This window comes from Enterobacter cloacae complex sp. P1B (assembly GCF_014982345.1).
GTDB classification, from domain to species: domain Bacteria; phylum Pseudomonadota; class Gammaproteobacteria; order Enterobacterales; family Enterobacteriaceae; genus Enterobacter; species Enterobacter bugandensis.
This window is the reverse complement of sequence record NZ_JADCLF010000013.1, coordinates 289,364-404,222: the sequence shown is the minus strand read 5'-3', so window position 1 is coordinate 404,222 and position 114,859 is coordinate 289,364. Positions and strand designations below refer to the sequence as shown.

The window sequence follows — 114,859 nt, the reverse complement described above, 5'->3', positions numbered from 1 at the left end:
CGAACTGGTGCACGCCGTGCTGAGCGTAGAAGCGCACTGGGAGCAGGACCTGACGAAGGTGGACGGTCTGGTTGATCAGGTGACGCGGGATCTTGATGCCATTCTGCTGAAGGGCATGCGCGCAGCGGTGAAGCCGCTTTGCTAATTACGTGACCCGGCTTCGGCCGGGTTTAAACAGGCATTATTTTAGTTACAACATACTATTTACCCTGTTTTTAAAATCAAATGCAGCACCGTGCGGTTTTCATTCTTCAGGTGAGAGAATGCAATGTTCCGTTAACATGCTTGCAACCGTGATGGGGATCACGTTTAATAGCCACGCTCTTTTCTTGCCTGAAACTCACTATGATTGTTCGTCCTAAACAGCACTGGCTACAACTGATTTTTGTCTGGCACGGTTCGGTACTTCCCAAAATCTATACCCGACTGCTGCTCAACTTCCTGCTTTCTATCGCCGTTATCCTGATGCTGCCGTGGTATACCTCGCTGGGCATCAAATTTACCGTGGCGCCATTTAGCATTCTCGGCGTGGCGATCGCAATCTTTCTTGGTTTCAGAAACAACGCCTGCTATTCACGCTACGTTGAAGCTCGCCAGCTGTGGGGGCAACTGATGATAGCGGCACGCTCGCTGTTTCGCGAGGTAAAAAACACCTTGCCGGACGATAAGCACCTGGGGGAATTTGTCCGCCTGCAGATCGCCTTTGCCAACTGTCTGCGCATGACCCTGCGCCGGGAAATGAACGCTGACCAACTCTCTCGCTATCTTGCCCCGGACGTTTTAGCTCAGGTAATGGGCGCCAACTCGCCGGCGAACCGTATTTTGCTGGTCATGGGGGAGTGGCTGGCCGTGCGGCGGCGTAACGGGGAGCTTTCGGACATCCTGTTCCACAGTCTGAACAACCGCCTGAACGATATGTCCATCGTCCTTTCCGGCTGTGAACGGATTGCGACAACGCCAGTGCCGTTTGCCTATACGCTGATTTTGCACCGCACGGTGTATCTGTTCTGCATCATGCTGCCGTTCGCGCTGGTTGTGGATCTGCACTACATGACGCCGTTTGTCTCGGCGCTGATCTCATACACCTTTATCTCGCTGGACACCCTGGCGGAAGAGCTGGAAGACCCGTTTGGCACAGAAGATAACGACCTTCCGCTGGACGCCATCTGCAACATGATGGAACGCGATCTGCTGCAGATGAACGATGAAGAGAACATTCCGGAAAGGCTGATGCCGGATAAGCACTATCAGCTGACCTGATGGGCGTTCCACTCGTCGCGGGTGATCTCCCACAGTTCGGAGTCCAATATCCCGCTGACGTAGGCTTTCTTTTCCGTTCTGATGAGCCGCATGCCGCTGCTGTCTGAAATACGACGGGAGCGGCTGTTCGCGGCGGCCTTCGGTGCCCGCAAAACGGGTTTGTTGAGCGTATTAAACCAGTAATCCGTCGCGGCAATGCTGGCCTCACGCATATATCCCTGTCCCTGAAACTCCGGCGCCAGCCAGAATCCGCGGTTATTATCGTCAACATCGTACAGACAGATAATCCCCATCAACGCATCCGGCACCTCACGACGGCGGATGCTCCAGATCCAGGCTATCCCTTTTGCCATATCCGGCAGCGCGACGTTATTCACATAGTTTTCCGCGCCATTATCCGGGTAGGGCCAGGGCACGGAAGAGACCAAATAGCGAACGATCTCCCAGCGCGGATACAGCTTTTGAATCTGAACCGCATCTTCGGCGACCAGCGGTTTCAGCAGGAGACGTTCTGTCGTGAGGGTCGGTATTGTCATCTGCGGATCTCCTTATTTAAGCGTTATGTTTTTGTTTGCGTTCTGGTATTTTCATCTCTATCACATTCTGGTGAGGCGTGCTGTGGTTATTCACTACCAAAAATGGGCAACGTCTCTTTAATGGCCAAATATTGAAGAGGTGATATGACGTTACGATCTGCTCATCCACAGGAAGCCGAAATACTCTGGAATATACGCAATCAGGCGATTCGTCACGGCTGCAAAACCAGCTACGACGCTGACGTGATTGCACGCTGGACGCCGGATCTTATGCCCGAGCATTACCGTCAAATGGTCATTGATTACCCTTTTTACGTGGTGGAAGACGAGAAGGGCGTCATTGCGGCTACCGGCTATCTGGATCTCGATACCCATTGTCTGGAGGCCATATTCACCTTGCCTTCAGCCACCGGAAAAGGCATGGCGACCAGAATTATCGAGGCGCTTACACACGAGGCGCGCAGCCGGGGGATAACCCGCCTGAGGCTGGATGCAACGCCTAACGCCCACTCCTTTTATCAGAAGCTGGGGTTTGTGACGTTGCGCGAAAACTATCATCACTCGCGTATGGCGGGGGCTGATTTACGCTGTTTTGAAATGGCAATCGACTTGTAATGTGAGGAACGCATGGCTGTCACGGTAAGACCTCTACGCGAAGACGACTATCCCCAGTGGCGACCGCTGTGGGATGGCTATACCCATTTTTATGATTGCTACCTCGAGGAGTCCGTTACCGCATCGACATGGGAAAGGGCGCTCTCAACGCATTCACCGATGTTCTGCCGCGTGGTAGAGAAAGACGCAAAGGTCATCGGTTTCGCAATGTGTGTTCTGCACGAAGGAACCTGGTCAACCGCGCCCATCTGCTACCTGGAAGATCTGTTTGTTGATGCAGCCGAGCGCGGCGCGGGAGCGGGTAAGGCGCTTATTGATGCCTTGATAGCGGAAGGCAAGCGCGAAGAGTGGTCAAAGCTCTACTGGGTTACCCGGGAGAACAATCCGGCACGTAAACTCTACGATCGATACGGTGACGCTGACGATTACGTCCGCTATCGTCTCTCCCTTTAAGGCAACAGCGCCTGTGTTTGTATCACACTGTATCCGTGTTCCAGATACATACACAGGCTTGCAATAAACGCGTTTCCGCACATATCCGCTATACATTGAACTGTTGTTATATCCCCGTGAATTGTACTCAACCGGAGATACCAACATGTTCAGCAAACTCGCTTATTCAACGCTTGCTCTCACCGTTTCCCTTGGCACCGTCATGTCATGTCAGGCCGAAGTCACCGGCACTAACTTAGCGGCGGCTTTCGATCGTCCACAGCAAATTAACGCCGGCGATCTTAACGTCGGGTATGTCGACATTGGTCCTAAAGACGGCCAACCGGTCATTCTGTTACACGGCTGGCCCTACGATATTCACAGCTACGCTGAAGTCGCGCCTGCGCTGGCGGCAAAAGGCTATCGCGTGATTGTGCCTTCTCTGCGCGGCTACGGTACTACGCGCTTCCTGTCGGCAAAAACGCCGCGCAACGGCCAGCCTTCCGCGATGGCGAAAGATATCGTGAACCTGATGGACGCCCTGAATATCAAGCAGGCGGTGTTTGCAGGCTATGACTGGGGTGCCCGTACGGCCGATATCGTTGCGGCGCTGTGGCCAGAGCGCGTTAAGTCGCTCGTTTCGGTAAGCGGTTATCTCATCAGCAGCCAGCAGATTGGTAAACAGCCGTTGCCGCCAAAAGCGGAGCAGCAGTGGTGGTATCAGTTCTATTTCGCCACCGAGCGCGGCGCTGAAGGCTATGCCAAAAACACGCATGACTTCGCTCGTTTGATCTGGTCTCAGGCCTCACCTGACTGGAAATTTAGCGACGCTGTCTTTAACGCCAGCGCCAAATCCCTTGATAACCCGGATCACGTTGCGATAACGCTCAGCAACTATCGCTGGCGCTTAGGGCTGGAAAAAGGCGAGCGCAAATACGACGCCTACGAGCAAAAACTGGCCACGCTGCCGAATATCACCGTTCCGACGATCACCATCGAAGGCGGAAACAACGGGGCGCCGCATCCGGCACCGCAGGCCTACGCGGGTAAATTCACCGGTAAGTATGAACACCGTACCTTCGGCGCAACCGTGGGGCACAATCCGCCTCAGGAAGATCCGCAGGATTTCGTCAAGGCAGTTGTTGACGCTGACAAACTCTGAAATGTGCTATTTTCAGTACGTTACCCTTCGGTCTGGAGATTTCGGTGGAGCATATTGATCATATCCTTGTCGTCGATGACGACAGGGATATTCGTGAACTGATTATCGACTATCTCGTTAAGTCCGGTTATCGCGCCTCCGGCGCGGCAAACGGCAAAGAGATGCGCGTCGTGCTGGACAAGCAGCATATCGACCTGGTGGTGCTGGACGTTATGATGCCCGGCGACGACGGGCTTACGCTGTGTCGGCAATTACGCGTCGGGAAATATAAAGATCTGCCCATCCTGATGCTGACGGCGCGCAACGAGGAGACGGACAGGATCCTGGGTCTGGAAATGGGAGCCGACGATTACGTCGTAAAGCCTTTCGTCGCGCGAGAATTACTGGCGCGTATCAAAGCGATTTTACGCCGTTTTCGCACGATGCCGCCCAATTTACAGGTGACGGAAGCAGGGCGGCTGGTGATGTTCGGTGAATGGCAGCTCGATACCGTTGCCCGCCACCTGATCGACCCGGAAGGGGTGATTGTGGCGCTCAGCGGGGCGGAGTATCGCCTGCTGCGCGTTTTCCTTGACCACCCGCAGCGGGTGCTGACCCGCGATCAGCTGCTCAACCTGACGCAGGGGCGTGACGCCGAGCTGTTTGAACGCTCAATCGACCTGCTGGTTAGCCGGGTTCGCCAGCGTCTGAATGAAGATGCCCGTACGCCCGCGTATATTAAAACCGTGCGCAGCGAGGGCTATGTGTTTACCATGCCGGTCACCATCAAAGAGGCTAACGAATGACGCTCTGGCCTCGCTCGCTGCTGGCCCGCTTGCTGATCGTCGTGCTGCCCGGCCTGTTGCTCGCCAATGCCCTGAGCCTGACGCTGGTCATGATAGAGCGAATGCACAGCGCCCGAACGGTGATGCTCGGTAATCTGGAATACGATGTCGCGACCAGCGTGGCTATTTTAGACCGCTTACCCGCCAGCGAGCGCGCGGCCTGGTTGCCGCGCCTTGAACGGGGTAACTATCGCTATATTCTGGGGCCGGGAGATCCTGGCAACGCGCCGACGGACAAGCGTTCCCGGGACGCCATCCGAACCTTAAAAGCGACGCTTGCGGCACAGTACCCGCTCAGCTTCACCGCCGTTCCCGGCGCCATTTCACATATCCAGGCGCATCTCACGTTACATGATGGCGCGCCGCTGACCATTGACCTGATCCCACGGATGCCGCCGGTCGCCAGCTGGCTGCCCGTTGTTCTTATTCTGCAGCTGCTCGTGCTGGCTGCCTGCTCCTGGATCGCCGTACGCCAGGTGATACGGCCTTTTTCACAGTTTACCCGCGCGGTAGACTCCCTGGACCCGGCTGCCAATTCGCCAATGACGGAAAAGGGGCCAGTCGAGGTGCAGCGGGCAGCACATGCCTTCAACGCGATGCAGGCGCGCATTCAGTCCTATCTCAGGGAGCGGGCGCAGATCCTGGCATCCATATCGCACGATCTCCAGACGCCCATTACCCGCATGAAGCTTCGTGTTGAAATGGCGAATCAGCCTGACCTGCGCGACAAGCTCTTAAACGACCTTGATAACATGTCGCGTCTGGTGCGGGAGGGTATTGCATATGCCCGGTCATCAGAATCACTGGAAGAGACCTCGCTGAAGCTGGAGCTGAACGCCTGGATAAACAGCATCGCCTGCGATTATCAGGACATCGGTAAAAACGTGCAGTTTCAGGCAGGCGAAAACCGTTTGCCCATCGTCACGCGTCCACAGGCGCTGCGCCGGGTGTTGACCAACCTGCTGGATAACGCCCTGAAATTTGGCGACTACGCCACCATTAGCATTGATGACTCGGCTGCCGGAGAGGTGGTGATTCACATCATGGACGGCGGGCCTGGGATACCGGATGCCGAGCTGGAGGCGGTATTACAGCCGTTTTATCGGGTAGAAACATCACGCAACCGCGACACCGGCGGGACAGGACTCGGCCTGGCGATCGCAGCGCAGCTTACCGCTCAGCTGGACGGAAAGCTAAAGCTGGAGAACCGCGCAGAGGGCGGGCTGGACGTTTCGATTACTCTCCCGCGCCTTTAATTGTACGGTTCTGTATCTCCCCGCGTGGCCGATACAGAGCCAGACAAAAACCCACGCTTTTACACATATCCTGAACACATCCGCACGATGAAATAGCCTCACTGCAGCATCGCAGGACTTGTATTGTGAGGTGTCTATGTTTCTGATAATTGCTTTCCTGGGCGGGATGATAAGCCTGCTCAGTCCATGTACGCTCCCGGTAATTCCTCTCCTGTTCGCCGGTTTTCAGGGGCAGCGGCGACATAGTCTGGCGCTGCTCGCGGGGATGATCGTCATGTTCACCCTGGTGGCGATGGTCGTCACCGTCGCCAGCGAGTGGATAGCAGAGGCAACTATCGTCGGGCGCTGGATCGCGCTTATCGTCCTGGCCACGGCCGCGCTGGCCTTAATTTTTCCGGCCTTTGCCCAGCGTATCGCCGGGCCGGCAGTCAGCGCGGGAAATGTCCTCAACACCCGAAGCGGGCAAACGCGTGGTATGGCATCGGCTTTTCTGGCCGGTCTTGCCGTCGGGCTGCTCTGGTCTCCCTGCGCGGGACCGATTCTGGGCGCCATTTTCAGCATCAATATTGCCGGACACTCGGCCATTGCCACAGGAGCCTTGCTGGCCGCCTATGGTAGCGGCTGCGCGCTGATGCTGGGCCTGCTCGTTTTCGGAGGCCGCACGCTGATGGCGCCGCTGAGAGCAAGATCGGCGCTGATGGAAAAATTACGTCAGGCGGCAGGCGTGGTGATGTTAGCGGCCGTCGTCTTTAACGCAACGGGGATGACGTCTGCTCTGCAAGGCGCAAACGGCGTCGCGAATCGTCTTGAAACCGCGCTGCTGAATCTGGCAAAGCCCGCCGCGCAACCAGCGAAGCTTCAACCGGTCGTCATGACCGAGCCCAGCAGCCAGCTGCCTTCATTAAGCGGTGGAACAGGGTGGGTAAATGGTGACCCTGTCACGTCTGAATCGTTGCGCGGGAAGGTGGTTCTGATCGATTTCTGGACCTGGGACTGCATTAACTGCCAGCATACGCTTCCGCACGTGCGCGACTGGGCAACAAAATACCAGTCTCAGGGCCTGGTCGTCATAGGGGTACACACGCCTGAATACCCCTGGGAGAAACCGATCGCCTCGGTGAAAAACGCGGTAAATAAATGGCAGCTGCCGTACCGGGTTGTGACGGACAACAACTATCAGATCTGGAACGCTTTCGGCAACCAGTACTGGCCCGCGCATTACTATTTCGATGCTAAAGGTCAGCTACGCTATACCTCGTTTGGCGAAGGGAATTATGAGCAGCAGGAAAAGGTTATCCAGCAGCTGCTCAAAGAGGCCCGTTCATAGCGCCATTCAGGGCTGACGCTGGGCAACCATAAACAGTCGAGGAAAAGCCAGCAGTATCTGCCCGTTTTCCTGGAGCGGATACTGCTCTTCCAGCAGTTCATGGTAGCGTTTCAGGAAGCGTTGCTGCTCGCTCTCGCTCAGTTCCTGGAGCCACGGGCGTAAACCGGTCGCGCTGACCCAGTCAATAATGGCCTGGTGCGAACTCATTTTATGGAAATAGGTTGTCCGCCAGATATCCACATCGCAGCCGGCCTCCGACAGGATATCGTAATAGGCATGCACGCCAGGCAGCGGCTCGCGGCCACGGTCCGGGTAGCCTTGCTCCAGCGCCACTTCACGCATCGCCACATGCGTGGGCTCAAGCCAGTTGTCCGGCATCTGGATCGCCAGCACGCCATTGAGCGCGAGCAGTGACGCCAGATGCGGCAGGAGATCGTAATGGTCAGGTATCCACTGTAGGGATGCGTTCGCATAGATGAGGTTCAACGGCTGGCCTGGCCTGAACTGGCGGATATCGGCCTCAACGAACTGACAGTCGGGCAGTGCGCTGCGCGCCTCTTCCAGCATAGCCGGTGAGTTATCGACGCCGACAATCTGCGCTTTAGGCCAGCGATGCTGCAACAGCGCGGTGCTGTTTCCCGGCCCGCAGCCCAAATCGGCAATGGTGGCAACGTCACTCAGGGGAATTCTGGCAAGCAGCTCGGCGGCAGGGCGCGTTCGTTCAGCGCCGTATTGCAGATAAAGCGAAGGGTTCCAGTCGGCCATCTTCAGATCTCCGTTTTGCGTGTTTCAGCAAGGATAGCACAGGCCGACACCTGCACCTGCACCGGGACAGGCGTCAGGCGAGCGGCAGGTTACAGAAGGCCTTTCAGTGCAATATGGTAGAGCAGCATGATGGTTTTTCCGTCGACGATTTTGCCCGTATCAATTCCCCGCAAGGCCTCTTCAAAGGGCATTTCCAGCACGTCGATATCTTCTCCCTCCGCTTTGATACCGCCGCCTGCGCTGGTTTTGTCCTTCGGCTGATACTCGGCAATATAGAAATAGAGTTTCTCCGTGACGGAGCCTGGGCTCATGTAGGCTTCAAAGATTTTCTGCACGCTCGACACGTTAAACCCGGTCTCTTCTTCCGCCTCTGCTCTAATGCGGCTTTCCGGATCCATGTTATCAAGCAGGCCGGCCGCCGCCTCAATCAGATTGTCCTCATGGCCATTAATAAAGACCGGGAAGCGGAACTGGCGGGTCAGAATCACCGTTTTTTGGTCACGGTTGTAGAGCAGGATCGTAGCGCCGTTCCCCCGGTCATAAACTTCACGCGTTTGCCGCTGCCATTCGCCATCGCGTCTTTGTAGGTCAAAGGTATATTTTTTAAGTAAGTACCAGTTATCGGACAGGGTTTCACTGTCAATGATGCGCACATCTGCACGTTTTGATTGCACGTTTCGTCCTCCTTACGTAGAGTAACTATCAATACCAGCACTATCGTGCATTATCAAGATTAAACATGCAACGTCAGGAATACATCATGCTCACCAGTCAGCGAAAACAGTTGATCCTTGAAAAGCTCGGTGCCGAAGGTCAAGTCCAGTCAAAAGCGCTTAGCATTCTCTTCGACGTCTCTGAAGACACCATCCGACGCGATTTGCGCGAGCTGGCGGCAGAAGGGCGTTTACAGCGGGTTCACGGCGGCGCGCTGCCGTCGTCTTCCGCCACTGTGCCTTTCGCGGAACGACAGTTCGTTAAAATGGATGCCAAAAGAAAGGTGGCGCAGAAGGGGGCACAGCTGATTTCTTCGGGCCAGGTGGTGATCGTTGACGGTGGAACGACCACTTCAGAATTGCTCGCTTTTTTACCGCAAGACCTGCGTATTACCGTGGTGACGCACAGTCCGAGCATTGCCCTGGGGCTTGTTAATCATCCTTTTATTGAGGTGATTCTGATCGGCGGCCGTTTATATAAACACTCGATTGTAGCCGTCGGCGCGGCGGCCATCGAAGGTATCGAAAACATTCATGCGGATCTGTTCTTTATGGGCGTGACCGGTATCCATCCGGAAGCAGGGCTGACGACCGGAGATTTCGAAGAGGCGTGCATCAAACGTGCATTTTCCGGCAGAGCCGCCGAGACGGTTGTCCTGGCGTCGCCGGAAAAAATAAATACGGCGTCATCATTTGTTATTGGCGATGTGGCGCTGGCGAATACGATTGTCGTCGAAGGCGATACCGACCGCGGCTGGGTCAATGCGGTATCGGAAAAAGGGGTATCGGTCGTATTGGCCTGAGCGTGAGCCAGCCAGAAAACTGGCTGGCGCGGGTACTCGCAAGCGGGTGAAATTAAGTTATCTTTCTTCGGGGGCATGGCATACCGCTTCGATATTATGACCATCAGGGGCAATGACAAATGCGGCATAGTAATTTTTACCGTAGGAGCGCAATCCCGGTGCGCCATTGTCGCGTCCGCCTGCGCGCAGCGCGGCATGGTAAAAGTCATCAACCTGCTGGCGTGTCGTGGCCACAAAGGCCAGATGAAGCGGAGCGGGTTTATCATTCGACTGAAAAAGGCAAAGAGAAACATCGCCGGAACTCATTTCGACGCCATAGTCAGGAGAGCCTTCATCGACGAGTTCGACACCGAGCGGTTGAAGCGACATGAGGAAGAAGGTTTTACTTTTCTCATAATCGCTGACGCCGAATTTTACATGATCAAACATAATGGACTCCTCAAAAGTGATGGTGAAATGAGAAGTATAGAAAGAGAGTGGAGTCCAACACGATCAAGGGGTTGCGAATGTGACCGATATCAATACTCGCTACACAGCAGACCGTTTACTCCCTACGAATGTCCAACGCAGATAATCATAGAGCCAGTTAAAAAGCATCGTGTATGGCAGGAAAAACAGTACAAGGCCAATCTCAACAAAAAATGCCTCCGCGATCGTTAAATTCAGCATGAACATGGCCACAGGGATTAAGGAGATGATAAGGCCCGTTTCAAACCCAACTGCATGGATGGCGCGAACGAGAAACGTTCGTTGGAACTGATGTTTTTTCTGCAGGGCGTCAAAGAACTTATTGAAGACAAAATTCCAGACCGTTGCGGTAAGCGCAGATATCACCGACAACGAACCCGACTGGAGTACCGAAACGTTCATCAGCCACGCAAGAGACAGAGCGATGATAACGTTGGCCGTCACTTCAAAAATGACAGCGTGGAAAATCCTTTCTTTAAAGCTTTTATTGAGTTCGATTTCCATAAGTCTACAGCAGCGGTGGTCAAAGCCAGGAGTATATCAAACGTCTTTTAACATTGGATAAACGTAGAAGTTGGGATTTCACAAGCTATCAATGAACCGGGGCCAATCACGACCGTAGAAAGGCAGATTTTGACTGGCATTACGTTGGTGCGCATAATGTATATTATGTTAAATAAGAATATTGCCGTGCCTCAGGAGGTATCCCTCCTCAGTCTTGAGGATTCACCATTGGCCACGCAGTTTGTATGTAAAACCCACTGACGATTACGCCCATCTGTGAAAAAAACTCACAACACCATTCGATGGCGCATGCTGGTTCCCTTCATGTCAGTGCAATACCCTTTCACATACAGAATTGCTGGCAATAAAAGAAGGAAAACAGAATGAAGTATGTGAATCTGGGTCGTAGCGGTTTGCAAGTCTCCCGTCTTTGTCTCGGTTGTATGAGCTATGGTGAACCTGAACGTCTGCCTCAACCCTGGTCCCTGGATGAAAAGGCGTCACGTCCGCTCATTCGTCAGGCGCTTGAAGCGGGCATTAATTTTTTTGATACCGCGAATATCTACTCGGGCGGAAGTTCTGAAGAGATCACTGGAAAAGCGCTGAGAGAAATGGCCAGACGCGATGAGATCGTTGTGGCAACAAAGACCTTCTTTCCGTGGCGCAACTCACCCAATACCGGGTTTCTTTCCCGCAAGGCCATTTTTCAGTCTATTGACGATAGCCTGATGCGCTTAGGCATGGATTACGTGGATCTCTTTCAGATTCACCGCTTTGACCACTCCACGCCTGTTGAAGAGACCATGGAGGCTCTGCATGACCTCGTTAAATCAGGAAAAGTACGTTACATCGGCGCATCATCTATGGAAGCCTGGCGCTTTGCAAAAATGCAGCATACGGCAGAGCGTAACGGCTGGACCCGATTTATTACAATGCAACCGCAATACAACCTGCTTTACCGGGAAGAAGAGCGCGAGATGCTGCCCCTGTGTGAAGACCAGGGCGTTGGTGTGATCCCCTGGAGTCCGATGGCACGCGGCAGGCTCACGCGCGACTGGAGTGTCACGTCCCGACGAACGCAAAACGATGCCTTTGCGTTAAAAATGTATGAGAACGCAGCCCTTCTGGATAAGCCCGTTATTGATGTTGTTGCCAGCATTGCTGAAAAGCACCATGTGCCAAGAGCCCATGTTGCAATTGCCTGGTTGCTATCAAAAACGGTCATCACAGCACCGATCATCGGCGCGACGAAACCAGAACATCTTTCCACGGCTATCAGCGCGCTGGACTTTTCACTTAGCGATGCCGAAATCATGGAACTCGAGGCACGCTATCTGCCGCACCCCGTCGACGGGATCATTCCCCCGCTTCCGGATACGCCACCTTCACTCACACCGCCTTCAGCAATACAGGACTGTTAATGCCCTACCCTGGCCCGGCGTTGGTTCGGGCCCGCTGTTGGTGACAATGAACAACTCGTGATGTCAGGGTCGGATCGCCGACCGGGAGACTTTACCTACAGTCTCCCTGTGACAGTAAGTATAAAGGTGGCCATCACCGTTTAACTTTTATCAAACTGACTTTCGGTAAACGGATCTGCGCGACCGCCCTGCAATGGGATCCTGGCAAGCGCTGCATCGATTTCGCGTAACTCGCTGTCCGTCAACCGGACTTGCGGTGCACCGCTATTTTCTATCAGGTGCGGATATTGCGTCGTACCCGGGATGGGGACTATCCATGGCCGCTGAGCCATCACCCAGGCCAGCGCGAACTGAACCGGAGTGGTGTTTTTGCGGCGGGCCCACGACTGCGCGAATTCAAGCAGTACCATGTTTTTGGCCAGGGCATCGGGCTGGAAGCGTGGCAGGTTATGCCGCCGATCTGTGCTGTCGAACCGCTGGCTTGGATTGACTGCCCCGGCAAGGAAACTCCGGGCGGTCGGGCAGTAAGGTACAAAGCCGATACCCAGCTCTTCGAGCGTTGGAAATATCCGCGTCTCCGGTTCACGCCACCACATGGCATACTCACTCTGTACTGCAGTCACAGGGAGTACCGCATGTGCGCGGCGGATTGTCCTGGCACTCGCTTCCGACAATCCCCAGTGTTTCACTTTACCCTCCTGGATCAACGCCTTCACGGTTTCCGCCACATCCTCAATCGGCACATTCGGATCGGGGCGATGCTGATAAAGAAGATCGATGTGGTCCGTTTTCAGACGCTTCAGCGAGCCCTCTACGGCACGGCGAATATGGTCAGGATGGCTGTTAAGGGAGGTTGGCTTCCCCTCCTCCACGCCGAAACCGAACTTAGTGGCAATCACCACACGATCGCGAACGGGGGCCAGTGCTTCCCCGACAAATTCTTCACTGAGATGGGGGCCATACACCTCGGCAGTATCAAAGAACGTAATGCCTTGTTCGAAGGCGGCCCGGATGAGCGACACCATGGCTTTGCGATCGCGCGGACCACCGCCGTAATACCCCACCATGGGCAGACACCCTAGTCCCATGCTGGAAACCTCCAGCGAGCCGAGTTTACGCGTGGTTAAGGTCTCCTTCTGGACGGGAACAGCATCCGAAGGGGCGTTCGACGAGTCCTGACCAGCCGGGTTCGCCATCACTGCACCGCTCCTGCCAAGGGTGGTAGCGGCCAACGCCAGACCGGCGCCGGCGATCAGAAAATTGCGACGATCCCGGGAAGCGGGTACGGAAGCAGAATGCTGGTCATGCATCATCTTGCTCATAAACTGGAACTCCCTATAGCGAAGAAAGGATTCATTAATGTGGTCATTACCAGGCATAAGCCTGGGGCGCTTCTCCCCCGGGTCCGGGCCAGATTTCGTCGAGACAGCTCATGGTGTCGTCTGATAGCGTGATTGTCGTTGCGTGAAGCGCCTGCAGGAGTTGATCGACCGTACGAGGCCCGATAAGTGGAGCAGTAACCACAGGATTCTGCAGGAGCCAGGCAAGCGCCACATCGGAAGGGGTTTCGCCGAGGTCCTCACATAATCCTTCGTAGGCTTCCAGCTGCGGACGATACTGTTCGATTAGACGGGAAAACGCGGGCCTTGCACGGCGCCCGCTTGCCATCTTTTTCAGTACGCCGCCAAGCAACCCTCCGGCAAGTGGGCTCCAGGGAATCAGTCCCAGGCCAAAATGACGGCATGCGGGAATGACCTCCAGCTCAACGGTTCGGGCAGTCAGATTGTAGAGACTTTGCTCAGCAACCAGGCCCAGGGAATGACGGGCCGTGGCAACTGACTGCGCAGTCGCAATGTCCCAGCCTGCGAAATTGCTGCTACCGATATAAAGCACTTTTCCCTGCTGAACAAGGAGTTCCATGGCCTGCCAGACCTCTTCCCATGGTGTATAACGATCGATGTGATGCATCTGATAGACGTCAATATGGTCGGTCTTAAGCCGTCGCAAACTGTCCTCGCAGGCCTTGCGAATATGGTAAGCAGAAAGACGGCGATCGTTCGGACCCGGTCCCATAGGCTGATAGGCTTTCGTCGCCAGAACGATACGGTCACGGCGGCCACCCTGCTGGAGCCAGCGACCAATAATCTCTTCAGACAGCCCCGAACCTTGCTGGATATCGGGTGATTGCTCGGTGCCATACACGTCTGCTGTATCAATGAAATTGATACCCGCCTCAAGCGCTTCATCCAGAATGCGGGCGCTGGTTTTCTCGTCGGTGACATCACCAAAATTCATGGTTCCGAGACAAAGGCGGCTGACTTTCAGGCCGGTGCGGCCAAGATGCGTATAGTTCATACACGGCTCCGTTAGGTGAATGTTCCGCCCTGACCGACGGCCAGAGCGCATAATTTTCAAGAATAACGAAGCACAATGTGTTCAGTGAGAGGCGATGAGTGGATGGACTTGTGAAAAAAATTCAGCAACGGATTAGCCCTGGTCGGTCTATGGTGTATATCATTTCCGTATCAACGCATTCGGGCCTTAACGCACAAGGAAAACGATTCTGTATGCAAATAAGCAGAGCTGATGTCGCCGATCTCATTTATTTCATGGCTATTGCACGTCATCGCAGTTTCAGCCGTGCGGCGATTGAATTAGGTGTCAGTGCATCAGCGCTTAGTCATGCCCTGAAGGGACTGGAAACCCGGCTCGGGGTTCGCCTCCTTAATCGCACGACCAAGAGCGTTACACCTACGGCTGCAGGTGAAGAACTGGTTCAGTCTGTCCTTCAGCCTTTCGACAAGATAGAAGGCGCGCTTGAATCGCTTAACCGGTATCGTAATACGCCTACCGGGCGTATCCGCATCAATGCAGCCGTTGAAGCGGCCAATCTTTTGCTTGCGCCGGTTATGCCCGCGTTTATGGATCGCTATCCCGATATTGAAATCGATATTGTGGCCAGCAACCGTATGGTTGACGTCACTGATGCGGGCTTCGATGCCGGTATCCGCTATGGTGGCACCGTCCCGGAAGACATGGTTGCCCGGCGTTTATCTGCCGATATTCGCTGGGTTATCGCCGCATCCCCCGACTACCTTGAACGCTACGGAACGCCTGAACATCCTGATGATTTATTACACCATCGCTGTATAAGCAATCGTCTCGGCGACGATCGGATTTATCGCTGGGAACTTGAGCGAGACGGCGAAACGTACCAAATCACTGTGCCTGGCTCAGTGACGGTCAACCAGGCTGAAACGGGTCTTGTGGCCGTATTAGGCGGGGCCGGCCTGATGTATTTTCCGGAGCCTCTTGTTGCACCCTATGTGAAGGATGGACGGCTCCGCCTGGTGCTTACGGAATGGTCCCCGCTGGAGGAAGGTTTTTATATCTATTATTCAAGCCGCCGGCAACTGCCGACCGGGCTTCGCCTTCTGATTGAGTTCATACAGGAGGCCAGGCCGCTGGGGTTGTGAAATAGCGCTTCCATACGGGACGATGCGTTATCGCCTTTATCGCCCCGTAGCGGATATCAGAAAATCAATCAGGGCCTTCACTCTTTTCGTTTTGCCCGCGTTTTTGGGGTAATAGAGATACACTGGCGGGTAGGTTTTCCAGTAGCTCTCCATCACGGGTATAAAGCGCTCCCTGTCCGGCTGTAACTGCCAGATGGGTTCAAACAAACGTCCAATTCCCAGGCCGTTACGGATCCCGTCTGCCATAACGTCAATATCGTTGCTGATTAACTGTCCGGGCATCTCAACCGTCAACTGCTCTCCGCGATCGTTCAGAATCAACGGAAGGATGCGGTTGTTAGTAATAAAACGGTAGCCAATCAGCTTGTGTTGACTGAGATCTGACGGCACCTCAGGCGTTCCATGCTCGCGGAGATAGGCTGAGGATGCATATAACCCTTCACGAAAGGGTTTCATTAACGGCCGCGCTACCACCCCACCCTCGAGGATATCGCCAAAACGGATCCCAAGATCAAAACGCTCTTCGATAACATTCACAGTACCGTCGTAAACCGAAATTTCCAGCTGTATACCCGGATATTGCTGACAGAATTTCGCCATTGCAGGCTTAAGAATTAACAGATAGGCAAAACGCGAGAGCGTGATTCGCACGATACCAGAGGGCTCCTGATTCTGGTCGCGAATGCTTTCAAGCGAATTTTCCAGCGACTCCACCGCCGCAGCGGTCTGTTCCAGCAACAGTTGCCCGGTTTCCGTCAGCTCAATACGGCGGGTCGTACGCACAAAAAGCGGATGGCCAATATGATCTTCCAGCAGCTTAAGCGCATTGCTGACGGAGGGAGGCGTAATTTCCAGTTTTCTTGCGGCTGCCGAAATATTGCCCTCACGTGCAATGCTCTGAAAGATCCGTATCTGGTTATACAGGGCGTTATTCATAATGTGTTCCTTAAGCAATTACTGCTTAATTATTAACTACAGCCTAAAGATGCTTAAGTCAATAATATCCCTTTAGTTCGTTTTTACTGATGCTGCGATCCACTGTTAACCACGTATTTTGAAATACACCTGTACTCATTCAGATGACATTCACGGCACAGAATGGATTAAGGTATTTATGTTTTTTTACTTTTGTTTAGTGCGGGATAGTCAGTGTAGCCCACCGCATCGTTCTGTCCCGGCGCATAGAAGGTTGCAGGGTCCGGAACGTTGAGATCGCTGCCGCACGCAAATCTTGCGGGTAAATCGGGATTGGCAATAAATGGAACATCGGTCAGGTTTCTCAGAGAATGCTGACGTTAACACTGAGAAGTCTTAAACGAGACGGGTTAGTATCGCGGACGGTATTCCCTTCGATCCCGCCACGTGTTGAATATGAGCTAACTCCACTTGGACGGACATTAATGGGGCCAGTTATGACACTTATAGACTGGTCCTTGATTCATCAGGGCGAGGTTGAAAAGGCACGTTCTGAATATGAAAGCCAGCCCGAGTTTTCGACTGATTAAGCCAGACTATTCATATACAGATGCAGGAACAGACATGTCTGGCATAGATTTACCCTGTCGCACTCCTCACCTGATTATTAAGTACAGACTAAATATGCTTAAGCCAATGGCCACCTAATCTTCTCAAAATGGCGCTCATATACTCTTCTTTCTTTCCCTTTAAACCTGAGAACAAGAGATACTTATGCGAATTTTATGTCTGGATATCCCCGCACCTGGAGCATCGCTGGAAAAATATGCTCCACACCTTAACGCTGAAGCGCTGCACGCCTGGGGATTGTATAAATCCGGCTTCATCCGCGACATCTACTTCCGTCAGGACAGACCTGGCGTCGCTATTTTTCTTGAGTGTGACTCTGTCGATGAAGCGATGAACGTAATGGCCGAATTTCCGCTGGCAAAAGCAGGCTTATTAAGCTTTGAGTGCATTCCGCTTGGCTCCTTTATTAACTGGGAAAATCTCTTTGCCGCTGAATTTAAAAATAAAGAGTGAGGCCCGATATGAAACCTGCAGATAAACCCGTGCTGTGTGTCGTTTCCAGCCATCCGATTAAAGGCGCATCCGGTGTACCAACAGGTTTTTTCCTGGCTGAGCTGACGCATCCGCTGAAAGTACTGGAAGATGCCGGACTAAAAACGATGATAGCCAGCATTCGCGGGGGACAGCCGCCGGTGGATGGATTTGACCTCAGTGACTCTGTCAACGCCTGGTTCTGGAACGAAACCGATTTTCAGCAGCGTCTGGCCACAACGCCTGCGTTATCTGAGCTGAACGGTTCCGATTACAGCGCCGTTTTCTTTGCGGGCGGGCATGGAACCATGTGGGATTTCCGCGACAGCCAGGATGCCCAGCGTATTATCCGCGAAGTGTATGAAAGTGATGGGATTGTCTCAGCCGTCTGCCACGGGCCTGCGGCACTGGTTGACGCAAAGCTCAGCAGCGGAGAATACCTGGTGAAAGGCAAAAACGTGGCGGCCTTTACCAACAAGGAAGAGGAAGAAGTTCACACCACAGATGTGGTTCCCTACCTGCTTGAGACTGCACTCCGCGAGCATGGCGCGCTTCATCATGAAGCCCCGAACTGGTCTGAAAATGTGGTTACTGACGGTCGCCTTATCACGGGGCAGAATCCCGCTTCAGCGCACGGTGTCGGTGTGGCGCTGTTAAATGCCCTCCGCCAGCCAACTTAATTCATTCATCTGTCTTTCATCTTTACTCACCCTCTTTGGCCGATTTACGTCAGCAACGTTCCGGCTTTTTTCAGGAGCTGAATATGAAAACTCTTCCTCCAGTCGCGCTCGGCACATGGTCCTGGGGCACAGGCTTCGCCGGTGGCGACACCGTCTTCGGCAATCATCTTTCTGATACTCAGATGGCAGACGTGTTCACCACGGCCATGAGTAAGGGTCTGAATCTCTGGGATACCGCAGCAGTATATGGCATGGGGAGTTCCGAGGCAGCGCTGGGAACATTAGTCCGTCAGTTCCCCCGCGAGGATATGATTTTATCCACCAAATTCACGCCGCAGATTGCGAACGAACAGTCAGCGCAGCCTGTTAGCGATATGCTTGAGGCCAGCCTTGGACGTCTGGGTGTGGACGCGATTGATATCTACTGGATCCATAATCCCCTCGACGTTGAGAAATGGACGCCTGGACTGATCCCACTTTTACAAAGCGGTAAGGTCAAACGCGTCGGGGTTTCCAACCACAATCTGGCACAAATCAGACGCGCCAACGAAATCCTTAACGCTTCCGGTTATTCCCTCAGTGCAGTACAGAATCACTACAGCCTGCTTTATCGCGCCTCTGAAGAGGCCGGGATCCTTGATTATTGCCGACAAAATAACATCACGTTCTTTGCTTACATGGTCCTGGAGCAAGGCGCGCTCAGTGGTCGTTATGATTCAAATCATCCCATGCCTGCCGGGAGTGGCCGGGCCGAAAGTTATAACGCAGTACTGCCGCAGATAGAAAGATTAACCGCCGCCATGAAAAAAATGGGAGCCGAAAGGAATGCCAGCGTTGCACAGATAGCCATCGCATGGGCTATTGCAAAAGGTACCCTTCCCCTCGTTGGTGCGACTAAAGTCCATCACGTTCTGGACGCCGCCTGCGCTTCAGACATCCAGTTACGCGATGAGGAAATCATCCTGCTGGAACAACTCGCCACAGAGACCAGAGTGGATACACGAGGCGCCTGGGAAAAACCGATGGTGTAAACCCTGTCCGGGACAGACTGTCATGAATGACACTCACGAACGGGCTGTTCCGGGCGATCCTAATCTGCATCACTTTTACTGCTTTGTATGAAGGGTGAGAATATGAAAATCATTTGCCTCGAAGAACATTATCTCGACAGCGAGTTAGGGCGAGCGTGTATGCCTGTTGCGCTTGAGCAGGCACCTTTCCTTGGCGACTGGGGGAAAACCGTCGCTGATGGTCATAATCCTGACCGAAGCCGGCCGCAGATAGAAAAGAATGCGCTGATAAACGCGAAAGGCGCTGATTTGGGAAGCCGCCGCCTCAGGGATATGGATGAAGCTGGAATTACCCTGCAGATCCTCTCTGTGGGCGGATTTCCCCAGCTGGCACCCGGGGATGAAGCGGTAACATTAAATACGGCGGCAAACGACCGCCTTGCCGGGGCGGTAAGAAATCACCCGGATCGCTTCGCGGCATTTGCCACACTTCCCTGGGCACAGCCGGAAGAGGCTGAAAAAGAGCTTGCCCGCGCAGTTGAAAAACTGGGGTTTAAGGGGGCACTTCTGAATGGCCGACCCTCTTCATGCTTTCTCGATCATCCTGACTATGACTCCCTGCTTTCCCGCTTTAATAAACTGAATGTGCCACTCTATCTTCATCCCGGATTACCGGTTAAAAGCGTGCAACAGGCCTACTTCACGGGCTTCAGCGCAGAGGTCAACGCCCGGCTCTCTATGTTTGGCTGGGGCTGGCATCACGAAGCCGGGATCCATTTGTTACGGCTGATGTTATCGGGCGCATTTGATAAATATCCCCACCTGCAGGTAATCAGTGGCCACTGGGGGGAGATGCTACCCTTCTGGCTGCAGCGTCTTGATGACAGCCTTCCGCTGGCTGCAACGGGTCTGTCACGCACGCTAACGAGAACCTTCCAGGAACACGTTTACGTTACCCCGTCAGGTATGCTGACACTGCCGCACTTCCAGTTTATCTACGCGTTAATGGGGGCAGACAGGATCCTGTTCTCCGTTGATTACCCCTATCAGACCCTCGACGGTGTAAAAACATTTATCGACAGTCTGCCCGTCAACAAGGCTGAAAAAGAGGCCATCGCGTTTCGCAATGCGGAACGTTTACTGGGCATCATGGCGTAGTCCACGGGTTCATGATGACCGGGCACAATGAGAACAGTCGACCATTATTAGTTTTTGTCTAAAAGTGAATGAGCCTTTACTGCTCTAAAAAAAATAATGGTGTCACTCTATACTGGACTAAAAATTCACCAGCCTCTTTAACGTATTGAAATGAAAAATATCCTTGTTATTTCAGGTCATCCTGAGCTGAACCATTCCGTCGCTAACGCCACTATCCTTGATGAAGTGGCGACCGCCCTTCCCGATGCTGAAATTCGTCGTCTGGACTGGCTCTATCCGGACGGCAAATTCAATATCGCGGCGGAGCAGGAAAGTCTGCTCAGGGCCGATGTGATTGTCTGGCAGTTTCCTTTTTCCTGGTATGGGCTGCCCGGGTTAATGAAACAATGGCTGGACGAGGTCTTTGTCCACGGCTTCGCGCATGGCTCAACGGCGAAACTGGGCGGTAAAAAGCTGATCCTCTCCTTCACTACAGGGGCGCCACAGGCGCTCTATACCGCTGACGGTTTCTTTGGCCATGCCATTGAAGAGTATCTTATTCCGTTCGAGACCACGGCAAAACTGTGCAATCTTGAGCTGCTGGCGCCGGTTTATACCTGCGGTATCAGCTATGCCGACCGGGATGCCGACAAAATCGCGCAGCATAAAACGCTTGCCCGGGAACATGCTTCAAGGCTTGTCGATCTGCTTAATTCCGTCGTGAATAATCCAGAGGGAGAATAACGATGCAGTATACCCGGCTCGGTAAAAGTGACTTACTGGTCTCCCGCATCTGTATGGGATGTATGGGGTTTGGCGACCCGTTAACGGGCCAGCATCGCTGGACGCTGGACGAAACAGCAAGCCGGGACATCATCCGCTACGGTCTCGAAAAGGGTATCAATTTTTACGATACCGCCATCGCCTATCAGAACGGCTCCAGCGAGCGATACGTTGGCCGGGCGCTGCGGGAGATGGCAAAACGCGAGGATGTGGTGCTGGCCACCAAGTTTCTGCCGCGAACCGCCGCGCAAATTGCCGCGGGGATCGGCGGAAAAGAGGCAATAGCCCGATCGCTCGACCAGAGTCTGCAGAATCTGGGGATGGACTACATCGACCTCTACATCTACCACATCTGGGATTACAACACGCCCGTTATTGAGGTGCTTGAAGCGCTTCATGCCGCCGTTACTGCGGGCAAAGTGCGCGCTATTGGTATTTCCAATTGCTATGCCTGGCAGCTTGCGAAAGCGAACGCCCTTGCCGAACGCGAAGGGCTGACGCCCTTTGTTTCCGTGCAAAGCCACTACAACCTGATTATGCGTGAAGATGAACGAGAGCTCTTCGGTCTGTGCGCTGAAGATGATATCGCCATGACCCCCTATAGCGCGCTGGCCAGCGGTCGTCTCTCCCGGAAAGAAGGCCACACGCGGCGAGCCACGGAGGATGATTATGCGCGCGGGAAATATGACAGCACGGCTGAACAGGATCGGCTCATTATTGAGCGTGTCGCCGAACTTGCCGAACGGCATCAGGTGTCCATGACGGAAATCTCACTCGCCTGGCTGCTGACAAAAGTCACGTCACCTGTCGTAGGGGCCACAAAAAAAGATCACGTTGATGGCGCGGTAAACGCCGTAAATCTTCAACTGAGCCTTGAGGAAATCCGGTTTCTGGAAGCAACCTACCAGCCGCACGTTCTGACGGGGATTATGGCGCAAAACACGCCGCAAACGAAAGACGTTAAGCAGGTCTGGACGCGGTAGCAAACAGTCATTTCAGTAAAAGGATCAACGTGAAAAAGCCCCTTATGCTTTTAATTTGCATGCTAATAAGCACCTCTGTCTTTGCAACAAAACCGGACGCACCGGATAAGGTAGTGATGAATATCTTTGAGCTCGGCGTCAGACCCGATCGGGACAAAGAGTTTGCAGACGTAGCCAGACAGACGATTTCCGCTTCGGTTGATCATGAAGCAGGTACGCTGGCGATGTACGCCCTGCAACGAAGCGACAATCCACGTAAGGCATTCATGGTCGAACTCTATGAAAACGAGAGTGCTTACCGCAAACATCTGAATGCCGAACCATACAAGGCATTCGCTGCCCGGGCACCTGACATTATCGATCGGAAAAATAAAATCACTCTGAAGCCACAGTTTCTGGGCGACAAACACATCATACCGAATGAGCGAACCATTAATAATCTGGTGATCGTCGAGGTAAAGCCTGAATTTCAGACCGAATTTAAAAACATCGTCCTTCCTGAAATGGCCGAGTCGCTCAAAGTAGAGAAAGGCGTGTTAGCCATGTATGCCGCTACAGACTCACAGAGTCCGAACCGCTGGTATTTCTATGAGATTTACGCCAGTGAGGAGGATTATCAACTGCACCGACAAACGCCGCACTTCCTGGACTATCTCAGGCAAACGGCGCATATGAGCGCCAGGAAGGACGCTATCCCGGTAAAACCGGTATTTCTTCGTAACAAAGGCGGAATCAAACAGGATCCGCACCGTTGACCAGTGAGGATTAACATGAAAAGCGTAATTGCAGCGGCGGCCATGTCGCTTGTTATTTCTGATTTTGCTAATGCTGAGGAAACAAGAGGTAAAGCTATGATGAAAATTGAACCTTCAGCGATTCCTGAAGCTGATATTCGTTCTGTCTCACCGGCTCTTGCGCGCTTTGGTCGAGAAGCGATTACTGAAGATCTGTGGACTCGCGATGCCCTCTCTCCCAGGGATCGTAGTATGGTGACCGTCGCCATGCTGATTGCCCGTAACCAGCCTGCCGAGCTTAAGCACTATATTGACGTCGCTCTCGATAGCGGCGTTACGCCAGCAGAATTGTCAGAAATCATTACCCATCTGGCGTTCTACTCAGGTTGGCCAAATGCAATGTCAGCCGTCAGCGTGACCAAAGCAGTATTTGAAACTCGTGGCGTCACGGCAGATGCACTTCCTGAAGCTTCTCCGGACCTGCTTCCTCTCAATCAGGAAGCAGAAAAGCAGCGTTCAGAGACAGTGGAAAAAAATGTAGGCCCAATATCTCCAGGCCTGGTTAAATTTACTGCTGACCCCCTGTTCCTGGATCTCTGGCAAAGACCCGCGCTGAAACCCCGCGACAGAAGCCTGATTACGGTCAGCGCGTTAATCGCATCTGGACAGAGCGCGCAGATTGGCTATCACCTCAACAGAGCGATGGATAATGGACTTTCTGCTGAGGAAGCTGGGGAGATCGTTACCCAAGCCGCGTTTTACGCTGGCTGGCCAAACGCATTTACCGCTGCTCCTGTTGTCGGAGAGGTATTAAGCAATCGCTCATCGAGTAAAAGGTAATATTACTGAACACTAAAACCTGACGCACATCACAAAATTAGAACGAACGTTCGCGTTGAATCGGATGCGGTATCGACGCGCTTCATTCTCTCCGTGCCGAAAAAAAGTGGCCTGAGCCGTCAGCGTACAGCGCGGCACACCTCCAGCACCTTTTCTCTGAGCCAGCGATGCGCCGGGTCCTTTTCCATGCGCGGATGCCACATCTGTGACACCGTAATGCTCCGGGTTTTAAACGGCAGTTCAAAGACGTGCACGCGCTCGGTCATCGGCTGATTGAGCAGATAGAGCGCCGGCACCATGGCAACGAGATCGGAGACCATCGCCACCGATAACGCCGTCGGGAACCCTGGCACCACGCTGGCAATTTTGCGCTTCATCCCGCGTTCCGCCAGCGCCTCATCGACAAATCCGTGTAACGAGCCGTCGGGCGAGGCCACCACGTGCCCCCAGGCGACATAATCCTCAAGGCTGACTGACGACAGCGAGGCCAGCGGATGCCCCTGGCGTACCGCGCCCACAAACCGGTCCTGAAAGAGCCGTTGCAGACGAATTTCAGGCCCCATATTGCTCTGCACGCCGATCTCGAGGTCAACCAGCCCCTCACGCAGATAGCGCGACGTTTTCTCAGGTTTCGGCGAAAAGCGAATGCAGACGTCGGGCGCCACCGCCGCCACTGCGGCAATGAGCAGTGGCCCAAACGCCACCACAAAGCCGTCGTTGGCTCGGATGGTGAACAGGCGCTCCATACGCTCAACATTCAGCGTTTCCGTGGAGGGTTGCAGTACCGCCCTTGCCTCATGCACAGCGCTTCTGGCCCGGTCCCGGGTGGCTTCGGCCCAGGGCGTCAGCACCATCTGCCGACCGGCCCGCACCAGGATAGGATCGCCTGTCACCTCCCGCAGCCTGCTCAGGGTGCGGCTCATGGCGGAGGTGCTCAGGTTTAAGCGCCGCGCCGCGCCAGCCACGCTGGCTTCGGCCAGCAGAACGTCGAGCGCAACCAGAAGGTTAAAGTCAGGATCGGACACGATAGCTCCTCAGATAAGGCGTTATATGCAACGATTAAGTGCAAGCGCTGCGTCTTCCGCCCTGTATACCCCATGATTATAGTTTCGTCATCACTATTCTTATGCGGAGTAACGACGATGACGCTCTTTTCAAACCAGCCCGGCGATGAAGGCTTACCCGGTCATGAACGCGCCCGGGTGATGGCCGCCGTCATGACCACCACGCTGATGGGCGTCTTTGACGGCACCATGATCAACATCGCGCTGCCCTCCATGGCAAGGGCGATGCAGGTCCCCGCGAACGTTGCGGTGTGGTTTGCCAACGGTTATCTACTATCGGCGGCAATGACGCTGGCCATCTTCGCGGCGCTGGCGGCGCGCGTGGGCTTTCGACCGGTTTTTCTTGCCGGGCTTGCCACCTTTACGCTCACCTCGCTCGGCTGCGCGCTGGCGAAAACGCCCGACATGCTGATCGGGATGCGTATTCTGCAGGGCATCGGCGGCGCGGCTACCCTGAGTATCGCCCCGGCGATCCTGCGTTCCGTTTTTCCGGGGCGACTGCTTGGGCGCATTCTGGGGCTGCACGCCCTGCTTATCGCCGCCAGCACGGCAATTGCCCCCGTGCTGGGCGGGACGATACTGGACGCGCTGAGCTGGCAGTGGCTGTTCGCCATTAACCTTGTTCCGGGCAGTATTGCCCTGTTGCTGGCATGGCAGGCGTTGCCGCGCCAGTCGGACGTTGACCGCTCCCCCTTTGATGCGCCGGGCGCCGCGCTCTCCGCCGTGCTGTTAGGTTCTGCAATCATGCTGGCCGACAGCCTTCAGCACATAACGCAAGGCATTAACCCGGCAGCCGCAGGCTGGGGGCTTCTCACGCTGGTCAGCGCTATCGCCTTCGTCTGGCGTATTCGGCGCGTGCGCAGTCCCATACTGCCGCCAGTTATGTTCAGAAACGGACGCTTCACCCTCGCCGCCCTGACCTCGCTGGCCTCGTTTGTCAGCCAGGGCATCACCTTTGTCGCGCTGCCGTTCCTGTTTCAGAGCGTGTATGGCTTCAGCCCGGTGGTTTCGGCGCTGCTGTTCACCCCGTGGCCAATTGGCATTGTGCTGATCGCACCGCACGCGGGGCGCTGGGCAGATACCCTTTCCGCGCCGCTGATCTCGACTATCGGCCTGATGATTTTTGTCGGTGGGCTGGTCCTGCTGGCGACGTTGCCGGAAAACCCGTCCGCATGGAATATCTGCCTGCGCAGTCTGGTTTGCGGGATTGGGTTTGGCTGCTTCCAGAGCCCCAATAACCGGGAGATGCTCGCTAACGTGGCGCGGGAATATGCCAGCTATGCCTCAGGGGTGTTGTCTATCGTCAGGACGTTCGGGCAATGTCTGGGGGCCGCCGCGGTGGGGGTGCTGCTTGCGACGACCGGATCAGACCACGATCGGGCCGTGCATCTGGCACTGTGGATCGCCGTCATCGCCTCAACAGGATCGGTTTTGTTTAGCCTGAGCAGGCTGCGCCCTGGGGTTCGGGCGTCAGCCTGAATCGCCCAGCGGCGCTACGTTTGTACGGGACAACGGCCGGGTAAGGCATAGCCGCCACCCGGCAAAAAAGACGACTCGTTCGTTTATTCCAGCGCCAGTAGCGCAAAGCTCGCCAGCCAGTGCCCGCCGCTGTAGTGGCTGCCCACCACGTGCCCGACGCTTGCCGCCAGGTGTTTCGCCACGGCATCACGCAAGGCCTGCTGGGCCGGGTGGTTTACCGGAAGCGCCCTGGCGATATGCTTCATACACCAGGCGCGGCTGAGGTTTAACCCATCCAGATGGGCAATTTTCGGGTCGGTACGGTCGCTCACTTCCGCCGGGTTCATCAGCGCCGCAATGGAGCCGATATCCGGCAGAAACGCGTCAAACCAGGCCGGGAAATTCTCTGCGACCTTGCTCATCAGCAGCGCTTCCGTCAGCGCACCAGAGATGTACTCATCGCCACCCGGCTCGTAATGGGCCGGGTAGTGCGTGTCGGCGAGATAAAACCGCTCCGCCGCCGTCACAATCGCCTGCTCAAGCGCGCTATCTTCCACGGCTCGGGCGTAGTCCAGCCCCAGCGCGAGGGCAAACGCCGTGTTGTAGTGCGTTCCGACGCGGATCGGATAGGTGAGCTTGCTGAGGTAATCCACCAGCCGGTTGCGAATATCCTGGGTTAGCGGCTCCAGCGTCTGGTACCAGCCCGTGGCCTGCGGCAGCGACGATTGTTTCATCTCCTGGGCCAGCGCCAGCAGCCATCCGTAGCCATACGGCCGCTCAAACGAGGCGCGGAACGGCGCGGTGAAATAGGCCAGCTCCTTCGCCACGTTCTCGTCGGTCAGGTGCTCGTCGAAAAGCGCGACGATGTCATTCCGACACGGTAGATCAGGATAGAGGCGCACGCAGCGCAGCAGCAGCCAGTAGCCGTGCACCGCCGAGTGCCAGTCGAAACAGCCGTAGAAAATCGGGTGTAGCTCGCGAGGCGGCAGAACGTCACCGTCATCATTCAGCAGATGCATGATGTGGTTCGGGTATTCCTGGCGCAAATAGGTTAAAGGCATGCGGGCAAACGCGTCAGCCTGATGTTGCGTCAATTCCATAACAGCTCCTTAGCGAAACACGAGGAAATACATGAGGAACACGTTCACCACCAGCAGGGTTAACGCGGTCGGGATCTGGATCTTGATCACCTGATATTTGTCTTTCAGCTCCAGCAGCGCGGCGGGAACGATATTGAAGTTCGCGGCCATTGGCGTCATCAGCGTGCCGCAGTAGCCCGCGTACATGCCGATCGCCAGCAGCGGCGCCGGGTTGCCGTGATGCACGTTGATCAGGAACGGTAAGGCGATCCCCGCGCTCAGCACCGGGAAGGCCGCAAAGGCGTTACCCATGATCATGGTAAACAGCGCCATCCCCACGCAGTAAATGACCACCAGCATGAAGCGGCTGTCCGGGTTCACGAACAGGCTCACCACCTTCTGCACCGAATCACCGGTATTGGCCGCCACGAACACGCCGCCGAGCATGGCCAGCATCTGCGGCAGGATCACCGCCCAGCCGATGGTATCGACAAGACGACGTGACTGGCGAATGGCGTGCAGCGGCGTGCCTTTGGTCAGCCACCAGCCGGTGAGGATCGCCGCGACGCAGGCCACGCACAGCGCCGCCAGAGTGAGCTGTTTCTGGTCGAGAAGGTAAACGCCGCCAATTGACACCCCCTTCAGGAACAGCGTCCCGATTACCGTCACCACCGGGATCATCAGCGCGGGCAGGAACAGCCAGTTTTTAAGGCGGTTTGACGAGGCAATGCGCTCCTCGTCGGAGGCCATTTTATAGTGGCCTTTCCCGACCAGGCCAAAACCCGCCAGCAGCGCGATAGCGATAACGCAGCCGCCAACGATCCGGTATGCCAGCGATTTGCCCAGCTCCTGAACCATCAGGTCACCGAACAGGAAGATACCGCCGAATAAAAACCAGAACAGCGCGGTGGTAAAACGCTTCGGATTAGCGCGGTCGCGCAGGGTCATGACAACCAGCAGCATCACAACAAAGCCGATCAGGTAATACACGCGGTTAATGGTGATAAGCGTCATCATTGCGCGGCCCCCTGCGTACCCTGCTCTGCACGCCAGGCCATGACGTCGCGGCGGATGCTGGCATCCAGGCGCAGCAGGCGCGTCATATGAATAATCAATGCCGCAATGGCGGTGGGAATGGCCCACAGGCCGATGTGCAGCGGCTCGATCCCTTCGATCCCGTTTTCCTTAAGAAACGCGTCAATCAGCAGCACCGCACCGAAGGCGATAAAGATATCTTCCCCAAAGAAGACCGCGATGTTGTCACACGCCGCGGCATGGGCCTTGATTTTGTCGCGAATGTGCTGCGGCAGTTCGCCGTATTCGTTCAGCGCTGCCCCTTCGGCCATCGGGGCCAGCAGCGGGCGTACCGTCTGGGCATGGCCGCCCAGCGACATCAGCCCCAGCGCGGCGGTGCCTTCACGCGCCACGAAGTAGAGCATCAGAATACGCGCCGAGGTGGCGCTGGCGATCTTCGCCACCCAGGCCTGGGCGCGCTCTTTAAGCCCGTAATATTCCAGCAGACCAATTACCGGCAGGATCAGGATGAAGGTCGCCAGCGATCGGCTATTGACGAACTTCTCGCCAAAGGTCTCCAGCAGCATCCCGAAATCCATCCCGACCAGCAGGCCCGTCGCCAGACCCGCCACCACGACGACCAGCAGCGGGTTGAAGCGCAGTGCAAAACCAATGACCGCGATCGGTATCCCGATCAGCGGCAACAGCGTAGTACCGTCCATAACGTTTACCCTATCGAAAGTGAGCGTTGCGCGCCGACGGCTATTTTTTTAATTTGCGGCGAGCGATGTTGTGTTTTTCGTCAGGCTTCACAAAACCTGCGCTAAAAAGCTATATCTGAACCTCAAAAACATGTAAACAAATTATCAATAAAATGTTCTTATTTTATCGACGAGTTTACATTTCTGGCTAAGGAACGTTATGACCTCGAAAAAGAGTGCTTCACCCGATTGCAACGATATCAACGATGGCCGGATCGTCTCCTCCCGCCATCTGGTGTCGGAGCGCTGCGCGGAACTGTCAGAGCTGGAGTACGCGCTGATCATGACCGGCAACGCGTTTAACAAGTGGATGGTGCGCTGCATGGCCGCAGCCGGAGAGCCGGATATGGGCGCTTTTGACGTCTCGCTGCTGCATCACGTGAACCACCGCGACCGCAAGAAAAAGCTGGCCGATATCTGCTTTGTTCTCAACGTGGAAGATACGCATGTAGTGACCTATGCCCTGAAAAAGCTGGTCAAAGCGGGCTACGTGACGAGCGAAAAAGCGGGTAAAGAGCTCTTTTTCTCCACCACGGAGGAAGGGAAAGCGTTGTGCATGAAGTACCGGGACGTGCGCGAAGCGTGTCTGATCGCCATTCATGCGGAGAGCGGCATTTCCGGGAAATCCATCGGCGAAACCGCGCAGCTGCTACGCGCGATCTCCTCCCTGTATGACACCGCCGCCCGCGCGGCGGCATCACTCTGAATTACGGACGTCTGAACAGGGTAATGCTGCGTCCGGCCAGTTCGTACTCTACGGTTTCGGTGAACGCTGTCCCGGCGGCAGCGTCATCCGCCGTAGAAAGCTCCAGCACCCATCCCCCTTCGCCAAACTGCGGGATCTGGAACGGCACGGTGCCTTCAAACGGATTGAACAGCATCAGCACGTCGTGCCAGATGCCGTCCTCCTGCTGAAGATCCGGCCTGCTGATGGAGACCCCGAGCGTTGAGCCTTCATCCCACTGCTCGGCCTGCTGCGGACCGCCTCCGGCATTGAACCAGCGGATCTCGAGCCCGTCGCGCCAGCTCTCACGACGCAGCAGCGGCTGCTGCGCGCGCAGGGCAATGAGCCGGCGGGTGAACTCGCGCAGCGCCGCGTCATTTTCGGACAGCCCCTTCCAGTCGATCCATGAGATCTCGCTGTCCTGGCAGTAGCCGTTGTTGTTGCCCTTCTGCGTACGGCCAAACTCGTCCCCCGCCAGCAGCATCGGCGTACCGTGGGAGAAAAGCAGCGTGGTCAGGAAATTACGCTTCTGCCGTTCGCGGGTGGCGATAATGTCCGGGTTCTCCGTCGGCCCTTCTTCGCCATAGTTGTACGACCGGTTATCGTTATGCCCGTCGTTATTGTCCTCGCCGTTGTCGGCGTTGTGCTTCTCGTTGTACGACACCAGGTCATTCAGCGTAAAGCCGTCATGGGCGGTGATAAAGTTGACGCTGGCCCACGGGCGACGCCCGCGCAGGTCGTACAGATCCCCGGAGCCCAGCAAACGCGCGGCAAAGTCCGTCGAGACGTTGTCCCCCTTCCAGTACTCGCGCACGGTATCGCGGTATTTGTCGTTCCACTCTCCCCAGCCTGGCGGGAAGCCACCGACCTGATAGCCGCCGGGGCCAATATCCCAGGGCTCGCCAATCAGCTTGAGCTTAGAGAGCACCGGATCCTGGGTAACGGCGTCGAAAAAGCCCCCGCGCGGGTCGAACCCCTCAGGCTCGCGGCCCAGAATCGTCCCCAGGTCGAAACGAAAACCGTCAATGTGCATAGATTCGGCCCAGTAGCGCAAGGAATCCATCACCATCTGCAGCACGCGCGGGTGCGAGGTATTCACCGTGTTCCCCGTCCCGGTGTCGTTAATGTAATACCGGTGCTGGTCCGGCAGCGTGCGGTAGTAGCTGTAGTTATCAATGCCCTTGAATGAAAGCGTTGGCCCCAGCTCGTTACCTTCCGCCGTGTGGTTGTAGACCACGTCCAGAATCACCTCGATGCCCGCGTCATGATAGGCGCGCACCATGTCGCGAAATCCCTGGATCCCCGCCGGGCCATAGTAGCGCGACGCCGGAGCAAAAAAGCCGAGCGTGTTATAGCCCCAGAAGTTCTTCAGGCCACGGTCGAGCAGATGCTGGTCGTCCGGGAACCAGTGAACGGGTAGCAGCTCCACCGAGGTAATGCCGAGGCTTTTGATGTAGTCGACCGAGGCTTTGTGTCCCATCCCCTCGAACGTCCCGCGCAGCTCGGGCGGAATGGCCGGGTTCATCTGGGTGAAACCCTTCACGTGGCTCTCATAGACGACGGTATGCGGCCAGGGCACGTTTGGCCGGTTGTTGTCCTGCCAGTCGAAAGCGTTCGGGTCGATAACCTTGCATTTCGGCGTGAACGGCGCGCTGTCTCGCGTATCGAAGCTAAGATCCAGTTCGTCATGCCCCAGCTCATAGCCGAAATGGGCGTCGTTCCAGTCGATATCGCCCACCAGTTCACGGGCATACGGGTCAATAAGCAGCTTATGCGGGTTAAAGCGGTGACCGTTTTCCGGATCGTAGGGGCCGTAGACGCGATAGCCGTACAGCGCACCGGGTTTCAGGTCAGGCACATAGCCGTGCCAGACCTCATGGGTATACTCCGGCAGCTCCAGCCGGGCGATTTCTGTTTTCCCGGACGGGTCAAACAGACAGAGCTCCACCCGCTCCGCGTGCGCGGAGAACAGCGCGAAGTTAACGCCCTTCCCGTCATAATTCGCCCCCAACTGCTGGCCATGACCGGCCCGAATTTCAAACGTAGTTTCCTTTGCCATTTTCGTTCTCCACGATTATTCGCAGGTAAGCAGAACCAGTACACATCCCTTTTCTGACGTTAAATCCAGCGTCTCTTGCAGAATGCGGCTTTCACCGCTGAACAGATCCCGATAGCGCTTCCCGGCCAGTTCGTCGGGTATCGCTACCGTGGTATTGCCCCACAGCTGATGATTATCGGTGATGCCAAAAACCAGACGCGGCACGGCAACGATCAGCGCCTCCTCGTCTTTAACGCGCGCATAGACAATCAGGTTCTCCTCGCGCTCACCGGAAACCTTGAGCGGCAGCCAGTCGCCGTAGCGGAAAAGCGCGTCGTAATGCGGTCGAAGCCGCAGCAGCGTGGCGGTGACAAACTGCTTTACCCTGCCGTCCCGCCAGCACGCCGGGTGTTCAAACACTGAAGCATCCGCCGCGCTGAGGTTTTGCACCAGCGCGTTGAAGTCCGGCTCCCGCCGGTTATCCGGGTCGACGAGGCTAAAGTTGAGCGCCTCGCTGCCCTGATAGATATCCGGCACGCCGGGCGCCGTCAGCTTGATGACCGTCTGGCTGAGGCTGTTCATCAGCCCGGCGCGGATAAAGGGCTGCATCGCCTCGCTGAAATCGTGCAGGAACGGGGCGTTATCCGGGGAAAGCAGATGCCGCGCATAGCTCAGCACCACGCTCTCATAGCTCTCGTTGCTGTCGATCCAGTCGGTGCGCTGCTTCGCCTCGCGAAGCGCTTTCTCAAGGAAGCCGAGGAAACGCGTCTCCAGCGATGCAAGCCCTTCGGCATCGTCAGGCGACAGCGTGGCGGGCCAGACGCCCGCCAGCGCCTGATAGATCATCCAGGTATCGGCGGCGTTCGGCGCGGTGCCGTCGTTGAGAAAACGCACCTGGGTCTGGTTCATCTGCCGCCAGCGGGCGAGATTTTCTCCCCAGCGTTCCGGCGCCTCCGTCAGGGTGTAGAGCCGCGCCCGGGCGTCTTCTCCGCGCTTGGTATCGTGCGTGGAGGTGCCCAGCAGCGCGTCGGGCTGACGGGCGAGACGAATGCGCATCTCCTGGTGAAAGCGGGATAACGAGAACGCGCGCGGCGTCGGGTCAGCGCCCACTTCATTGAGCGCAAGCTCAAGGTTAAGACGGAAAAACAGCGTATCTTCCACCGACTTCGCCATCAGCGGCCCGGTCAGCTGCTGGAAGCGGGTTCTGAAAAGCGCGGCGCAGTCGCGGCAATCTTCCGGCAGATCGCCGGTAAGAATGCGCACAATCAGGCTGAGCGCCGCTTCCGACGTCTCCACGCTGGCGACTACGCGGTTAAGCAGCGCCACGTCAGGCGGGGTTAGTCCCTCGCGAGTGCCGTAGGTGCGGTACACCGGAAAAGCGATAAGCAACTCGCGCAGCGCGTGGCGGATCTCCTCGCGCGGCAGCGCAACGTCATTGCGGCGGGCCAGATCGTCCGCAAGGTTTAGCAGCGTGGTGAACTCGCCCTCAAAATTACGATCGGTCATCAGACCCTTGGCATCGCGCAGTTCGGCGTGGCGATCGACCGTGATGCCCAGCGTCTCGTCGTGGATTGTCTCCAGGCGCGAGAGGTTATCGTCGTCGACCAGCACCTCCGCCAGCGAGGCGATAAACTCGTAGCCGGTGGTGCCGGAAACCGGCCAGTCGGTGGGGAGCTGCTCTCCCTTCGCGAGAATTTTTTCGACCGTGATGTAACAGTCAGGTCCGGCTGCCTGCCGCAGCTTCTGCAAATAACCCAGCGGATCGGCCAGGCCGTCAATATGGTCAATGCGCAGGCCGTCAACCACGCCCGCGTGAACCAGCTCAAGAATGAGACGGTGCGTATCGTAGAAGACCGCCTCGTCTTCAACCCGTACGCCTACAAGACCGGTGATCTCGAAGAAGCGCCGCCACGAGAGCTGCTTCGGCGCTTCCCGCCAGGACATCAGCCGCCAGCTCTGCGCCTCATGAAGTTCGGTGATGCTTTTATCCTCGCTGTACGTGCCCGGATTAAGCGGGTACGCCGTGTCGTAATAGACCAGAGAGGCTTTATTCGTGACAGGGTCACGTTTTAACGTAATGGCACCCTTCTCCAGCTCCGCCTCAAAGGTGTCTCCGAGAAACGGCAGCGTAAGCGGGCGCGACGCGTCGATATCGAAATAGCGGAAATAGCGGCTCTGCTGGCCATATTCAATCACGTCCCGCCACCAGGCGTTTTCCAGCGAGGTGGACATATGGTTCGGGACAATATCCAGAATCAGCCCCATGCCAGCCTGCCTGAGCGCCGCGGCCATGCGGTCAAACCCTGCCCGACCGCCAATCGCGGGGTCAATTTCATTCGGGTTGGTCACGTCATAGCCGTGGGTGGAACCCGTTGTGGCGGTAAACACGGGCGAGGCGTAGAGGTGGCTGATGCCGAGGTCTTTCAGATACGGCACCAGCTCGACAGCGCGGTCAAACGTCATGCCGTTGCGGAACTGAATACGGTACGTGGCGGAAGGGATCATAACGATGCGTCTCCATCAGCAAAGCGAACGACAATACTGTTCGGCGGCAAAACGTCGTTTACCTCCGGCCAGGCGAAGCGCGTCTCCCCTGCGAGCGCGGGCACGTCGACAGGCTTAGGGCCAATATTGAGCGCCAGAGAGAGCGTCCCGGACGGGAAGCGCCAGCTCACCGCCACCATGCCGGGCGCGGTCTCGATCGCCTTGCCCTCAACGATGCCGCCCTGATGCAGAAGCGGAACGATATAGCGATGGCGCAACGTCAGCAGGTGGCGGGTGAAGCGCAGCCACGTTTTCCCTTCGTCGGTAGCAATCTTATGCCAGTCGAGCTTTGAGCGAACGAAGGTGTTAACGTCGTTCGGATCCGGGACGGCTTCATCGTGCCCGGCGTGGCCGGTAAACTCTTTCGCGCGCCCTTCCCGCACCGCTTTTGCCAGGTCGCCGTGAAAATCGGTGAAGAACAGGAACGGGTGAGTTTCACCATACTCCTCGCCCATAAACAGCAGCGGGATATGGGGAGAAAGCAGCAGCGCGGCAAGCAGCACCCGCGTCCTGTCGGCCCCCGCGAGGGTGATGAGCCGCTCCCCCTGGGCCCGATTCCCGGTCTGATCGTGGTTTTGAATGAAATCGACGAAGAACTGCGGCGGCTGGGTACGGCACTCCACCCCGCGAGATTCCCCGGTTTGCAGCGAAATCTCGCCCTGGTAGACAAACCCTTCCGCCAGCGCACGGGCGAACTTTTTCTCCGGCTCACACGCAAAATCCTGGTAGTAGGCGTGCGTTTCGCCGGTGGCAAACACGTGGGCAGCATTGTGGAAGTCATCATTCCACTCGGCGGTGAACAGCGGCGTGTTGCCCTGTTCATCGCGCGGATGCAGGAAAATCACGTTGCGGCTGTCTTCCGTGGTCAGGTGAACGTGACGGTGCGGGATCGCCTCGCGGATCTTCGCGGCAATCTCTTCCAGAATGTGCGTCCCGGAGCTGTCTTTAATCTGGTCGATGGCATCAAAGCGCAGGCCGTCCAGACGGTACTCCGTCAGCCAGTAGAGCGGTGCGTCGGTGATGTACTGCCTCACCGGCTCGCGCTCGTAAGCGATGCCGTTGCCCCACGGCGTCATTCGATCCGCATCAAAAAACGCGGGCGACAGCAGAGGGAGATAATTCCCCTCCGGGCCGAAGTGGTTGAGCACGATATCCAGCACCACGGAAAGCCCGAGCCCGTGCGCGGCGTCGATAAACGCGTGAAACTCCTCCGGCGTGCCGTAGGCCACGTGCGGGGCATACAGCAGCACGCCGTCGTAGCCCCAGCCGCGGGTTCCTCCAAACTGGGAAACGGGCATCACTTCAAGCTGGGTGATACCGAGCTCCGCCAGATAGGGCAGCTTGTCGATGGCCGCCCGGAAGGTGCCCTCCGGGGTAAAGGTGCCGACGTGCAGCTCGTAAATGACCGTCTCTTCCCACGGCCGCCCTGCCCAGTCCCGGTTAACCGGCTGATAGCGTCGGGGATTGATAACAACCGATGGCCCGTTAACGTCGCCCTTTTGCGCGCGCGATGCCGGGTCGGGTACCGTCATGCCGTCCTGCAGGACAAACTGATACTCTGCACCGTGCGTGACGCCAGAAACGTCTGCCTGGAACCAGCCGTGCCCCACCGCCGTCATCGGCACGTCGGTGGCGGCCAGACGTAGCGTAAGTTCTTTCTGTCCTTCTGCCCAGACGCGAAAACGTACCACGTCATCGGAAATAAACTCAGCACCCCACTGCTTTTGAAATGTCCTGAATTCCATTCATTGTCCTCGAATGACCCACATTTTACGCGGAACGAAGTACAAGCTTAGTTCAGGATCTCAAGTGCGTGAGCTCAGCGGATTTAACCGCGTCGTCTATTCTTTATGAAATAACTCACTATCGGGAATACTATGCAGATTCGAAAAGGATTAAATACGGACCTCGTCCGTCTTGAATGTTGTGACTTTTCTTTCACCATTAGCCACATTGCGCGAGAGCCCTTTATCCATTGTGATTTGCATATCGAAGCCGTCGCCGAGCCCTGGATAAAAACCTACGAACTCGACATCCAAACCCTTGAAAACCATTGCGTTAATCCGGACGCCATATTTCTTGTTGCGGAAACCGATGACGGTGAATTAGCCGGATTTATTACCGCGTCAATCGGCTGGAATAAATTTATTTCAGTGGATTATATTGCCGTTGATCGCACCAGACGCAGAACCGGCGCCGCGCAAAAATTAATGGCTGCCGCGCACGTGTGGGCCCGCAGCGTAAACGCGCCGGGATTACGGCTTGAAACACAAAATGTGAACGTCTCTGCCTGTCTGTTTTACCGTAACTACGGGTTCACCCTGGGCGGGTACGATCGGTATCTCTACAACGCCTTACCGGAAAAAGACGAGGTCGCCCTGTTCTGGTATTACATGCTGGTGTAGCGCCGCTGCCTTCATATTTCTGTCATTGAACTTCATTACGCTTTCGGGATTTTAACCACGGTGTTGAGGAAAGAAGTGTGAATTCAATGGCTAAGGCATTACTGCTGGCCTTACCCGTTTTGAGTGCAGCGGCGACGGCCGCTGAGCGCGAGCTGTGTGAACCCAAAGCGTACGAAATGGCGCTGCGCTATCAGCAGAAATCGGCAGAGATTCTGGCCCTTCAGCTGCAGACGTATCGGTTTGCCACCGAGCGTTTCAACGAAAAATTAAAAGATCTGAAAACACCTGAAAATTACGCCGTGGTGATGGACCTGGATGAAACGGTGCTGGATAACACCCCTCTGCTGGTGCGCGACATGGCGCAGTGTCACGACTATACGAAATGGGATACCTGGAGCGACTGGGAAAAACAGGGAAAACCCGGCTTAATTCCGGGAGCGAAGGCGTTTCTTGACCATGTGAATCAAAGCAAGGTCCGCATCTATTATGTTTCGGACCGTATGCAGGAAAACAAAGCCGACACGCTGAAGACGTTAAACGCTCTCGGCCTGCCGCAGGTATCTGACGAAAGCGTGCTGCTGGATACGGTCAGCAAGGAAGAGCGCCGTCAGAGCATCCTCAAAAAGCAGCAGATCGTGATGCTGTTCGGCGACAGCCTGCCGGACTTCGCCGTACAGTTCAAAAACAAAAAACCGAGCGAGCAGCAGCGTGAGCTGGTTGATGCCAGCGGCGAACACTTCGGCAACGACTGGATTGTGCTCCCAAATGCCGCTTATGGTGCCTGGTCCAGGGCCACACTGGATAGCTGGAACGCACCGCTGAAAAAATAACGCTTTACGGGCCGGGAAAGGCTTCACCACCACCCGGCTGTTGCGCTGTGGTATTTATCTCGTTTATAGGTCCTATCATTTCTGAGCAGGTTCTTATAATTTTACGGAGCAGTAAGATGAGCACTTTCAAAGGAGACTCGTATGCTTACCGTGAAAAAACTTGCTATTTCCACGCTGATTTCCAGTTCATTGCTGTTCTACCCTGCGCTGCAGGCCTCGGCAGAAACGCCGCAGCACGTCGTTAAACAACCGGCGGGCGGTTACAGCGTGCAGGTCGGTGACGTTCTGGTAACGTCGTTTACGGACGGGACCGTTGCGCAGGATCTGCATAAGCTACTGCGCCGGACAACGCCGCAAAACATTGATGCACTGCTCGCGAAAAAGTTTCAGACCAACCCGGCGGAAGTGTCCATCAACGCCTTCCTGATTGCGATGCCCGGACACAAAATCCTGGTGGATACCGGTTCCGGCCAGCTCTTTGGCCCCGGCAACGGCGGACGTCTGATTGAGAGCCTCGCCACCCAGGGAATCAAACCCGAGGACATTACTGAAGTCTTGCTGACCCACGCCCATTCCGACCACGCGGGCGGACTGGTGAAAGACGGCAAGGTGGTGTTCAGCAACGCGCGCGTTTTCGTTGGCAAACCGGACGTCGACTTTTTCTTTAACGACGACAATCAGAAGAAAACCGGCTACGGCAAGAACTATTTCGATGTCGCACAGAAGACCTTAAAACCCTATCTTGACGCGGGTAAAGTGGTGCCGTTTAGCGGCACATCGGAGATTCTTCCGGGGCTGACCGGCAAGGTTCATCCCGGACACACGCCGGGTTCAGCCTTCTACACGCTGACAAGTAAAGGCGAGAAGATCACCTTTGTCGGCGACATCATTCACGCAGCGGCGGTCCAGTTCCCGCAGCCTGCGGTGACCATCACCTACGATGAAGATGAGAACAAAGCGGCAAGCGTACGCGAGCATGCGTTCGCTGACTTTGTGAAAAATAAAGACCTTATTGCCGCGCCCCATCTGCCTTTCCCGGGCATCGGCTATGTGACGAAAGGTGAGAAAGGCGGCTATGCCTGGGTCCCTGTCACCTATACCAACCGGGACGCCAGCGGCGTGAAGTAGAGTGATGTCGCGTATATCTGACATGGACATAGACCTGCTCCTGGCGCTGGACGCCCTGCTTCAGGACAGGAACATTACTCATGCGGCCACGCGGCTGGGCATCAGCCAGCCCGCGCTCTCTGCCCGACTGGCGCGTCTGCGCACGCTGTTTGGCGAACCGCTGTTTATTCCCTCCCCACATGGACGTGGGGTATTACCCACACCGAGAGCGGAGGCGTTGAGGCCACAGGTTGAAAGCGTGCTACGCGGCATCCGCGCGATGTTCGCCCCCACCGCGTTTGAGGCGCAAACCAGCAGCCGGACATTTGTTATCGCGCTGCATGAAAACCCGGCGCTGATGCTCGGCACCGCGCTGCTTAACCAGGTGAGTACCGATGCCCCCGGCATCCGCCTTCGCTTCGCCCTGCCGGAGATGGTAGACCTGCCGCAGCAGCTGGAAAACGGTGATGTGGATATCTACATCGGCGTGAGCGCGGGCGCCCATGACGGATGGGTGAGGCGCAAACTTCTCGACGACGCGTTTGCCACCGCCCAGCGCAAAGCTCATCCGCGTGGAACAGGTCCGTTAGATTTGGAAAGCTACTGCGCGCTTTCCCATCTGGTGGTGTCGTCGGCGGGAGATCCCTTTACCGGATTTGTCGACCAAACCCTCGCCGGGCTGGGCTATCAGCGACACGTTGCCATGTCCACCCAGAGCTACGCTATGGCGCCTGCGCTGGTTGCCGGTACCGACCTGGTATGTACCCTGCCGGAACGGATGCTGAAGCAGTTTGCCAGCATACTGGATATTTTCCCACCGCCGCTGCCGCTCCAGCCGATTACCATCAACATGTACTGGCACCCGAAAAACAGCCAGGATCCGGCGAACGCCTGGCTGCGCGGGCAGCTGCTGCGGGCTGCCGGACGTCAGGTGTGATCGAGCGTGACCAGAAACTTTTTAAGCACTTCTGAACGAATAATCCGGTGGCAAACCAGGGTGAGTTCGCTCTCCCGCAGCCGGTCGAGGATGTCCACGTAGACGACATTCTCAACGCTCACTGCCTTTGCCGACGCGGGCAGCAGCGCCAGGCCAAATCCGGCCGAGACAAGGCTTATCACCGTGGGCACGTCGGTCGCATTTTGCACCACGTCCGGCTGAAAGCCCGCCCCGCTGCAGGTGTCATAGAAGTACTGCTCCAGCCCCATTCCCTCCGGATCGCGCAGCGAGATCCATTTTTCGTCTTTCACCGACGAAAGCGTCAGCGCGGACGATCCGGCGAGCGGATGCTGACGAGAGAGCGCCAGCACCGTTTTCTCCGAGGTGAACGGCCGGCTTTGCAGATCGTCAGGCAGAGACGGCAGCGGCGCGCGGATGATGGCCACGTCCAGCTGGTTGCTCTGCACGGCGGCGTAGAGCGTCTGCACATTTCCCGTCATCAGGGACATGGTAATGGCCGGCCAGCGGCTGTGCATCTGGCGCAGCGCGGCGGGCAGCCTGCCGTCAAACATCGCACTCGACACGCACCCCAGGTTTAACGCCCCCTGCTCGCCCCGTGCCGTTTGTCTGGCATCCAGCACCGCCTGCTCGGTCAACGAGATGGCAAGCCGGGCTTTGACCAGAAACGCTTCGCCCGCGGGCGTCAGGGTTAAGCGGCGGTTCGCCCGGCTGAAAAGCGTGACGCCTAAACGTTCTTCCAGCGCCTTTATCTGCTGGCTCAGCGCCGGTTGGGCGATGTTCAGACGCTCGGCGGCCCGGTGCATGTGGAGCTCTTCGGCCACGACAATGAAGTGGCGCATCTGACGAAACTGCACGAGACGTCTCCCTGTATTGATATATATTTACTTATCAATTTAACAGAAATGATGAAATTGATGCTATTGGTCTTTGCCATAAAAATGGAGGTATTCAACCGAGGGAGGAAAATATGGAAAACCAAGTCAACGATCTCCGCAGCGCCATCGCCTTACTGCAGCGCCACGAAGGACAGTATATTGAAACCGATCATCCGGTCGATCCCAACGCGGAACTTGCGGGTGTCTATCGCCATATCGGCGCAGGCGGCACGGTCAAACGTCCGACCCGCACGGGTCCGGCCATGATGTTCAACAGCGTTAAGGGCTATCCGGGCTCCCGCATTCTGGTGGGCATGCACGCCAGCCGCGAGCGCGCGGCGCTGCTGTTAGGTTGCGAACCGTCTGAACTGGCAAAACACGTTGGCCATGCGGTGAAAAAGCCGATAGCCCCCGTCGTCGTCCCGGCCTCGCAGGCGCCGTGTCAGGAGCAGGTTTTCTACGCTGACGATCCTGACTTCGATCTTCGCAAATTGCTTCCGGCACCGACCAATACGCCAATTGATGCCGGTCCGTTTTTCTGCCTGGGGCTGGTGCTGGCAAGCGATCCGGAAGACAGCTCGCTGACGGATGTCACCATTCACCGCCTCTGCGTGCAGGAGCGCGACGAGCTTTCCATGTTCCTTGCCGCCGGGCGACATATCGAAGTCTTCCGTAAAAAAGCGGAGGATGCCGGAAAACCGCTGCCGGTGACGATCAACATGGGTCTCGACCCCGCCATCTATATCGGCGCATGCTTTGAGGCCCCTACCACGCCGTTTGGCTACAACGAGCTGGGCGTCTCCGGGGCGCTGCGCCAGCAGCCGGTCGAGCTGGTGCAGGGCGTGGCGGTCAAAGAGAAAGCCATCGCACGGGCGGAAATCATCATTGAAGGCGAACTGCTTCCGGGCGTGCGCGTAAGAGAGGATCAGCATACCAACACTGGCCACGCGATGCCGGAGTTCCCGGGCTACTGCGGTGAGGCGAATCCCTCCCTGCCGGTGATCAAAGTGAAAGCCGTGACCATGCGCAACCACGCGATCCTGCAGACGCTGGTGGGACCGGGGGAAGAACATACCACGCTGGCCGGACTGCCGACCGAGGCCAGCATCCGTAATGCCGTTGAAGAGGCAATTCCGGGCTTCCTACAAAACGTCTATGCCCATACCGCGGGCGGCGGTAAGTTCCTCGGCATATTGCAGGTGAAAAAACGCCAGCCGTCAGACGAAGGACGCCAGGGCCAGGCGGCGCTCATCGCCTTAGCCACCTATTCGGAGCTGAAAAACATTATTCTTGTCGACGAAGATGTGGATATTTTCGACAGCGACGACATCCTGTGGGCGATGACGACGCGCATGCAGGGCGATGTGAGCATCACCAATATTCCGGGGATCCGCGGCCACCAGCTGGATCCGTCCCAGTCGCCGGATTACAGCACCTCGATTCGCGGCAACGGCATTTCCTGCAAGACGATTTTCGACTGCACGGTGCCGTGGGCGCTGAAGGACCGCTTCGAGCGCGCGCCGTTTATGGAAGTGGATCCACGTCCGTGGGCGCCGGAGCTGTTTGCCGATAAGAAATAAAATCACGTGCGTATGGCCCGCAGGTCATACGCGTATTTTCTTTTCAAGCGTGGCGATATTTTCACCCGCCACGCGTTCTACAGTGAAACGATCGACGCTCAGCAATATGAGCATCAGCCCCCTGCCGCTCTCCAGCAGCGGCGACATTTCGCAGAAACGGTCTCGCCGGGCGATCTCAAGACGCTCCTGCGGGAACGCGTCACCCGCGTCGGTAAAAACAAGGCAGACGTCATTGCCGCGGATGGCGAACTGTACGCTAAAGACGCTCGAATTATCCTCATGAAGCGCGTAGCGGATGATATTCGTTGCCACTTCACAAACGGCGAGATCGAAGGCGAAACGCCACTCGTCATCGACGGGAAGCGCGCTCAGCCTGTCTCTCAGCCAGTCGGACAGCGGCGTCAGGGACGCGATCGCCGCCGGAAATTCAGCATGCTCTGGCCTCTGCATCTACTGCCCCAGCTGTGCAAGCGCGCTATGTTTATCCGGATAGATACGGAAGATACGATCCATTCGGGTCAGGGTGAACATGTTCATGATCCCGGGGTTCAGAGAGCACAGCGCCATGTCGCCTTTTCCGTTCATCAGCTTAAACAACGACACCAGCATCCCCAGCCCGCTGCTGTCGATGAAATCCACTTTGCTAAAGTCGACGATTAAGGCTTTACGATCGCTGCCGATTTCCTCCGTCACGGACGCTTTAAACGTCGCAGCAACGGAGGCGTCCAGCCGTCGGACCGCGGGCGTGAGAATGTTGGCATGCGGTAATCGTTCGGTGTTAATTATCATTCTGTTCTCCCTGACGCTCAATCACGAGCAGTGACACGTCATCAGTTAAGGCGATCGGTTCATCACGGTTTGCATTGCGCCAGCCGGTCAGGTGGTCACCGAACCGCGGCAGGAGCTGGTCAACGGGGAGCCGGGCATGCTCATGAAGCCAGCGTTCGAGACGTTGCGGGCCAAACTGCTCGCCGCTGACGTTCTCACACTCGGTAATACCGTCACTGAATAAGCATAAGCGATCCCCTGGATGGAGGGTAAACGCGACGTCTTCCCAGCTCAGATCCGGGATTAGCCCGACCGGCGGTCCGCCATCGCCCACGGACGTGACGGCGCTGTCCGCATTCACAATGAAGGGAGTAGGATGCCCGGCCTGGCACAGCCACCCTTCGCCAGTCTCTGGATCGATCACGCCGTAAATGAGCGTGAAAAAACTGGTGATGTCGCTCTCTTCACTGCAAAAGCGGCTGTTCAACATCCTGACAACCTCCGCAGGTGACTGAATCCCCCCCTCTTCGGTAAACAGAAAGCGATCCACCACCCGGCCATGTAAAAACTGGCGAGCCACCGCGAGGGACATCATCGCGGCCCCCACGCCGTGACCCGAGACATCAACGCAATAGAATCCCAGATGTGAATCCAGAGGGAAAATATTGAACACATCGCCCGAAACCCAGGCTGACGGCAGGAAAAGCCAGTCGGAGAAGTAGTCGCCATAGCGTAAGCGGCGTGAAGGCAGCACCGAGTGCTGAACGCGCGCAGCCAGTTCCAGATCTTTTTCAATCTGATGCAACGCTTCACTCAGGCGCTTGTTGTGCGCCGCGAGGGTCGCCTCCAGCGTCAAAATACGGACCCCGGCATGGAGCCGCGCCCGCAGTTCAGCCTGCTCAACGGGCTTACTCAAAAAATCATCCGCTCCGGCATCAAACCCCTGCGTCACGTCCCCGGCATTCTCGCGGGCCGTCAACAGGATGATATACACGTAGCGGCCAAACTGACGGTTGCGGATGGTCTGACACAGCGTCAGTCCGTCCATTTCCGGCATTTCCCAGTCGCTTATCACCATGCTGACCGGCTGGCTGGACAAGATTTCCAGCGCGTCGACACCGTTTTCCGCCTCGCTCACGATATATCCCCACTGGGTGAGCATTCGGGAGAGTAACCGACGATAAATCAGCGAATCTTCAACGATTAACACGTGCAGCGCCGACATACATCCCTCCTAAAGCGGTAAGAACCAGATGAGGCTCACGGTCCCTTCCCTGAATTTTGCATTCCCGTTGCCGTGCCCCGGATAGCGCGTTCCCGCATAGTTCGCGTACTGGATGGAGAACGAACCCGGCGTATAGCCGGCATAACCGAAGCTGTAGCTATAATCGCCATTCCAGGGCTGCTGCTGGCTGCTGTCCGGGAACCAGAATGCCGTCGCGCGAACGAAGAAATGTTGTTTGAAGGTGTAGCCGCAGCCGCCGAGCATGACGTTTTTATTTTTGCGGATGTCATCGCTGCTGAGGTCGTAGTAGCGCGGTACCCAGCTGTACCCTACCTGGCAAATGATGGAATCCCCTTTATTAATCAGGAGCGTGTTTTCAACCGGTTTCGGTAGCGAAAACTTATAGGCCAGCGTGAAGGCGCCCTGTTCGAAATAGGTGTGTCGTCGGCTGCCCGATGTCCAGAAATGGTTATCGCCGTAGTTGCTGTAAACCAGACTCACGGTGTTGGCGTGCCAGTCATCGTAACCGAAGCTGTAGCGAAAATCGGCGGTGTAGCGGCTGGTGTCTCTGACCGGCAGTCGGGACGTAATGTTGGCAAACCAGAAGCTGTAGGGGGAATACTGTAGGCTGAGATTCAGCGTCTGGTTAATCTTTTTCTTTTCCGTGGCGGTGTCTGAACTGTTAGGAATGCTCATCCACTGCTCTTTCAGTCCCGAGCTAAAGCTAAGCGCACCTGAGAATTTCTTGTCGTTACCCGAGAACAGGCGCCCCCAACGGCTGGTAAAAACGCCTGCCTGAACGGGTTCACCGTTCTTATCGCGCAGGGTTTCTTTATCACTGCTTTGCGCCGCCTCCGCGGCGGGTATCGCGGCGAGCAGCACGCCCGCCAGAAGCCATTTTTCGCGCATAACCGCCATCCTTAGTTAGGTATCCAGCGTGCGCCGACGTCGTATTTTGCCATCAGCCACAAAATACCCAGTGCCGCCGCATGCACTAACGTGTTCTCTATCCAGGCGTGACGCCATAAATCGAAGGTAATGAACTGACTCACCAGCAGCACCACGTAAACATGCAAAATAAAGGTATAGAGCGAGTGCTGCCCTAGCGGGATGAGGAACCATCCCAGCAGGCGGTTGAGCGGCGTCCAGCAATACGTCAGCACCAGGTAGACGGTGACCATCAGGGCGATATCGTTCAATACCCGCACCGGGCCCAGCCCATTCTTCGCCGCCCAGGTGTGATAAAACGAATTGAAGCTGTCAGGCGGGATGACGTGCATCAGCAGCGCGGGCGGCATAAACGGGTTGGTATGGTTCTGGGCAACAAATCCCAGCACCAGTGACACCATGACCAGCGCCACCACCACCCCTTTGCCCGGGGGCGTCCGGGCGAACGAGAGCAGTTCGGCTTTATACCAGCCGCTGGCCATGCCCAGCACAAAGATGAACTGCCAGGCGAGCAGCGGGAAGGCAAATTCGAATTCCGACGGCGTCAGCCGAAGCGGCCACCGCTGCCACAGGCTGTACACCAGCAGCGACAGCCCTAACAGCCACCAGACTTTTCCTTTCTGCAGCATCCCTAAAAATAGCGGGCTGAGTAGCAGCAAAAAGATATACAGTCCGAGAATTTGCGTCTGGTGGGGGCCGATCTGCAAATAGAGAATAATGTTGAACCAGGTCTCTTTAATTTGCGGCGTCACAGGATAAAGCGACCAGCTTTGACCTGAAAATCGGTCGGTAAAATGGGTGACCTCGAAAACGTTAATATGTGGGATATAGGCCAGCAGAATAAACGACACTATGATAATGATATTTACGCGATATATTTTCCATGCCCTGAGATAAAGCCCCCAGGAAACCGTAAGCAAAACCACTTTTTGCAGACGCGCGCGATTCAGCATTCCCAGCATAAACCCGGAGAGAATGACAAAGCCTTCTGCACCTGTTGTTAACCCAAAACGCTCCCAGGAGAATATATTAAATATCGACATCACCTCCGTATGCGCCACGACCATCATGACGAGGGCAATGCCGCGCATAAAGTCAATTCTCAGGTCACGGGCACCTGCAACGGAATACCTCCATGTTATTGATTTAGCATCATCTTCTTGCGCAATTGACGGCGCAACATGGCTCATAGGGTGTCCTTTGCCTGAAAACGAAAATTAAGGTCTAAATAAAGTAGATAGTCTAAAGGAATAGTAACTGCAATTTATCACCGGCAGATGAAACATATTAAGCAGAATTAAATCCAAATTAATCACCACTTCATATTAATAAAAACGACGCTGGACACTTTTATTCGGCGTTCTACACTTATCTTAAATCTTGTTTACTCGCTATTTTCTTTCGCTTTTGGGCAACTGTCTGCGCAGCAGAATGGGTCTGCATTTTCACGGAATCAGGAACGCCGGAACTATGGATTTTTATTTTTCCCGTTTTGAACATCGTCGTCCTCCGGAACCGTTAACAACACCGCGTTGGGTCATGATGACCTGGCAGGTATTAGCGGTCGCGGCACTTATTCTGGGTGCAAATTATATTTACTGGCGCTGGACCGCCTCCCTGAATACTGACGCACTATGGTATGCCATACCGCTGGTCCTCGCCGAAACGCTGGCGTGGATAGGGACCGTGCTGTTTACCATCAACTTATGGAAAGAACAGGATCCCCCCCAGTGTCCGCCCCCCGGCGAAATTAACGAATGCCTGTTTCCGGAAGAGGCCGTAGAACCTCGTCCTGTTAAAGTGGATTTGTTCATTGCCACCTACTCGGAAGACACCGAGCTGGTCAGGCTGTCCATTCGCGACGCCCTGAAGATGGCCTACCCGTACCCGATTGACTACCGGATCCACGTGCTTGATGACGGCCGCCGCCCGGAGATGAAAGCCGTCTGCGACGAGGAAGGCGTTAACTATATCAGCCGCCAGACCAACATCGGCTTTAAGGCCGGCAACCTGCGCAACGGTCTTGAGCAAACCGACGGTGATTTTATTGTTATCTGCGACGCCGATACCCGCGTATTTCCCACCCTGCTCAGCCATACGCTGGGCTATTTTCGCGATCCGGACGTGGCCTGGGTGCAGACGCCGCAGTGGTTCTTCGACCTTCCGGAAGGAGAAAATCTTTCACGCTGGGGCCAGCGAAAAGCCGGAAAAGTGGGCTACGGTCTGGGCTGGCTGATTCAAAAGTGTGTTGGCCCGGTGACCGTAGGCCGCGACCCGTTTTTTAACGATCCGCGCATGTTCTATGACGTGATCCTGCGGCGGCGCAACTGGGCGAACGCGGCTTTCTGCTGCGGCGCGGCCTCCATCCACCGGCGCGAGGCGGTCATGCAGGCCGCGCTGAGAAGCTACGTCTGGTCCGTCGAAGAGGAGATCCATCGCCACACCCGCGACATCCGCGATGAAGAAACCCGCGAAGCGCTGCAGGAGGCGATGCGCCCGCACGTGGCGTTTGACACCGAGCTCACCCCCTACAAATTTCACGTCTCCGAAGATATTTACACCTCGGTGCTGCTGCACGGTGACGCCGCGCGACGCTGGCGATCGGTCATGCATCCGCGGGTGGAGTCGAAGATGCTCTCTCCGCAGGATATGCTGACCTGGATGATCCAGCGCTTTAAATACGCCGCCGGCTCGCTGGATATTTTGTTCCATGACAACATCTTCAGCCGTCGCCGCTTCCGGCTTTCCCTCCCCCAGACGCTGATGTATGCCACCACCTTCTGGTCTTACATGGCCTGCGTGTGGAACACGGTATTTTTGATTTCGCCCATTATCTATCTGTTCACCGGCATTCCGCCGGTATCCGCCTGGTCGACGCCGTTCTATCTCCACTTTCTTCCCTTTTTTATCTTCTCTGAACTGGCGTTTATGTTCGGGACATGGGGGATCTCGGCCTGGGACGGCAGGGCCTCTTACCTTTCCTTCTTTTCCATGAACCTGCGCGCGCTCAATACGGTGCTGCGGGGCGAGCAGATCAAATTTCACGTCACGCCAAAAGAGCGCCAGAGGGGCCGTTTTCTCTACCTGGTGAAGCCGCAGATTGCCATTGTGGTGCTGACCCTCGCAGGGCTTATCTGGGGCGGTATTCAGGTGGCGCGTGGACAGGTGGACGACCCCTCCGGCTACGTCATCAATATTTTCTGGGGAGGGGTGAATATCGCCGCCATGCTGCCGCTGATTTTCGCGGCCATGTGGACGCCCGCTGAAGAGGATGAGGTCACCCAATGAGGATACGTGATGCCCTGCTGCCCGCGCGCAGCTACCTCACCATTTTGCTCGGGTTCCTGCTCGGCTTTGCCATTGTGGCCTGGGTGGAGAAACAGATGCCCACGCGCGTGGAAAGCAGCGGCGGCATCGCGCTCAGCAAAGACTTCCCGCCGCTGCCTGCGAAACGCGCCCTGACCTATGACGAAGCCATCTGGGCGCGGGTCGCCTGGCAATACTACGTGAATAATACCCAGCCAAACGGCCTGCCGAATGCCAGCGACGGTGAACCCTGGCTGAGCCTCTGGAGCGTGGGAAGCTACCTGTTTGCGACCGCTGCCGCAGAGCAGCTCAACATTATTTCCGCCGATGAGTTCGACGAGAGGATCGGTACGGCCCTGTTCGCGCTGGGGCAGCTGCCGCTCAACGAGCGAGGCCTCCCAGCTGCGTATTACCATGCCGACACCCTGAAAATCCTCGGCAAACCCGACGCCTCGGCAATTGGGCTGAGCCGCCTGCTGACGGCGCTTCAGACCCTCCTGTGGCGCTATCCTCAGCACGCGGCGGCTATCCATGATCTCTTCAGCCTCTGGAACACCGGCGCTCTGATTGAACATAACGTCCAAAGCCAGGCGGCCGTGCCGCTCCATCACTGGACGCTGACCGATGACGAACAGCGGGACAGTTTTGGCTACCGTCTCTATGCCAGCCATACGCTGCGCCTGATTGACAGCGCGGCAGGCCTCGCGGTAACCAACCCGCCTGAAGGGCAAAAGATGATCGATCTGGACGGCGTGATGGTGCCGGATGAAGGGCTACGCACGCCCTGGGGCAAGCAAACCTCCCTGATCAGTCTCCCCTACCTGTTAACCGGCCTTGAACTGGGCTTTGACGCGCAGAGCGCTGAGATTGCGTGGCGGATTATGCAGATCCAGCAGCGGCGTCATAGCCTGCGCAGCCCAAAATCCCCTGTCAGCACGGATTACGCCGAACCGGCGCCGGATTACGTCAACGATCTGCCGAACCGGCAGCCGGTACAGGCGCGCAACCTGCGCGACGAGGTGCCGGAGAAAGTGGCAATTACCTCCACCCGCACCGCGTTTGCCTGGTATGCTCTGTTCCGCAACAGCTGGAGCGAAGCGCTGCGCCAGCAGGTTCTGCCGCTTCAGGTACCGGGTAAAGGCTGGCAGCGCGGATTAAATCTTAACAACAGCGTCAATGCCGTCGTGGACGCCGATACCAATGCCATTGTGCTGGAAAGTCTGTCTTACATCGCGCATGGTCAGATGCTCTGTCTGGCCTGCCTCTACACTTCCCCCTCAGCAGGAGCAACGCCATGAAGCCACGATCCCCGATCCTTTTCCACCTGCTCACGGGAATAACGATCTGCTGGCTGGCGTTATCGACCGTGCGTGCGGACACCGAGCTTCCTGCATCAGGTTACTCCCCGCGCAGCGGCGAGCTGACGGTCCGAGAGATGACCATCGCGAAAAACGCCTGGCAGTATTTCGTCACCAACTATCAGCCCACGACGGGCCTGGTGAATGCGGTCAACAAATTTCCCTCCACCACCATGTGGGACAGCGCCTCCTATCTGGCCGCCCTGACGGCGGCGCGCGAGCTCGGGATCATTGATAAAGCGGAATTTGACCGCCGGATGCTGAAATTTCTCGCCACGTTAAACACCCTGGTACTGTTCCGCAACGAGCTGCCCAACAAGGCCTATAACACCATCAGCGCCCAGAAGGTAGACTACACCAACAAGCCCGGCGAAATTGGCTTCTCGGCGCTGGATATCGGGCGAATGCTGGTCTGGCTGAAAATTGTCAAAGAGCGCTATCCGGAATACGGCAACAGCATTGATAACGTGGTGCTCGGCTGGGATTTCAGCCACGCGATCGACCCCTGCGGCACGCTGTACGGGGCCTATCTCGAGAACGGCCAGCCGAAGTACGTTCAGGAAGGTCGGCTGGGCTATGAAGAGTACGGCGCGGCCGGGTTCCAGCTTTGGGGGTTTAATACCTGTAAAGCCAGCCGTCCGCAGCCTTATGAGCTGGCCGAAATCTACTGCGTGCTGGTCCCGTACGATACGCGCGACCCGCGCAACACGTCGCAGCATAACTACGTGGTGACGGAATCCTACCTGCTCTACGGGCTGGAGTTCGGCTTTGATAAACCGACCGACCGGGATAACGCCCCGCGCGACTACTCCCTGACGTGGATGAAAAACTTTGCTGACCGTGTTTATCAGGCTCAGGAGAACCGCTATACCATTACCGGCGTCCTCACCGCGCGCTCCGAGCACCAGCTCGATAAGGCCCCTTACTTCGTCTATGACACCGTCTTCAGCGACGGATACAACTGGAACACCATTACCGATAAAGGCCAGTTCGTCCCCAACGCTGCCGCGATATCGCTGAAGGCGGCGCTGGGCATGTGGGTGTTGTGGAACTCCCCCTATACCGACCGCCTGCTGAATACGATTGAGAATGCCAACGAAGAGGGAAAAGGCTACTACGAAGGGCTGTATGAAAACGGTGACGGCCCGATCAAAGAGTTCACCGCGAACAATAACGGCATCATGCTGGAAGCCCTGCTGTTCAAGAAAGAGGGAAAACTGCTGGCCTTCAACACCGACAACCCAAAGAGCAAGGATTTTGCCCCCTCGCTGTGGGATCGCAAGCTGCTCGATCAGTTTGAAGAGAACAACGCGCTGCGCAGCCGTCCGTTCCTTAGCAGCACACCGGCCATAAAAAGCTGGTGCGACCGGACCGGCGTCACGCAGCGTACCAAACCCGCCTGTCAGGCCTGTCAGTGCGCGTCATGCAGCGTGGACGAGCCCGTTAAACTGCCTCCGGTGACTGCGCAATGCTTAAAACCTTAGCCAGAGGGCTCGCGGGATTACTCCTTGCAGGCGGGGTCATCTTTGCCCTGTTTGGCCATCAGGGAGCAGGCTGGCGCTGGCTAATCCACGGCGGCTGGCACTCCAGCGCGCGTATCGCCGCCCTGACGCCGGAAGAGCAGACGTGGGCGACGATCGCCTGGCGCTATTTCGTCAATAATACCCAGCCGCAAACGGGCCTGGTCAACGGGAGCGACAAACAGCCCCGCGTCACGCTCTGGCAAATGGGCGATACACTTATTGCCCTGCTGGCGGCAAAAGAGCTGGGGCTGATTGAGGACGCCGAGTATGACGCTCGCTTAACCCGTCTCATGGGCACTCTAAACCGCCTGATGCTGACCGATGCCCGAACGCCGGGTCGACTCTATTCCAGCCAGACGGCGACGCCAGTCGACTTTAGCGGCAAGCCCAGCAAAAACGGCTGGTCCGCGCGCGACATGGCGCGTCTGATGCTCGCCCTGCGCCTTACCGCACAGCGGGAGCCGCAGTACAGCGAATACCTGGATAAAATTATCCTGCGCTGGAATTTCTGCCCGGTCATCGATAGCGAAGGCGAACTGTGGTCCTCTTCCCTGCAAAACGGTCAGCCGGTCGTGCGGGAGGAACTGCGGCTGGGCGAAAGTGAATATGCCGCGACGGCGTTTCAGCTGTGGGGATTTTCCCCGGATAAAGCATTTACGCCCCCGGCGCACCACGTCATCATCGCCCAGCGGCGTCTGGCCGTCGATGCCCGCGATCCGCGCACCACGTGGCAGCCCTCTCTGATTACCACCCTTCCCTATATGCTGCCGGGCCTGGAGTTTGGCTGGGAGCCAGAAGGCGTTGCGGCCGATCTGCAACAGCGTCTGCGCAAGCAGGCCGAAAACGTCTGGCTGAGCCAGAAGACCCGCTGGGAGACCGATAAAATCCTGACGGCCAGGGCAGATTTCACGCTCTCTCAGGCGCCCTGGCATATCCAGGATACCGTCTGGGGAAATGGCTATGCCTGGAACTCTGTCGGAGACGATGGCCGGGACTACACCCGTTTCGCACAGGTATCGACTAAAGCGGTTTTTGCCCTGTGGGCCCTGTGGGACACCCCGTACACCGACGTGCTGATGACGGTCACCCAACACCTTAACGATCCGCAGAAAGGCTGGTATGAAGGCCGTCAGGAAGCCACGGGCGATACCAACGCTGCCTTAACCCTCTCGACCAACGCCACGGTGCTGGAAGCCCTCTTCTTTAAACACAACGCCGGGCCTCTGTTTGACGTGCGTCGGTCGAAGAAAGAGAGCTACTTCTCACGCCGTCTGGCGGAGCAATACACGCCCATCGGGCACTGTCTGCCGGGCGAAAGCACCATAAGGAGGACGCCGTGAAGTTCTATCGCGATCTGTTTGAATCAAGCCTGAACCGCGTCTTTCCGAATAATGAAAAAACCGCGTTTTTTCAGACGTTCTATGACGCCTTCGTCCATATGTCACCCGAAACCGAGGCGCATTTTTCTCGTCTGCCGGATCGGGAGGGTCAGCAGACCCTGTTTAAAAGCTTCTTCGCCATGCTTGCGGTCGACGGCGCCCTGATCGTCCCTGATTTTCTCGAGCGCCTGGCGCGGGAGCAAAGCGACGACGGCCTCCACCTTCCCCCGCGGTTTTTTGCCCTTTGGCGCGAAGCGATGTTGAACGCGGTGAGCCTGCGCGATCCGCAGTGCGACGATGAGATCCTCACCGCCTGGGCCATGGCGATCGCGCCCGGGCTGGAATACCTTCGCCGACAGGCAGAACTGCACTACCGCGCGTAGGGGGAATCACGATGAGTTCATTCACGTACGATCTTAACGCGCTGCCGGCCGCCGTCATGATTTATGACCGCGAGGAACGCCTTCAGGCCTGGAATCACAACGTGGCCCTGTTTTATCCGGTCATAACCCCGTGGCTGACGGTGGGAACGACACTTGAGGCGCTGGCGGAACGCTTTATCGATGCCGTTTACAACGTCGACCCCGGCCTGCGGCAGACGCTGCGCGAGTCGATCGTGCGCAACTGTCGGCAGGATAAACACTGCGAGGTGCGCCAGGCGGGCCAGCGGCGGATCTTCGTCCAGCATCAGCGGCTTGCGGACGGTGGTATTGTCAGCCTGCACAGCGATGTTACGGAGCTGGATGAAGCGCAGCGCGCGCGCCACCAGCTGCATGACGACTTTCTGCTGACGGCGGAATCCATTCATATCGGGATCTGGGACTGGCAGGTTTCCGGCGACACGCTCCAGGTCAACGATACCCTGCTTGCCATGCTGGGCCAGTCGCGCACACAGTGGCGATATCCGGTGCGTTTTCTCCTCAATCAGGTCCACGAGGACGATCGCGCAGCGCTACGCAAGGCGCTGCACGCTTCGAAGCAGGATCATCGTCCGGTCTTTGAATGTGAAATTCGCGTGCATCACCCTACCGAAGGGCTGCGCTGGATGCTACTGTCCGGCCAGGTGGTTACGCTCTCCATTGAGGGAAACGCAGAGCGCGTTATTGGCACGCTGCAGGATATTACGCGGCGCAAAGAGGCTGAAATTCAGGCGTTCGCCTCGGCCATTGAGGCACAAAAAGCCAATGAGGCAAAAAGCGCGTTTCTGGCGAATATGAGCCATGAAATTCGTACCCCGATGAACGGCATTATCGGCATGACCCAGCTGTGCCTGGATACGTCTCTGAGTGCCGATCAGCGTGACTATCTGACCCTGGTGATGAGCTCTGCCCAGTCGCTTCTGCATATCATCAACGATATTCTCGACTTTTCCCGAATTGAAGCCGGCAAAGTGGAGCTGGAGACGGAACCCGTACCTGTCCGCCCCTTTATTCAGTCGCTCATTCGCCCGCACATGCCGGGGGCGAGCGAAAAAGGCATCGAGCTGCTGGTTGATATTGCGCCCGACGTTCCCGACGTGCTGCTGGTTGACGGCGCGCGGCTGCGCCAAATCCTGACCAATCTGCTGGGCAACGCGCTGAAATTTACCCATCAGGGAGAAGTGATCCTGGTTGTTGAGCCCGGCGATAGCGCGAATCGATGGCGTTTTCGCGTGCGCGACAGCGGCATTGGCATACCGGCAGATAAGCAGAAGGCCATTTTTGAAGCCTTCAGCCAGGCGGACAACTCAACCACCCGCCGCTACGGCGGTACGGGGCTCGGGCTAACCATCTCGGCAAGACTGGTTGCGGCCATGGGGGGCGAATTAACGGTCTCCAGCGAGCCGGGAAAAGGAAGCGAATTTTCGTTCTCGCTGCCCCTGGCGGCGCAGATCCTTGCGCCCGGAGAGCGCCCACATAGCCAGCGCTTTAACGGTGAACCCGTACTGGTGGTTGATGATAACGCGACCAACCTGCGGCTGCTGGCCGCGATGCTCAGCCAGATGGGACTGAAACCCACCTGCGTTAACAACGCCAGCGAGGCCATTGACCGGGTTAGAACGGGAACGGCGTGGCCCCTGATCCTGCTGGACGCGCAGATGCCGGATATGGACGGCGTGTCTCTGGCCCTTGAGCTTTCGGTTCTGCCGCAGGTTGCTGAAAGCCATATCATCATGCTGAGCTCCATGAGCCGACATTTTGATATCAATATGCTGAAGCGGATCGGAATCAAGAACTATCTGCATAAGCCTATCGCCCAGGATGAATTACATCAGGCGATTGCCGCCGCGTTTGAACGTTCGCCAGCACCCGTGGGTGAAAGCACGCCCGCGCCTGTCGCCTCGCCTGCAGCCACGGGACTGCGGATCCTGCTGGCTGAAGATAATCTGGTCAACCAGAAGGTCGCCGCGCGCCTGCTCGAGCGGCTCGGCCATAGCTGTCAGATCGTCGACAATGGCGTCGCGCTGCTGGAACGCTGGCGCGCGGATGCGTGGGACGTTTTACTGATCGACCTTCAGATGCCAGAGATGGACGGTGAGACCGCCATTCGCCTGCTTCGTGAAGAAGAGCAGTCCCGGCCCGGACCGCCTCAACCCACCGTCGCCATGACCGCACACGCCATGCAGGGGGATAAAGAGCGCTGCCTGAACATGGGGTTCGACGGCTATATTGCCAAACCCATCAGCCAGGAGCGTCTCGCTGAAGAGATTGCCCGCGTGCTCCAGCACCACGAAGACGCCTCCGGTTTTCCGGATGAAGCACGCCTGCTGAAGCAGTGCGCTGACGATCCCACCCTGGTACAGGAGCTGCTGGCCCTGTTTGGCGAAGGGCTAAATGAAGCAATCAAAACCATTACCCAGGCGATCGACAGCAACGACCGCGAGGCGCTGCGACGAGCGGCCCACAAGCTGCGCGGAGAAGCCGTCACCCTGGACTTCAGCACGCTCGCACAGCAGTTGCAGGTGCTGGAAAGCGACGCGCATACGCTGGATGGGCGCCAGCTTGCGGCCCTGAAAGAAAATCTTCGCCAGGAATCGCTGCGCCTGATGGCGTGGCTCAACGCGCGCGGGGTAAACAAATGAACGCTCGCAACTGCACGCTGCTCGTTGCCCTGTTGACCACCCACGCGGTGGCGAACTCTGCGCCGGTCAGTTGGTCTCTGACCGGAGAATGGCAGGTTCAGGATGCCAATGACAGCGCACGTCCTGCCGCATCAGGCTGGCACCCGCTTCAGGTTCCTGCCAACTGGTACAGTGCCGGGTACGATCATCAGGGCGCGCTGTGGTACAAGCACGCGTTTTCCCTGCCCGTGCAGCCCCCTGACGTGATGAGTACCCTGGTGTTTGACGGCGTCGATTACCTGGCCGAGGTGACCCTGAACGGCCAGCCGCTGGGCAAGCATGAGGGCTACTTTCAGCGTTTTTCGCTGGACGCCAGCCCGGCGTTACAACGTCACAATCGGCTCATCGTCAGGGTAGACAGCCCCTACGAAGATCCGCACAAGATCTGGCCTTTGCATAAAACGGCCATGAAGGGGGTTCTGAATCAGCATGACACGCGTCCCGGTGGCGCCTGGTCGCCGGAAGGACAGGACGCTAACTCGGGCGGCATTTGGGCACCGGTCCGGCTGCACCTTAGCCGGGGAGCTACCCTTGATGAGACCATCCTGCGGCCCGACTGGTCGCAGGGGCTGACTCGCCCGACGCTAAAAGCGGATATTCGCTATCGCGCGCTCGATCAGGGCCTGGCGACCGTGCGGCTCACCGCCACGCCCGCCAACTTCAGCGGCAGGCCCTATCAGGCTGACTTTCCGGTTACTCTCGAAAGCGGTGCCCATTCCGTGCAGGTGACGCTGCCCATGCCGAAGGCAAAGCTGTGGTGGCCGATCGGCACGGGGAAACCCCACCTGTATACCGTTCGCGTGGCGTTGCGAGATGCAAACGGCTTAATGGACACGGCGGTAACCCGCACCGGGCTGCGCAAAATCGTCGAGCAGCCCGACAATAAGGGCTGGCTCATAAACGACAGGCGCCTTTTTATTAAGGGCAGCAATTACATCGGTTCCCCCTGGCTCGGCACCATGACGCGGAAAAAATACCGACGCGACCTTCGTCTGGTGGAAGCCATGAACGCCAACGCCATACGCGTGCACGGACACGTTGCCGGACGTGCGTTGTATGACGTGGCCGATGAGATGGGCATGATGATCTGGCAGGATGTTCCGCTGCAGTGGGGCTACAACAACAGTGCGGCTTTCACGGAAAATGCGGTTCGACAGACGCGGGAGATGATCGAACAGTTTGGCAATTCGCCCGCCATCATCGTCTGGGGCGGGCATAACGAACCGCCGTGGAATTCGCCGTGGATGGAAAAACGCTTCCCGGACTGGAATAAAGATCTGAATCGCGAGCTCACGCAAAAGGTGGCGGATACGCTTGCCGAAGATACCTCCCGCATCGTGCACCGCTTCTCCGCCGTTGAGGAGCATTACTGGGCGGGCTGGTACTTCGGCACCGTGCGCGACCTGCTTGCCCCAGCCAAAACGGGGATCATTACCGAGTTCGGCGCGCAGGCGCTTCCCCGCCTGTCAACGCTAAAAACCATCATCCCGGCGGCGTCGCTCTGGCCAAAAACGACTGCCGCCGACGATCCCGGCTGGACCGTCTGGAAATACCATAATTTTCAGCCCTTCCAGACCTTTAAGTTCGCCGGTATTTCACGCGGGAAGAATATTCAGGCGATGATACGCAATACCCAGGCGTACCAGTCTCAGCTGGTGGCCACGGCGGCCGAAAGCTATCGCCGACAGCGATACCAGCCGGTGACGGCCCTGTTCCACTTTATGTTTGTGGAAACCTGGCCCTCCATCAACTGGGGCGTAGTGGACTACCTTCGTAAACCTAAAGCCGGGTTTTACGCCTTAAAACGCGCCTACCAGCCTGTTTTGCCGTCCATTGAACCCGTCACCGCGCAGTGGCAATCCGGCGCGGCGGCGACCGTGCGCCTCTGGGCCATCAACGACACCTGGAAACCGTGCAGCGAATGCCGCCTGACCTGGCGTATCACGCAGCGCGACAAGGTGCTGGCTAAAGGCACGACGACGATGACGATCGCAGCAGACTCGGGAACGATGGTCAAAACGCTGACGGCTACGCCCGTGGGCCAGGACGACGTGTCGATTCGGTTTACGATTGAAAACAGCGCGGGAAAAATTGTCGGTGAAAATCAGCGCACGGAGTCCGTCATAAAGTGAGCGAGGGGAAAAGGAAAATTGCCGCTTCCCCTGCTTTCTTGTACCCTTTCAGCGTTTAACCCAATCCCCAAAAAATCGAGACATCCGGACGCCTATGACTGCACACATTTCCAAAGATCCTTTACATGGCGTAACGCTGGAGATGATGGTCAACGCCCTGGTGGCGAAGTATGGCTGGAGCGAATTGGGCGACCGCATCAAAATTAACTGTTTCAGAAAAGATCCCAGCGTTAAATCGAGCCTGAAATTCCTGCGCCGCACCCCGTGGGCGCGCGCGGAAGTTGAAGCCCTGTATCTGGATTCCCTCAACGATGAGGAAAGCGCAGAACAGGCGGCGCCCGCCTTTAATCCCTGGGCTAACAGTCGGATTATCAAGAGCTAATACGCAAATGACGCGACACGTAAAACGGATCGGTGCGCTGGCTGCCTGCGCGCTTTTACTTGTAAGCTGCTCCTCAAAACCACCTAAATCACTGGTTACCCCTCTTCCCACCGCCAGCAAACCAACACAGCAGGCAAACGAGCCGATGCGCGGGGTCTGGCTGGCGACCGTCTCTCGTCTCGACTGGCCGCCGGTGGCCTCGGTGAATGGCCGCAGCGCCGACCAGCGCATCACCATGCAAAAGCAGGCGCTGATCGGCAAGCTCGACAACCTTAAGCGCCTCGGGATTAACACCGTATTTTTCCAGGTGAAGCCGGACAGCACCGCGCTCTGGTCATCAAAAATTCTACCGTGGTCAGATATGCTGACGGGCAACATCGGCGAATATCCGGGTTACGACCCGCTGCAATTTATGCTGGATGAAGCGCACAAGCGCGGCATGAAGGTCCATGCCTGGTTTAACCCATACCGCGTGTCGACCAACACGAAGCCATCAACCATCGCCGCCCTGAACCGGACTTCATATCTGACCCCGTCCAGCGTCTATGTTCAGCACCCGGAATGGGTACGCGTCTCCGGCGATCGTTTTGTTCTCGACCCGGGCATTCCCGAAGTGCGTGACTGGATAACCAAAGTGGTGACCGAAGTGGTGGCGAACTACCCGGTAGACGGCGTGCAGTTTGATGATTACTTTTACGCTGAATCGCCGGGATCCGCGCTCAACGACGCGCAAACCTGGCGGCAGTACGGCCAGGGATTTGCCTCAAAAGCCGACTGGCGCAGACACAATACGCAGCAGCTGATCGTGCAGGTCTCCCGCGCGATAAAGCAGACCAGGCCCAACGTGGAGTTTGGCGTCAGCCCGGCGGGCGTGTGGCGAAACCGCTCCTTTGACCCGGCGGGTTCGGACACGCGCGGCGCCGCAGCCTACGATGAATCCTACGCCGATACGCGTCAGTGGGTGCAGCAGGGCCTGCTGGACTACATCGCCCCGCAGATATACTGGCCCTTCGCCCGTGATGCGGCGCGCTATGACGTGCTGACCAAATGGTGGGCCGACGTCGTCAAGCCGACCCATACCCGCCTGTATATCGGCATTGCGTTCTACAAGGTGGGCGAACCGTCGAAGAATGAGCCGGACTGGACGGTTCAGGGCGGCGTGCCGGAGCTAAAAAAACAGCTCGACCTTAACGATTCGCTGCCCAACGTGAACGGCACCATCCTGTTCCGGGAAGATTACCTGAACCAGCCGCAGACCCAGCAGGCGGTGAACTACCTCAAAGGACGCTGGGGTAGCTAAGTGACTATCAGGCAGAAACGCCCCGTTTCTGCCTGATTTCTTACGGCTTCGGCCCGAACATTGCCTCAAGCTGCTGCGCGTCCGGCATACCGACCACCTGCTGCAACTCGTTTTCCGCATTCAGATAGTAAATGGCCGGCGTGGCGTTTGCGCCCAGGCTGTCCATCAGCGCCTGATGTTTTTGCAGGATCGCTACCGTTTCGCGGGAAGCCTCCCCTTCAGGTTTTGGCAATTTTTTCCCACCAGAGAGCTCGTATTCGCGCCAGGCCGAAACCGGATCTTTCGCATTCAGGATCGCAGAGGCGTTACGCCCGCTGTTGGGGTTAAGAAACGCCACCAGCAGCGTGTTGAGCTGAACCTTGCCCGCCTTCACCCACGGCTGCGCTTCGGCCCAGAACTGCTTGCAGTACGGGCAGAACGGATCGGCGAAGACGAAGACCTTACGCGGGGCGTTATCTGCCCCTTCCTTCAGGGGATGCGCCGCGTTGAGGTTCTTCCACATCTCGCGCCCCATCGGAGCGTAGATCTCTTTCTGGAAATAGCCTTCGCTGAGGTTTTTTCCTTTTTCATCGTACAGATAACCCGAAATGACGTGCTTGCCGTCCGGCGTTAAAAACAGCGTCACGCCCATGTCCTGATATTGCCCCAGCCAGGCCGGTGCGCCGCCGGGGGCATCCAGTTTCTTAATGATTTTGATCTGCTGCTGCTCGCTGAACTGCTTCACCACATCCGGTATGGCATCAGCGGCCTGGGCCAGCCCTGAGGTCGCCAGCGCCGAAAGTAACAGTAATTTTTTCATTTCCCTCTCCGGTTTCTCGGGGGCATTCCGCCCCCTTCAGGTTAGCGGTTTTTCAGTGCGTCACTGACCATTTCGTCGAATTGTTCAAAAGGAACCCAGCCGGGCAGCAGCCCTTCGCCGATAAGCGTGGCGGGCGTGCCCTGAATTCCCATTTTTTCCGCGACGATCAGGCTGCGTTTGATCGACACCATGCTCTCGTCATCCGGCGCGCTGACGCTCACCCCCGCGCGTTTTTGCGCCTCCTGAATGCTGGCGTCATCGTGGTATCCCTTTTTGGCCATCAGGGTATGGTTAAATTTCATAAACTGCTCGGGATGCGCGCGCCAGACGGTTAACGCGTCGCGCGCGGCGGTCAGCGAACTTTCCGAGCGGAAAGGTAAAAACTTAAAGACCACCGCCACATCAGGGTGTTTTTCGACGATCTTCTCCAGGTAAGGATCGAATTTCTTACAGTACGGGCAGTTATAGTCGGTAAACACCACCAGGGTAAGCTTTGGATTTTTCGCGCCAATACGCGGCGAATCCGGATCGTTGAACAGAAAATCAGCGATCATCTTCTGCGCACGCTGTTCCTGGTCCGGCGTCAGCGGCTGGGCTGCCATCATCTGAGTCGAGGCCAGCAGGAGCATAAGCGTAATAAAGAATTTTTTCATAGTGCATTAGCCTTTTGCGTTGTTCAGGGTGGTGACCAGGGTGCGCTTGTCCAGCAGCGGCGAGAGGATCTCTCCGTCAGGCGTGCCGGGGCCATAGACCTCATTAAAGGGAATGGCGTAGCGGTTTCGCTTCGCGAGAAACTCCGCGATAAGCGCGGAGGGCTGGCTCCAGTCTCCGCGCAGGGCCACCACGTCCGGCTGGCTCAGCGCGGCAATAACGTCCGGCTGACGCAGTACCCGGTGCTCGTTAACTTTGCAGGTCACGCACCAGTCCGCCGAGATATCCACAAACACCCGTTTCCCCTGCGTCAGCGCCTGCTCAATGGCCTCCTCGCTGAGCGGCTGCCACGGGATGGTCTGTGCGACGCTTTGCGTGGTGGCGTCAGACGGTGAGTTGAGCAACCCGCGCAGCTGATACCCGCCGAACACCGACAGCGCGATGACCACGACCCAGAATAACGGCGATGAGGTTTGCCCCTTCTTCGCGAACAGCGCCAGCGCGATAACGATCAGCACCAACATCACGACCTGGCTGACCGCCTCGCCCAGATGCAGGCTCAGCAGCGTAACCAGCCAGAGGCTGGAGGCCAGCATCATCAGGCCCAGGATCGTTTTGAGCGTGTTCATCCAGCGGCCGGGTTTTGGCAGCAGCATGGCCGTTTTCGGCACCAGGGCCACAAACAGCCACGGCAGGCTCATGCCCACGCCCAGCATCAGGAAGATAAGCCACAGGGCGTGCAGCGGCGCGCCAAGGGCAAAGGCAACCGCCGTGCCGAGGAACGGCGCGGAGCACGGCGTGGCAAGCAGCGTGGCGAACATCCCTTCGCAGAAGCTGCCGCCAAGCCCTGTGCCACCTGCCATTGCCAGCCGCCCGGCGGCAGCAGAAGGGAGCAGCATCTCAAACGCCCCAAACAGGTTCAGCGCAAAGAGGAAGGTCACGGCAACCATCAGGCCGATAAACCACGGGTTCTGGAACTGAATGCCCCACCCCAGCGACGCTCCGGTCAGCTTAAGCGCGGTCACCATCGCGGCGAGCAGCGCAAAGGAGGTGAGGATCCCGGCGCTGGTGGCCAGGAAGCGCAGCCTGATGGCCCGCCTGTCCGATCCCGCCTGCAGGATGCTGTTAAGCTTCATGCCCATTACCGGCAGCACGCAGGGCATCAGGTTCAGAATCAGCCCGCCCAGCAGGGCAAAAAGCACCATTTTACCCGTTCCTTCAGGCGCGGGAGGCTCTGCGGAAGTTGCCCCAACGGTCATGGTGGTTTGCTGCGCGTTACCGCCATTGGTCAGCACAAATGACAGCCTCTTGCCTTCCAGCGAGGCGGGTTTATCGCCCCATTCGTCGGTCACGGGTACCGTCACCCGAAGCGTGTTGCCGTCGTGCTTAATGGCCGGCTCGCCGGGCAGAATGTCACCCTCCAGCGGGTCAAAGTAGATCCCCGGATTGTTCCACTTCCCGTCCGTCGTACCGGTAATCACCAGCTTGTCGCCAGCGAGCCAGGCGGAGAGATCCGTGGATACGCCAGACGTGCCTGGAACGGCGCGCATCGCTTGTTCGAACTCGCTACGGAAGCCCTCATCCGCCGGCTGGGTAAAATCGAGATGCAGCGGGTAGTCCGTCAGCAGGCAGACGTTGCTGCAGGTGGAGAGCGTGAGCGTTCCATTGAGCGCGTCGCTCTTCACCCCGTCGAGAACGATCGGAATCGTGACCTTATCGTGATACCCCTGCGTGGTCATGCCGGAGATATCGAAGCGCGAAGGAACCGGCCAGGACCAGTTGTCCGTTACGCCTTCCGGCCAGCTGATTTTTGGCGCGACGCCGCCCTCGCCCGGCGATCGCCAGTAGGTTTTCCAGCCGGGCTTTAGCTCAACGGTGAGCAGGCCTTTAACGTGCGTTTGTTCCCTCTCCGCCTGAAAGCGGATGCGGGCGTGATCGTTTTGTGGAGAGACCAGCCAGCCGGTGTCTGCCGCATGGGCAACGCCGATGCAGGACAGCCACAGGAGGACGAATCCCCTGAAGAGGTTAACCATGTTGTACTCCGTGAACAGTGAAAAATTATCGTGTGGTGACGATGTTTTTCATTCACGGAAAACGCAGTTTTTCAGGTGTATTCGGGGAGGCGGCGCCTGAACGGGCTGTTCCGCGGGAGCGAATGCCCGCCCTTGCGTCAGCAGCTGTAACAGCGCGAAGAAGATAATGATAGCCGGCAGCGCGCCGTCGAAGAACAGCGGCTGGGCACAAAGAAGCGACTGGGCGCCCAGCTGGCAGGGCGATGGCCCGGACTGCTCGGTGCTACTTTGGGTTGGGGCATCTGCACTCAGTGAAATCTGCGGATCCAGTCCCTGTAAAAAATGGTTGAGCATAACCGCACGCTGCACGAGGCAAATCGCCATCGCGAGACAGGTGATGATCAGAAGCCATTTTCCGAGGAGCTGACGGTTGCGCATAATATTCCAGAGTAACAAGACGCCCCGATCATAAACGATAGTGATGAATCTACAAGTGCCGGAAGTGTAAGGTTTTGTCTGTCGCTGCTATTCCCCCGTCAGCGCGTCGTAGATATCCCGCAGACGCGTGCGCAGAAACAGCACCGCCTTGTGCTTGCGGGATAGAAGCGCCTGCTCGCTGGCCCCCGTCTCCTCTGCCAGCATTTTAATGCTGTAGCCGTGCAGCTCGGTCTTTTCAAACACTTCGCGCTGCGGTGGTGGGAGTTCTGACAACGCCTGCCCCAGCTCTTCCCACAGCAGCGTTTTGAGATACTCCTCCTCCGGCGTTTGCGGTACGCCGAACAGGGTTTCGGCCAGCTCGTCCTCGGGAAAACCCTCTTCGTCTTCGCCCGTAAAATAGCCGGAGAGCGGCACCTCGCGCTTTTTACGCGCCCGGTCTGTCATCTCGTTACGCGCCGCGCGGAACAGCCAGGCCGCGACGTTTTCGACCGGCTGCTCCACTTTCATCAGCTGATACGTGACTTCCTGCAAAATGTCGTCGGCATCATCGCGAACGGACGTCCGTCCGCGAATGAAAGCTTTCAGCCGGGCGCGGCAGGCGTTGAGCGCCGACATCAGCATGGATCCGCCCGCCTCCCCGGCTTTCATTTCGCTCACTCTGCTTCCGGGGTTTTGGGCGCGGCGTCATCGCGCTTATCGTCACGATGGCCGTGCCAGCCGCAGTGACCGCGACCGTGACGACCAAAGCCTTCGCGACGCTGCTGAATAAACGCCTCGCGCTGCTCGGGCGTCATGTTCATCCAGCGCTCGTGCATCCGCCGGTGCGCGCCAAACATCCCCGGGCGGAAACCTAATCCGCCAAACAGAATGCGGCTCAGCACCAGAATCCCCAGCGCCTGCCAGAAACCAATGGCCTTCACGCCGAGGATCGCCGGAAGCAAGGCGTTCCACAGGGACATCACCAGCAGGCCGAGCACGATGAAAATGACCGCGCCGATGATTAAGCCCTTGCCCATACGGTGGCGCCCGAATCCGCGCCCGTGACCTCTGCCGTGCATTTCAAAATCTCTCATGGTGTTTACCTCGTTTACAGTAACTGATTATGGCTTGTGATGAGGTAGACGGATGAGGGAGGGAAATATTGCTGGGGTGAATATAAAATTACCGCTTTCGGCGTCGCTGCGACGCTCTCAGACGCACTGTCAATCGCACTGCTTAGCTGATAAAGCCTTTCTCCTTAAGCGTGGCGTCAGGATGGTCGAGAGGTTTATGCGGTGCTCCCATTCCTGGATCGCGGAATAGCACGCGGCCATACTCTGCAGGCTCAACGCCGGGGTCTGCGGCTGGTCAATCATCTGCGACAGGAGCGAGCCGTATTCACGGCGCATGACGCGCGACCCAACCGGCGTGACCAGAATGTCGCGCACGCTTTGCCGGATATGCTCAACCTCAGAGATGCTGATGCCGGTCTGGCCGTTCATTCCCAGATAACGCACCGTCATTGCGTCCCCTTAGTCCAGCTTCCGCCGCTCTGTACGTTGCCGTGCGCGTGATTATCCACCTGCACGCCGTTTGATTTCAGTGTCCCGCCGGTGTGCTCGATGTTCCCACCCATCTTCCCGCCGTTCTTCACTTCGAGCGAGCCGGTCGTCAGCTTGTTGGTGCACACCACCTCCGGCGTATCGAGCGTGATGCGGCTCGACGCTTTCACCAGCACCACCGGCACGGTGGCCGCTATGGACTCAGACGCGGTGACGTCTGCGGTTTTGATGCCTGACACAGTGAGCGCGCCGTTGTCGGGCTCATACTCAATAACCGCCCCGTCATGAAAGGAAACGTGAAGCGCATCAGGGGAGGTAGACGGCGCGGGATGGTCATCCGAGAAAATGCCGGGCAGCACAAATACCGTATCGAGCTCGCCGCCGATCGCCAGCAAAAGCACTTGCTCGCCAACGGATGGAGCCCACCACACCCGCGAGCGACCGGCGCGACTGGTAAGCCAGTTCAGCCAAGTAGTTTCCATGCCGCCGGTCTGGACGCGACACAGCCCCTCGTCGTGGTCGACGTCGGTCACGATGCCGGTGCGGATAAGGTTGCGGGTCGCGCGTGCGATTTCCTGCAGAGAATTTAGATTATTCATGGGGAAAGGATGCCGAATGGAAAGGCCAGCGGCAATAAAGCAAGGTTTTGTCATTTATGGAACAACATCCAGCAAATGAGAGCCCCTACTGCGCTATCATTCGGGCAATAATGTTTACTTAATTAAAATTTCCACCAAATATCCGCAGAGAGTGATTTTTCAAATTTCTTATTTCCACTTTGATAACAACAACGAACTTCACATAACCACATCATAATTAGTTGATCTCCACGTGATTGATAGTATATGATTGCGGGACAATATGGCATGGGCGCAGTCGAGCGCAAATGTAAACTAGCTTTACATTGGGAGGTTAAAATCCTTTCCGTGCCTCCTTTTTCAGACGGGAATGTCTAATGACTTTCAAATTAGAACAGTCTTGGAAGATTCTGATATCTTTAGATAATAACTCTCCTAATTATTTGAATTCCCATGAACTCTTCCTAATAGAGTCAGGGAAATCATTTTTGCGTAAAATAGGCGGAGGCATGGAAAATTTTGAAATTAGTCCATTAGTTCTTCGCCCAACCATCATTTTCAACAACGCAATATCTAAAATTGCCAATAAGTTAGGATTTATTGGAAATAAAGCACCGTATAAAAATGGAAATGAAACCCTTAACATAACCACTCACCTTTATTTTGAAAAATACATTATACTAACACTCAAGCACACTCAGTTTGACATCCCAACCACTGTTAACTTAAGAGAAAAAACTCTTCTAATCCACTATCCAGGCATATATAAGCTTGCTTTGTCAATCGCTGGATTAATTAAGTCAGGGGATTATAAAAACATTATTCCTTTGACATCAATCGGAACTTTACGTTGTACTTCGATTGAAATATCTGATGGCAATTCAACTCACTTTGATAGTTCTGATTTAGTCGAGTCCTTAACTGGTCATTTGCGACCGGTACAACATATAGTGCATGACGTTCTTAAGCGTAACAAAACGCACCAGTTAAACGAAGCACTAACACTTATAGATAAACAGGGTGTGATACAGCAAATACCTTTTGCTTTCCCCGCGAAAAAAGAAGCTCATAAAAAATACGTTATTTGCTGTAATCTCTTTGAATTATTCATTTTAATTAACAAAGCAGTACAGGATAATGCATTCGGCACTAACAAGACCTTTATCAAAGCCATGACTTTACTTGTAAAAACACCAGAAAAAATAGTGAACAGTTATACTGCCATCAAGACCATCGAACAATTCGTAAAAGACTTTCACTTATCAAACTATTTAGATGATCTCGAGCACGAAGCTAGTAAAGAATTTACTTTAGCTGAGTCTATTAAAAGCCAAGAAATAAAAATGACGAGTTTTAAAGATGGGTTAAAAAAATTCTATGCCTCGGATAATTTCTTTGGGGTTTTACTGACGGCCTTAATTACCGGCATTGCCGCAGCTTATGGTATACTCGTTAAGTTTTTTGAATGATAATGCCATTCCCACTTTGTGGTGATGTAGAGCAATCCCATGCTACCGTTTAAACCCACTTATTCAAAGAGTAATGTGATCGACTATCCTTTTTAACACGTCTCCTCCAGAGGGGAGACATCAAGCAATTGTACTTCCCCTAATATGCTCCATTACCAATTCCTCAAATTGCGGTTTTGTGTTTGAGTACCGGAGCAAGATGGGGAGAAGCTGCGCGATTGAAGGCGGAGAATGTGATTCATAACCGGGTGTCTTTCGTTAAGACGAAAACCAACACACCGCGCACGGTCCCGATCTCTGATGACGTTTCGGCTTACGTAGTCGGCAAAGCACGAGGCTTTCTGTTTCCTGAGGCCAGTTATGCTGAATTCAGGCGAATCCTCAAAGAAGTTAAGCCCGACTTATCAGCGGGGCAAGCAACACATGCGCTACGACACTCTTTCGCCACGCACTTTATGATTAACGGGGGCAATATCATCACACTGCAGAGGATCTTAGGTCATACGAAAATTGCGCAGACAATGGTCTATGCGCACTTCGCTCCTCAGTACCAGCAGGACGCGATTTCGCTTAACCCGCTGAAGAGTGCTAATGGTGGTGAGAGTGTCCACAATGTGTCCACACCCTAGCCGCTTTTTATGGCTTTTGGCTGCTAGTAGTCAAACGTGAAGCCTTGTCTGGCGCGGCTTTCCAACTACGCCAGACATGAAAAGGCTCCCTCAGGAGCCTTAAACCATCAATCAAGCCTGCACCGGCAACCTAAAACTCGCAATACTCCGTGAAAGCTGCTGCGCCTGCTCCTCCAGCGAGGCAGCTGCCGCCGCGGACTGCTGCACCAGCGCGGCGTTCTGCTGGGTTACGCCATCCATCTCGGTCACCGCCTGCCCGACCTGGCCGATCCCGCGACTCTGCTCTTCGGAGGCGACGGAGATTTGCTCCATCAGCGTATTCACCTTATTCACCGACGAAATAATCGAATCAATCACCTCGCCCGAGCGGCTCACCAGCTCCGCACCGTTTTTGACGCTGGAGACCGACTGCGCAATCAGGCTTTCGATGTCTTTAGCCGCCACCGCGCTTTTCTGCGCAAGAGTGCGCACTTCGCTGGCCACCACTGCAAAGCCGCGGCCCTGCGTTCCGGCGCGCGCCGCTTCAACCGCCGCGTTAAGTGCCAGAATGTTGGTCTGGAAGGCGATGCTGTTGATCACGCTGGTAATGTCTTCGATGCGCTTCGAGTTCGCCGCGATGGTGTGCATCGTGTCGATGACTTCGCGGGTCACCGCTTCCCCGGTGTGGGCATTTTTCACCGCGTCCTGCACCAGTTTTCCGGCCTGATAGACATTATCGGTATTGTTCGCCACCGTCGCGCTCAGCTCCTCCATGCTCGCCGCCGTCTGGGTCAACGCGGAAGCCTGCTGCTCGGTACGCGAAGCCAGATCGATATTCCCGGCGGCAATCTCCTGCGCCGCGTGCGTCACGGTATGGCTCGCATCGCGCACCTGGGCGATAGTCGCCAGCAGTGCCAGACGCATCTGCTCCATCGAACCCATCAGGTGGTCGATTTCGTTGCTTGAACTCCCCTTCACCGGCACCGGAACATCCAGCTTGCCCGCTGCAATCTGGCTGCAGTGCTCGCGCGCCAGGTTTACCGGGGCAAAGACAAAGCGCTTCATGAAGATGCTGACTGCAACGATCACCACCACAAACAGGCAGGCAATAACGGCAATCATCACCAGGCCGGAGACGAAATTGCTGCTCGCATCCTCGTTCAGGCTTTTAGCGTATTTCTGGTGGACCGAAAGCACCTGGTCGAGCACGATTTCGTACTGGCGGTCGAGACGGGAAACGTCCGGGATCAGCGCGTTAAATTTGGCGACATCGTGCGCCGCAGCGGCATCGATCAGCGGCGCCAGCCCCTGGTTGCGGTAGTTTTGCCAGGCGTCCTGATAGGCACTCACCATCGGTGCTTCATCCGTCAGACGCGGCGAAGCCATAAACGCCGCAAAGGCATTGTCCGCTTTGGTCAGCGCCTCTTTTACTGCGGCAAGCTTCGTAGACTCGTCAGCCGAGTTGCCCGCTTCCACCATCTTTACATACTCCATCACCCGCACGCGCAGCGTACGGCTGTGGTTGATGGGGTCAATAATGGACAGCACAACCTGGATCTCTTTGTTCACGTTATCCAGGGAATTATTACTTTTAATGATGAGGCCAACGCTGGTGACGGTGCTGACAACAAAGAAGAAAAGCAGCGAGAACAGGACAATCAGGGACGACTTTTTCAACGACATAAACCAATACCTCAAGGAGAATTATTCCTTATGGTTATCGGCGCTTCCAAAACTTAAATTAATTAAAGTTATTGATGTATCCCCTGGGGCTATACCGCTGACTTATAGCGCCGCTGCAGGGTGGCATCCAGCTTGCGCTGCAATGGCTGCGGCGTCTCCCCTTCGATCAATTTGCCAATTAGATCAAAGCAGTGCCACGCCAGCTGGCGGTTGTCCTGACGAATGGTATCCACCGGGATCGTCAGTGAATCGTAGAGATAGTGATCGTCAAAGCTGGCTAACCTGATATCGCTTTGCAACAGGTTATGCTGGCCCATATAGCGCAGCACCCCTTCCAGCAGCCCGCAGGCGGCGGTGAAAAGCGCTTTTGGCGGACGCCCCAGGCGGGCGCAGAGTTCAGCAAACATCTCGTATCCGGAACTCGGGTGATAGTTGCCGTGAATGATCCACTCGGGGCGCAGCTCCACGCCGGCCTCTCGCAGACCTTGCTTAAAACCGTCCAGACGGTCGCGCGTCGGAGACAGGCGCGGCTGGCCGCCGAGGAAGTAGAATTCATTCGGATGCTGGCGCGCAATGTCCGCTACCAGCGCCGCTGTCGGGGAAATGGAGTCGGTGATCACCAGCGGCAGCGCGCTGTCGTTCATGTGCCGGTCAAAAAGCACCACGGGCAGCTGCTCGCTGAGCTTCAGGTAGTCCGCATCGTTCAGCATGCTGGAGGCCACAATCAGCCCGTCCACCTGACGCGCCACCATATTGTTCACCACCACCGTCTCCTGCCCTGGGTTTTCATCGCTGCAGGAGATAAGCAGCTGAACGCCGGCCTCGCGGCACAGCGTCTCCAGCTCGTGAGAAAAGACGGCGAAACCGTAGTTGGTAATCTCAGGAACGACAAGACCAATGGTGTGGCTGCGGTTATCGCGCAGCGAGCGGGCGTGAATGCTGGGCTGATAGTGGTGCTCTTTTGCAATCGCCAGCACGCGCTCGCGCGTCTCTTCCGCCACGCGAAGCTCTTTGCTGCGCCCGTTCAGGACCAGGCTGGCGGTGGCTTTTGACACACCCGCCAGCTCCGCGATGTCTTTTATGGTGACGCGTTTTGTTTTTCTCACAACGACTTAGATCCGGCTGCCAAAACCCTCATTCTATCATGCAGGCGCGCAGCGACCAGTAGCGTAATGTGATGTCGGACGCACCTTCGAATCGCACCCGGGCCGGATGGTCAGGAAAATAGCGGCTGCTCATCACCCCTTCGCCGTGATTGATGAAAATTTCAACGCTTGAGCAGTCGCACAGAACGCGTAAATGACGAACCTCACCCTGCCAGTAGCGGGTCAATGTTTCACCGGTTTTCAGGCTCGCGCGTTCAAGGCGTAAACCCTGCTCATCGACCGTGAGGCGCAGCGCGCCTGCGAAATCGACATTCACCTGCGATGCGCCCAGCTCAAACTCCAGGCGCGTCGCGTCCAGTTCCGGCGCCTCGCTGGCGCGCCCCTGCCAGCGCTGCTCATCTTCACGCAGCGCCGCCAGCTCGCGCGCCGGGGTCTGCCAGAGCCTGCCGTCACGATAGCGTAATTCACGCGGGCAGGTCATCTGGTGCATCCAGCCGTGCGACCGGGTTGGCTGAAGCATCTCTTCCCCGTCCGGTACGCCCATCCAGCCGATCAGAATGCGGCGTCCGTCTTCTGCTAACGTAGTTTGCGGGGCGTAGAATTCAAAGCCCGCGTCCAGCTCGTGAAGCTCGCCGTGATCGAATGCGGCGCTGGCATAGTCAAACGCACCGCTCATCCAGGTGGCCGGATAAGTATTGAGGTAGCGATGCGGCTCGCGCGCCAGCCCCTGCGGGCAGCAGATCAGGACGTGCGTTCCGTCGAGGGCGAACAGGTCCGGGCACTCCCACATATACCCCGCTTCCGTCAGGCCGTTGACGCCGTGACCGGCGATCTCCCCGCAGGACGTCCAGGCATGCAAATCGGCTGATTTAAACAGCAGCACCTTGCCGCGCTTTTGCACATCCTGCGCACCCAGCACCATGTACCACTCCCCGTCGTGCTGCCATACCTTCGGGTCACGCACGTGGCCGGTGTAGCCTTCCGGCAGCGCCAGCACCGGCCCCAGCTTCGTAAAGGTTCCGTCCGGCTGCTCCACGGCGAGGCACTGCCAGGCGGTGCGGCTGCCGTCATCAAACTTAACGTTGCCGGTGTAGCACAGCGTGAGAACGCCGTGGTTGTCCACGGCGCTACCGGAGTAGCAGCCGTTGCGGTCATACTCTTCGTCGGGCATCAGCGCCAGCGGCTCATGCTGCCAGTGCACGAGGTCCGCAGAGCTCCAGTGCCCCCAGCATTTAAAGCGATGCTCGCAGGCCAGCGGGTTCCACTGATAAAACAGGTGGTAGCGTCCGGCAAACCAGATAAACCCGTTCGGGTCGTTCATCAGCCCCGTCACCGGCGCGGGGTGCCACTGCGGATAATGGCTGTCCGCCTGCGCGCGCGGCTGCCCTTTCATAACGGCCTGCAGGATCGCAGGCCAGCGGGAAAGTTGCGTCATTATTCAGAGTCCGTTTTATATTTCAGCAGCAGCGAGACGGTAAACGCCACGCCGAAGGCAATCACCATGCCGATAATATAGTTAAGGAGCGAGCTGGCCTGAACGATAGCCATGCCCGGAATGGCGGTCAGCCCGACGGCGGTCATGTAGACATGCACTGACACCACCCAGGCTCCGCCCGCCGCGCCGCCGATCAGCGCCGCGATAAACGGCTTCACGAAGCGCAGGTTGATACCAAAAATGGCCGCTTCGGTAATGCCCAGCATCGCAGAAAACGCCGACGGTAAGGTAATGGCTTTGATTTTCGCGTCTTTGGTTTTAAACCACACCGCCAGACAAGCGCCGCCCTGCGCCACGTTCGCCATGGCCCAGATCGGCAGCAGAAAGTTTACGCCAATCGACGGGTTACCCAGCAGCCCGGCTTCAATCGCGTGGAAGCTGTGGTGAATACCGGTGATCACAATCACCGAGTACAGCCCACCGAACAGCAGCCCGGCCAGCCAGCCCGCGTGTTCAATCAGCGTGCTCAGAATAAAGGAGATGCCGTCGCCCAGCGCGCGCCCTGCCGGGCCGATAATCAGCAAGGCGATGAAGCCAGAGATAACGACGGTGAGGAACGGCGTCAAAATCAGATCCAGCGCGTCCGGGATCGCGCGGCGCAGGTTTTTCTCGACGATGCTCATAAACCAGACGGCCAGCAGCACCGGGAATACCGTGCCCTGGTAGCCAATCATCGCGATCTCAAGGCCGAAGAAGTTCATGGTGTGGAAGCCGGAGGCCACGCCCCAGGCGTTGGTCAGCGCCGGGTGGGTCAGAATGCCGCCCAGCGTCGCGCCCAGATACGGGTTGCCGCCAAATTCCCGCGCCGCGGTAAAGCCGATCAGGATTGGCAGAATGATAAACGCCGCCGAGCTGCACATGTCCAGCATGATGTAGAGGGCGTTATCCGCATTGACCCAGCCGTAGGTTTTCACCATGCCGAGCAGGCCCATCAGCAGGCCGGACGCCACAATGGCGGGAATGATCGGGACAAAGATATTGGAGAGCAAACGCGCAATGCGCTGGAACGGGTTCAGCTTGCGCGCCGCGATATCCGCCGCTTCAGACTTGCTGGACTCACTAATCCCCGCCGCCTGAATAAACGCGGCGTAGACCTTATTCACCACGCCCGTGCCGAAAATGACCTGCATCTGCCCGGCGTTATGAAAACAGCCCTTCACGCCCTCGACCTTGCCAATCGCCTGCCGATCGGCAAGCGCGTCGTCGACCAGCACCAGACGAAGACGCGTAGCGCAGTGCGCGGCGCTGGCGATATTTTCCTTGCCGCCCAGCAGCGGAATAAGCTCGCGGGCGATTTGATTAACATCCATAGATACCTCTGCCTGACTTCTTTTTATGATGTGCGAAACGCTCCCGCCGGGCGGGAGCGTGATGGGTTAAAACCAGGTTTCCATCTGGACCCCAAAGTTCCATTCCCCGCCAGCGTTGAAGCCGCTGCTGCCAAAGGCATCATCGCTGGCGTAATTATCCAGTTTGCTGCTCCAGTCCATCCAGGTGGCAAACAGGCGCAGCTCCGGGCGGCTGAAGAAATCGCCGATTTTGCTCGCTTTTAACGTTGGCGCAAAGGTCAGCTTGTAGAAACTGCCGTTCACGGCGTTACGGTCCTTATAGCCTTCCGGATGTAAGTCCATGTACTGATAGCTTCCCTCAAACGCCAGCGCGAAGTTCTGGGTCACCTCTTTAATCAGGCGGGTGTTGAGCGTCACCCACTCATAGCTGTCGCCCTTGACGTAGCGATCTTTGCTGCTCTGTGCCAGCACGGCAGGCGCGATACTCCAGCCACCGCCGACAGGCGTGACACCGTAACTTGCGAAGCGCCAGGTATCGGCATTGGACAGCAGCGCCCCGTCGGAACCGATGCTCTTAACTTCTGCGCCCAGGCCGTGACCGTACAGCAGCGCCGTTTTGGCACTCCCTTCCCGCAGGCCGTAGAAGCTCTCGTTGTGCAGCCCCACCAGGGCATGAACGCCGTTATTGGCCGCGTCGGTTTTGATGAGATCGCCGTTAGCGTCTTTACGGTCGTCGTTATCCTTCGCCCGCAGGCCGCTCACCATCACCTGCAGCGGCCCGGCGAAGTGATTCATGCTGAGGATGTAGTTCTGAACGTTGTTGTCGGTCTGCTCCACGCTGCCGAAGTTGCGGCCGTAGATCGAGAAGTTGCTGCGCAGCGAGTCGTTCCACTTCACGTCGTAGACGCCGCCGCCGGTACCGGCCAGGAATACCACGTCGGAATCCAGCCAGTGAATATCAAAGTTGTCGCGGTCGAAGCGTTTACCCGCCCAGAATGTGCTGCCCTTGAGCGCGCCGGTAAAATCAGGCAGGTTACCCAGCTCCGCAAAGGCCTGGCGAATATTGAGATCGCTGGTATCGGCTGACCAGTCGTTATAGGTTCGCTGACCGTCGGCCAGCATCGCCTTGAAGCGCGTGGTCGCCCCGTTATCCAGGGTTTGCTTGTGCTCCAGGTTCAGCTCGACGTAGGTGTCGGCTTCGTTACCCAGACGCCCTACCGCACCGCCGGTTTCCCCGGCTGGCGTCAGGTACGGGCCGCTTTTGCTGCTGGAGGCCGCGTCGTTCATCAGCAGGCCGGAACGGGCGTAGCCGTGGAACTCAAATCCGCTACTCTGATCCGCTTTTTTCTCCAGCGCGGCGGTACGCTGCGCCACCGCCTGGGTTGTGGTTTGCGTCTGCTGCTGGGCGGCGACCAGCTGCTGCGTTTTTTGTTCGGCTTCGGTGGCGCGTTTTTCAGCGACCTGCGCACGCGCTTCAGCAGCCTGAAGGCGCTGCTCCATCGCGGCAAGGCGCGCTTCGATACTTGTCATATCCGTCTGGGCAAAAACAGAGGTACTGCCGGCCAGCATGCCTATCATCACGGCAAGTCTGCGTTTTTTATACATTTTGTCGCATCCCTAAAAGTATTAATCGAACGTGCTAAATTGCTAAACCGGTTTAGGTTGCTGATACTAAACCCGGGAATTTTGGATCGGCAATCTTTTTTGCTAAACCGATTTAGTAAGTGTGATCGAGGCGACAATTCAGGCCGCCGGACGGCGGCCAGTGAAGGAAGGATTACAGGTCGTGCTGCCAGGGCAACGCGGTCATTGCCCCCTTTGCCGTGGTGGCTAACGCGCCACAGCGCTGGGCTAAGGCGATTGCCGGGACCAGCTCCTGACCGGCGGCCAGCCCGTAGAGCAGCCCGGCGACGAAGGCATCGCCCGCGCCAGTGGTATCGACACATTGCACATGGGTAGCCGGATAGTGTTTCACCGCGCCCTGATGCCAGGCGATAACGCCCTCTTTTCCCTGGGTTACCAGCACCAGGCGCGCCGGGCAGCGCTGCATCAGCGTGTTCAGACATTCTCGTACATCCGCATCGCCGGTTAAAAATGCCAGTTCCTCAACGGAGAGCTTGACCACGTCGGCGCTTTGGAGGGCCTGTTCCAGGCAGCGACGCAGCGCGTTCTCATCCGGCCAGAGATCCGGGCGAATATTGGGGTCGAAGCTCACGTAACCGCCCGCCTTCCGGATGGCGTCCATCGCCTGAAAGGTCGCCGAGCGGCTCGGCTCTGCGCTTAGCGCGATGGAACAGACGTGCAGCCACTCGCCCGCGCTGAACGTCGGCAGGTCGGCGGGTTCCAGAAACAGATCGGCGCTCGGGCGCACCATGAAGGTAAACGAGCGTTCGCCGTGGTCGTCCAGATCCACCACCACCGTAGAGGTGCGGTGCGCCGGGTCAAGGCGCATATGCTTCACGTCGACCCGCTCGTCAGCGAGCGTTTTCGCCATAAAGCGCCCGAAAGGATCGTCGCCAACCCTGCCGATAAACGCGCTTTTGCCCCCCAGCCGGGCAATGCCCACCGCGACGTTTGCCGGTGCGCCACCGGGGCACTGCAGTAATTTCCCTTCGCCATCGGGCAATAAATCCACCACCGCATCGCCAAGTACCCAGATTTTTTCCATGTGATCCTCTTAGCTAAACTATGTTAAACCGTTTTAGCTATTTAAGCACAGGCAGGGAAAAGGGGAAATAACGCGGGAGGAAAATTGCCTAACGCTTCAGATGCGGCCAGCGAATATCGCCAACGCCGTTAAGCTGCGGACGGGCAAACAGGAAGCCCTGGAAGCGGCGGATCCCGGCAGATTCGAGCCAGCACCACTCCTCTATTTTCTCGATCCCTTCGGCCACCAGGGTAATTTCAAGATCGGAGCAGCAGCTGATGATGGAGCGCACAATCGCCTGCTTCGGGCCGCTGAGATGGATATCGCTGATGATTTCGCGATCGATTTTGATTTTATCCGGCTGGAAGCGGGTCAGCAGCGAAAGCCCGGCATAGCCGGAACCGAAATCATCAATCGCCAGCCCAACGCCCTCGGCACGAAGCTGTTTAATGGCGCTGTTGAACTGGTTAAGGCCGGATATCATTTCGTTTTCAGTGATTTCAACGACCACCTGCTCCGGCTGAAGCCCATGCTGTTTAATCTGATCGACCAGAAACGCCACCGCGCCAGGGACGTTCACCAGCGACATCGGCAGCAGATTGACCGCAATTTTATGGCTGCCAATGCCCAGCTTTTCCGCCAGCGCGAAGGCATACGCTTTCGTCTGGAGATCGACTTCATAGATTTTGGCCGGGTCCAGAGAGCTGAAGAAATGTTCCGGACTGCCGCCGTCATTGCCGCGGATAAGGGCTTCGAAGGAACTGATCTTGCCTTCCGAGGGCTCAATAATGGGCTGAAGGGCAAACTGGCAGTGCTGGCTGACAAGCAGGCCCAGACTCTGCCCCAGCGGTAAGGTCTCCGTTGAGAGCGTCCATTTTGCCGGATCGTAGCGTCCCCCCGACGGGGCCGGACGTTTGCCCGTAATAAACGTCTGTATAAATTTGAACACCCGGTCATCAGATGTCAGATAGCTGTCCAGCTTGCTGTAGCGCAGCACCGACTGCAGCACCTCTTTCGGCGACTGCGTCTGCAGGTCGAACAGCAGCATACCGACGTTTTCGAAGCGTCTGCGCGGGCCATAGTCCCGCAGCAGTTCAACCACCCCGCTGTGACGCTTGTCCTCACGGATGGTGTGGAACAGTTTGACCACACTCTCTTCCGACCCTTCGAGGATCTGCAGAACGTCATTCCCTTTTGCCAGGAGGACGCCGGTAATATCCAGTTTTGTGTTGCGGCCCCTGGCGCGCTCCACCAGCTCCCGCAGTTCGGTGGACGGGCGGGATAAATTCAACTGGCTTCGGTAGATCAGCGTCGTCAGCACAAAAAGGGGTTCCAATGATAAAGAGAGGTGCCTTGAAGCTACTATGTAACATACTTAATCAATGCGACCTAACATATTCACGCTACAAGGGAACATTACTTTTCCCCATCGCCAATCCTGCTGTCGATCCTCTCCAGCATGTAGTCATAAAACGGGTTCGAGGTGACCCTCATCAGCGCCTCTTTGCCAACGCTCAACACGGACGTTTCTCCCCACAGCGCAATTGTCCCCAGGCTTATCCCGTAGCGGTTTTTCACCCCAGGCTCACGGCCATAGAGATCGTCATCCGGCGGGAACGGCACGGCGATATGCGACAAGGAATAGACATCCTGCGGCCAGGTCTGCACAAGCGGCACAACCGTCTCCCGCGTGCTGCCTGCTGGCGTTGTTTTCGCCACCGTCGAGAAGCTGTGTGCGTCCGCATTGGTAATAATCGTGACACCGTAACGTCTCTGCGCAACCGGCAGCAGCGCCGAGGTTGCCGTCCACGACGATGGCTTGAACAGCGGACGGAAGCTGGCCGCCTGGTTGATATCAAACACCACCAGCTCACTGCCGTTTGCCGGAAGCTGGTCAAACAGGCCGGTCACCACCGCGCGGGTGCTGACCGTAGAATCCATGACCGACTGGAATGCAAGTACCGGGGGCAGATTCACCAGCCTGTTCTCCCGCGCCTCGCGGCCAATCTGCTCCTGCAGGGCCTTCGTCAGCAGCCACGACTGGCGGGCGGCGTTCACCGGGAACGAGTTGCATTTATACGGATTATATTCCGGGGAGATATTCAGCCACGCCGCTTTGGCAAACGCCGGCAGCAGCGCTGGTAGCCCCGCAAAACCGGCAAAACGCGCAAAGGCCGTCACGCCGATCATTGGTGAGAGCAGGATTACCTGCTGCGGTCGACGAAGCGCAGAGGAATCCAGCGCATCGAGAGCATATTTCATCGCCAGCGCCCCGCCGTTGGAGTACCCCACCAGATGCAACGGCACGTTATCCCCCGTCAGGCGCGTGGCTTCCCGCACGGCAAGACGCGTCGCCGCGAGCCACATCTCCCAGTCAACGTCGGTCAGCGCGCCGGGCGCGGTGCCGTGTCCGGGCAGGCGCGGAACCACGGCCACGAAGCCGTGCTGCTGATAATTTTCGGCAAGGTGCCTGACGCTGTAAGGCGAGTCCGTCAGTCCGTGCAGCAATACCACCGCGCCACGGGGTTTTCCTGCTGGCATCAGCACAAACGAACGGTTGGCATCGGGCGTGAACTGTCCCGGCCAAACCAGGCTCTGGCGATAATAGCGGTTTAGCGGCGTTTGTTCCTCGCCCGCTGTTTTCGCCGTCACCGCCCTATCAAGCTCGGCGAAAATGGCGTTTTCCCGGGCAACATACCCGGCAAAGTTGGTGTTATCGAGTTCACGCACGGACATCTCGTCCGCCCGCCAGGTGTGCCAGAGGTGCAGGTCCGGCCCCTGCTGCGAGAGATAGACCCGCACCGCCAACAGGACGACCAGGACGATCCCCACGACCATCCCTGTTTTCTTTGCAAGCGCCGCCAGGCGCACGCTGATTCGCCAGGGCAAATTCGCCATGCCGGGATCCCTTTTATGTTCACTGTCCTTTTATCTTATCAAAAATGTGAACGGACTGACGTATTCATCAAATTCATACCTGCCGCGTCAGCCGCTGCACCAAAAGTGAACTACGCTGCACAAATGTTGATCATTGGTTAACTAAATATTGCGTGAAATTAACAGCACGGCGGGTTTTTACCTCACCGTGAACATGGCACGCGTCGTGCATTGTTAACCCGGTAACACAAATCCAGCTTTTGACAGCCAGTTAACAGCGAGGCGGTATGACGACGAAACCCGAGATGTTGAGCCGTATCGAAGCGACGTTCAGCCAGCTCACTCCCAGCGAAAAGCGGGTCGGGAGCTGGCTGCTGGCGCACGCCGCACAAATCCCGTTTGAAACCGCGGAAAGCGTCGGTCTGGCGAGCGGGACCAGCGGGATCACCGTCGGACGCTTCCTGCGCAAGCTGGGGTATCGCAACCTGGAAGATGTCAAAAAGAGCCTGCGCGATCCGTATCAGCCCTGGGGCATGAACGAGCGGCTGGACTCCTGGCAGCAGCAGCGCCCCCTGCCCAACCGCCTTCAGCATGCCCTGTCGCTGGAGGTGGACGCCATTACGCAGGTGTATCAGCTGGCGCAAACGGATTCCTTCCGTCAGGTGGTGCACAACCTGGCTCACGCCGACGCGGTGTTTGTGCTGGGGATCCAGTCCACGCGCGGGATCGCCAACGCCTTCTTCAGCCATCTCGAGTACCTTCGCCCGCGCGTGAGCTATTCCGAAGGCGCGTCCGGCAGCTGGGTGGAATCCCTCAACTCCGGGTTTTCGCACCCTTACGTTGTGCTGACCGACACGCGCACCTACTCCACGATGGCCCGCCAGTACTGCCGCGTGGCGAGCGAAAAAGGGATCCCGCTGGCCTTAATCACCGACATCTGGTGCCCGTGGGCGCGGGATTACCCGATGGATTTACTGCAGGTGAAAACCGATACCGGTCATTTCTGGGATTCGCTTGCCCCCGTGAGCTGTCTGTTCAACCTGCTGCTGTCGGGCGTAGTGGAAGCGCTGGGTGATGCGCTCCCGACGCGTCTGGCGGTAAACCGACAATTACAACAAGAGTTTGGTCAATTCGAACGCTAAAGGAGCGGAGCTATGCCCGATGAGAGTGAACTGATTGACGTGGCGAAGACGTTTCCCACGCTGCATATCGATCTGAAGTACGCCACCGCCGACAACATCACCGGCAGGCCGATCTATCAGGAGGCGCTGTGCCTGCTGCATACCGACGCCGCCACCGCGCTGGCAAAAGCCATCAGCATTGCCGCCCTGGCCGGGCTGAAGCTGGTGGTGTACGACGCCTACCGGCCGCAGCAGGCGCAGGCCCAGCTGTGGGACGCCTGCCCGAACCCGGAGTATGTGGTCGATGTGGCAATTGGCTCCAACCACAGCCGCGGTACGGCCATCGACGTCACGCTGATGGACGAGCATAACAGCGTGCTGGATATGGGCGCCGGTTTTGACGAAATGCATGACCGTTCGCATCCCTATCACCCTTCCGTACCCCCGCACGCCCAGCGCAACCGTCTGCTGCTGAACGCCATCATGTTCGGCGGCGGTTTTGTGGGGATTAGCAGCGAATGGTGGCACTTCGAACTGCCGAACGCCGCCAGCTACCCGCTGCTTGATGACCGTTTTGCCTGTTTTCCCCTGACGCACACCTCTCTTTAACCTGGAGCACTGCCATGAAAACATCGCTTCTCACAACCCTGATTGCCGCCACGCTGGCGTTGAGCGCCCCGCTGGCGCTGGCCGCCGTCCCGAAAGACATGCTGGCGATCGGTAAAGCCGCCGACCCGCAAACGCTCGACCCTGCCATCACCATCGATAACAACGACTGGACCGTCACCTATCCGTCCTACCAGCGTCTGGTCAAGTACAAGCCCGGCTCTACCGAGGTGGAGGGCGATCTGTCGACGGGCTGGAAGGCGTCCGACGACCAGAAAGAGTGGACCTTTACCCTGGCGGATAACGCCAAATTCTCCGACGGCACGCCGGTCACCGCCGAAGCGGTCAAGCTCTCCTTTGAGCGCCTGCTGAAGCTCGGCCAGGGGCCGTCTGAAGCCTTCCCGAAAGATCTGAAAATTGATGCCGTCGATGACCATACGGTGAAATTCACCCTCAGCCAGCCGTTCGCGCCTTTCCTCTACACGCTGGCAAACGACGGGGCGTCCATCATTAACCCGGCGGTGCTGAAGGCCAATGCCGCGGACGACGCGCGCGGTTTTCTGGCGCAAAACACCGCCGGTTCCGGGCCGTTTATGCTGAAGAGCTGGCAGAAAGGCCAGCAGCTGATCCTGGTGCCGAACCCTCACTGGCCGGGCGACAAGCCGCACTTTAAGCGCGTCTCGGTGAAAATTATCGGCGAGAGCGCTTCGCGCCGACTGCAGCTTTCCCGCGGCGATCTGGACATTGCCGACTCCCTGCCGGTCGATCAGCTTGCGGCCCTGAAGCAGGAAGGCAAAGTCGCCGTCGCGGAATACCCCTCCCTGCGCGTGACCTATCTCTATCTCAACAACAGCAAAGCGCCGCTCAATCAGGTGGATTTACGCCGGGCCATCTCCTGGGCGACGGACTATCAGGGAATGGTAAAAGGCATTCTGAGCGGCAACGGCAAGCAGATGCGCGGCCCGATCCCGGAAGGCATGTGGGGCTTTGACGCCGCGGCAATGCAGTACAGCTTCGACGAGGCCAAAGCCAAAGCGGCGCTGGAGAAGGTCAAAGACAAACCCGCCAGCCTGACCTTCCTTTACTCGGACAACGATCCGAACTGGGAGCCTATCGCCCTCTCCACTCAGGCGAGCCTCGGCAAGATCGGCATTAACGTCAAGCTGGAAAAACTGGCCAATGCCACCATGCGCGACCGCGTCGGCAAAGGCGATTACGACATTGCCATCGGCAACTGGAGCCCGGACTTTGCCGACCCGTACATGTTTATGAACTACTGGTTCGAATCGGACAAAAAAGGGCTGCCGGGCAACCGCTCGTTCTATGAGAACAAAGAGGTGGATTCGCTGCTGCAGGCCGCGCTGAAAACCACCGACCAGGCGGAACGCACCAAAGATTACCAGCAGGCGCAAAAGGTGGTGATTGACGAAGCGGCCTACGTCTATCTGTTCCAGAAGAACTACCAGCTGGCGATGAACAAAGAGGTCAAAGGCTTCACCTTTAATCCGATGCTCGAGCAGGTGTTCAACATCGCCACCATGAGTAAATAACGGTTCTCGCCGGGGGAAAGCGTATGACGTTCTGGAGCATCGTGCGCCAGCGCTGCTGGGGGTTACTCCTGGTGGTGGCCGGTGTCTGTATTATTACCTTTATTATTTCACACATGATCCCCGGCGACCCGGCGCGTCTGCTGGCGGGCGATCGCGCCAGCGACGAAATCGTGCAGAACATTCGCCAGCAGCTGGGGCTGGATCGGCCGCTGTATGTGCAGTTTGGCCGCTACGTGGACGCCCTGGCCCACGGTGATTTAGGCACATCCATCCGTACCGGACGCCCGGTTGCGGAAGACCTGAAAGCCTTTTTCCCCGCCACGCTGGAGCTGGCCTTTTGTTCTTTGCTGCTGGCGCTGGTTATCGGCGTGCCGCTGGGGATTTTGTCGGCGGTGTACCGCAACCGCTGGCTGGATCACCTGGTGCGTTTAATGGCGATGACCGGAATTTCCACGCCTGCATTCTGGCTTGGGCTGGGCGTGATTGTCCTGTTTTACGGGCATCTGCAGATTCTGCCGGGCGGCGGCAGGCTGGACGACTGGCTCGATCCGCCGACGCACGTCACCGGGTTTTATCTGCTGGACGCCCTGCTGGAAGGCAACGGTGAAGTCTTTTTCAACGCGCTGCAGCACCTGATTTTACCCTCGCTGACGCTGGCGTTTGTTCACCTGGGCATCGTGGCGCGCCAGGTGCGCTCGGCGATGCTGGAGCAGCTTAGCGAGGACTACATCCGCACCGCACGCGCCAGCGGGCTGCCCGGCTGGTACATCGTCCTGCGCTACGCCCTGCCGAATGCGATGATCCCGTCCATTACCGTGCTCGGGCTGGCGCTGGGCGACCTGCTTTACGGCGCCGTCCTGACCGAAACCGTCTTTGCCTGGCCGGGTATGGGCGCCTGGGTGGTGACGTCCATTCAGGCGCTGGACTTCCCGGCGGTGATGGGCTTTGCCGTCGTCGTTTCGCTGGCCTACGTGCTGGTTAATCTGGTGGTCGATCTGCTTTACCTGTGGATTGACCCGCGAATCGGGCGCGGAGGTGCCGAATGATGTTAACGCAGGAAACACCCGTCCCGGTGAAAACCGCCAGACAACGCATCAACTGGGCAAAGCTGTTCTGGATGCTGCGCCAAAGCCCGCTCACGATCGTTGGCGGCGTCATTATGATCGCGATGCTTTTGCTGATGGTGACCTCGCCGTGGATAGTGCCGCATAACCCGAACGCGCTGGATCTCACCGCCCGCCTGCAGGCACCTTCTGCGCAACACTGGTTTGGCACCGATGAGGTGGGACGCGACCTGTTCAGCCGCGTGCTGACGGGCAGCCAGCAGTCGATTACCGCCGGGCTGGCGGTGGTGGTGATTGCGGGCGGCATTGGCTCGCTGCTGGGCTGTTTGTCCGGCGTCCTGGGCGGGCGCGGCGACGCCGTCATCATGCGGGTGATGGACATTATGCTCTCCATTCCTTCTCTGGTGCTGACCATGGCGCTGGCCGCCGCGCTCGGTCCGAGCCTGTTTAACGCCATGCTGGCGATTGCGATTGTCCGCATACCGTTCTACGTGCGGCTGGCGCGCGGGCAAACCCTGGTGGTGCGACAGTTCACCTACGTTCAGGCCGCCCGCACGTTTGGCGCGTCCCGCTGGCATTTGATCCGCTGGCATATCCTGCGCAACGCCCTGCCGCCGCTGATCGTGCAGGCGTCGCTGGATATCGGCAGCGCCATTCTGATGGCCGCCACGCTGGGGTTTATTGGCCTGGGCGCGCAGCAGCCCACCGCCGAATGGGGCGCGATGGTGGCCGTGGGCCGTAACTACGTCCTGGACCAGTGGTGGTACTGCGCCTTTCCCGGTGCGGCGATTTTGATTACCGCCGTGGGCTTTAATCTGTTTGGCGACGGTATCCGCGATCTGCTGGATCCGAAGTCAGGAGGCAAACAGTAATGACCGAACCGGTACTCAATATTGAAGACCTGCATCTGAGCTTCCCGGTTTTTCGCGGGGAGGTCCACGCCCTGAACCACGTTTCGCTGGAGATCGGCAGGGGCGAAATTGTCGGCGTGGTGGGCGAATCAGGGTCGGGCAAATCCGTTACCGCCATGCTCGCCATGCGCCTGCTGCCAGAGGGCAGCTACCGTATTCATCACGGTCAGGTGAGATTACTCGGTGAAAACGTCCTGACGGCGTCCGAGAAACAGCTTCGCCAGTGGCGCGGCGCTAAAGTGGCGATGATTTTTCAGGAGCCTATGACCGCCCTCAACCCGACGCGGCGGATTGGCAAACAGATGGTGGAGGTGATCCACCAGCATCAGCCGCTTTCCCGGCGCGAGGCGCAGCAGAAGGCGATCGCCCTGCTGGAAGAGATGCAAATTCCGGACGCGAAGGAGGTCATGGCGCGTTATCCGTTTGAACTCTCCGGCGGCATGCGCCAGCGGGTGATGATCGCCCTTGCCTTCTCCTGCGAGCCGGAGCTGATCATCGCCGACGAGCCAACCACCGCGCTGGACGTTACCGTCCAGCTCCAGGTGCTGCGTTTACTGAAGCATAAGGCGAAGGCCAGCGGCACCTCGGTGCTGTTTATCAGCCATGATATGGCCGTAGTGTCCCAGCTCTGCGACAGAATGTACGTAATGTATGCGGGCAGCGTGATAGAAAGCGGTGCCACGCAAACGCTGATCCACCGCCCTGTGCATCCCTATTCTATCGGCCTGCTACGGTGCGCGCCGGAACACGGCCAGCCGCGCGATCTGCTGCCCGCCATTCCCGGAACGGTGCCCAACCTCAGCCAGCTTCCGCAGGGGTGCGCGTTCCGCGAGCGCTGCTTTGCCGCGGGGGCAAAATGCAGCGAAACGCCGCGCCTGCAGCCCCATGGCGCAGAGGGCCAACAGGCTGCCTGCTGGTATCCACAACGGGAGAAACACCATGTCTGATGTACTGCTGGAACTGGATAGCGTGCACGTGAACTTTGCGGCGCGCAAAAACTGGCTGGGCCGCGTGACGGAACGGGTCCATGCGCTCAACGGGCTGGATCTCCAGATCCGTCGGGGCGAAACGCTGGGCGTTGTCGGGGAATCCGGCTGTGGGAAAAGCACGCTGGCGCAGCTGCTGATGGGGATGCTTAAACCCAGCACCGGCGCATGCCAGCGTGCCCACCACGCCGGTGGCATGCAGATGGTGTTTCAGGATCCGCTCTCCTCGCTCGACCCGCGATTGCCGGTCTGGCGCATCATTACCGAGCCGGTGTGGGTGCAAAAACGCAGCAGCGAGCGCGAGCGCCGCCAGCTGGCGGCGGATCTGGCGCTGCAGGTGGGCATTCGCCCGGAATATCTCGACCGCCTTCCACACGCCTTCTCCGGCGGGCAGCGCCAGCGCATTGCCATCGCCCGGGCGCTTTCGTCCGACCCGGATATCATCGTGCTCGATGAACCCACCAGCGCGCTGGATATCTCCGTGCAGGCGCAAATCCTCAACCTGCTGGTGACGCTACAGCAGCAGCGTAATCTGACCTACGTACTGATCTCGCATAACGTCTCGGTGGTCAGACACATGAGCGACCGCGTGGCGGTGATGTATCTCGGACAGATTGTGGAGCTGAGCAGCGCCGCGCAGGTACTTGGCGAGCCGCGCCACCCCTATACCCGCCTGCTGCTCGATTCGGTTCCCCGCACCGGAGAGCCGCTGGATGAAACGCTGGCGTTACGCAAAACGGAGCTGCCCGGCAACCGTCATCTGCCCGAAGGCTGTTTTTTCCGCGACCGCTGCCCGATGGCCGCGCAGGGGTGCGAACGTCCTCAGCCGCTACAGCCCTCTCGCGAGGGCCGTCACGTTCGCTGCTGGCGCAGCCTGGATTAAATTTGCGCCATCCCGCCGTCCACAAACAGCTCGGTGGCGTTGATAAAGCTGGCCGCGTCGGAGGCCAGAAACGCCACCGCTTTACCCACCTCGCCCGGCGCGCCTAAACGTCCGAGCGGCACCTGCGCGGCCAGCGCGTCGTACAGCCCCTGGCGATGTTCTTCCGGCACCAGATCCCCTAAACCTGGCGTTTTGATCGGGCCCGGGCTTACGACATTGACGCGGATCCCACGGCCCTGCAAATCCAGCGCCCAGGAGCGGGCAAAGTTACGCACCGCGGCCTTACTGGCGCTGTAGACGCTGAAATTGGCCGTCCCCTTAATCGACACCGTCGAGCCGGTCAGAATGATCGACGAGCCGGTTGATAACAGCGGCAGCGCCTTCTGCACCGTGAACAGCACCCCGCGAACGTTGGTGCCAAAAATCCGGTCAAACTGTTCTTCGGTGATCGCGCCCAGCGGCAGCATATCGCCGCCACCCGCATTGGCGAACAGAATATCAAGACGGCCTTCTTCTTTTGCTATCCGGGCATAAACCGCATCCAGATCGGCAAGCTTAGAGACGTCCGCGCGAATGCCCACTGCGTCAGAAGCAATCTCTGCTACCGCGGCGTCAAGTTCGGCCTGACGACGCCCGGTGATGTACACCTTCGCGCCCTGTGCCGCCAGCTCCTGCGCCGTGGCAAGACCAATACCGGTGCTGCCGCCGGTGACCAGTGCAATTTTTCCTGAGAGAGTCGTATTCATGTCATTTACCTTTTTGTGTTTGCGTTGGACAGACTTTATCCCTTGCGGCATTTATGAAAAATGGGCAAAAATGAAAATGACTATTCACCTATGGAAATAATCAGAGGTCATCATGGATCAGCTAATGGCGATGCGCGCCTTCACGCGGGTGGTGGAATCCGGCAGTTTTACCCGCGCGGCGGACTCGCTGAATATGCCGATCGCCACGCTGAGCAAACTGGTTAAATCCCTTGAGGCGCACCTGGCGATACGTCTCCTTCACCGGACGACTCGTCGGGTGGTCACGACGCCTGAAGGGCTGGAATACTATGAAAAAGCGCGCCGGGTGCTGATTGATATCGAAGATATCGACACCTCGTTTCGCGTTTCCCGCGCGACGCCCAAGGGACATTTGCGGGTTGACGTGGGCGGTTCCACCGCACGGGACGTGCTCATCCCCCTGCTGCCGGATTTTATGCAGCGCTACCCGGATATCCGTATCGATCTTGGCGTGGCCGATCGTCCGGTCGATCTTATCAGCGGTAACGTAGACTGCGTGATCCGCGGCGGCCCGCTGAACGATTCAACGCTTATCGCACGTCATCTCGGTGACGCTCAGATGGTCACCTGCGCGACGCCGGGTTACCTTAAAAACCACGGCGTTCCGGCCTATCCGCAGGAGCTGCGCAACGGCCACAAGCTTGTTAGTTATCTCTCTCCCGTCACCGGGCGGCCGTTTCCGTTTCGCTTCCGGCAGAACGGCGAGGCGCTGGAAATCACTCTTCCGCACTATCTCGGCGTCAATGAAAGTAACGCTCATCTGGCGGCTGCCGCGGCGGGTCTGGGGATCGTTCAAACCTTTGAGTATTCAGCAAAGACCTATTTGCAGGCGGGAGCGCTGGTGGCGATTCTGGGTGACTGGCAGCCTGCCGCGTACCCGTTTCACGTGGTCTACCCGCAGAACCGGCATTTAACGCACAGACTGAAGGTGTTTATCGCCTGGCTGGCGGAGGTGTTCCCCGCCGCGCTGAAGGGATAGCCGGGCACAAACCCGGCTGTGATTTAGTTAAGCTTATAGTCCAGGGTAATTTCGGCCTTGAGCAACTGCGACACCGGGCAGCCCGCTTTGGCTTTCTGAATAATGCCGTCAAACTGCTGTGGCGCAATGCCCGGTACGGTGACCTTACTTTGCAGCGCAACCTTAGTGATGGCAAAGCCGCCGTCGGTTTTATCCAGAGAGACGTCCGCGGTCGTATCAATCGAATCAGCGGTATAGCCCGCTTCACCCAGCATCAGCGACAGCGCCATGGAAAAACAAGCCGCATGTGCCGCGCCGATCAGCTCTTCCGGGTTGGTCCCCTTTTCACCCTCAAAGCGGGTGTTAAAGCCGTAAGGCTGTTGGTTGAGAACGCCGCTCTCGGTGGAAACCGTTCCTTTCCCGCGCTTAATGTCGCCAGACCAGTGTGCCGAACCGTGCTTATGAATCGTCATTCTTGCTCTCCTTTTGGCTTACAAAGGGTTAAGTATAGACTACGCATCTGACACGCCCTGGAACACAGACGATTCCGTGTCTTTCACCTGCTGTACCGACAACAAGGATAATGATATGACGCTAAAAATCAGGATGGCCGTCGCGGTAGCCACGCTGGCTCTCTCTCTTTCTTCACTGGCCAAAACGCCGGAAAACTTTATCTATACCAGCTCAGGTGACCTCGACGCGGCGCTCCCGCTGGTTGCGCGTGGCGACATCGGCGGCGTGCAGATCGTTTACAACTGGCGCCAGCTTGAACCCGAGAAGGACAGCTATGACTTCTCGCGGATTGAGCAGGATCTGGCGCGTCTTAAGGCTGCCCGGAAAAAACTCTTTATTCAGATCCAGGATCGTTTCTTTGAGCCGGACGCCCGCTACGTCCCGGACTATCTGATGCACGATAAGCAATACAGCGGCGGGATTGCACCACAGTTTGATAACCCCGGCGAGGGCAAGCCTGTCGGCGCGGGATGGGTAGCGCGTCAGTGGGACCCCACGGTGCGCCAGCGCTACCAGGCACTGCTGGCAGCGCTCGCAAAACGCTTTGATGGCGAGGTGTATGGCGTAAACCTGCCTGAAACCGCGATTGATATTGACGAGAAAAATCCGCCAGCGGGCTTCACCTGCGACAGCTATTTCGCGGGTGAGATGGAAAATCTGGCCTTTGCGCGCAAGGTTTTTCAGAAATCACATGTGGTGCAGTACGTGAACTTCTGGCCGTGCGAGTGGGATAACGACCACAACTATATGGGACGTCTTTTTGCGTATGCCAGCGCCAACAATATCGGCCTGGGCGGCCCGGACATTGTGCCCAACCGCAAGGCGCACATGAAGAATGCCTATCCCTTCTTCCATAAAAATAAACAGGCGCTGCCGCTCATTGCCATGGCGGTTCAGGAGCCGACTCTGACCTATAAGGATCCTCAGACCGGAAAACCGTTCACCAAAGCCGAGTTTGTCCGCTTCGGCGAAAATTATCTCGGGGCCGATATTATTTTCTGGAGCACGGCCTCTCCCTGGCTAAAGGCAAAATAATCGCCCCTCAGGCAAGGTGGCGGGACAGTTCGTCAAGAAACACGCGCAGCGCGGCAGGCTGGTATTCCCGTGACTGATAAATGCCGTGGATGGCAAGCGGTTTCGGCTCCAGCGACGCCAGTACCGGCACCAGTAATCCCTGCTCCAGCGCGGCGCGCGCTTCGCGCTCCGGCAGCATGGCGATGCCGCAGTGCTCGATCGCCGCGTTCATGAGCAGTGATGAGATACTGGCGCTCAGGTTGCCGCTGACGGCCACGCTCAGGCTTTCGCCTTCCGGCGTCAGGAAGTGCCAGGACTGCCCCGCGAAAAAGCTGTAGTGCAGGCAGTTATGCTGCGCCAGTTCTTCGGGGCTGACGGGCGTGCCGTGCTGTGCCAGATACGCCGGCGAGGCGCAGAGCACCGATCGACACTCCCCCAGCCGGCGGGCGATCATGCCGGGCTCCGGGTTATCGGTAATGCGCACCGCGACGTCAATGCGCTCTCCCACCAGGCTGACCGGATGGTTGTTCACGTCCAGCTCAATGCGCAGCTGCGGGTAGCGCGAGAGCAGGCCGGGCAGGACCGGCGCAATCAGGTGCATGGCGGTAAAGTGCGCGCAGGCTACCCGCAGCGTGCCGGACGGCAGATCTTTTTCCGACTGACCTTCGATTTCCTGCGAGATCTGCGAGAGCGTCCGCGTTTTTTGCAGCACCTTTTCCCCTGCCGCCGTCAGCGTCAACTTGCGCGTGGAGCGGTTTACCAGCCGCGTCCCCGCCCACTTCTCCATTTGTTCAAGGTAACGGCTCACCATCGGCCGGGAAATGCCCAGCGCGCGGGCCGCCGCGCTCAGGCTTCCCAGTTCGCATATCCGGTTATAGACCTGAGCGGCAATAACGCGATCCATATAAGCTCCATCTGCTCGATTTATGAAACTAAGCATGTCTTGTTTCAGGAATTCTGGCAAATGAGAATATCCGTACAATAGAGACATTCCTGAACAACAGAGACAACAGCATGAAATTCCCTCATATTGCCCTGCTTTCCACCCTTTTCGCTCCGGCCGTTTTTGCCGCGCCGTTGACGATTGATACCTATAACCCGCAGGAAAAAGGCATTTTCGCGGTCTCCTCCACGCTCGTTTCCGGCCCGAAAGAGGCGGTGCTGTTTGACGCGCAGTTCAGCGTGAAGGATGGCGAAGCGCTGGTAGAGAAAATTCGCCGCAGCGGTAAAACGCTGAATAAGATTGTGATCACCTCCGGCGATCCGGATTTCTATTTTGGCCTGCAGCCGCTGGTGAAAGCCTTCCCGAATGCCAAAGTGGTGGCCACGCAGCAGGTGGTTGACCATATTAAGGCCACCAAAGACGCCAAGCTCGCCTTCTGGGGCCCGCAGATGAAAGACGGCGCGCCAACGGAACTGGTGGTGCCGCAGGTGCTCGCCTCCACCACCTTTATGATTGACGGGGAAAAGGTCGATATCGAGCAGCCGGACAGCTATGCGGCCTACGTGTGGATCCCGTCCGTGAAAACCATCCTCGGCGGCACCGGGGTCTCCTGGGGGATTCACGTCTGGACGGCTGATACCCAGACGCCGGCTCGCCGGCAGCAGTGGCAGCAGACCCTGGACAACATGGCCGCGCACAAGCCGGAACGCGTGATACCGGGCCACTACCTGGGCACGCCACCGTCCGGAACCGGGGCTATTGATTTTACCCGTGGCTATCTGCAGCATTTTGAACAGGCGTTGTCGGCACATAAAAACTCTGCGGGCGTTATCGGTGCACTGAAAAAACAGTATCCGGATCTGGCAGAAGAGAGCTCTCTGGAATTAAGCGCCAAAGTGAATACTGGCGAAATGAAGTGGTAATTTAAAAACGGCTCCTGCTATATTCCCGCGATAGCAGGAGCACCGCCATAATATCCACACTGCCTCACGCCAATATATCCCTCCGTTTTAAAAACGCATAAAAGCATGCACTTATGTCATTTTTATTTCTAAGATGAATCTGAGACACAACCGGGAAAATATTTGCCATTCTGTTTATGAATTAAATTTTTTGCGAGCCGTACCATTAAACAGACAACGACACGGAGGCAGCATGTTTACTTATTACCCGGCTAATACCACAGCAGCACAACCTGAACTCGTTAACGCGATTGCGCAGGGTCTTCACGCCGAGCACGGTGCTGTGACTGAAGATGACATTTTAATGGAACTGACCAAGTGGGTGGAATCCACGGATAATGACATCCTCAGTGACATCTACCAGCAGACCATTAACTACGTCGTCAGCGGGCAAAACGCACCTTTGTAAAAACCTGCTAAGCTGGATCTGCAACCTAAGGGGTTACATTTCGTTTGCGAAAGCAAACTGGTCCTTAAAACTATCAACAGGATTGAGGAGTTAACATGAAATCGAACCGTCAGGCACGCCACATTCTGGGACTGAACTACAAGCTTTCAAATCAGCGTAAAGTGGTGATTGAAGGCGACCATGAAACGCAAGTCACTCACGCCACCGGCAGAAAACGCCACGCGGGCAAGTAAGTTCCAGACTGAGATCCAGAACACCATCGGCAAAACCGATGGTGTTTTTGTTTATGTGTTGCGGTAATTAATATTTAGCTCCTTTATAATACCGCCCGACCGCACCCCGTAGCACAGGCCAGAAAGATGACAAACAGCAGTGTCAGGGACGGATCTTCAAAAAAAGAGTGAGTGACATGGACAACAAACTGAAAAAACATCGTTCCTTATATATCCCTTATGCCGGCCCGGTTTTACTCGAATTCCCCCTGCTCAACAAAGGCAGCGCCTTCAGCATGGAAGAGCGCAGCAGCTTTAACCTGCTTGGCCTGCTGCCGGAAGTGGTTGAAACCATTGAAGAGCAGGCAGAGCGCGCGTGGATCCAGTATCAGGGCTTCAAAACCGAGATCGACAAACACATCTACCTGCGCAACATCCAGGACACCAACGAAACCCTCTTCTATCGCCTGGTGCAAAACCATCTCGAAGAGATGATGCCGGTGATCTACACCCCAACGGTGGGTGCGGCGTGCGAACGCTTCTCTGAGATCTACCGTCGCTCACGCGGCGTCTTTATCTCTTATCAGAACCGTCACAACATGGACGACATTCTGCAGAACGTGCCGAACCACAATATTAAAGTGATTGTGGTGACGGACGGGGAACGTATTCTCGGCCTCGGCGACCAGGGCATTGGCGGGATGGGGATCCCAATCGGTAAACTCTCTCTCTACACCGCCTGCGGCGGCATCAGCCCGGCGTACACCCTGCCGGTGGTGCTGGATGTCGGCACCAACAACCAGCAACTGTTGAACGATCCGCTGTACATGGGCTGGCGTCATCCGCGCATTACCGACGACGAGTACTATCAGTTTGTCGACGATTTCATTCAGGCCGTGAAGCACCGCTGGCCGGACGTTCTGCTGCAGTTTGAAGACTTTGCGCAGAAAAACGCGATGCCGCTGCTGAACCGCTATCGCGATGAGATCTGCTCCTTTAACGACGACATCCAGGGCACCGCAGCGGTGACCGTGGGCACGCTTATCGCCGCCAGCCGCGCGGCCGGCAGCCAGCTGAGCTACCAGAAAATCGTCTTCCTGGGCGCAGGCTCTGCGGGCTGCGGCATCGCCGAGCAGATTATTGCCCAGACGCAGCGCGAAGGCTTAAGCGAAGAGCTGGCCCGCTCCCGCGTCTTCATGGTTGACCGTTTCGGCCTGCTGACCGACGGTATGCCGAACCTGCTGCCGTTCCAGACCAAGCTGGTGCAGAAGCGCGAGAACCTGAAGAACTGGGACACCGACAACGAAGTGCTCTCCCTGCTGGACGTGGTGCGCAACGTGAAGCCGGATATTCTGATCGGCGTTTCCGGGCAAACCGGTCTCTTCACCGAAGAGATTATTCGTGAGATGCACAAGCACTGCGAGCGCCCTATCGTGATGCCGCTTTCTAACCCGACCTCCCGCGTGGAAGCGACGCCGCAGGACATCATCGCCTGGACCGAAGGTAACGCGCTGGTTGCCACCGGCAGCCCGTTCGATCCGGTGGTATGGAAGGATAAAACCTATCCGATCGCCCAGTGCAACAACTCCTATATTTTCCCGGGCATTGGTCTGGGCGTGATCGCCTCCGGCGCCTCCCGCATTACCGATGAGATGCTGATGTCAGCGAGCGAAACCCTTGCGGGCTATTCGCCGCTGGTCAACAACGGAGAAGGGCTGGTGCTGCCGGAACTGAAGGACATTCACAAGGTGTCGCGCGCTATCGCGTTTGCGGTGGGTAAAATGGCGCAGCAGCAGGGCGTGGCGGTGAAAACCTCTGCCGACGCGCTGCAGCAGGCTATTGATGATAACTTCTGGATGCCGGAATACCGCAGCTATCGCCGTACCTCGATTTAATTCTGCGCCCGAACCGATCCTCTCCTCATTGGGGAGAGGGTTAGGATGATGGGCAACAGACCGCACCATCGAATATCCGCTAGCCAAACCCCCTTTCCCCCGCTACACTCCTTTCATCCATTAACCCACTGAATATATAAGGAGGCCAATTATGCTGTATCGTGAAATTTTCAATGTTTCACATACATTTGGTGATCGCACCAGCTCAAGCGTTATCGGTATCGTGCTGCGATAACTTCTGCTTGAGCGAAGACACCAACCCCTGAAATCCCTTCTCTCGGGCTTACTGAGTTATCGTCAGCGATGTTTGACGAGGCATAAACATGCCTGTAACTCTTGGGTAAGCAACAATGAGCACTTTACTCACTGCACAATCTTTACGCGTTGATACGGCGTTTGGCACGCTCTTCGACTCACTCTCCTTTACGCTGAAAAAAGGCGACCGCATCGCCCTGCTGGGCGACAACGGCTGCGGCAAAAGTACGCTTTTAAAGGTGCTGGACGGAACAGATATCCCAGCCGCCGGAACGGTAGCGCTGGCCGGACACTGCCTGATGGCGCGCGTGGAGCAACATCTCCCGGACGCCATTTTCCCGCTGACCATGCTGGATGCCGTACTCGCGCAACTGCCTTTAGCTGAGCACGACAGCCTGCGCTGGAAAGCTGAAACGCTGCTGGCGAGCATGGGCTTCACGCCGCAGGATATGACGCTGCAATCCGCCACCCTGAGCGGCGGACAGCACACCCGCCTGCTGCTGGCGCGGGCGTTGATTCACGAGCCGGATCTGCTCCTGCTGGATGAACCCAGCAACCACCTGGATCTGCCGACCATGCTCTGGCTGGAACACTTTTTACAGAACTGGTCAGGCAGCTTCGTGCTGGTTTCGCACGACAGACAGCTGCTGGATGCCGTCACAAACGGCAGCTGGATCCTGCGTGATAAGACGCTGCACTACTTTGCCCTTCCCTGCACGGCCGCCCGTAAAGCGCTTGCAGCAAAAGACGAAAGCGATGCGCAGCGCCACAAGGCGGAGCAAAAGGAGATCGACCGCGTGACCGCCAGCGCGAAGCGGCTGGCGACCTGGGGTAAGGTTTACGACAACGAAGACCTGGCCCGCAAAGCCAAACAGATGGAAAAACAGGTCGAACGACTCAAAGAGAGCCAGACCGCGCTCACGGCGGGCAGTCCATGGACGCTAACCCTGCGCGGCGACGCGCTGCGGGCGGACCGTCTGCTGGAGATGGAAAACCTCAGCGTCCCGCCTGCGCCCGGGCTACCGCCACTGTTTAACATCGAAACGGCGCGGCTGAAAAGCGGCGATCGCGTGGCAATTGTCGGTCGTAACGGCTGCGGTAAATCGTCGCTGATGAAGCTTATCTGGCGACATTTTGTGGATGAACCGACGGACAGCGGGCTGAAAATCCATCCGCGCGTCTCGCCGGGCTACTACGACCAGACGCTGCATCAGCTGCCGGATGACGCCACGCTGCTCGACGCTCTGGAACCTTTCGCTCCCGACCCGCAAAACAGGAAGATGGCGCTCATCAGCGCCGGGTTCCCGTGGGCGAGACACGGGCAAAAAGTCAGCACGCTCAGCGGTGGCGAACGCTCGCGCCTGCTATTCGTGGGCCTGACGCTTGCCCGCTACAGCCTGCTGATGCTGGATGAGCCCACCAACCATCTCGACATGGAAGGCAAAGAGGCACTGGCGGAAACGCTGCAACAGTTCGAAGGCGGCGTGCTGCTGGTCAGCCACGATCGCCAGTTAATTAGCCAAAGCTGTAACCGCTTCTGGCTGATTGAGGACGGCTGGCTGAGCGAGTGGCACGATGCTGAAGCCGTGTTTGAGCGGCTGCGTGAAAGCGCGGGGCTGGGGACATCAGCCGCGCCCGTCGTCACCGCTGGGGAAGTTCAACCCTCGCCGTACGATGATCTGCTTGAACGGCTGATCGCGCTGGAAACGCTGCTGGAAGACGATCTGGCGCGTAAGCCGAAACATCAGAAGCCGCAGCTGCAGGCGCAATGGCGAAGAGAAATTGAGGAGATTGAAGCCCAGCTGTAAATCTGCGCCCGGCGAGCGCCTCGCCGGGCCAGCATTTTCCCCCTTAATTATTAGAGGATCGCCGTATTCTTAATCTTAAATCGAATCAAATGATGACATTATGTTGCCGCAGCCTTGCATTACCAGGCTAATGTATTAATCCTTAAGGGGTACTACACCTGCTATGCAGATTCTTATCATGAACAAGGAGATACACATGAAGGCTGCTGTTGTTACTCAGGATCATCAGGTCAATGTCACTGAAAAAACCTTACGCCCGCTTAAGCATGGGGAAGCCCTGCTGAAAATGGAGTGCTGTGGTGTATGCCATACCGACCTCCACGTGAAGAACGGTGATTTTGGCGATAAAACCGGGGTAATCCTGGGCCATGAAGGAATTGGTATCGTGAAAGAAGTCGGCCCTGGCGTGACGTCGCTGAAAGTTGGCGACCGCGCAAGCGTGGCCTGGTTCTTTGAAGGCTGCGGACACTGCGAATACTGTAATTCCGGCAACGAAACCCTGTGCCGTGACGTGAAAAACGCCGGTTACTCCGTTGACGGCGGCATGGCGGAAGAGTGCATCGTCACCGCGGATTACGCGGTAAAAGTGCCGGACGGTCTGGATTCGGCGGCGGCCAGCAGCATTACCTGCGCTGGCGTGACCACCTACAAAGCGGTGAAGGTGTCGGGTATTAAGCCGGGCCAGTGGATTGCGATTTACGGTCTGGGCGGGCTGGGCAACCTTGCGCTGCAGTACGCCAAAAACGTCTTTAACGCCAAAGTCATCGCCCTGGACGTTAACGATGAACAGCTGAAGCTGGCCGCGAGCATGGGTGCAGATTTAACCATCAACTCCCGCAGCGAAGATGCCGCTAAGATTGTGCAGGAAAAAACCAGCGGCGCGCATGCCGCAGTCGTCACCGCCGTCGCAAAAGCGGCCTTCAACTCGGCGGTAGATGCCGTGCGTGCCGGTGGCCGCGTGGTCGCCGTTGGCCTGCCGCCGGAAGCGATGAGCCTGGACATTCCGCGCCTGGTGCTGGACGGTATTCAGGTGGTAGGTTCGCTGGTTGGCACCCGTCAGGATCTGCAGGAGGCCTTCCAGTTTGCGGCCGAGGGCAAAGTAGTACCGAAAGTGACGATGCGTCCTATCGAGGACATCAACGCCATCTTTAAAGAGATGGAACAGGGCCAGATCCGTGGCCGTATGGTGATCGACTTACGCTCGTAAACACCTTTTGCCGGGTAGTGGCTACGCCTTACCCGGCTCATTGCTACGACGAACGACGAACTGAAATCCACTCCTGAACCTCAATCTGGAAGGTGTCCGGCGCTTTTCGGTACATTTTACGCGCCAGGTCGAGAATAGTATGACGCGCGAGCTCCTCTTCCATCCGCTGCTGCGCGCTATCCATGACTGAACGTACTCCGCACGGGCCGTCGCAGACCCAGGCAGGCGGTGCTTCATCAAACACGGCCAGCCGCTGGCGCACTTCACGACATTCGAACATGTTTTTCTCGCCGTCAATGGCATGCGCCACATCCAGCACGCTGATCAGCTCCGCCGGACGCGCCAGCTTAAAGCCCCCGCCCTTGCCTTCCGTACTGATGACCAGCCCGGCACGTGACAGGCGTGTGAAGATTTTGCCGAGGTAGTCATACGGCACGCCCTGCAAGGCAGCCATCTCACGGACGCTCATCTCACGCTCGTTGCCCTTCGCATCCACCATACACATCAGGCTGTGAATGCCGTATTCCACACCGGAACTGTAAAACGCCATGGTTAACTCCGAATTAGTGTTCGGAGCATTATAACGATTTTTAACTCAGAAAGAAGTTGTCGGAGTTAACTCCGACAAGTATAGTGGCAGTTATGTCAGGCATGAAGCCTGGCGGGAGAAAGGATCGAATATGAAAAAGCAGATTTTAATCGTAGGCAGTGGTTTTGCGGGTATGTGGGCAGCCGTGAGCGCGGCACGTCTCTCTGAGCAGCAGGGTAATAACAGTCTGGAAATTGCGGTTCTGGCCCCCTTACCCGAACTGCGCGTTCGGCCACGCTTCTATGAGGAGAAGGTTTCAACGCTGGTCGCCCCGTTGACTGACCTGTTTGCCGAGCTTGATATCACATTCATCGCCGGACACGTGGAACAAATTGATACCACGGCAAAAACCGTTTTATACCGGATGTCCAATGGCGCGCATGCTACGGCTTCCTACGATAGGCTGATCCTCGCTACGGGCAGCCAGACCAAACGCCCACCGATTGCCGGCCTGGCTGACTACGCCTTTGACATCGACCAGCTGGAATCCGCACAGGTATTTGAGCGCCACCTTGATTCACTGGCGTTACGTCCCTCCACGCCCGAGCGCAACACCGTGGTAGTCTGCGGAGGCGGCTTTACCGGCATCGAGCTGGCAACGGAGCTACCTGCCCGACTGCGTGCCCGTTTTGGTGACAATACGGAGATTAAAATAGTCGTAGTTGAGAGAGGGCCAGTCATTGGCGGCCGTTATAGCGACGCATTGCGTAAAACAATTGCAGAGGCGAGTGAGGCGCTGGGCGTTGAATGGCGGCTGAAGAGTGAAGTTGAAGCCATTGATGCTCACGGCGTAACGCTGAAAAACGGTGAACGTATTGCTGCTGCGACCGTCGTCTGGACCGCAGGCGTCGAGGCAAATCCTCTCAGCCTGCAGATAGGCGGTGAACGCGATAGCCAGGGCCGCCTGGTTGTGACAGAGACGTTGCAGGTCCCCGCACTTCCTGACGTCTATGCCACCGGCGATATGGCTCATGCCAAAACAGACGATGCGGGCAACACGGCGCTGATGACCTGCCAGCACGCGATCCAGCTAGGGAAATTTGCCGGTCATAACGCTGCCGCCAGCCTGCTGAACGTTACTCCTTACCCTTATCGTCAGGTGAACTATGTTACCTGCCTGGATTTAGGCGCGTGGGGCGCGGTTTATACCGAGGGCTGGGATCAGGTCGTTAAGTCAGTCCAAGATGACGCCAAGAAGATCAAGATCGCCATCACTAACGAGCTGATCTACCCTCCAGCAGCGGATAAAGCGGTCGCGTTTGCCGCCGCGGACCCGCTGGCGAAATTCGTTTAGTTCCCGCTTTCGCCCCGTTTACGGGGCATTTATATTTTCAGTTTCCGGCAATCCTTATCTCAATTCCTTTGTTCCCTTGTTTTCCCCCGCGCCCGATGATGAATCCGACGCTAACAAGAAGATAACAAAGGAATTCACCATGCAAACCCCATTTCGTCTGCCGCTGCTGACGGCGCTGATTCTGACGACAACTGCAGCCTGGTCCGCCGATGCGCCGGTCAAAGGCGGCACGCTGATTTATCTTGAACAACAGGCGCACACCAACCTCTATCCGCCTGCCGGCGGCTTCTACCCGAACGGCGGCATCCTGAACCAGATCACCGACAAACTGACGTGGCAAAATCCAAAGACGCTGCAGGTCGAACCGTGGGTGGCCGAAAGCTGGACCACCAACGCTGATAAAACTGAATACACCTTTAAACTGCATCCCGGTATTACCTTCTCCGACGGCACGCCGCTGGACGCCAACGCCGTAGCAAAAAACTTTGATACCTACGGTTTGGGCAATAAGGCGCAGCGCCTGCCGGTGTCAGAAGTGATCAATAACTACGATCGCAGCGAAGTGATCGACCCGCTGACCGTGAAGTTTTACTTCAAAAAACCGTCGCCGGGGTTCCTGCAGGGCACCGCCACGATTGGGTCGGGTCTGGTCTCGCTCAGCACGCTGAAGCGCAACTTTGAAGAGCTGGGAGACGCCCGGCATATCATCGGCTCCGGCCCGTTTGTGGTGAAGGACGAGAAGCTCGGCCGCGAAGTGACGCTCGAAGCCCGTAAGGACTACCGGTGGGGGCCCAAAAGCCTGACGCAACAGGGTCCAGCCAATCTGGACGGTATCAAGTTTATCGTGACCCAGGAGGACAGCGTGCGCGTCGGCGCCCTGCTGGCAGGTCAGGCCGACTTTATTCGCCAGGTGCAGGCGTATGACGAAAAGCAGGCGACAGACCAGGGCTATAAAATCTACGCTGCCCCAACGCGCGGGGTGAACGACAGTATCAGCTTCCGCCCGGATAACCCGCTGGTCTCCGATATTCGCGTGCGCCAGGCGCTGCTGCATGCCACGAATGCAAAGCAGGTGGTCGAGACCCTCTTCTCGGCCAACTATCCGCAGGCGAAGTCGGTGATTGCCGATTCCGCCGCAGGCTTTGTCGATCTCAGCGACAAACTGACCTTTGACCCGGCAAAAGCGAATCAATTGCTGGACGAGGCGGGCTGGAAAGCGGGCAGCGACGGGATCCGCGCTAAAGACGGGCAGCGGCTGGCGCTGACGGTATATGAATCCCTGCCGCAGCCGCAAAACAAAGAGGTGCTGCAGCTGGTTGCCCAGCAGTGGCGTCAGGTGGGCGTAGTGCTGAACGTAAAAGCCGGTGATGCTGGCAGCCGCACGCTGGATAACCTTGATCCACAGAAAACCCCGTTAACCGTCTCCGAAGTGGGCCGCGCCGATCCGGACGTGGTGAAAAGCATGTTCTACCCGGCTAACCGCGACGCGCTACTGCAAAAAGGCGGCTCCAGCGACAAGGTCAAAAGCTTCCGTGACGACAAGCTGAATGCGCTGCTGGTAAATATCTCCTCAGAGGTCGATCCGCAAAAACGCCTGCAGCTGACCGGCGATGCCCAGCGCTACCTGCTGGATAACGCCTATGTCATTCCGATCTTCGAAGAGCCACAGGTCTTTGCCGGTGCGCCGTGGCTAAAAGGCGTCAATTTTGAAGCGGTCGGCCGCCCGTCGTTCTACGGCGCGTGGATTGAGAAACACTAAGGAGCTGACGATGCGCCACGCACTTCTTCAACGTCTTGGGCACGGGCTGCTGGTGCTGTGGGCCGCCTTTACCCTCTCGTTCGTGTTGCTCCAGGTGCTGCCTGGCGACGCGGTGCTGATTAAATTTCAGAACCCGGACCTGGGCCTAAGCCCGGCGCAAATCGAGGAGATGCGCGTGGCCTACGGCGCGGACAGCCCACTGTGGCAGCAATACGGCCACACGCTGCTGGCGATGCTGCGCGGAGATTTCGGCTATTCATTACAGGCAGGGGTGCCGGTCAGCGAGCTGATTGCCAGCAATCTGCCGGATACCCTGAGCCTCGCCCTGCCCGCCTTTGTACTCGCGGTCCTGCTGGCGTTTGCGCTGGCCTTTGCGTCGCGTCTGCCGGGTCTGCGCTGGCTGAGTAATACCCTTCAGTCTCTGCCGGTCCTGTTTATCTCCTTACCCACGTTCTGGCTGGGGATTGCCCTTATCCAGCTCTTTTCTTTCCAGCTGCGGCTGATCCCGGTGATTAACCCGACGCCGCTGCAGGGGCTGATCCTGCCGATCGTCACCGTCGCGATCCCGATCTCCGCCCCGCTGGCACAAATTCTGATGCGCAGCCTGGACCAGGTGGCGACGCAGCCGTTTGTCGCCGTCGCCCGCGCCAAAGGGCTGAGTGAAACCGCCGTCCTGTGGCGTCACGTCACCGGCAACGCGCTGCTGCCGGTACTCAATATTGCCGGGCTGCTGCTGGGCGAACTGATTGCCGGAGCGCTGATCACCGAAACCGTATTTGGCCGCAGCGGGCTCGGGCAGCTGACCCAGCAGGCGGTGAACAACCAGGACATCGCCGTGCTTCAGGCGGTGGTGATGATTTCCGCTCTCGGCTTTGTCCTGATCAATCTGCTGGTGGACCTGCTGATGCCGCTGCTGGATCCCCGTCTGCAAACCGTTACCGGAGGTGCATCATGAGCCTGGTCGATTACGCTGCCGCCGCGCGAAAACGCGTTCCCGGCTGGCAGGGCGTCGCGTGGCAGCCGGGACTGTGGCTGGCGTGGGCGGTGATTATTCTCGCAGTTTTTGCTGCCGTAGCCCCCGGCCTGTTAACCCACTACAGCCCGATTGAGGGCATCGCCGGAGCACAACGTCTGGCACCGCAGGCGGGCCACTGGCTCGGCACCGATCAGCTTGGCCGCGATGTTTACACCCGCATTGTGTATGGTGCGTCCCACTCCCTGAGCGCGGCGCTCGCTGCCGTCACGATGGGGCTGGTGGTGGGCACCGGTCTGGGGGTGATCGCCGGCGCGTTCGCCGGACGCGTCGAGTCTTTCCTGATGCGTTTTGTCGACGTGCTGCTGTCCATTCCGTCTCTGCTGCTCTCGCTGACGGTCATTATTCTGCTCGGGTTTGGCACCGTTAACGCCGCCATTGCCGTCGGCGTGGCCTCAATCGCCAGCTTCGCCCGCCTCGCGCGGGGTGAAGTGGTGCGCATCCGCCATACGGATTATGTCGAGGCGGCGTTTGGCAGCGGCGGGACGTTCCTGGCGGTCTTGTGGCGACACATCCTGCCCAACGCCTTAACCGCCGTCCTCGCCTTTGCCACGCTGCAGTTTGGTCAGGCCATTCTGGCCCTCTCCACGCTGAGCTTTCTCGGCTACGGCACCCCACCGCCTGTTCCGGAATGGGGCTTATTGATTGCCGAAGGTCGTAACTATCTCTCTACCGCCTGGTGGTTAACTACCTTCCCCGGTGTGGTCGTCATCGCCGTCGTGCTTGCCACCAACCGTATCAGCCAACAGTTCAGCGGAGGCCTGAAATGACCGTACTCTCGGTAGAAAACCTGACCATCAGCTACCGTACCGCGCGCCAGTGGCGCGAGGTGGTGCATAACGTCAGCTTCACCCTCCGACCGGGGGAAATGCTGGCCTTTGTCGGCGAATCCGGCTCAGGCAAAACCACCACGGCACAGGCGATCATCGGTCTGCTGGCGGATAACGCCCGACGCGATACCGGGAAAATCGTGCTCAACGGCGAGGAGATTAGCCGGTGGTCAGCGAAGCGTCTCGATACCCTGCGCGGCGCGCGAATCAGCCTGGTTCCGCAGGATCCGGGTAATTCACTCAACCCGGTGAAGACGATCGGCGTACAGGTCGGGGAAATTATTCAGCAGCACCAAAAGGTAACGGCACTCCAGCGCGACGAGCAGGTGCTCGCCCTGCTGACAAAGGTCGGCCTGAGCCATCCCGAACAGCGCATGAAGCAGTATCCGCATCAGCTCTCCGGCGGGATGAAACAGCGCGTGCTGATTGCCATCGCCATTGCCCTGCGCCCGGACGTGATCGTCGCCGATGAGCCCACCAGCGCGCTGGACGTGACGGTGCAAAAACGCATTCTCGATCTGCTGGATATCCTGCGTCGGGAATCGGGTACTGCGGTTCTGTTTGTCACCCACGATCTGGCGCTGGCTGCCCAGCGCGCGGACAGGCTGCTGGTGTTTCGCAACGGCGAGGTTCAGGAGCACGGCGACACCGCCGACATTGTCCGCACGCCGCAGCACGCCTACACCCGCCAGCTGTTGAGCGATCTCCTGGGCCAGCGCCTGACCATTGCCCCGGTAGCTGGCCTTCCGCTGGCGTCACCGGCCATTCGCGCCCGCGCCATCAGCAAACGGTTCTCGCTGGGCAAAGGTCATCACCTTCAGGCGCTGGATCGGGTGACGTTTGACGTCAGGCGCGGCAGCACGCATGCGCTGGTCGGTGAATCCGGCTCCGGGAAAACCACCCTCGCCCGTATTTTGCTGGGTTTTGAACAGGCGGACAGCGGACAGGTCATTATTGATGATATTGATGCCACCGACCTCAGCCGCGAGGCCCGCCGCCAGCTGCGCCAGAAGATCCAGTTTGTCTACCAGAACCCGTTCGCCTCTCTCGACCCGCGTCAAACCCTGTTTGACATCATCGAAGAGCCGCTGAAGAACTTTGCTCGCCTCAGCAAGGCGGAGCGCAAGCTCCGTGTAGAGACCGTGGCGCAGCGGGTTGCCCTGCCCGTTGAACTCCTGACCCGCACCGCAAGGGAGCTTTCAGGCGGGCAGCGCCAGCGCGTAGCCATCGCCCGGGCGCTGATCCTGGAGCCGACTATTCTGGTGCTGGACGAGGCCACCTCCGCGCTGGACGTCACCGTACAGGCGCAGATTCTGGCACTGCTTCAGCAGCTGCAGCAGCAGCTGGGATTGACCTACCTCTTTATCACGCACGATCTTTCTATCGTCCGCCGGATCGCCCACAGCGTCACGGTGCTGCGCAGCGGCCAGGTGGTCGAACACGGTGACGTCGAGACCTTATTCACGTCGCCGCAGAACGACTATACCCGCGAGCTGATTGCCGCCATTCCCCATTTTTCACCCGTTACGGAGGAGTTCGCATGACGCGAAAACGCCTGGGATTTTTCACCCGCCTGCTTGACGACGCCACGCCGAAGGAGCGCTATCGTCTGGCAACCGAACAGATCCGCCACGCCGAACGCCACGGTTTTGACAGCGCCTGGATTGCCCAGCACCATTTCCACGAAAGTGAAGGCGGCCTGCCGTCGCCGCTGCTGTTTCTGGCGCACGTTGCCGCGCATACCGAAACCATCCGCCTGGGGACGGCCATCATTACCCTGCCGATGGAAAACCCGCTGCGCGTGGCGGAAGATGCGGCGGTGCTGGATTTACTCGCCGATGGTCGTCTCGAAGTCGGTTTTGGTTCGGGCGGCACGCCGACCTCTTTCCTGCCGTTCGGACTGACGTTTGAACAGCGCGGCGCGGCCTTTGCTGACCATTTGCATGTTCTCCAGAGCGCCTGGCGAGGGGATTCGCTCACCCATCCGGATAACCACCTTTATCCGCCAGCGCCACAGCTGGCTGAACGGATCTGGATTGCCACCTTTTCCGTCGACGGTGCCGTTCGCGCCGCGCGGGCCGGACACGGTTTGATGCTCTCCCGCACGCAGCCGCGCCCGGCAGACCAGTTGGATTTGACGCTCGACGCGATCCAGAACCCGATTGTGGATGCCTACCTTGAGGCACTGCCTGCGGGCATTGCGCCGCGCATTCTGGCCTCCCGCACGGCGTTCATCGCCGACAGCGATGACTACGCGCTGAAGGTCGCCACGCCGGGTCTCACCAGGCAGGCCCAGCAGCATCGCGCTGCCGGACACGTGGTTAAAGGTGACACTGTCACAGATTTTCGTCGCCAGTTCGACGCCCATATCGGCTCGCCAGAGACGGTGCTGCATTCGCTGCAGGCTGATTCCGTTCTCCGGCGCGCCACGGACATCTCATTCCAGGTCCATTCGGTTGAGCCCACCCATCGCGACACGCTGCGATCCATCGAACTGATCGCCGAACATATTGCCCCCCACATCCTTTGAGGAGACACCTATGTCATTAAGTCACGACATTCTCGCCGAGCTGGCGGAAATTAAACCCGGTTCCCCTCTGGCAGAGGCGCGCGCCACGCGGGACGCCGCCACGCGCCACGCACAGGGCAGCTACGAAATCTTATTTACCCAGCAGGATAGCGATTTTGCGCTGGACGAGCGCTTCGCCGTCGCGGCAAAAGTCGCCAGGTGGCACAACGCGGAGGCGCTGGCCGCGCACTATGCGGGGTTTGGCCTGGCCGACCCAACATCCGAACGCCTGACCCTGGCGCTGCACTTAGCGCGCCTGCTGACGTTCTCTCCCGTCGAAGCCACGCCGTCCGCGTTGACGGCGCTGACCCGGGCGGGCTGGAGCAAGGAAGGCATTGTTACCCTGGCGCAGCTTGTTGCGTTTGTCAGCTTTCAGAGCCGACTCGTCGCCGGGCTGCGGCTGCTAAATGACAAGCCGGTGGTGGCAAGCGATGCGCCGGTGGCGGCAGGCATCTGGCATACAACCGCAACCACGGTCTCCGGGAAGACGGCTCCCGTCGCGTTCACCCAGCAGGAGCTGGGCTGGGAGCCGTGGATCGACGCCAAACCGCTGGCGGACTTCCGTGATGACGAAGTTGCCGTTCTGGCGAAATTTGGCCATACCGATTCCGACTACTTTCGCCTGCTGGGGCGCAACCTGCCGGTGCTTGAACAGCGCACGTTAACGGATAAAGGAATTTTTTATACACCGGGGGGATTACCGCGCGCCGAGCGCGAGCTGGCCGCAACGGTAGCCAGTAAAATTAACGGCTGCATCTACTGCGCCTCTGTCCATGCGCGTAAAGCCAGCCAGCTGTCAAAGGATGATGCTGCGGTAGAGGCTCTGCTGGCCGTGCGTCCGGGACGATCCCTGAGTGAGGGGCAATCTGCGCGCTGGCAGGCGGAAATTAATTTTGCGGCAGCGCTGTCGGTTACCCCGCCTGCCGCCACGCCGCTGCACCTTGCCGCACTGGAAAAAGAGGGGCTGGACACCTTAGCCCAGCTGGACCTGGTGCAGTCCGCTGCGTTCTTCGCCTGGGCCAACCGCCTGATGCTGACGCTGGGTGAGCCCTGGCTTGCCTGAATGCAATCAGGCTAGCGCGCGAGCGTTAGCCTGAGCCTGTCTGGCCCGCAGGTAACCGTAGATCAACAGCGCGCTCATGGCCGAGAACGAGAGGAGCGCCGCAGGCAGCGTGACGTAGCGCCAGCTAAAGCCGAGGGTAATCATCATCCCACCAAAGTACGCCCCGATCGCGCTGCCGAGATTAAACGCCATCTGCCCTCCGGCTGCCCCCAGCATCTCACCGCCCTTCGCATTTTGCAGAAGCAAAATTTGCAGCGGTGCAGAGAGCGCAAACAGCCCGGCACAGCAGATAAAGCCCATCACCAGCGAGGCCGTTTTCAGTTCGCCCAGGGCGAAAAGCAGCAGCAGCGAGGCGACAATCACCATATCGGTGATGGCTGCAATGCGCAGCGGGCTAAAGCGCCCCGAGAGTTTGCCACTCAGCAGATTGCCCAACACCATGCCAAGGCCCATCAGCATCATGATGGCCGTCATCATCTCTTCGGAAAAGCCAGAAACGTTGACCATAAACGGCTTAACGAAGCTGAACCACGCGAACACGCCAGCATTGCCAAACATGGTGGCGGCAAAAATCAGCCAGGGTTCCGGTTTCTTCAGGAAGTGGAACTGCTCGGACAATTTGATTTCTGATTTGTCATGGATATCCGGCACCCAAAGCAGAACCGAGAGGATAACCAGCGCGTCGAACGCAGCAATCAGGAAAAAGGTATAGCGCCAGTCAAATGCATGCCCCAGCCAGGTCCCCAACGGAACGCCCACCAGGTTGGCTACAGTCATTCCGGCGATCATCCCGGCCACCGCGACCGTCACCTTCCCGGGTGGCGCAATTTTAGAGAGGATAATCGCCCCGACGCCAAAAATGGCCCCGTGCGGAAAACCGGAGATCAAGCGCCCCAGCGCCAGCCAGTAATACGACGTAGAAAACGTAAACAGGGCATTTCCGACTGCGCACATGGCAACCAGAAACAGCAGCGTCGTTTTTAACGAGAACTTGCCGGAGAACAGCGCCACAATCGGGGCGCCAATCACCACGCCGAAGGCATAAAACGAGATCATATTCCCGGCGGAGGGAATCGAAATACCGGTGTCATGCGCCAGCTCGGTTAACACCCCCATAATGCCAAATTCAGCCATACCCAGGCCAAATGTGCCAAGCGCCAACGAAAATATTGTCTTTTTCATGCCTCAACCACCGGTTAATCATTCGCGAGGGCATTATTAAATAATCTTGTATGGTGAGCCAGTTCAAATCAGCTGGCTGACACGTTAATCCATTAATTCAGGTGGATTACACTTCATAGTGCGGCCTCGCTTTTTCCACGCCGGACAACCTGAGGATGACAATCATGGGAAGCAAAAAGAAAACCCCTGTCGCTGTTGATGTCGTATCGAATGCCCCCCTTAAGACCAAAGAGTATGAAAAAGAGCTCCGCCGCCTGCACGTCGAACTGGTTAAGCTCCAGCAGTGGGTCGTCGCCAAAGGGTTAAAAGTGTGTATTGTTTTTGAAGGACGCGATGGTGCCGGCAAAGGCGGCACCATTAAAGCGATCACCGAGCGCGTCAGCCCCCGCGTGTTTCGCGTTGTTGCGCTTCCTGCCCCAACGGATAAAGAGAAAAGCCAGCTCTACTTCCAGCGCTATGTGCCTCACCTGCCCTCGGCGGGCGAAATCGTGATCTTCGATCGCAGCTGGTATAACCGCGCGGGCGTGGAGCGGGTGATGGGGTTCTGCACGGAGGAACAGGCGGAGAAATTTTTGGACGGCGCGCCGGTTATGGAAAAAGCGATGGTTGATGCCGGGATTATCTTGCTGAAGTACTGGCTGGAGGTGACGCCGAAAGAGCAGGAGCGGCGCCTGCGCGACCGCATTAACGATGGGCGTAAGATCTGGAAGCTGTCGCCGATGGATATTAAATCCTTTAACCTCTGGGACGAGTACACCCGCGCGCGCGACGCCATGTTTGAAGCCACTGACACCGCCTGGGCACCGTGGTTTGTCGCGCGTTCTGAAGATAAAAAACGCGTGCGTCTGAATATTATTTCGCATCTGCTTTCGCAGATCCCGTATAAAGAAATTCACGTCGACAAGGTGGATTTACCGAAGCGCAAAATCTGCAAAGTCAAACCCACGAAATACCCGTTCCGGTATGTGGAAGAGCGGTTTTGATTTGAAGAGTAGGCCCGCGCAAGCGCAGCGCCGCCGGGCAGAGCCGACGGCGCAGGTCTTACTTCATCCCTTCCGTACTTTCCTGTTTCGCCTCCAGCCGTTCCACATCACGATACCAGCGCGGGTGATGTTTCTGCGCCCAGCGGCGGCTCACCTTCCCTTCAATCATCCCTTTGATCGACCCTTTAACCCAGAACGCCATATACATATGGATCAGGATGGCATGAATCAGGATGATGGCAGACGTCGCGTGAATTAGCAGCGCGTAACGCACCACCTGGATCGGGAAGTACTGTGCAAAATACGGACGCCAGATCATCACCCCGGTCACCAGCAGCACAAAAATCATGCTCATGATGGTCCAGAACATCATCTTCTGTCCGGCATTGTATTTCCCCACCTTCGCGACTTTATGCTCGTTGCCCTTCAGGACTTCGACAATCCCTTTCACCCACGGGATGTCCTGCTTGTCCGGAATATTGTGATGGACAAAGCGCACGAACATAAACATCAGCACCACGAAAATCAGCACGCCGAAGAATGGATGCAGAATGCGCCCCATCTGCGGCGTACCGAAGGTTTCCGTAAGCCACTGCAGCGTCGGGAAGAAGAACGAAATGCCGGATACCGCCACCTGGAAGAAGCAAATGACTACCGTCCAGTGACAGGCGCGATCGACAAATTTGGTGCGCACTATCATTTTCGACTTACTCATGATGCTCCTCCTCCTCGTCATCCACCTCTTTATTCGGGCCGATACCGATGTAGTGATAAATCAGCCCCGCAAAGGTGGCGATAAAGCCCGCCGCAGAGAGCGGTTTAAGCGCCCCTTTCCACAGGTTAATGGAGGTATCGATCGCCGGATCTTTCGGCAGGTTGTGATACAGCTCCGGCTGGTCGTTGTGATGCAGCACATACATCACGTGCGTGCCGCCTACGCCCTGCGGGTTGTAAATGCCTGCCTTGTCGTAGCCGCGCGCTTTCAGCTTCTCCACGCGCTCTTGCGCCACGTCGAGCATCTCTTTTTTGGTGCCGAAGTGGATCGCACCGGTCGGACAGGTCTTCACGCACGCAGGCTCCTGCCCGACGCTAACGCGATCGACGCACAGCGTGCATTTGTATACCCGGTTATCCTCTTTATTGAGGCGCGGGATATTAAATGGACAGCCCGCGATGCAGTAGCCGCAGCCGATGCAGTTATCCTGCTGGAAGTCGACGATCCCGTTGGCGTACTGAATTATCGCACCGGCAGACGGACACGCCTTCAGGCAGCCCGGATCTTCACAGTGCATACAGCCGTCCTTGCGGATCAGCCACTCCAGCCTGCCGTTCTGGTCGGTTTCGCTAAAGCGCATCACCGTCCAGGATTTGGCGCTCAGATCCGCCGGGTTATCGTAAACCCCGACGCAGTGCCCCACCTCGTCGCGGATATCGTTCCACTCCGAACAGGCCACCTGGCAGGCCTTACAGCCCACGCAGGAGGAGACGTCGATAAGCTTGGCGACTTCAGCCTTGTAGTCCCGCGCGCGAGGCGCGGGGGTAATCGGGTTAGTCGCGGAGCGTTTAATAATGTCTTGTGTTTCCATCGCCATTTAATCGCTCCTTACGCTTTCTCGATGTTGACCAGAAACGCTTTGTACTCCGGCGTTTGCGAGTTGGAATCGCCGACGTTTGGCGTCAGGGTGTTGGCGATATAGCCTTTCTGCGCCACCCCTTCAAAGCCCCAGTGCAGCGGAATACCGACGGTTTCCACCTGCTGGCCGTGCACGTTCAGACTTTGCAAGCGACGGGTCACCACCGCCACGGCGCGAATAAAGCCGCGCTTGCTGCTCACCTTGACGCGATCGCCGTTGGCAATGCCTTTCGCCTTCGCCAGCGTTTCGCTTATCTCCACAAACTGTTCCGGCTGCGCGATGGCATTAAGCCGCGCGTGCTTGGTCCAGGTGTGGAAATGCTCGGTCAGGCGGTAGGTCGTCCCCACGTACGGGAATTTGTCCTTTTTGCCTAAGCGCAGCACGTCCTCTTCGTAGATGCGCACCACCGGGCTTGAGACCACGTTCGGGTGCAGCGGGTTGGTCCCCAGCGGCGTTTCCATCGGCTCGTAGTGTTCCGGGAACGGCCCTTCTGCCAGCTTGTTGAGAGCGAACAGGCGTCCCAGCCCTTCCGGCTGCATGATGAATGGTCCGGTGTTGCTGCCCGGCGCGGCGGTGTTGTAATCCGGAATGTCGTTCCCCGTCCACTTCGCCCCGTTCCACTGGATCAGCATCCGTTTCGGATCCCACGGCTTACCGTTCACGTCGGCGGACGCGCGGTTGTAAAGCACGCGACGGTTCAGCGGCCACGCCCATGCCCAGCCCAGCGTGTTGCCCAGGCCTGACGGGTCAGCGTTATCGCGGTTCGCCATCTGGTTACCCTGCTCCGTCCAGCTGCCGGTGTAGATCCAGCAGGACGATGCCGTGGTACCGTCGTCACGCAGCAACGCAAAGCTGTTCAGCAGCTGGCCTTTCTTCGCCACCAGGCTGCCGTTGGCGTCGTAGAGATCCGCCAGCGCCACGCCGTTGTTCTCTTTCGCGACTTCCTCAGACTCAGGACGATCCGGCTGCTTGTAGTGCCAGCTCATCTTCAGCAGCGGCTCAGCGCCTTTGCCGCCTTCGGTGCGGTACATTTCGCGCAGACGATGATAAATGCCGGCCAGGATTTCGCCGTCGTTACGCGCTTCGCCCGGTGCGTCCTGCCCTTTCCAGTGCCATTGCAGCCAGCGGCCGGAGTTGGCAATAGAGCCGTCCTCTTCCGCAAAGCAGGTGGACGGCAGGCGGAACACTTCGGTCTGAATCGACGCCGGATCGACATCGTTGGATTCCCCGTGGTTCTGCCAGAAGGTGGAGGTCTCGGTCACCAGCGGATCGATAACCACCATGTACTTCAGCTTGCTGAGGCTGCGAACGACTTTGTTTTTATCCGGGAATGACGCCACCGGGTTAAAGCCCTGGCAGATATAACCGGTGACGTCGCCCTTATCCATCATGTTGAAATACTTAATGACGTCGTAAGCCTGGTCCCACTTGGGCAGCAACTCAAAGCCCCAGTCATTCTCCTTCTGCGCCGCGTCGCCGTAGAAGGATTTCATCAGGCTGACGTAGAACTTCGGATAGTTGCTCCAGTAGTTCACCTGATCCGGCAGCGTTGCTTTTGGCGTATTAGCTTCAAGATACGCTTGCAGACTGGCCTGCTTTTCCGACGGCAGCGTCAGGTAGCCCGGCAGGCTGGTGGAGAGCAGGCCGAGATCGGTTAAGCCCTGAATGTTAGAGTGTCCGCGAAGGGCGTTCACGCCGCCACCGGCCATCCCCATGTTGCCGAGCAGCAGCTGGATCATCGCCATGGTACGGATGTTCTGCGCGCCCACGGTGTGCTGCGTCCAGCCCAGCGCATACAGGAACGTGGTGGTTCTGTCAGCGACGCTGGTGGAGGCCAGCACCTCGCACACCTTCAGGAAGTCCGCTTTCGGCGTGCCGCAGATGTTCTCCACCACGTCCGGCGTATAGCGGGAAACGTGTTGCTTCAGCAGGTTCCACACGCAGCGCGGATGCGTGAGCGTTTCATCCCGCATCGCATAGCCGTTTTCATCGAACTGATAGTTCCAGGACGTTTTGTCGTACTGGCGTTTTTCAGCGTCATAGCCGCTGAACAGCCCGTCATCGAAGGCAAAATCATCCCGCACCAGCAGGTTCGCATTGGTGTAATGCTTAACGTAGTCCGCGTTAATTTTGTTGTTTTCGATCAGGTACAGCAGAACCCCGGAGAGGAACGTAATGTCCGTACCGGAGCGGATCGGCGCATAGATATCGGCCACCGATGCCGTACGCGTAAAGCGCGGATCGACGACGATAAGCGTCGCATCGTTGTTGTTTTTCGCTTCCATCGCCCAGCGGAATCCCACCGGATGGGCTTCAGCGGCGTTACCGCCCATCACCACCACGACGTTTGCGTTTTTAATATCAACCCAGTGGTTGGTCATCGCACCGCGACCAAATGTTGGAGCAAGACTTGCTACCGTTGGTCCGTGTCAGACGCGCGCCTGGTTGTCTACCGCCAGCATGCCGAGAGAGCGCACAAACTTTTGCGTCAGCATGCCTGTTTCATTGCTTGCCGCAGATGCGCACAGCATCCCGGTAGAGAGCCAGCGGTTGACCGTCACGCCCTGCTCGTTCTTTTCAATAAAGTTGGCGTCACGGTCGGCTTTCATCAGTTTTGCAATACGGGAGAACGCCTCATCCCAGGAGATGCGCTGCCATTTGTCGGAGCCCGGCGCGCGGTATTCCGGGTAGCGGAGGCGGTTTTCGCTGTGGACATAGTCCAGCAGTCCCGCCCCTTTCGGGCACAGCGCCCCACGGCTCACCGGATGATCCGGATCCCCTTCAATATGGTAAATCGCTTCTCTGGCGTTCTTCGCGCCATCGCCCAGGCTATACATCAATAGCCCACAACCCACGGAGCAGTATGTGCAGGTGTTACGGATCTCTTTCGCACGCAGCAGCTTATAGTTGCGTGCCTGAGCCAGCGCCATTTTGGGAGCAAATCCCAGCATTGCGGCTGTGGTTCCGGCCATACCGCCCGCGCAGATTTTGAAAAATTGTCTGCGGCTGACGTCCATTGTTGTCCTCGTTATCTGATAAGACTTCGCGCCGCAAACTAACATTAAAGCCCCTGTTTTTTTTGCGTCAAATCAAGGTCGCCTGACGTCGCCCCCTTAATAGTCACCGCTGCCGCGTTTGAATACCCCCTAAGGGTTAAACACGTAAGAGAATAATTCGCGACAGGGTCAGAATTAATGCTATACATTTTCCCTTTGATTTTATTAGCGATGAAAACGTAATGGACAGAAAGAGAGCAACGCTCACGGGGCTGGCGGCGATACTGCTATGGAGCACAATGGTGGGTCTGATTCGCAGCGTAAGCGAGGGGCTGGGGCCCGTCGGCGGCGCGGCGATGATTTACACCCTCAGCGGGCTATTGTGCCTGGTAACGGTAGGATTTCCTGATATTAAACGTTTTTCACCCGGGTATCTTATTGCAGGCAGCGTACTGTTTGTCAGTTATGAAATTTGTCTGGCGCTGTCGTTAGGCTATGCCGCCACGCGAGCGCAGGCCATAGAAGTCGGTATGGTTAATTATCTCTGGCCGAGCCTGACGATCGTCTTTGCTATTTTATTCAACGGACAGAAATCAACGCTGTGGGTCGTCCCCGGTTTGGCTATCGCTCTGCTCGGCGTGTGTTGGGTATTAGGAGGTGAGCAAGGATTACACATTGATGAAATAATCCGCAATGTCGTCTCTAATCCCCTTAGCTATACGCTTGCTTTTGCCGGAGCATTTATCTGGGCCGCCTACTGTACCGTAACCGCCAAATTTGCCAAAGGGCAAAACGGTATTACCCTCTTTGTTTTGCTCACTGCGCTGAGCCTGTGGGTGAAATATACCATTAGCGATCAGCCAGAAATGGTGTTCAGCTTTCCGGTTATCGTGAAGCTCGTTATGTGCGGCATTGCGCTTGGGTTTGGCTATGCAGCATGGAATATTGGCATTCTGCACGGTAACGTCACGGTGCTGGCTGCCGTATCCTATTTTACTCCCGTGCTCTCCGCCGCGCTTGCAGCCGTGTTGCTAAGCTCACCCCTCTCTTTTACGTTCTGGCAGGGCGCGCTGATGGTCTGCGCCGGGTCATTGCTCTGCTGGTACGCTACACGAAAATAGGGTTCAGATTTATGCCGGGTTCGATTAAATCCGGCATAAAAATTAACATAAATTTAATATGTGATCACATCGTAATATATTAATCAGAACATTAGTGCATTTGTTGATGTTCTGTTTATATTAGCTTCCTTCGTCAATTCCGCCGACATCAAATTGACATAACCTGACACCGCTGCGTAACTACTTCCCTGCGAATATTACCGCTGTTAATAACACGAAATGCAATAATATTCGCCATCATAGTTGCCAAAAAAAATAAACTCATCCTGATTAAATAATCGCCACAACATTTTATTCAGCCGTCATTAACCCGATCTCGATCACACTAAATGAAATTATTACTCATATTTTGAAACTTATTATTGAAAGACAACTACAAGATTTTTAAAAATAGCACGCCGTTGACGAACAGCCTTGTTTAGAAATCGTTCGCGATGGTTCAGGAAATACTGAAAAAAATTATAAGGAATATTTAAGATGAAACTTAAATTAGTTGCAGTGGCAGTCACTTCCATGTTGGCAGCAGGCGTTGTAAACGCAGCTGAGATTTATAACAAAGACGGTAACAAGCTGGATCTGTACGGTAAAGTGACAGGTCTGCACTATTTCTCTGATGACGCAGGCGCAGACGGTGATAAAACCTACATGCGTATCGGCTTCAAGGGTGAAACCCAGGTTAACGACCAGCTGTCCGGTTACGGCCAGTGGGAATACCAGATTCAGGGTAACAAGGACGAAGGCGACAACCAGTCCTGGACCCGTGTGGCCTTCGCAGGTCTGAAGTTCGCTGAAGCCGGTTCATTCGATTACGGTCGTAACTACGGCGTGATTTACGACGTGACCTCCTGGACCGACGTTCTGCCAGAATTCGGCGGTGACACCTACGGTGCCGACAACTTCCTGCAGTCTCGTGCAAACGGTGTGGCAA

The 114,859-nt window shown here is 57.2% G+C and carries 108 protein-coding genes and 1 pseudogene (2 of these 109 cut by a window edge); 63 read left to right on the top strand and 46 right to left on the bottom strand.

Annotated features, from left to right (window positions below; genetic code table 11):
* Positions 1-145 carry the final stretch of a tagaturonate reductase gene (locus INF77_RS14785; RefSeq protein WP_193531872.1) on the top strand. It extends 1,307 nt beyond the left edge of the window, so the window shows 145 of its 1,452 coding nt (coding positions 1,308-1,452); its start codon lies off the left edge, out of view; the stop codon is at positions 143-145.
* A 200-nt stretch (positions 146-345) separates the two neighbouring features.
* The gene (locus tag INF77_RS14780) at positions 346-1,260 is read left to right on the top strand and encodes a bestrophin family protein (RefSeq protein WP_193356889.1); all 915 of its coding nucleotides are present in this window, start codon (positions 346-348) and stop codon (positions 1,258-1,260) included.
* Here the strand turns inward: INF77_RS14780 and INF77_RS14775 are convergent.
* A complete protein-coding gene (locus INF77_RS14775) occupies positions 1,248-1,796 on the bottom strand; it encodes a GNAT family N-acetyltransferase (RefSeq protein WP_028013154.1) in 549 nt (182 codons plus the stop codon). The two genes, INF77_RS14780 and INF77_RS14775, sit on opposite strands and share 13 nt — an antisense overlap.
* Before the next feature lie 144 nt (positions 1,797-1,940).
* On the opposite strand from INF77_RS14775, the gene INF77_RS14770 reads away from it, so the two are divergent.
* The 6 genes from INF77_RS14770 (at position 1,941) to INF77_RS14745 (ending at position 7,412) form a co-directional block, all read left to right on the top strand.
* Positions 1,941-2,411: a GNAT family N-acetyltransferase gene (locus INF77_RS14770; protein ID WP_193531873.1), complete on the top strand. Its 471-nt coding sequence runs from the start codon at positions 1,941-1,943 to the stop codon at positions 2,409-2,411.
* Positions 2,412-2,423: 12 nt separating this feature from the next.
* Positions 2,424-2,864, top strand: coding sequence for a GNAT family N-acetyltransferase (locus INF77_RS14765; protein WP_193531874.1), 441 nt, complete (start codon positions 2,424-2,426; stop codon positions 2,862-2,864).
* A 145-nt stretch (positions 2,865-3,009) separates the two neighbouring features.
* The gene (locus tag INF77_RS14760) at positions 3,010-4,005 is read left to right on the top strand and encodes an alpha/beta fold hydrolase (RefSeq protein ID WP_193531875.1); all 996 of its coding nucleotides are present in this window, start codon (positions 3,010-3,012) and stop codon (positions 4,003-4,005) included.
* A gap of 44 nt (positions 4,006-4,049) precedes the next feature.
* Complete coding sequence (locus tag INF77_RS14755) at positions 4,050-4,790, top strand: response regulator (protein ID WP_047368553.1); 741 nt, start codon at positions 4,050-4,052, stop codon at positions 4,788-4,790.
* Positions 4,787-6,085, top strand: a complete 1,299-nt coding sequence (locus tag INF77_RS14750) for an ATP-binding protein (RefSeq protein WP_193531876.1) — start codon at positions 4,787-4,789, stop codon at positions 6,083-6,085. The genes INF77_RS14755 and INF77_RS14750 overlap by 4 nt, the downstream gene beginning before the upstream one ends.
* A 136-nt stretch (positions 6,086-6,221) precedes the next feature.
* Positions 6,222-7,412: a cytochrome c biogenesis protein/redoxin gene (locus INF77_RS14745; protein WP_193531877.1), complete on the top strand. Its 1,191-nt coding sequence runs from the start codon at positions 6,222-6,224 to the stop codon at positions 7,410-7,412.
* A gap of 6 nt (positions 7,413-7,418) precedes the next feature.
* On the opposite strand, the gene tam is transcribed toward INF77_RS14745, so the two are convergent.
* Positions 7,419-8,177 carry a trans-aconitate 2-methyltransferase gene (gene tam / locus INF77_RS14740; RefSeq protein ID WP_028013161.1) on the bottom strand — a complete coding sequence of 253 codons (759 nt, stop codon included), beginning with the start codon at positions 8,175-8,177 and terminating at the stop codon, positions 7,419-7,421.
* Positions 8,178-8,266: 89 nt separating this feature from the next.
* The gene (locus tag INF77_RS14735) at positions 8,267-8,851 is read right to left on the bottom strand and encodes an NUDIX domain-containing protein (RefSeq protein ID WP_192986911.1); all 585 of its coding nucleotides are present in this window, start codon (positions 8,849-8,851) and stop codon (positions 8,267-8,269) included.
* Between the two features lie 86 nt (positions 8,852-8,937).
* On the opposite strand from INF77_RS14735, the gene INF77_RS14730 reads away from it, so the two are divergent.
* Positions 8,938-9,693, top strand: coding sequence for a DeoR/GlpR family DNA-binding transcription regulator (locus INF77_RS14730; protein WP_193531878.1), 756 nt, complete (start codon positions 8,938-8,940; stop codon positions 9,691-9,693).
* Between the two features lie 57 nt (positions 9,694-9,750).
* On the opposite strand, the gene INF77_RS14725 is transcribed toward INF77_RS14730, so the two are convergent.
* Entirely contained in the window at positions 9,751-10,122 is a 372-nt protein-coding gene (locus tag INF77_RS14725; RefSeq protein ID WP_028013164.1) for a VOC family protein, read from the bottom strand.
* Between the two features lie 99 nt (positions 10,123-10,221).
* Positions 10,222-10,665: a PACE efflux transporter gene (locus INF77_RS14720; RefSeq protein ID WP_059357553.1), complete on the bottom strand. Its 444-nt coding sequence runs from the start codon at positions 10,663-10,665 to the stop codon at positions 10,222-10,224.
* 383 nt (positions 10,666-11,048) lie between these two features.
* Here INF77_RS14720 and INF77_RS14715 point away from each other — a divergent pair, with 383 nt between their 5' ends.
* Positions 11,049-12,086, top strand: coding sequence for an aldo/keto reductase (locus tag INF77_RS14715; RefSeq protein WP_045260527.1), 1,038 nt, complete (start codon positions 11,049-11,051; stop codon positions 12,084-12,086).
* Between the two features lie 140 nt (positions 12,087-12,226).
* Here the strand turns inward: INF77_RS14715 and INF77_RS14710 are convergent, their stop codons facing one another.
* Both INF77_RS14710 and INF77_RS14705 read right to left on the bottom strand, forming a co-directional pair.
* Positions 12,227-13,408: an aldo/keto reductase gene (locus INF77_RS14710; protein ID WP_182033865.1), complete on the bottom strand. Its 1,182-nt coding sequence runs from the start codon at positions 13,406-13,408 to the stop codon at positions 12,227-12,229.
* A gap of 46 nt (positions 13,409-13,454) precedes the next feature.
* On the bottom strand, positions 13,455-14,441 hold the full coding sequence (locus INF77_RS14705; protein ID WP_193531879.1) for an aldo/keto reductase: 987 nt from the start codon (positions 14,439-14,441) through the stop codon (positions 13,455-13,457).
* Between the two features lie 212 nt (positions 14,442-14,653).
* Here INF77_RS14705 and INF77_RS14700 point away from each other — a divergent pair, with 212 nt between their 5' ends.
* A complete protein-coding gene (locus INF77_RS14700) occupies positions 14,654-15,562 on the top strand; it encodes a LysR family transcriptional regulator (protein ID WP_014831948.1) in 909 nt (302 codons plus the stop codon).
* A gap of 36 nt (positions 15,563-15,598) precedes the next feature.
* Here INF77_RS14700 and INF77_RS14695 read toward each other — a convergent pair whose 3' ends face one another.
* A complete protein-coding gene (locus tag INF77_RS14695) occupies positions 15,599-16,498 on the bottom strand; it encodes a LysR family transcriptional regulator (RefSeq protein WP_063154088.1) in 900 nt (299 codons plus the stop codon).
* Positions 16,499-16,848: 350 nt separating this feature from the next.
* On the opposite strand from INF77_RS14695, the gene INF77_RS14690 reads away from it, so the two are divergent.
* The 9 genes from INF77_RS14690 to INF77_RS14650 all read left to right on the top strand — a co-directional run bounded on the left by INF77_RS14690 (position 16,849) and on the right by INF77_RS14650 (position 23,745).
* On the top strand, positions 16,849-17,067 hold the full coding sequence (locus INF77_RS14690; RefSeq protein WP_193531880.1) for a helix-turn-helix domain-containing protein: 219 nt from the start codon (positions 16,849-16,851) through the stop codon (positions 17,065-17,067).
* Positions 17,068-17,251: 184 nt separating this feature from the next.
* On the top strand, positions 17,252-17,560 hold the full coding sequence (locus tag INF77_RS14685) for a hypothetical protein (RefSeq protein ID WP_014831950.1): 309 nt from the start codon (positions 17,252-17,254) through the stop codon (positions 17,558-17,560).
* A gap of 8 nt (positions 17,561-17,568) precedes the next feature.
* A complete protein-coding gene (locus tag INF77_RS14680) occupies positions 17,569-18,258 on the top strand; it encodes a type 1 glutamine amidotransferase domain-containing protein (RefSeq protein WP_193531881.1) in 690 nt (229 codons plus the stop codon).
* Positions 18,259-18,341: 83 nt separating this feature from the next.
* Positions 18,342-19,289, top strand: a complete 948-nt coding sequence (locus INF77_RS14675) for an aldo/keto reductase (protein WP_193531882.1) — start codon at positions 18,342-18,344, stop codon at positions 19,287-19,289.
* A gap of 102 nt (positions 19,290-19,391) precedes the next feature.
* Positions 19,392-20,426 (top strand): amidohydrolase family protein, encoded by a 1,035-nt coding sequence (locus tag INF77_RS14670; RefSeq protein ID WP_182033860.1) that lies wholly within the window; start codon positions 19,392-19,394, stop codon positions 20,424-20,426.
* A gap of 150 nt (positions 20,427-20,576) precedes the next feature.
* Positions 20,577-21,149, top strand: coding sequence for an NAD(P)H-dependent oxidoreductase (locus tag INF77_RS14665; RefSeq protein WP_058663468.1), 573 nt, complete (start codon positions 20,577-20,579; stop codon positions 21,147-21,149).
* A gap of 2 nt (positions 21,150-21,151) precedes the next feature.
* A complete protein-coding gene (locus INF77_RS14660; RefSeq protein ID WP_193531883.1) occupies positions 21,152-22,171 on the top strand; it encodes an aldo/keto reductase in 1,020 nt (339 codons plus the stop codon).
* Between the two features lie 59 nt (positions 22,172-22,230).
* Positions 22,231-22,926 (top strand): putative quinol monooxygenase, encoded by a 696-nt coding sequence (locus INF77_RS14655; RefSeq protein WP_193531922.1) that lies wholly within the window; start codon positions 22,231-22,233, stop codon positions 22,924-22,926.
* Between the two features lie 15 nt (positions 22,927-22,941).
* Entirely contained in the window at positions 22,942-23,745 is an 804-nt protein-coding gene (locus tag INF77_RS14650; protein WP_049137962.1) for a carboxymuconolactone decarboxylase family protein, read from the top strand.
* Positions 23,746-23,864: 119 nt separating this feature from the next.
* On the opposite strand, the gene INF77_RS14645 is transcribed toward INF77_RS14650, so the two are convergent.
* Positions 23,865-24,770, bottom strand: a complete 906-nt coding sequence (locus tag INF77_RS14645) for a LysR family transcriptional regulator (protein ID WP_045260531.1) — start codon at positions 24,768-24,770, stop codon at positions 23,865-23,867.
* 117 nt (positions 24,771-24,887) lie between these two features.
* On the opposite strand from INF77_RS14645, the gene INF77_RS14640 reads away from it, so the two are divergent.
* Positions 24,888-26,288, top strand: a complete 1,401-nt coding sequence (locus tag INF77_RS14640) for an MFS transporter (RefSeq protein WP_193531884.1) — start codon at positions 24,888-24,890, stop codon at positions 26,286-26,288.
* Between the two features lie 83 nt (positions 26,289-26,371).
* On the opposite strand, the gene INF77_RS14635 is transcribed toward INF77_RS14640, so the two are convergent.
* From INF77_RS14635 to INF77_RS14625, 3 genes are read right to left on the bottom strand one after another with little or no spacing between them, the layout of a single operon-like run.
* Positions 26,372-27,367 (bottom strand): DUF2891 domain-containing protein, encoded by a 996-nt coding sequence (locus INF77_RS14635; protein ID WP_193531885.1) that lies wholly within the window; start codon positions 27,365-27,367, stop codon positions 26,372-26,374.
* Between the two features lie 9 nt (positions 27,368-27,376).
* Positions 27,377-28,363, bottom strand: coding sequence for a DUF979 domain-containing protein (locus INF77_RS14630; RefSeq protein WP_041909955.1), 987 nt, complete (start codon positions 28,361-28,363; stop codon positions 27,377-27,379).
* On the bottom strand, positions 28,360-29,082 hold the full coding sequence (locus tag INF77_RS14625; protein ID WP_193531886.1) for a DUF969 domain-containing protein: 723 nt from the start codon (positions 29,080-29,082) through the stop codon (positions 28,360-28,362). The genes INF77_RS14630 and INF77_RS14625 overlap by 4 nt, the downstream gene beginning before the upstream one ends.
* A 199-nt stretch (positions 29,083-29,281) precedes the next feature.
* Here INF77_RS14625 and INF77_RS14620 point away from each other — a divergent pair, with 199 nt between their 5' ends.
* A complete protein-coding gene (locus INF77_RS14620; RefSeq protein WP_041909953.1) occupies positions 29,282-29,827 on the top strand; it encodes a winged helix DNA-binding protein in 546 nt (181 codons plus the stop codon).
* A 1-nt stretch (position 29,828) separates the two neighbouring features.
* On the opposite strand, the gene glgX is transcribed toward INF77_RS14620, so the two are convergent.
* Genes glgX through treZ form a run of 3 tightly spaced genes read right to left on the bottom strand, consistent with a single transcriptional unit; the run spans position 29,829 to position 36,172 of the window.
* Entirely contained in the window at positions 29,829-31,904 is a 2,076-nt protein-coding gene (glgX, locus tag INF77_RS14615; RefSeq protein ID WP_028013184.1) for a glycogen debranching protein GlgX, read from the bottom strand.
* 15 nt (positions 31,905-31,919) lie between these two features.
* Positions 31,920-34,388 carry a malto-oligosyltrehalose synthase gene (gene treY, locus INF77_RS14610; RefSeq protein ID WP_193531887.1) on the bottom strand — a complete coding sequence of 823 codons (2,469 nt, stop codon included), beginning with the start codon at positions 34,386-34,388 and terminating at the stop codon, positions 31,920-31,922.
* Positions 34,385-36,172: a malto-oligosyltrehalose trehalohydrolase gene (treZ, locus tag INF77_RS14605; RefSeq protein ID WP_193531888.1), complete on the bottom strand. Its 1,788-nt coding sequence runs from the start codon at positions 36,170-36,172 to the stop codon at positions 34,385-34,387. Before treZ ends, treY begins: the two co-directional genes overlap by 4 nt.
* Positions 36,173-36,304: 132 nt before the next feature.
* On the opposite strand from treZ, the gene INF77_RS14600 reads away from it, so the two are divergent.
* The 4 genes from INF77_RS14600 to INF77_RS14585 all read left to right on the top strand — a co-directional run bounded on the left by INF77_RS14600 (position 36,305) and on the right by INF77_RS14585 (position 39,706).
* Complete coding sequence (locus INF77_RS14600) at positions 36,305-36,832, top strand: N-acetyltransferase (protein WP_041909946.1); 528 nt, start codon at positions 36,305-36,307, stop codon at positions 36,830-36,832.
* 86 nt (positions 36,833-36,918) lie between these two features.
* Positions 36,919-37,662 (top strand): 5'-nucleotidase, lipoprotein e(P4) family, encoded by a 744-nt coding sequence (locus INF77_RS14595; RefSeq protein ID WP_227413904.1) that lies wholly within the window; start codon positions 36,919-36,921, stop codon positions 37,660-37,662.
* A 141-nt stretch (positions 37,663-37,803) separates the two neighbouring features.
* Positions 37,804-38,790 carry an MBL fold metallo-hydrolase gene (locus INF77_RS14590; protein WP_193531890.1) on the top strand — a complete coding sequence of 329 codons (987 nt, stop codon included), beginning with the start codon at positions 37,804-37,806 and terminating at the stop codon, positions 38,788-38,790.
* A gap of 4 nt (positions 38,791-38,794) precedes the next feature.
* A complete protein-coding gene (locus INF77_RS14585; protein ID WP_193531891.1) occupies positions 38,795-39,706 on the top strand; it encodes a LysR family transcriptional regulator in 912 nt (303 codons plus the stop codon).
* On the opposite strand, the gene INF77_RS14580 is transcribed toward INF77_RS14585, so the two are convergent.
* On the bottom strand, positions 39,697-40,581 hold the full coding sequence (locus INF77_RS14580; RefSeq protein WP_193531892.1) for a LysR substrate-binding domain-containing protein: 885 nt from the start codon (positions 40,579-40,581) through the stop codon (positions 39,697-39,699). The genes INF77_RS14585 and INF77_RS14580 overlap by 10 nt on opposite strands.
* Positions 40,582-40,694: 113 nt before the next feature.
* On the opposite strand from INF77_RS14580, the gene INF77_RS14575 reads away from it, so the two are divergent.
* Entirely contained in the window at positions 40,695-42,182 is a 1,488-nt protein-coding gene (locus tag INF77_RS14575; protein ID WP_193531893.1) for a UbiD family decarboxylase, read from the top strand.
* Between the two features lie 24 nt (positions 42,183-42,206).
* Here the strand turns inward: INF77_RS14575 and INF77_RS14570 are convergent, their stop codons facing one another.
* Genes INF77_RS14570 through opgC form a run of 5 tightly spaced genes read right to left on the bottom strand, consistent with a single transcriptional unit; the run spans position 42,207 to position 46,313 of the window.
* Positions 42,207-42,632: an ATP-binding protein gene (locus INF77_RS14570; RefSeq protein WP_045630438.1), complete on the bottom strand. Its 426-nt coding sequence runs from the start codon at positions 42,630-42,632 to the stop codon at positions 42,207-42,209.
* On the bottom strand, positions 42,633-42,971 hold the full coding sequence (locus tag INF77_RS14565) for an STAS domain-containing protein (RefSeq protein ID WP_028013194.1): 339 nt from the start codon (positions 42,969-42,971) through the stop codon (positions 42,633-42,635).
* The gene (locus INF77_RS14560) at positions 42,961-44,175 is read right to left on the bottom strand and encodes a PP2C family protein-serine/threonine phosphatase (protein WP_193531894.1); all 1,215 of its coding nucleotides are present in this window, start codon (positions 44,173-44,175) and stop codon (positions 42,961-42,963) included. Before INF77_RS14560 ends, INF77_RS14565 begins: the two co-directional genes overlap by 11 nt.
* A gap of 9 nt (positions 44,176-44,184) precedes the next feature.
* Positions 44,185-45,084 (bottom strand): hypothetical protein, encoded by a 900-nt coding sequence (locus INF77_RS14555; RefSeq protein ID WP_028013196.1) that lies wholly within the window; start codon positions 45,082-45,084, stop codon positions 44,185-44,187.
* 11 nt (positions 45,085-45,095) lie between these two features.
* Positions 45,096-46,313, bottom strand: coding sequence for an OpgC domain-containing protein (gene opgC / locus INF77_RS14550; RefSeq protein WP_193356872.1), 1,218 nt, complete (start codon positions 46,311-46,313; stop codon positions 45,096-45,098).
* A 280-nt stretch (positions 46,314-46,593) separates the two neighbouring features.
* Between opgC and INF77_RS14545 the strand changes: the two genes are divergently transcribed.
* From INF77_RS14545 to INF77_RS14505, 9 genes are all read left to right on the top strand, one after another.
* Positions 46,594-48,411 carry a glycosyltransferase gene (locus INF77_RS14545; protein ID WP_063942448.1) on the top strand — a complete coding sequence of 606 codons (1,818 nt, stop codon included), beginning with the start codon at positions 46,594-46,596 and terminating at the stop codon, positions 48,409-48,411.
* Positions 48,408-49,727, top strand: a complete 1,320-nt coding sequence (locus INF77_RS14540; RefSeq protein ID WP_193531895.1) for a DUF3131 domain-containing protein — start codon at positions 48,408-48,410, stop codon at positions 49,725-49,727. Before INF77_RS14545 ends, INF77_RS14540 begins: the two co-directional genes overlap by 4 nt.
* The gene (locus INF77_RS14535; RefSeq protein ID WP_028013200.1) at positions 49,724-51,271 is read left to right on the top strand and encodes a DUF3131 domain-containing protein; all 1,548 of its coding nucleotides are present in this window, start codon (positions 49,724-49,726) and stop codon (positions 51,269-51,271) included. The genes INF77_RS14540 and INF77_RS14535 overlap by 4 nt, the downstream gene beginning before the upstream one ends.
* The gene (locus tag INF77_RS14530) at positions 51,256-52,650 is read left to right on the top strand and encodes a DUF3131 domain-containing protein (RefSeq protein ID WP_193531896.1); all 1,395 of its coding nucleotides are present in this window, start codon (positions 51,256-51,258) and stop codon (positions 52,648-52,650) included. Before INF77_RS14535 ends, INF77_RS14530 begins: the two co-directional genes overlap by 16 nt.
* A complete protein-coding gene (locus INF77_RS14525; RefSeq protein ID WP_028013202.1) occupies positions 52,647-53,072 on the top strand; it encodes a hypothetical protein in 426 nt (141 codons plus the stop codon). The genes INF77_RS14530 and INF77_RS14525 overlap by 4 nt, the downstream gene beginning before the upstream one ends.
* Positions 53,073-53,083: 11 nt before the next feature.
* The gene (locus INF77_RS14520) at positions 53,084-55,750 is read left to right on the top strand and encodes a PAS domain-containing hybrid sensor histidine kinase/response regulator (protein WP_193531897.1); all 2,667 of its coding nucleotides are present in this window, start codon (positions 53,084-53,086) and stop codon (positions 55,748-55,750) included.
* A complete protein-coding gene (locus INF77_RS14515; protein WP_193531898.1) occupies positions 55,747-57,921 on the top strand; it encodes a glycoside hydrolase family 2 TIM barrel-domain containing protein in 2,175 nt (724 codons plus the stop codon). The genes INF77_RS14520 and INF77_RS14515 overlap by 4 nt, the downstream gene beginning before the upstream one ends.
* Positions 57,922-58,015: 94 nt before the next feature.
* A complete protein-coding gene (locus tag INF77_RS14510; protein ID WP_041909918.1) occupies positions 58,016-58,303 on the top strand; it encodes a VF530 family DNA-binding protein in 288 nt (95 codons plus the stop codon).
* A 7-nt stretch (positions 58,304-58,310) separates the two neighbouring features.
* Positions 58,311-59,603 (top strand): glycoside hydrolase family 10 protein, encoded by a 1,293-nt coding sequence (locus INF77_RS14505; RefSeq protein WP_063942441.1) that lies wholly within the window; start codon positions 58,311-58,313, stop codon positions 59,601-59,603.
* A gap of 40 nt (positions 59,604-59,643) precedes the next feature.
* Here the strand turns inward: INF77_RS14505 and dsbG are convergent, their stop codons facing one another.
* From dsbG to INF77_RS14460, 9 genes are all read right to left on the bottom strand, one after another.
* Positions 59,644-60,402 (bottom strand): thiol:disulfide interchange protein DsbG, encoded by a 759-nt coding sequence (gene dsbG / locus INF77_RS14500; protein ID WP_048959687.1) that lies wholly within the window; start codon positions 60,400-60,402, stop codon positions 59,644-59,646.
* Between the two features lie 41 nt (positions 60,403-60,443).
* Positions 60,444-61,055 carry a DsbA family protein gene (locus INF77_RS14495; protein WP_193531899.1) on the bottom strand — a complete coding sequence of 204 codons (612 nt, stop codon included), beginning with the start codon at positions 61,053-61,055 and terminating at the stop codon, positions 60,444-60,446.
* Positions 61,056-61,061: 6 nt separating this feature from the next.
* On the bottom strand, positions 61,062-63,086 hold the full coding sequence (locus INF77_RS14490; RefSeq protein WP_193531900.1) for a protein-disulfide reductase DsbD: 2,025 nt from the start codon (positions 63,084-63,086) through the stop codon (positions 61,062-61,064).
* 48 nt (positions 63,087-63,134) lie between these two features.
* A complete protein-coding gene (locus INF77_RS14485) occupies positions 63,135-63,503 on the bottom strand; it encodes a hypothetical protein (protein WP_028013210.1) in 369 nt (122 codons plus the stop codon).
* 87 nt (positions 63,504-63,590) lie between these two features.
* Positions 63,591-64,151: an RNA polymerase sigma factor gene (locus INF77_RS14480; protein ID WP_045630592.1), complete on the bottom strand. Its 561-nt coding sequence runs from the start codon at positions 64,149-64,151 to the stop codon at positions 63,591-63,593.
* Positions 64,152-64,156: 5 nt separating this feature from the next.
* Positions 64,157-64,576: a hypothetical protein gene (locus tag INF77_RS14475; RefSeq protein ID WP_047365118.1), complete on the bottom strand. Its 420-nt coding sequence runs from the start codon at positions 64,574-64,576 to the stop codon at positions 64,157-64,159.
* A gap of 14 nt (positions 64,577-64,590) precedes the next feature.
* Positions 64,591-64,710 (bottom strand): hypothetical protein, encoded by a 120-nt coding sequence (locus INF77_RS23485; protein ID WP_150144583.1) that lies wholly within the window; start codon positions 64,708-64,710, stop codon positions 64,591-64,593.
* Entirely contained in the window at positions 64,706-65,005 is a 300-nt protein-coding gene (locus INF77_RS14465) for a GPW/gp25 family protein (RefSeq protein ID WP_150143848.1), read from the bottom strand. Before INF77_RS14465 ends, INF77_RS23485 begins: the two co-directional genes overlap by 5 nt.
* Positions 65,002-65,643 carry a phage baseplate assembly protein V gene (locus INF77_RS14460; RefSeq protein ID WP_193531923.1) on the bottom strand — a complete coding sequence of 214 codons (642 nt, stop codon included), beginning with the start codon at positions 65,641-65,643 and terminating at the stop codon, positions 65,002-65,004. Before INF77_RS14460 ends, INF77_RS14465 begins: the two co-directional genes overlap by 4 nt.
* Before the next feature lie 356 nt (positions 65,644-65,999).
* Here INF77_RS14460 and INF77_RS14455 point away from each other — a divergent pair, with 356 nt between their 5' ends.
* Both INF77_RS14455 and INF77_RS14450 read left to right on the top strand, forming a co-directional pair.
* The gene (locus INF77_RS14455; protein WP_150143850.1) at positions 66,000-67,091 is read left to right on the top strand and encodes a hypothetical protein; all 1,092 of its coding nucleotides are present in this window, start codon (positions 66,000-66,002) and stop codon (positions 67,089-67,091) included.
* A 164-nt stretch (positions 67,092-67,255) separates the two neighbouring features.
* A pseudogene (locus tag INF77_RS14450) lies at positions 67,256-67,720 on the top strand (tyrosine-type recombinase/integrase); the annotation flags it as partial.
* Positions 67,721-67,831: 111 nt separating this feature from the next.
* Here the strand turns inward: INF77_RS14450 and INF77_RS14445 are convergent.
* The 8 genes from INF77_RS14445 to INF77_RS14410 form a co-directional block, all read right to left on the bottom strand.
* On the bottom strand, positions 67,832-69,382 hold the full coding sequence (locus INF77_RS14445; RefSeq protein WP_193531901.1) for a methyl-accepting chemotaxis protein: 1,551 nt from the start codon (positions 69,380-69,382) through the stop codon (positions 67,832-67,834).
* Positions 69,383-69,471: 89 nt separating this feature from the next.
* Complete coding sequence (locus INF77_RS14440) at positions 69,472-70,488, bottom strand: LacI family DNA-binding transcriptional regulator (protein WP_047368592.1); 1,017 nt, start codon at positions 70,486-70,488, stop codon at positions 69,472-69,474.
* A gap of 28 nt (positions 70,489-70,516) precedes the next feature.
* The gene (locus tag INF77_RS14435) at positions 70,517-71,923 is read right to left on the bottom strand and encodes a sucrose-6-phosphate hydrolase (protein WP_193531902.1); all 1,407 of its coding nucleotides are present in this window, start codon (positions 71,921-71,923) and stop codon (positions 70,517-70,519) included.
* Positions 71,923-73,293, bottom strand: a complete 1,371-nt coding sequence (locus tag INF77_RS14430; protein WP_028013216.1) for a sucrose-specific PTS transporter subunit IIBC — start codon at positions 73,291-73,293, stop codon at positions 71,923-71,925. Before INF77_RS14430 ends, INF77_RS14435 begins: the two co-directional genes overlap by 1 nt.
* A 66-nt stretch (positions 73,294-73,359) precedes the next feature.
* Positions 73,360-74,877 carry a carbohydrate porin gene (locus INF77_RS14425; protein ID WP_193531903.1) on the bottom strand — a complete coding sequence of 506 codons (1,518 nt, stop codon included), beginning with the start codon at positions 74,875-74,877 and terminating at the stop codon, positions 73,360-73,362.
* 172 nt (positions 74,878-75,049) lie between these two features.
* Positions 75,050-75,940 carry an aminoimidazole riboside kinase gene (locus INF77_RS14420; RefSeq protein ID WP_193531904.1) on the bottom strand — a complete coding sequence of 297 codons (891 nt, stop codon included), beginning with the start codon at positions 75,938-75,940 and terminating at the stop codon, positions 75,050-75,052.
* An 88-nt stretch (positions 75,941-76,028) separates the two neighbouring features.
* On the bottom strand, positions 76,029-77,240 hold the full coding sequence (locus INF77_RS14415) for a diguanylate phosphodiesterase (RefSeq protein WP_193531905.1): 1,212 nt from the start codon (positions 77,238-77,240) through the stop codon (positions 76,029-76,031).
* Positions 77,241-77,335: 95 nt separating this feature from the next.
* Complete coding sequence (locus INF77_RS14410; protein ID WP_193531906.1) at positions 77,336-78,817, bottom strand: carboxylesterase; 1,482 nt, start codon at positions 78,815-78,817, stop codon at positions 77,336-77,338.
* Positions 78,818-79,083: 266 nt separating this feature from the next.
* Between INF77_RS14410 and INF77_RS14405 the strand changes: the two genes are divergently transcribed.
* The 7 genes from INF77_RS14405 to INF77_RS14375 are packed head-to-tail and all read left to right on the top strand — an operon-like array spanning position 79,084 to position 85,917.
* Positions 79,084-79,938, top strand: coding sequence for a MurR/RpiR family transcriptional regulator (locus INF77_RS14405; RefSeq protein ID WP_193531907.1), 855 nt, complete (start codon positions 79,084-79,086; stop codon positions 79,936-79,938).
* 12 nt (positions 79,939-79,950) lie between these two features.
* Positions 79,951-80,526, top strand: a complete 576-nt coding sequence (ddpX, locus tag INF77_RS14400) for a D-alanyl-D-alanine dipeptidase (RefSeq protein WP_028013222.1) — start codon at positions 79,951-79,953, stop codon at positions 80,524-80,526.
* 14 nt (positions 80,527-80,540) lie between these two features.
* Positions 80,541-82,073, top strand: coding sequence for an ABC transporter substrate-binding protein (locus tag INF77_RS14395; RefSeq protein ID WP_041909887.1), 1,533 nt, complete (start codon positions 80,541-80,543; stop codon positions 82,071-82,073).
* Between the two features lie 23 nt (positions 82,074-82,096).
* Positions 82,097-83,119 (top strand): ABC transporter permease, encoded by a 1,023-nt coding sequence (locus INF77_RS14390; protein ID WP_041909885.1) that lies wholly within the window; start codon positions 82,097-82,099, stop codon positions 83,117-83,119.
* Entirely contained in the window at positions 83,116-84,009 is an 894-nt protein-coding gene (gene ddpC / locus INF77_RS14385; RefSeq protein WP_193531908.1) for a D,D-dipeptide ABC transporter permease, read from the top strand. The genes INF77_RS14390 and ddpC overlap by 4 nt, the downstream gene beginning before the upstream one ends.
* Positions 84,009-84,995, top strand: coding sequence for an ABC transporter ATP-binding protein (locus INF77_RS14380; RefSeq protein ID WP_193531909.1), 987 nt, complete (start codon positions 84,009-84,011; stop codon positions 84,993-84,995). The genes ddpC and INF77_RS14380 overlap by 1 nt, the downstream gene beginning before the upstream one ends.
* Positions 84,988-85,917 carry an ABC transporter ATP-binding protein gene (locus INF77_RS14375; protein WP_193531910.1) on the top strand — a complete coding sequence of 310 codons (930 nt, stop codon included), beginning with the start codon at positions 84,988-84,990 and terminating at the stop codon, positions 85,915-85,917. Before INF77_RS14380 ends, INF77_RS14375 begins: the two co-directional genes overlap by 8 nt.
* Here INF77_RS14375 and INF77_RS14370 read toward each other — a convergent pair.
* Complete coding sequence (locus tag INF77_RS14370; RefSeq protein WP_047368601.1) at positions 85,914-86,663, bottom strand: SDR family NAD(P)-dependent oxidoreductase; 750 nt, start codon at positions 86,661-86,663, stop codon at positions 85,914-85,916. The genes INF77_RS14375 and INF77_RS14370 overlap by 4 nt on opposite strands.
* 112 nt (positions 86,664-86,775) lie before the next feature.
* Between INF77_RS14370 and INF77_RS14365 the strand changes: the two genes are divergently transcribed.
* A complete protein-coding gene (locus INF77_RS14365; protein WP_028013229.1) occupies positions 86,776-87,681 on the top strand; it encodes a LysR family transcriptional regulator in 906 nt (301 codons plus the stop codon).
* 23 nt (positions 87,682-87,704) lie between these two features.
* Here the strand turns inward: INF77_RS14365 and INF77_RS14360 are convergent, their stop codons facing one another.
* Positions 87,705-88,133 (bottom strand): OsmC family protein, encoded by a 429-nt coding sequence (locus INF77_RS14360; protein WP_028013230.1) that lies wholly within the window; start codon positions 88,131-88,133, stop codon positions 87,705-87,707.
* Between the two features lie 115 nt (positions 88,134-88,248).
* On the opposite strand from INF77_RS14360, the gene INF77_RS14355 reads away from it, so the two are divergent.
* Positions 88,249-89,208 carry a hypothetical protein gene (locus INF77_RS14355; RefSeq protein ID WP_048958278.1) on the top strand — a complete coding sequence of 320 codons (960 nt, stop codon included), beginning with the start codon at positions 88,249-88,251 and terminating at the stop codon, positions 89,206-89,208.
* Between the two features lie 7 nt (positions 89,209-89,215).
* On the opposite strand, the gene INF77_RS14350 is transcribed toward INF77_RS14355, so the two are convergent.
* A complete protein-coding gene (locus INF77_RS14350; protein WP_047365094.1) occupies positions 89,216-90,091 on the bottom strand; it encodes a LysR family transcriptional regulator in 876 nt (291 codons plus the stop codon).
* A 110-nt stretch (positions 90,092-90,201) separates the two neighbouring features.
* Between INF77_RS14350 and INF77_RS14345 the strand changes: the two genes are divergently transcribed.
* The 6 genes from INF77_RS14345 to adhP all read left to right on the top strand — a co-directional run bounded on the left by INF77_RS14345 (position 90,202) and on the right by adhP (position 96,878).
* Complete coding sequence (locus tag INF77_RS14345) at positions 90,202-91,053, top strand: Vmh family MBL fold metallo-hydrolase (protein ID WP_193531911.1); 852 nt, start codon at positions 90,202-90,204, stop codon at positions 91,051-91,053.
* A gap of 232 nt (positions 91,054-91,285) precedes the next feature.
* Positions 91,286-91,501: a biofilm-dependent modulation protein gene (gene bdm / locus INF77_RS14340; protein WP_023335793.1), complete on the top strand. Its 216-nt coding sequence runs from the start codon at positions 91,286-91,288 to the stop codon at positions 91,499-91,501.
* A 95-nt stretch (positions 91,502-91,596) separates the two neighbouring features.
* Complete coding sequence (sra, locus tag INF77_RS14335; protein WP_008501714.1) at positions 91,597-91,734, top strand: stationary-phase-induced ribosome-associated protein; 138 nt, start codon at positions 91,597-91,599, stop codon at positions 91,732-91,734.
* A gap of 176 nt (positions 91,735-91,910) precedes the next feature.
* Positions 91,911-93,608 carry an NAD-dependent malic enzyme gene (locus INF77_RS14330; protein ID WP_028013235.1) on the top strand — a complete coding sequence of 566 codons (1,698 nt, stop codon included), beginning with the start codon at positions 91,911-91,913 and terminating at the stop codon, positions 93,606-93,608.
* A gap of 350 nt (positions 93,609-93,958) precedes the next feature.
* Entirely contained in the window at positions 93,959-95,671 is a 1,713-nt protein-coding gene (locus INF77_RS14325; RefSeq protein ID WP_193531912.1) for an ABC-F family ATP-binding cassette domain-containing protein, read from the top strand.
* A 196-nt stretch (positions 95,672-95,867) separates the two neighbouring features.
* Positions 95,868-96,878 (top strand): alcohol dehydrogenase AdhP, encoded by a 1,011-nt coding sequence (gene adhP / locus INF77_RS14320; RefSeq protein ID WP_193531913.1) that lies wholly within the window; start codon positions 95,868-95,870, stop codon positions 96,876-96,878.
* Positions 96,879-96,921: 43 nt separating this feature from the next.
* Here the strand turns inward: adhP and INF77_RS14315 are convergent, their stop codons facing one another.
* Entirely contained in the window at positions 96,922-97,428 is a 507-nt protein-coding gene (locus tag INF77_RS14315) for an Rrf2 family transcriptional regulator (RefSeq protein WP_028013240.1), read from the bottom strand.
* A 130-nt stretch (positions 97,429-97,558) separates the two neighbouring features.
* Between INF77_RS14315 and INF77_RS14310 the strand changes: the two genes are divergently transcribed.
* From INF77_RS14310 to INF77_RS14280, 7 genes are all read left to right on the top strand, one after another.
* The gene (locus tag INF77_RS14310; RefSeq protein ID WP_193531914.1) at positions 97,559-98,761 is read left to right on the top strand and encodes an NAD(P)/FAD-dependent oxidoreductase; all 1,203 of its coding nucleotides are present in this window, start codon (positions 97,559-97,561) and stop codon (positions 98,759-98,761) included.
* A gap of 139 nt (positions 98,762-98,900) precedes the next feature.
* Positions 98,901-100,520 (top strand): TIGR04028 family ABC transporter substrate-binding protein, encoded by a 1,620-nt coding sequence (locus INF77_RS14305; RefSeq protein ID WP_193531915.1) that lies wholly within the window; start codon positions 98,901-98,903, stop codon positions 100,518-100,520.
* Positions 100,521-100,530: 10 nt separating this feature from the next.
* A complete protein-coding gene (locus tag INF77_RS14300; RefSeq protein ID WP_045260582.1) occupies positions 100,531-101,475 on the top strand; it encodes an ABC transporter permease in 945 nt (314 codons plus the stop codon).
* A complete protein-coding gene (locus tag INF77_RS14295; RefSeq protein ID WP_023344202.1) occupies positions 101,472-102,323 on the top strand; it encodes an ABC transporter permease in 852 nt (283 codons plus the stop codon). The genes INF77_RS14300 and INF77_RS14295 overlap by 4 nt, the downstream gene beginning before the upstream one ends.
* Entirely contained in the window at positions 102,320-103,927 is a 1,608-nt protein-coding gene (locus INF77_RS14290; RefSeq protein WP_193543088.1) for an ABC transporter ATP-binding protein, read from the top strand. Before INF77_RS14295 ends, INF77_RS14290 begins: the two co-directional genes overlap by 4 nt.
* Positions 103,924-104,913, top strand: coding sequence for a putative FMN-dependent luciferase-like monooxygenase (locus INF77_RS14285; protein WP_193543087.1), 990 nt, complete (start codon positions 103,924-103,926; stop codon positions 104,911-104,913). Before INF77_RS14290 ends, INF77_RS14285 begins: the two co-directional genes overlap by 4 nt.
* A 10-nt stretch (positions 104,914-104,923) precedes the next feature.
* Positions 104,924-106,015, top strand: coding sequence for an alkylhydroperoxidase domain protein (locus tag INF77_RS14280; RefSeq protein ID WP_193543086.1), 1,092 nt, complete (start codon positions 104,924-104,926; stop codon positions 106,013-106,015).
* 6 nt (positions 106,016-106,021) lie between these two features.
* On the opposite strand, the gene araJ is transcribed toward INF77_RS14280, so the two are convergent.
* Positions 106,022-107,197, bottom strand: coding sequence for an MFS transporter AraJ (araJ, locus tag INF77_RS14275; RefSeq protein WP_193543085.1), 1,176 nt, complete (start codon positions 107,195-107,197; stop codon positions 106,022-106,024).
* A 164-nt stretch (positions 107,198-107,361) separates the two neighbouring features.
* On the opposite strand from araJ, the gene ppk2 reads away from it, so the two are divergent.
* Positions 107,362-108,180, top strand: coding sequence for a polyphosphate kinase 2 (gene ppk2 / locus INF77_RS14270; protein WP_193531917.1), 819 nt, complete (start codon positions 107,362-107,364; stop codon positions 108,178-108,180).
* A gap of 58 nt (positions 108,181-108,238) precedes the next feature.
* On the opposite strand, the gene fdnI is transcribed toward ppk2, so the two are convergent.
* Genes fdnI through fdnG form a run of 3 tightly spaced genes read right to left on the bottom strand, consistent with a single transcriptional unit; the run spans position 108,239 to position 112,831 of the window.
* Positions 108,239-108,895, bottom strand: coding sequence for a formate dehydrogenase-N subunit gamma (fdnI, locus tag INF77_RS14265; protein ID WP_193543084.1), 657 nt, complete (start codon positions 108,893-108,895; stop codon positions 108,239-108,241).
* Complete coding sequence (gene fdxH, locus INF77_RS14260) at positions 108,888-109,772, bottom strand: formate dehydrogenase subunit beta (protein WP_193543083.1); 885 nt, start codon at positions 109,770-109,772, stop codon at positions 108,888-108,890. The genes fdnI and fdxH overlap by 8 nt, the downstream gene beginning before the upstream one ends.
* Positions 109,773-109,783: 11 nt before the next feature.
* Positions 109,784-112,831, bottom strand: coding sequence for a formate dehydrogenase-N subunit alpha (fdnG, locus tag INF77_RS14255; RefSeq protein ID WP_193543082.1), 3,048 nt, complete (start codon positions 112,829-112,831; stop codon positions 109,784-109,786).
* Positions 112,832-113,052: 221 nt separating this feature from the next.
* On the opposite strand from fdnG, the gene yddG reads away from it, so the two are divergent.
* Positions 113,053-113,931 carry an aromatic amino acid DMT transporter YddG gene (gene yddG, locus INF77_RS14250; RefSeq protein ID WP_193532964.1) on the top strand — a complete coding sequence of 293 codons (879 nt, stop codon included), beginning with the start codon at positions 113,053-113,055 and terminating at the stop codon, positions 113,929-113,931.
* A gap of 477 nt (positions 113,932-114,408) precedes the next feature.
* Positions 114,409-114,859 carry the beginning of a porin OmpC gene (locus INF77_RS14245; RefSeq protein WP_059357602.1) on the top strand. Its footprint extends 659 nt past the window's final position, so 451 of the gene's 1,110 nt are visible here — the first part of the coding sequence; the start codon lies at positions 114,409-114,411; the stop codon falls past the right edge of the window.

Bases quoted from the DNA above. Each gene is read 5' to 3' on its own strand.
- yddG (WP_193532964.1), top strand. From the start codon at position 113,053: ATGGACAGAAAGAGAGCAACGCTCACGGGGCTGGCGGCGATACTGCTA.
- INF77_RS14505 (WP_063942441.1), top strand. From the start codon at position 58,311: ATGACGCGACACGTAAAACGGATCGGTGCGCTGGCTGCCTGCGCGCTT.
- INF77_RS14655 (WP_193531922.1), top strand. From the start codon at position 22,231: ATGCTAATAAGCACCTCTGTCTTTGCAACAAAACCGGACGCACCGGAT.
- INF77_RS14720 (WP_059357553.1), bottom strand. From the start codon at position 10,665: ATGGAAATCGAACTCAATAAAAGCTTTAAAGAAAGGATTTTCCACGCT.
- INF77_RS14485 (WP_028013210.1), bottom strand. From the start codon at position 63,503: ATGCGCAACCGTCAGCTCCTCGGAAAATGGCTTCTGATCATCACCTGT.
- INF77_RS14710 (WP_182033865.1), bottom strand. From the start codon at position 13,408: ATGAGCAAGATGATGCATGACCAGCATTCTGCTTCCGTACCCGCTTCC.
- INF77_RS14540 (WP_193531895.1), top strand. From the start codon at position 48,408: ATGAGGATACGTGATGCCCTGCTGCCCGCGCGCAGCTACCTCACCATT.
- INF77_RS14660 (WP_193531883.1), top strand. From the start codon at position 21,152: ATGCAGTATACCCGGCTCGGTAAAAGTGACTTACTGGTCTCCCGCATC.
- INF77_RS14760 (WP_193531875.1), top strand. From the start codon at position 3,010: ATGTTCAGCAAACTCGCTTATTCAACGCTTGCTCTCACCGTTTCCCTT.
- INF77_RS14685 (WP_014831950.1), top strand. From the start codon at position 17,252: ATGCGAATTTTATGTCTGGATATCCCCGCACCTGGAGCATCGCTGGAA.
- treZ (WP_193531888.1), bottom strand. From the start codon at position 36,172: ATGGAATTCAGGACATTTCAAAAGCAGTGGGGTGCTGAGTTTATTTCC.
- INF77_RS14475 (WP_047365118.1), bottom strand. From the start codon at position 64,576: ATGAGAGATTTTGAAATGCACGGCAGAGGTCACGGGCGCGGATTCGGG.
- INF77_RS14295 (WP_023344202.1), top strand. From the start codon at position 101,472: ATGAGCCTGGTCGATTACGCTGCCGCCGCGCGAAAACGCGTTCCCGGC.
- INF77_RS14315 (WP_028013240.1), bottom strand. From the start codon at position 97,428: ATGGCGTTTTACAGTTCCGGTGTGGAATACGGCATTCACAGCCTGATG.
- ddpX (WP_028013222.1), top strand. From the start codon at position 79,951: ATGCCCGATGAGAGTGAACTGATTGACGTGGCGAAGACGTTTCCCACG.
- INF77_RS14670 (WP_182033860.1), top strand. From the start codon at position 19,392: ATGAAAATCATTTGCCTCGAAGAACATTATCTCGACAGCGAGTTAGGG.
- INF77_RS14770 (WP_193531873.1), top strand. From the start codon at position 1,941: ATGACGTTACGATCTGCTCATCCACAGGAAGCCGAAATACTCTGGAAT.
- INF77_RS14515 (WP_193531898.1), top strand. From the start codon at position 55,747: ATGAACGCTCGCAACTGCACGCTGCTCGTTGCCCTGTTGACCACCCAC.
- INF77_RS14480 (WP_045630592.1), bottom strand. From the start codon at position 64,151: ATGAAAGCCGGGGAGGCGGGCGGATCCATGCTGATGTCGGCGCTCAAC.
- INF77_RS14490 (WP_193531900.1), bottom strand. From the start codon at position 63,086: ATGGTTAACCTCTTCAGGGGATTCGTCCTCCTGTGGCTGTCCTGCATC.
- INF77_RS14730 (WP_193531878.1), top strand. From the start codon at position 8,938: ATGCTCACCAGTCAGCGAAAACAGTTGATCCTTGAAAAGCTCGGTGCC.
- araJ (WP_193543085.1), bottom strand. From the start codon at position 107,197: ATGAAAAAGACAATATTTTCGTTGGCGCTTGGCACATTTGGCCTGGGT.
- INF77_RS14690 (WP_193531880.1), top strand. From the start codon at position 16,849: ATGCTGACGTTAACACTGAGAAGTCTTAAACGAGACGGGTTAGTATCG.
- INF77_RS14745 (WP_193531877.1), top strand. From the start codon at position 6,222: ATGTTTCTGATAATTGCTTTCCTGGGCGGGATGATAAGCCTGCTCAGT.
- INF77_RS14545 (WP_063942448.1), top strand. From the start codon at position 46,594: ATGGATTTTTATTTTTCCCGTTTTGAACATCGTCGTCCTCCGGAACCG.
- INF77_RS14370 (WP_047368601.1), bottom strand. From the start codon at position 86,663: ATGAATACGACTCTCTCAGGAAAAATTGCACTGGTCACCGGCGGCAGC.
- INF77_RS14565 (WP_028013194.1), bottom strand. From the start codon at position 42,971: ATGATAATTAACACCGAACGATTACCGCATGCCAACATTCTCACGCCC.
- INF77_RS14460 (WP_193531923.1), bottom strand. From the start codon at position 65,643: ATGAATAATCTAAATTCTCTGCAGGAAATCGCACGCGCGACCCGCAAC.
- INF77_RS14365 (WP_028013229.1), top strand. From the start codon at position 86,776: ATGGATCAGCTAATGGCGATGCGCGCCTTCACGCGGGTGGTGGAATCC.
- INF77_RS14520 (WP_193531897.1), top strand. From the start codon at position 53,084: ATGAGTTCATTCACGTACGATCTTAACGCGCTGCCGGCCGCCGTCATG.
- INF77_RS14560 (WP_193531894.1), bottom strand. From the start codon at position 44,175: ATGTCGGCGCTGCACGTGTTAATCGTTGAAGATTCGCTGATTTATCGT.
- INF77_RS14665 (WP_058663468.1), top strand. From the start codon at position 20,577: ATGAAAAATATCCTTGTTATTTCAGGTCATCCTGAGCTGAACCATTCC.
- INF77_RS14430 (WP_028013216.1), bottom strand. From the start codon at position 73,293: ATGGATGTTAATCAAATCGCCCGCGAGCTTATTCCGCTGCTGGGCGGC.
- INF77_RS14630 (WP_041909955.1), bottom strand. From the start codon at position 28,363: ATGATGACGCTTATCACCATTAACCGCGTGTATTACCTGATCGGCTTT.
- INF77_RS14585 (WP_193531891.1), top strand. From the start codon at position 38,795: ATGTCGCGTATATCTGACATGGACATAGACCTGCTCCTGGCGCTGGAC.
- sra (WP_008501714.1), top strand. From the start codon at position 91,597: ATGAAATCGAACCGTCAGGCACGCCACATTCTGGGACTGAACTACAAG.
- INF77_RS14775 (WP_028013154.1), bottom strand. From the start codon at position 1,796: ATGACAATACCGACCCTCACGACAGAACGTCTCCTGCTGAAACCGCTG.
- INF77_RS14410 (WP_193531906.1), bottom strand. From the start codon at position 78,817: ATGGCGAATTTGCCCTGGCGAATCAGCGTGCGCCTGGCGGCGCTTGCA.
- INF77_RS14590 (WP_193531890.1), top strand. From the start codon at position 37,804: ATGCTTACCGTGAAAAAACTTGCTATTTCCACGCTGATTTCCAGTTCA.
- treY (WP_193531887.1), bottom strand. From the start codon at position 34,388: ATGATCCCTTCCGCCACGTACCGTATTCAGTTCCGCAACGGCATGACG.
- INF77_RS14375 (WP_193531910.1), top strand. From the start codon at position 84,988: ATGTCTGATGTACTGCTGGAACTGGATAGCGTGCACGTGAACTTTGCG.
- INF77_RS14305 (WP_193531915.1), top strand. From the start codon at position 98,901: ATGCAAACCCCATTTCGTCTGCCGCTGCTGACGGCGCTGATTCTGACG.
- INF77_RS14650 (WP_049137962.1), top strand. From the start codon at position 22,942: ATGAAAAGCGTAATTGCAGCGGCGGCCATGTCGCTTGTTATTTCTGAT.
- opgC (WP_193356872.1), bottom strand. From the start codon at position 46,313: ATGAGCCATGTTGCGCCGTCAATTGCGCAAGAAGATGATGCTAAATCA.
- INF77_RS14700 (WP_014831948.1), top strand. From the start codon at position 14,654: ATGCAAATAAGCAGAGCTGATGTCGCCGATCTCATTTATTTCATGGCT.
- INF77_RS14570 (WP_045630438.1), bottom strand. From the start codon at position 42,632: ATGCAGAGGCCAGAGCATGCTGAATTTCCGGCGGCGATCGCGTCCCTG.
- INF77_RS14695 (WP_063154088.1), bottom strand. From the start codon at position 16,498: ATGAATAACGCCCTGTATAACCAGATACGGATCTTTCAGAGCATTGCA.
- INF77_RS14600 (WP_041909946.1), top strand. From the start codon at position 36,305: ATGCAGATTCGAAAAGGATTAAATACGGACCTCGTCCGTCTTGAATGT.
- INF77_RS14390 (WP_041909885.1), top strand. From the start codon at position 82,097: ATGACGTTCTGGAGCATCGTGCGCCAGCGCTGCTGGGGGTTACTCCTG.
- INF77_RS14765 (WP_193531874.1), top strand. From the start codon at position 2,424: ATGGCTGTCACGGTAAGACCTCTACGCGAAGACGACTATCCCCAGTGG.
- bdm (WP_023335793.1), top strand. From the start codon at position 91,286: ATGTTTACTTATTACCCGGCTAATACCACAGCAGCACAACCTGAACTC.
- INF77_RS14310 (WP_193531914.1), top strand. From the start codon at position 97,559: ATGAAAAAGCAGATTTTAATCGTAGGCAGTGGTTTTGCGGGTATGTGG.
- INF77_RS14780 (WP_193356889.1), top strand. From the start codon at position 346: ATGATTGTTCGTCCTAAACAGCACTGGCTACAACTGATTTTTGTCTGG.
- INF77_RS14575 (WP_193531893.1), top strand. From the start codon at position 40,695: ATGGAAAACCAAGTCAACGATCTCCGCAGCGCCATCGCCTTACTGCAG.
- ddpC (WP_193531908.1), top strand. From the start codon at position 83,116: ATGATGTTAACGCAGGAAACACCCGTCCCGGTGAAAACCGCCAGACAA.
- INF77_RS14705 (WP_193531879.1), bottom strand. From the start codon at position 14,441: ATGAACTATACGCATCTTGGCCGCACCGGCCTGAAAGTCAGCCGCCTT.
- INF77_RS14465 (WP_150143848.1), bottom strand. From the start codon at position 65,005: ATGACGGTGCGTTATCTGGGAATGAACGGCCAGACCGGCATCAGCATC.
- glgX (WP_028013184.1), bottom strand. From the start codon at position 31,904: ATGGCAAAGGAAACTACGTTTGAAATTCGGGCCGGTCATGGCCAGCAG.
- INF77_RS14420 (WP_193531904.1), bottom strand. From the start codon at position 75,940: ATGGAAAAAATCTGGGTACTTGGCGATGCGGTGGTGGATTTATTGCCC.
- INF77_RS14510 (WP_041909918.1), top strand. From the start codon at position 58,016: ATGACTGCACACATTTCCAAAGATCCTTTACATGGCGTAACGCTGGAG.
- INF77_RS14435 (WP_193531902.1), bottom strand. From the start codon at position 71,923: ATGACGCAACTTTCCCGCTGGCCTGCGATCCTGCAGGCCGTTATGAAA.
- INF77_RS14395 (WP_041909887.1), top strand. From the start codon at position 80,541: ATGAAAACATCGCTTCTCACAACCCTGATTGCCGCCACGCTGGCGTTG.
- INF77_RS14300 (WP_045260582.1), top strand. From the start codon at position 100,531: ATGCGCCACGCACTTCTTCAACGTCTTGGGCACGGGCTGCTGGTGCTG.
- INF77_RS14345 (WP_193531911.1), top strand. From the start codon at position 90,202: ATGAAATTCCCTCATATTGCCCTGCTTTCCACCCTTTTCGCTCCGGCC.
- tam (WP_028013161.1), bottom strand. From the start codon at position 8,177: ATGGCCGACTGGAACCCTTCGCTTTATCTGCAATACGGCGCTGAACGA.
- INF77_RS14620 (WP_041909953.1), top strand. From the start codon at position 29,282: ATGACCTCGAAAAAGAGTGCTTCACCCGATTGCAACGATATCAACGAT.
- INF77_RS14680 (WP_193531881.1), top strand. From the start codon at position 17,569: ATGAAACCTGCAGATAAACCCGTGCTGTGTGTCGTTTCCAGCCATCCG.
- INF77_RS14595 (WP_227413904.1), top strand. From the start codon at position 36,919: ATGGCTAAGGCATTACTGCTGGCCTTACCCGTTTTGAGTGCAGCGGCG.
- INF77_RS14625 (WP_193531886.1), bottom strand. From the start codon at position 29,082: ATGGACGGTACTACGCTGTTGCCGCTGATCGGGATACCGATCGCGGTC.
- INF77_RS14325 (WP_193531912.1), top strand. From the start codon at position 93,959: ATGAGCACTTTACTCACTGCACAATCTTTACGCGTTGATACGGCGTTT.
- ppk2 (WP_193531917.1), top strand. From the start codon at position 107,362: ATGGGAAGCAAAAAGAAAACCCCTGTCGCTGTTGATGTCGTATCGAAT.
- INF77_RS14495 (WP_193531899.1), bottom strand. From the start codon at position 61,055: ATGAAAAAATTCTTTATTACGCTTATGCTCCTGCTGGCCTCGACTCAG.
- fdxH (WP_193543083.1), bottom strand. From the start codon at position 109,772: ATGGCGATGGAAACACAAGACATTATTAAACGCTCCGCGACTAACCCG.
- INF77_RS14635 (WP_193531885.1), bottom strand. From the start codon at position 27,367: ATGGAATTGACGCAACATCAGGCTGACGCGTTTGCCCGCATGCCTTTA.
- INF77_RS14360 (WP_028013230.1), bottom strand. From the start codon at position 88,133: ATGACGATTCATAAGCACGGTTCGGCACACTGGTCTGGCGACATTAAG.
- adhP (WP_193531913.1), top strand. From the start codon at position 95,868: ATGAAGGCTGCTGTTGTTACTCAGGATCATCAGGTCAATGTCACTGAA.
- INF77_RS14330 (WP_028013235.1), top strand. From the start codon at position 91,911: ATGGACAACAAACTGAAAAAACATCGTTCCTTATATATCCCTTATGCC.
- INF77_RS14750 (WP_193531876.1), top strand. From the start codon at position 4,787: ATGACGCTCTGGCCTCGCTCGCTGCTGGCCCGCTTGCTGATCGTCGTG.
- INF77_RS14555 (WP_028013196.1), bottom strand. From the start codon at position 45,084: ATGCGCGAAAAATGGCTTCTGGCGGGCGTGCTGCTCGCCGCGATACCC.
- INF77_RS14640 (WP_193531884.1), top strand. From the start codon at position 24,888: ATGACGCTCTTTTCAAACCAGCCCGGCGATGAAGGCTTACCCGGTCAT.
- INF77_RS14280 (WP_193543086.1), top strand. From the start codon at position 104,924: ATGTCATTAAGTCACGACATTCTCGCCGAGCTGGCGGAAATTAAACCC.
- INF77_RS14530 (WP_193531896.1), top strand. From the start codon at position 51,256: ATGCTTAAAACCTTAGCCAGAGGGCTCGCGGGATTACTCCTTGCAGGC.
- INF77_RS14380 (WP_193531909.1), top strand. From the start codon at position 84,009: ATGACCGAACCGGTACTCAATATTGAAGACCTGCATCTGAGCTTCCCG.
- dsbG (WP_048959687.1), bottom strand. From the start codon at position 60,402: ATGAAAAAATTACTGTTACTTTCGGCGCTGGCGACCTCAGGGCTGGCC.
- fdnI (WP_193543084.1), bottom strand. From the start codon at position 108,895: ATGAGTAAGTCGAAAATGATAGTGCGCACCAAATTTGTCGATCGCGCC.
- INF77_RS14355 (WP_048958278.1), top strand. From the start codon at position 88,249: ATGACGCTAAAAATCAGGATGGCCGTCGCGGTAGCCACGCTGGCTCTC.
- INF77_RS14725 (WP_028013164.1), bottom strand. From the start codon at position 10,122: ATGTTTGATCATGTAAAATTCGGCGTCAGCGATTATGAGAAAAGTAAA.
- INF77_RS14425 (WP_193531903.1), bottom strand. From the start codon at position 74,877: ATGTATAAAAAACGCAGACTTGCCGTGATGATAGGCATGCTGGCCGGC.
- INF77_RS14405 (WP_193531907.1), top strand. From the start codon at position 79,084: ATGACGACGAAACCCGAGATGTTGAGCCGTATCGAAGCGACGTTCAGC.
- INF77_RS14715 (WP_045260527.1), top strand. From the start codon at position 11,049: ATGAAGTATGTGAATCTGGGTCGTAGCGGTTTGCAAGTCTCCCGTCTT.
- INF77_RS14675 (WP_193531882.1), top strand. From the start codon at position 18,342: ATGAAAACTCTTCCTCCAGTCGCGCTCGGCACATGGTCCTGGGGCACA.
- INF77_RS14445 (WP_193531901.1), bottom strand. From the start codon at position 69,382: ATGTCGTTGAAAAAGTCGTCCCTGATTGTCCTGTTCTCGCTGCTTTTC.
- INF77_RS14455 (WP_150143850.1), top strand. From the start codon at position 66,000: ATGACTTTCAAATTAGAACAGTCTTGGAAGATTCTGATATCTTTAGAT.
- INF77_RS14290 (WP_193543088.1), top strand. From the start codon at position 102,320: ATGACCGTACTCTCGGTAGAAAACCTGACCATCAGCTACCGTACCGCG.
- INF77_RS14535 (WP_028013200.1), top strand. From the start codon at position 49,724: ATGAAGCCACGATCCCCGATCCTTTTCCACCTGCTCACGGGAATAACG.
- INF77_RS14350 (WP_047365094.1), bottom strand. From the start codon at position 90,091: ATGGATCGCGTTATTGCCGCTCAGGTCTATAACCGGATATGCGAACTG.
- INF77_RS14285 (WP_193543087.1), top strand. From the start codon at position 103,924: ATGACGCGAAAACGCCTGGGATTTTTCACCCGCCTGCTTGACGACGCC.